This window comes from Spirillospora sp. CA-108201, from assembly GCF_050936235.1.
Classification (GTDB): Bacteria; Actinomycetota; Actinomycetes; order Streptosporangiales; family Streptosporangiaceae; genus Spirillospora.
In genome coordinates, this window is the sequence record NZ_JBNJNE010000001.1 from 5,333,610 (window position 1) to 5,445,999 (window position 112,390).

Genomic DNA, 112,390 nt, shown 5'->3' on the forward strand with positions numbered 1-112,390 from the left:
AGGCCGGCCGGTGCGCGTCCGCGAGCGCGGCGATCTCGCGGTCCAGCGCCTCGCGGTCGGCCGGGCGGAGGCGGTCGCGCCGCTGCTGGAGTTCGATGAGGGCGCCCCGGGCGTCGCCCTGTTCCCGGAGCCGGTCGCCGTAGGCGCGCCAGGAGGCGAGGTCGCCGGGGTCGTCCCGCAGTGTCTGTTCAAGGGCGGCAGCCTTCATTGGACGGACGCTAACAACCGGGGGCGACAGGATTCGCCTGGTTCGGGCGCACCGGGGCTGTTTTGTGATCTTGGCCGTCGCCCGCGCCGGTCCCGGTCCGCGAGAGACGGCGATGTCACACGATCGGGAGTTCGGTCTTAAATGGTGCGCATGCGCGACGACGATGTGCTGACCTGCCTGCGCGTCCTGGCGGAGCTGGCGGACGCGCCGGACGGCGACCCCGACGCGGCCCGGGTGCGGGCGGCCGCGGGCGCGTTCGTGCGGCGGACCCGGGAGCGCGAGCGGGCGGAGGCCCGGCGGCGGCGCGCGGCGGCCGACGCGCGGATGCTCGCCGCGACCGCCACCGGCGCGGCGGGACGCGTCGAGGGGCGCCCGCCGAGCCGCCGCCCGAGGCGGTCCCGTCCGAGGCGGTGACGGGCGGGCTGCGCGCCTGCTACGTCTGCAAGGCGCACTTCCGGGAGGCGGACGCGTTCTACCACCGGCTCTGCCCGCCGTGCGCGCGGGAGCACCGGAGGCACCGGCACGCGCGGGCCGACCTCGCGGGCCGCCGCGCGATCGTCACGGGCGGGCGGGTGAAGGCCGGGTTCGAGCTCGTGCTGAAGCTGCTGCGGGACGGCGCCGCCGTGACCGCCCTGACCCGGTTCCCCGCCGACGCGCGCCGCCGCTTCGCCGAGGTCGCCGACCGGGACGACTGGCACGACCGCCTCACCGTCGTGGGCATGGACCTGCGTGACCTCCCGTCGCTCGTGCGGTGGTGCGACGGGCTCGTCGAGGCCGCCGAGCCGCTCGACATCCTGGTGAACCTGGCCGCGCAGACGCTGCGGCATCCGCCGGAGTCGTACGCCGAACTCCTGGCGGGCGAGGGAGCGCCGCCTGAGGAGATCCCGGCGGGCGAGGGGCTCGCGGCGCCCGGCCCGCTGCCCGTCCCTCTCTGGACCGGCGCCGTCGACGTCGCGGGCCTGCTCCCCGACCCGTCCCCGGTCAACTCCTGGACCCGGCTGGTGCACGAGGTCGATCCCGTCGAGCTGCTGGAGGTCCAGCTCATCAACGTGACGGCGCCGTTCGTCCTGCTGGGGCGGCTGCGCCCCCTTCTTGAGCTCTCGCGGCATCCACGGCGGTACGTGGTGAACGTCTCGGCCGTGGAGGGGCAGTTCGACCGCGTGTACAAGGGCGCCGAGCATCCGCACACCAACATGGCGAAGGCGGCGCTGAACATGCTGACGCGCACGACCGCGTCGGAGCTGGCCGAGCACGGCGTGCACGTCACCAGCGTCGACCCGGGCTGGTTCACCGACCAGCAGCCGGAGCCCGCGCGGGCGCGCCGGACCGCCGCCGGGTTCCGCCCGCCGCTCGACGTCGTGGACGCCGCCGCCCGGATCTACCACCCGATCGTGCTCGGCGAGCGCGACGGCGACCCGCCGAGCGCCTGCCTGCTGAAGGACTACCAGGTCGTCAACTGGTGAAGGCCCGGCCCGCGGCGGCTCAGCCGGAGACGGCTCAGCCGGAGACGGCCCCGGCGGTCGCGAGCAGCTCGGGCAGCGTGCCGACGAACCCGTCCTCCAGCAGCTTCAGCGCCACCATCCACGCTTCGGGCCGCCCGCCGAGATGCCGGTCGACGTGCTCGGCGAGGCGGCGCAGCACCCGCGGGTCGGGCCTGCCCTCGACCTCGTCGAGGAAGGGATGGACCTCCAGCGCCATCAGGACGGCGTTGACGTTCGCCACCGCGAGCACGGCGTCGGCGGTGACCACCCCGTCTCCCGTGAACAGCCGTCCCGCTCGCTCGCCGTAGGCGAGCACCGGATCCCAGTGGTGCCACACGCCGGGTTCGCGGAGGCGGCGCGTGCGGCCGTGGCCGGTCTCGTCGACGAACGGCGGCGTCAGCGCGACGTCGCCGTCCAGCCCGAGCCGCGCCCTGACCTGCGCCGTACCGCGCAGACCCGGGATCCACAGCGTCTCGGCGACCGCCCGCAGCGTCCTGTCCGGAAGGGTCGCGGTGACGAAGTCGGCGGTCAGCGTCCCGGCGGCGAAGCCGTTCCCGGCGACCTTGACGATGACGTCCGGGCCCGCCCCGGCCGCGGCGAGGTCGGCGAGCACCTCGGGCGCGGGGTCGGGCAGCAGCGCGGCCAGGTCCGGGTGGTCGGCGACGACGATCCGCACGAGGTCGAGCGGGACGTCGGTGCGGCGCGTCACGAACCGGGCCGCGCGCAGGGGCCACGGCCCTTCCGCCGCCCGGCGGCGGGGCTCGTCGGCCAGCACCGCCTCCCAGCCCACGCGCGGGATGCCGGGACGGCGGCGGTTCACGACCGTCCGGACGAGCGGCGCCCCGCGCCACGGCTCGCAGCCGTCCACGTCGGCGATCTCGGCGACCGAGCGGAGGAACTCGGGCCGCCGCACCCGCCCCGACAGCTCCCGCAGCCGCCGCTCCCCCTCCTCGCTCGCCAGTGCCGCCTGCGCGTACGCCAGCACGCTGGGCTCGGACTCCCCCGGTCCCCACCGGAACGCGGGCAGCCGCCCGTCCTCGACGAGCCGCCGGATCTCGTCCCGCCGGCCCGCCTCCAGAAGCGTCCGGCAGGCCAGGACGGCGCCGTGCGGATCGGCGCCCGCGCCGAGGTAAAGCAGCGCGCCCCCGGCGAGCTCCGGGTCGGCCGCGCACAGCAGCGCGTGGTCGAGCGACTCCTGCCCCGGCGTGGACAGCAGGGTCTCCCGCACCCCGGCGGGCAGCGGCACCGGCGTCGCGCCGTCCCGCCGGGAGGTCTGGTGGGCGAGCTGGCGGCGCAGGTTCCGCGGGATGCGCCCGAGGGCGCCTTCGGCGGTCAGCAGGGCCGCGTTGACCTCGGGGTCGTCCAGGTCGAGCAGCCGCCCCAGCAGCTCCGGCGGGTCGTCCGCGAGCACCGCGTGCCGGACGAGCAGGTCCAGGTCGCCGGACCGGCCGCGCCGAAGCAGCGCTTCGAGGACGACCCGGTTCGGCCCCCCGAAACTGTGCATCGCGGTCTCGACGCGGCTCTTCGGGAGATGGCCGAGCAGCGCGTCCATCTCGCCGGGGGTCGCGAAGCGGAGCAGGCCGGCCGTGCAGTTGGCGATGTCGAAGGCTATGGTCCTGGAAGGGAAGGCCATGAGGCGCCACCGTAGCCGAAAGGTCATTCCGACCGGACCCGGTGGCAGGCCATTCCCCGCCGCTCCGGCCACTCGTCGCCCCCGGAGGTGATCAGCCAGATCCACTTCCCCGGGTCCGCGGGGAGGACCGGGTCGGCGAACCCGTCGGTCACTACGATGACGGCGTCCGCGGGCTCGTCCCGTCCCTCCACGTGCCGCCGGACGGCGTCGAAGTCGGTCCCGCCCCCGCCGCGGAGCGGCTCCCCGGGGCGGAAAGGCTTCACGGAGCCGTCGAACGCCACCCACTCGGCCTCGGCCCCGTCGATCCGGCCGACCAGCTCGCCCAGCCACTCGACGACGCCGTCCGGCATCGACCCGGACGTGTCCAGTGCGATGACCAGCGACTTCACCCGCTGCTGCCCGCGCCGGGCCAGCATCGGCTCGTGCCCGAGCGCCGCCAGGACCGCGCCGCGCTTCTTCGGGTAGACGAGCCGCTCCCCCTCCCGCAGCTTCGAGGCGAGCACGTCCACGAGCCACCGCTGCCACCACTCCACCCGCCGCGTGGCCGAGGTGGCGCCCCGCAGCGCGTGCGCCCCGAGGTCATCCCAGATCTTGTCGACGCCCTCCGTGGCCCCCTCGGTGCGCCGCAGCAGGTCGAGCAGTTCGCCGCGCGCCACCCGGTCGCCGCGCCGCGCCGCGATGAGCACGCTGCGCAGCACGTCGTTCCCGATCCGCCCGACCGCCTCCTCGTCGAGCGCGTCGACGTGCACGTGGACGCACCCGGCCCGCCCGGTGCCGGGCGGGTTCCGCATCCGTCCGAGTTCCCGGTAGACGCTCATGTCCGTCTCGACCCACTCCTCGAACGCGAGCGGCTCGACGCCCTGCTCCCGCAGGTCGTCGGCGTAGGACCCGTACACGCCGCGCGGCGAGATCCCCACGGGCGCGCCGCCGATCTCGGGCAGCCCGGCTCCGAGCCGCACCATCGCGACATGGTTGATCGTGACCTCGCACGCCAGCGTGAAGACCGGGTCGCTCCGCAGGACGGCGTCCGCGAAAAGGTGCCGCTGGACGAGGTGCCGGGCCTCGTGGAACAGGACGAACCGCACCCCCTCGCTCCCGATCCCCACGAAGAACTCGGGGTTGTACAGGAGCAGGCAGGACCCGTCCCCGGACGCGACCACGGCCGCCGTGTCCACCGCCGTGGTCGGCAGCTGGTGGTGGCACTTGCTGAACAGCCACGACGCGACGGCGCTGTGCGCCATCCCCAGTTCGAGCAGCGCCCGCTCCTTGAGCAGCCGCGCCGCCTCCACGATCTCCTCGTCGGCGGGCCGCCACCGCTCCAGCGCCCGCCGGTCGGCCAGCTCGACGACCGGCGCCCGCGGCCGCCCGACCTCTCCGTACCCCACCCCTCAACCCTCCCAGCGACCGGCACCGCGATCCACGCGTTTACGAAGGCCCCGGAAGTTCAGGCGGCCAGCCCGGCCGTGTGGCGCATCGCGTCCCGCGCCCGGTCCGCGGCCGAGGGGTCGTCCAGCAGCTGGATCTCCTGGTTGGCCGCCATCGACAGGCCCGTCAGGGCGGCGGCGACCTCTTCCGCGGGACGGTGCGGGCCCGGCAGCGCGGCCTGGGCGGCGGCGACCTCCGCCGCCAGCGCCCGGCGGTTGGACGCGACGATCCCGCGCAGCCGGTCGCGCAGCGGGCCCGGCCGCCCGTCGAGCTCGGACGTGGCGGCCGTGACGAAGCAGCCCCCGGGGAACGGGCAGTCGGCCAGGTAGCCGACCCACCCGTCGATCAGCCTCCCCAGACGCTCCGGGCCGGGCGGCAGGCCCTCCAGGGGGGCGGTGACCGCCGCGCGGAAGACCTCGCAGGCCTGGTCGAGCGCGGCCATGAGCAGCCGCTCGCGCGACCCGAACGGACCGACCACGCCCGCCTTGCTCATGCCGAGCCGCTGCGCCAGCGAGCCGACCGTCAGCCCCTCCAGGCCCGACCGCGAGGCGTCCCGCACCGCCGCGTCCACGATCCGCCGGCGCGTCCGGGCGGCTTCGGCCGCCGAGTGACGAGGAGACATGGCGCCAGAATAGCGAACGCGCGTACGCTATGGTTTTGGCGAACGACCGTTCGCCAACGATGGGACGCGACATGCCCGACCTGCTCAGCCTCGACGCCATGGCACTGGCCCTCATCGGTCACGACGTGGCACTGATCCCCGACGCCGCGATGGAGGCCCCGACCCCCTGCGACGGATGGACGGTCACGGACCTGCTCCACCACATGAACGAGCGCCACGAGGCCATCGCGCGGACCGTCCTGCCGCCCCTCGAACCGGGCGGCGACCCCCGCGACGACTTCGCCCTGTTCGCCGCCCGCTGCCTCGCCGTGCTCGAACGGGCGGGCGAGACCGTCGCCATGCCCCGCCTGGGCCCGGTGCCGACCGAGTGGGTCCTCGGCATCCACGCGGTCGACATGCTCGTCCACCGCTGGGACCTGGCGCGTGCGCTCCGGACCGCGCCCGCCGCGCCGTCCCGGCTCACCGAGGCCGCGCTGCCCCTCGCCCGGGCCAACACCGCTCCGGGCGGTCCCCTCAACGGGCCCGGCGGCGCCTACCGCCCGCCCCTCGCCGAGGACCCCTCCCGTCCCGCGATCGACAACATCGTCGCGCTCCTGGGCCGCGACCCGAGCTGGACCGCGCCGGCCTGACGGGGTCAGCCGTCGCCGAGGAGGAGCCGGCCCGCGCGTTCGACGACCTCGGTGCGCGTGCGGGCGCCGTGGTCGGCGGCGAGGAAGTGGCTGCCGACCAGGAGGCAGAAGGCGAGCATGCTGCGGGCCTCGACCTCGCCCGGGTCCGAGCAGAAGGTGCCGAACAGCTCGCGCAGGTAGTCCATGCGCTCGTTGTCCACGCGGCGCACGCGCTCGGCGACGGCCGGGTCGCGGCGGGCCCAGTCGCGCATGGCGAGGTCGATGTGCAGGTGGTCGCCCGCCCGGATGAGCATGCCCGCCCGCCTGATCTTCGCGCGGGCGTCGCCCCCCTCGCGCTCCACCCGCTCGCGCAGGTCGTCGACGGACTGCCGCTCCCAGTGGTCGAGCATGGCGGCCAGCAGCGCCTTGCGGTCGGGGAAGTGACCGTAGAAGCCGCCCTTGGTGACGCCGAGCGCCTGGGCGAGGGCCTCGACCCGGACCGCGCCCGGCCCGCCGGCGGCGAGGGCCTTCAGGCCCTGCTCGATCCAGCTGCTGGGCGGCGTGCGCATCACGGCGGGCATGGTCCATTATCGCCTCCCCTCCGCGACCCGATTCATACGGTGCCGTATATTTGGATGCGAGGCGGACGCGACGGAGCGCCCGCCGACCGAGGAGGTGGCTTGGCGTTGAAGCTCCCCGCGAGCGCGCACACCGACCGTCCCTGGCGGATCCACGAGATCGCGCCCGACTTCCGGCTTGAGGACGTGTGGGCCCTGCCCGCCACCGGCGGCCCGGACGACTTCCCCGAGCTGCTGGAGCAGATGACCTCCGGCGAGAACCCCCTGCCCGGCGTCGCCGGCGTGCTCCTTGCCATCCGCAGGCGGCTCGGGCGGCTGCTCGGCTGGGACAAGGAGGGCTCCGGGCTCGACGGGCGGGTGCCGTCGCTGCGCGACCGGCTGCCGGACGATCTGCGCGACCGCCCGGCGGGCCCCGCGCCCCGTTCGCTGTCGTTCCGGCCGCTCTACCTGACCGGGGACGAGTGGGCGGCCGAGATGGCCAACCGGACGGTGCACGGCGTGATGCACCTCAGCTGGGTCCCGGACGGCTCCGGCGTCCACCGCGCGCACATGGCCGTCCTGGTGAAGCCGAACGGCCTGTTCGGCAGGGCCTACATGGCGGCGATCCTGCCGTTCCGGTACACCCTCGTCTACCCGGCGCTGATGCGGACCATCGGACGCGCGTGGAAGGCCCGCGAGGCGAAGCCGGCCTGACCCCTGGCGCGGAGCGGCCCCGTCCTCGCGGGGGCAGAAGAGGACGGGGCCGCGAGCCGCGCGGATGCGGGCGACGCCCTTCCGCGCGGCGGCTCTCGGTGCCGGGCTCCTAGTGCTCGCCCGCCGGCTCGGCGCCCGCGCCGGTGAGGGAGCGGACCTCGATCTCGGCGTACTTCTCCGCGTTGAACTCCTTGCTGAGCAGCGTCCCGATCCAGCCGCACAGGAACCCGAACGGGATGGAGACGATCCCGGGGTTCTCCAGCGGGAACCAGCTGAAGTCGGAGTCGGTGAACAGGGCCTTCTCCGAGCCCGACACGACCGGCGAGAACGCCACCAGGAAGATGGCCGAGCCGAGTCCGCCGTAGATGGCGGAGACGGCGCCGGTGGTGTTGAACCGCTTCCAGAACAGGCTGTACAGGATCGCGGGGAGGTTCCCGGACGCCGCGACCGCGAAGGCGAGGGCGACGAGGAACGCCACGTTGAGGCGCTGCGCGTAGATGCCGAGGACGATCGCCACGGCGCCGATCACGAACGCGGAGATGCGGGCGACCCGCACCTCGTCCCGCTCCGACGCCTTGCCCTTCTTGAACACGTGGGCGTACAGGTCGTGGGAGAACGACGAGGACGAGGCGAGCGTGAGGCCCGCCACGACCGCGAGGATCGTCGCGAACGCGACCGCCGCGATGACCGCGAGCAGGATCGTCCCGCCCGCGTCCCCGAAGACGATCTCGCCGATGCGCTGGGCGAGCTGCGGGGCGGCGGTGTTGCCGGCCGGGTTCGCCTTGGCGATCTCCTTGGACCCGACGAGCGCCGCGGCGCCGAAGCCGAGGACCAGGGTGAGCAGGTAGAACACCCCGATGATCCCGATGCCCCACAGCACCGACTTGCGGGCGTCGCGGGCCGTCGGGACCGTGTAGAAGCGGATCAGGATGTGCGGCAGCCCGGCGGTGCCGAGGACGAGCGCGAGGCCGAGGCTGATCAGGTCGAGCTTGCCCTCCAGGCCCTGCTCCGCGGTGGCGTAGCGCAGCCCGGGCTCCAGGAACTCGCCGCCCTTGCCGCTCTGGTCGGCGGCGTCGTTCAGCAGGCTGGACAGGTTGAACCCGAACTTGCCCAGCACCAGCAGCGTGATGAGGGTGGCGCCCGTCATCAGCAGGACGGCCTTGACGATCTGCACCCAGGTGGTGCCCTTCATCCCGCCGAACACCACGTAAACGATCATCAGCACGCCGACCAGCGCGATCGTCGCGCCCTTGGCGAAGTCGCCGGTGAAGCCGAACAGCAGCGACACCAGGGCGCCCGCGCCGACCATCTGCGCCAGCAGGTAGAAGATCGACACGACGATGGTGGAGACGCCGGCGGCGGTGCGGACCGGGCGGGGGCTCATCCGGAACGCCAGCACGTCCGCCATCGTGAAGCGGCCGGAGTTGCGCAGCAGCTCGGCGACGAGCAGCAGCGCCACGAGCCACGCGACGAGGAACCCGATCGAGTACAGGAACCCGTCGTAGCCGTACAGGGCGATCAGCCCGGCGATGCCGAGGAACGACGCGGCGGACATGTAGTCGCCGCCGATCGCGATGCCGTTCTGCGCGCCGGAGAACGACCGACCGCCCGCGTAGAAGTCGGTGGCGTTGCGGGTGTTGCGGCTCGCCCACACGGTGATCGCCAGGGTGGCCGCCACGAAGACCAGGAACAGGATGATCGACAGGGTCTCGTTGCTCATGTGGCGTCCTCCGCGGCCGGGGCCGACTCCGCCTCGATGCGGGCGCGGATCCCGTCGGAGACGGGGTCGAGGCGGCGCTCGGCGTGCCGCGCGTACAGGTAGGCGATGAGGAAGGTCGAGACGAACTGGAGCAGCCCGAACACCAGGGCGACGTTGACGGCCCCGAACAGCTCGGTGCCCATGAAGTCCCGCGCCCACCCCGACATGACGACGTACAGCAGGTACCAGCTGAGGAACGCCGCGGTCATCGGGAACACGAAACGGCGGAATCTGCGCCGGAGTTCCTGGAACTCCGCAGTGCCCTGGAACCGTTCATAGACGGTGCCGGTGGCGCTCTTGTCGACGGACACGCCCACCCCTCCTCGGTTGTGACGCCGGTCACGCGCAACCGTAAAGATCCTGCTGGGAGTGGACGAGGGGTCCGCGCCAGGGCTGCGGCAAGCCGCCGCTCACCGTCGCCCAAAGGTCGCCCCCGTCGCCGAGCGGTCGTTCTCGCGCGACGAACGGTCACACCCGCTTGGGCCTCCACGTGCCCCGGTCGACGTCGAGCGACTCCGGCGTGTGCAGCCGCACCATCATCCGCGCGACGCCGCGCGGGGTCCGTCCGGGCGTGCACAGCGACACCAGGACCATGACGGTGAAGGCGATCGGCACCGTCCAGGCCGCCGGCTGGGCGAGCAGCGCCCCGAGCAGCCCGGACGGCGGCCCGGCGGCGATCGTCACCACCACCGCCGTGCCGGCGAGCGCGCCGCCGAGGACGAGCCCGGCGAGCGCGCCCGGCACGGTGAGCCGCCGCCACCAGACGCCGAGGACGAGCAGCGGGCAGAACGTGGACGCCGCGACGGCGAACGCCAGCCCGACGACGTCCGCGACGGCGAGGGACCGGGCCGCGATCGCCAGGCCCAGCGGGACGGCGAGGGCGAGCAGCGTTCCGACGCGGAACGAGCGGACGCCGCCGCGCAGGATGTCCTGCGCCAGCACCCCCGCGACCGACACGGTGATGCCGGACGACGTCGACAGGAACGCCGCCACCGCCCCGCCCGTGACGAGCGCGCCCAGCAGGTCGCCGCCGAGCCCGCCGACGAGCCGTCCGGGCAGGGTGAGGACGACGGCGTCGGCCCGCCCGGTCATCAGCAGTTCGGGGGTGTAGAGGCGCCCGAGCACCCCGTACAGGGCGGGCAGCAGGTAGAAGGCGCCGAGGAGCGTCAGCACCACGACCGTCGTCCGGCGGGCGGTGCGCCCGTCCGGGTTGGTGTAGAAGCGGACGAGGACGTGCGGGAGCCCCATCGTCCCGAGGAACGTGGCGAGGATCAGCGAGTAGGTGGCGTAGAGGGAGTGGTCGCGCCCGTCCAGCGGCAGCGCCCACTCCCGTCCGGTGGTGGCGGGGCGCCCGCTGACGTGCGGGACGTCGGCGCCCGCCGGGAAGGTGACGGACGTGTCCTCGCCGAAGAGGTGCGTCCCGGGCCCCAACGCGAGAGGGACGCGCGAGTAGGCGCGCCCGTCCACCCGTCCGTCCACGGTCACCTGCACGGGCGCCGCGACGTCGACGGTGGTCGCCGTCCCGACCGAGACGGTCGTGCGGTCGCCGAACCGCGGGGGGACGTCGGGCGACAGGCCGGGCGCGCCGTCGTACCGCCACGCCATCAGCAGGAACACCAGCGGCACGGCCAGCGCGGTCAGCTTCAGCCAGTACTGGAACGCCTGCACCATCGTGACGCTGCGCATGCCGCCGACCAGCACGTTCGCCGCCACGACGACCGCGATGAGGACGCCGCCCGTCCACACCGGCGCGCCCGTGACCGTGCGCAGCACCAGTCCGGCGCTCTGGAACTGGGGCAGCAGGTACAGCCAGCTGATGAGCACCACGAACACGCTCGCGACGCGGCGCACCGCCATCGACTCCAGGCGCGCCTCGGCGAAGTCCGGCAGCGTGTAGGCGCCGGAGCGGCGCAGCGGCGCCGACACCAGCACGAGCAGCACGAGGTAGCCGCCCGTCCAGCCGACGGGCAGCCACAGCATGTCGGCGCCGTAGGCGAGGATCAGCCCGGCGATGCCGAGGAACGAGGCGGCCGACAGGTACTCCCCGCCGATCGCCGACGCGTTGCGCAGCGGCGTCACCGTCCGGGACGCGACGTAGAAGTCGGACGTCGTGCGGGAGATCCGCACCCCGAGCACGCCGACGAGCATGGTCGCGACGACGACCAGCAGCACGCCCGCGAGCCCGTACGCGGCGCTCACAGCCGGTCGGCCCGGTCGACGAGGTCGGCGAAGTCGTCCTCGTTGCGCTCGGCCTGCCGGACGTACCACCAGCCGCAGGCGACGAACCACGGGTACATCAGCCCGCCGAGCAGCACCCACGGCAGCGGCAGCCCGAGCACCTCCTGCTCGCGCACCGCGGGGACGAGCGCGAACAGCAGCGGCAGGCCGAGCACCACCACGGCGAGGACCAGGCACAACCGGGCCGCGAGCCGCCACTGGGCGCGCACCAGCGACCGCATGTACGCCTCGCCGAGCCCGGTCTGCTCGTCGATCTCCCGCGTCACCGGGTACCGGGGCCGCCGGACGGCCCGGGTCCGCGGCCCGGTGACCAGCGTCCGCCCGGGCGCGACGTCCCCGCCCCGCCGGCGGGGCGCGTCCGGCCCGCTCAGGGGGACCGCCTCGCCCGGCGGACGAGCAGGTCGCGCAGCTCGCGCACGTGCCGGCGGGCGACGGGCAGCTCGGCGCCGCCCACGACCACCGTCCAGCGCCCCGAGTCGAGCCGCAGCTCCGTGATGGCCGCCAGCGCCACGAGATGGCTGCGGTGCACCCGGACGAACCCGGCGCCGCTCCACCGCTCGCTCAGCGCGGCGAGCGGGATCCGCACCAGATGGCTCCCACCGGAGGTGTGGAGCCGCGCGTAGTCGCCCTGCGCCTCGACGTACAGGACCTCGCCGGGCGTGACGAACCGCGTCACGCCGCCCAGCTCGACGGGCATGGCCTCCGGCTCGGACGGCTCCGGCGCGGCGTCGGCCTCCCCGACGGCCTCCATGACCCGGCGGATCGCCACGGCCAGCCGCTCCGGCCGCACCGGCTTGAGGATGTAGTCGGTCGCCTTGATCTCGAACGCGTCCACGGCGTGCTCCTCGTAGGCCGTCACGTAGACGATCTGCGGGGCGCGGGCGAACTGGGCGAGGACGCGGCCGAGCACGGTGCCGTCCAGGCCGGGCATCCGGATGTCGAGGAAGACGGCGGCGACGGGGCGCCCCTCGGCGAGGGCCCGGTCGAGCTTGCGGAGCGCGGCGGCCCCGTCCCGGGCCGTGTCGATCTCACCGATGCGCGGGTCGGCGCGCAGCAGGTGGACGAGGTCGTCGAGCGCGGGCGCCTCGTCGTCCACCGCCAGGACACGCAAGGCTCCGCACCGTCCTTCCCACGTCGTCCGCCACATTCCAGTCAAACCACCGCACCGCGTCAAGAGGCCGTGACACCGGGGCGGTACTTCGGCACCCGCACCGTGATCTTCGTCCCGGCGCCCGGCCCGGTCTCCACCGCGAGGCCGTACTCGTCCCCGTACACCTGCCGGAGCCGCGCGTCGACGTTGGCGAGCCCGATCCCGGCGGCGTCGTCGGCGGACGGCTCGGGCCGCTCCCCCGACAGCAGGCGGCGGACGTCCTCGGGATCCATGCCGATCCCGTCGTCCTCCACACTGATCACGCAGTCGGCCCCGGCGTCCTCCGCGATGATCGTGATCAGCCCGCGCTCGGACCGGTCCTGGAGCCCGTGCCGGACGGCGTTCTCCACGAGCGGCTGCAGGCAGAGGAACGGGACGGCCACCGGCAGCACCTCGGGCGCGATCCGCAGCGTCACCCGCAGCTCCTCACCGAACCGGGCCCGCTGGAGCAGCAGGTACCGGTCGATCGAGCGCAGCTCCTCGGCGAGCGTCGTGAAGTCGCCGTGCCGCCGGAACGAGTAGCGGGTGAACCCGGCGAACTCCAGCAGCAGCTCCCGCGCCCGCTCCGGATCGGACCGGACGAACGAGGCGATGGTCGTCAGCGAGTTGTAGACGAAGTGCGGCGAGATCTGCGCCCGCAGCGCCCGCATCTCCGCCTCCATCAGCAGCGTCCGCGAGTGGTCGAGCTCGGCGAGTTCGAGCTGGGCGTCCACCCACTGCGCGACCTCCTCGGCGGCGCGGATCAGCCCCGCGGGAACGTCCTCCCCGTACGCGGCCAGCGTCCCGACCACCCGGTCGTCGGTGGCGAGCGGCACGACCACCACCCGGCGGATCGGGCAGTCGAGCCGGTCGCACTCCACGTCGTGCACCTGCGTGCGCCCGCTTCCGCGCGTGACCTCGGCATGCCCCGGCCCGTCCGCCGCGTGGTGGTCGTGCTCCCCGTCCCAGGCCAGGAGCCGTTCCCCGTCGGTGATGGCGAGCGCCTCGCATCCGAGCAGCGCCCGCAGATGCCGGGCCGCCTTCTGCGCCCCCTGCTCGGTCAGCCCGCCCCGGAACGCCGGCGCCGCCCGCGAGGCGGTGTGCAGGGTCTCGAAGGTCGCCCGCCGCTCCGGCCCCCCGAGATCCCCCCGCCGCCGATGCCGCCGCCCCCACAGCAGCGCCGGCACCCAGGTCACCACCAGCGCCGCGGCCACGGCGACGACCACACTCATCCGGCAAACCTACGCCGAACCGGGCCATCCTCCGCCTTCTCGCCCACTTTACCTACTTGGAAAACCTTTAATTATCTCGATATCCAGTGCGTGTGACAAGCCCCACAACCGCCACATTTTTCTTACCTAAAGCTTGCTGCCCGACGCCGCACCGGACAGTCCTGCGTGAACGCCTGGTGCCGCGCCTCGAACGCGGGCCAGCAGACAAACTGGGGAGACACAACGTGCTTTTGATGGAGCCGAAGCTCGAGTCGCAGTCCGACCTGCCGCCCGAGAAACCGTTCGACCAGCCGCCCGAGTCCTCCAATCTTCCGATATGCATGGGGGACTGCCCTTCGAGCCCGGATGGCAACCACAACCTGGTGGACCACCACACGAGGGGTTTCAAGATCTGCACGTACTGCAATGGGGTCTACTACGGGTAAACAACTGCTTTCAAAGCTCTTCTCTCGATGAATCTCGGGAGCTCCTATAAGGGGGTCCTGGCCGTCATGCGGCCAGGACCCCTTTTGCCATGGCCGCTCAGCTCATGTGTGGGTCTGGAACCAGCGGAGCGTGTCGGGCAGGGCGCGGTGGAGGGTGGCGAAATGGCCGGTGCCGGCGCCGTAGTCCACGACCTGCGGCCGGGTCCCGCGGGCGCGGAGGGCGCGGACGCAGTCGCGCGTGTTGCCGAAGGTGACCTGCTCGTCGCCGGAAGCGCCGTAGAGCCTGACCGGGGCGTCCGGAGCCCAGTCGCAGGTGCCGTCGGCCGCGCGGATCGCCCGCGACAGGGCCCCGGAGGGGTGCTTGAGCCGGCGAAGGTAGCGCGGGGTCATCAGTTGCTCAGGGCCGGCGGGGAGCTGCGGGAAGATCTCCGATTCGTCGTGGCCGCCGTCGAAGAGCTGCTCCACGGTGGTGTCATAGGGCGCCCGGAAGACGTCGGAGGGCGTCTCGTACAGGTGGTGGAGCCGGTTCCAGGACACCGTGGCATAGGCGAGGTTGAACGCCGACACGCGCGGGTCCAGCGGGCTCTGGGCGCGCAGGGTCTCGGGGAGCTGCGCGCGCCGCAGGTCGTACGGCCCGCTGATCGGGGCCAGCGCGCCGAGCCGCAGGTGGGAGTCGGCGCCGCTTTGCAGCCGGCGTCCCAGCGCCATGGCGGCCTGGCCGCCCTGCGAGAAGCCGGTCACCAGCACCCGCCGCTCCAGCTCCCTGCCTTGCCGGGCGGCGACGGCGCGGGCGGCGCGGAGCATGTCCAGCGACGCGGACGCTTCCGACGCGGCGTCCAGATAGGGGTGCGCCCCAGGCCCCTCACCGAGGCCGAGGTAGTCGGGAGCGACCCCGGCGTATCCGGCGGCGGCGTAGTAGACGGCCGCGATCCTGCTCTGCCCGTCCGCGGCGACCGAGCCGGCGGTACTGCGGCCCGCATGGGTCCCGTGGGTGAAACTGACGGCCCGCAACGCCCCGGCGGTGTCGCTGGGCAGGACGACGACGCCGCTGGCGAGGGTGGGCCGACCGGTCGCGGAGACGGTGCGGTAGAGGACCTTGAAGCCGCTCACCCCGCTCCGCGGCCCCGGAGACGCCAGCCCCTCATCGCCCAGGTAGTCGCGGACCTGCGCCCGCGACATGCCGATCACCGGCGTCACCGAGACCACCGTCCCCCGCCCGCCGGCGGCGTCCGGTGTTCCGGCGGCGGCCACCGCATGCCTCCCGGACTGCGCGGCGCACCCCGCGCCCGACACGACCAGCACGGCACCGAGCAGAACCCGCGAAACGCGGCCGCCCACAGAGCTCATTGTCATGCCCACGACGCTAGAAAGGCGGCTGCAACCCGACCATCGGCCTACACACCCGAAGGCCGGTGAACAAAGCCCTCTCAAGAGGTGTATCCAGCCACACCCCCGAAATACCGCCCGCTCCCCCCAGCAGCGAAGGCCCGGCGGGGCGTCCGGCATGCTGGCGTCTGAGCGCTTGGAGGAGCCTTGGACTCGATTCCGGAACGGATGTCCGATCACTGGTGGTGGTTGCCGGGGATGCGGCCTGGGCGGCGGATGCTGCTCTGGCACATCCTGGTCGACGGGCAGCCGGAGGTGGGCGGCCTCGTCCGGCTCTACCAGGAGAAGCTCGCGGGGGTGGGCGGGCTGGATCTCATTCCCGCCGAGTGGCTGCATATGACCACGCAGATCGTCGGGTTCGAGGACGAGATCCCCCGCGAGCGGGTCGAGGCGCTCGTCGCGGGCGTCGGCCGGCGTCTGGGCGCCGTCGCACCGATCGAGGTGGAGGTCGGGAGGTTGTGGGTCCACGGCGAGGGGGTGGCGCTCGGCATCCGTCCGGAGCGGGGGCTCGATCCTGTCCGGCAGGCGATGCGCCGGGCCGCCGCCGAGACCGCGGGCGTGCATCCGCTCGACGGCGAGGCCGGCTGGACGCCGCATGTCTCCGTCGCCTACAGCAACGCCGACGGGCCCGCCGCGCCCATCGTCGAGGCACTCGACCAGCGTCCCGGGCCGGTTCCCCTGCGTGTCGCCCGGGTGCATCTGGTCGCCCAGGTGAGGGACGGGCATCTCTACCGGTGGGAGCCGCTCGCCGAGGTCGCGTTGGGCTGACGCCCGGCCGGGGTTCGGCCGGGCGTCACCCGTGCGGTCAGGGCAGGTCGAGGGCGGTGGCCAGGTGGTCCAGGTGGAGGTCGGCGTCGCCGAAGGCCAGGGACGCCGCCAGTGCGTGTTCGGAGAACAGGTGCAGATCGTGTTCCCGGGTGAAGCCGATCGCGCCGTGCACCTGGTGGCCCAGGGCGCAGACGCGTTCGTACGCCTCGCTCACCCAGGCCTTGGCCATGGAGACCTGTTGCGCGGCTTCCCGGTTCGCCGAGAGGAGCCAGATGGCCTCGTAGGCGGTGAAGCGGGAGCCCAGGACGTCGATGGCCATGTTCGCGCAGTGGTGTTGGACGGCCTGGAACGAGCCGACCGCGCGGCCGAACTGCTCGCGTTCCGTGGCGTACTGGACCGTCATGTCCAGGACGTGCTGGGCCGCGCCGACCATTTCCGCGCAGGTGGCCGCCGCGCCGAACAGGGAGATCGCGTCCGCGGCGGCCGGCCCCAGCGCGGCTTCGCCGGGGACCCACAGGCCGTCCAGTTCGGCGTGGCAGGGACGGTCGTGGCCGATCGTTCCGAGCGGTCTCAGGGTGACGTCGGCGGCGTCCGCCCAGAAGGCGTGCGGCTCGCCGTCCAGGCGCGCCACCAGCAGGATGTGCGCGGCGGACGCGGCGAACGGGACGAACGCGGCCGTACCGTCGAGGACGTAGCCGGAGTCGGAGCGTGTCGCGACCGGCCCCTCGCCGGGGCGGTCCCAGGGAAGCGGCGCGGCCGTGACGATCTGGCCGTCCGAGATGGCGTTCAGCCAGCGCTCCTTCTGCGCGGACGTCCCGAACCGCGCGACCGGCATGCCGCAGCACGCGACCGTGGCCAGGAGCGGGCTCGGGACCTGCGCGTACCCCAGTTGCTCGAACAGCAGGCAGACGTCCAGGAAGTCGCCGCCCACGCCGCCGTGCTCCTCGGGGAGGGCGAGGCCCGGCCAGCCGAGCTCGACCATCTCCTTCCAGAGCGGCGCCGAGTGGCCGGCGGGGTCGCCGGCGAGGGCCCGCGCGCCCGCCGTCGCGGCCTTGGACTCCAGGAGTTCGCGGGCCGTGGCGGCGATCAGCTCCTGGTCCTCGGTCAGGCTCAGGTCCATGGCGGCGGCACCTTGTCCGAGCGGACCCACACGCCCGGCCGCTCCTCCCAGAACAGCTGGACGAGGATGCCGCCGGTGTGCTTCGGGTGGATGAACGTGTGCTTCCAGGCGGCGCCGTCGGTGACGCCCTGCTCGTCGTCGAAGGTGGGGACGTCGTGGTGGCCGCAGGCCGCCAGGGCCGCGTCCCAGTCGGCCACCTCGAAGGTCACGTGGTGGGCGCCCGGGCCGCCGCGCTCCAGGAAGCGGTCGATGAACGAGTCCTCCCCGCGCGGCATGATCACTTCCCAGCAGATCGTCGAGCCGGGGATGTTGAGGACGAGGTCCGCCATGTCGGGGTGCTCCTCGTCCGCCGTCCGCCAGACCTGCACGAACCCGGCGAGGTCGCGGTACCAGCGGGCGAGGACGTCCCGGTCGTGGAACGCCTGGCAGATGTGGTCGAGCGCCACGACGCCGAGCGACGGGCCGTCCGGTTCGGACGCCTGCGCGACCGAGGCCGGGGTGTCGCCGCACATGTCCAGGCCGCCCGGCCCGCGGAGCCGCCACAGCACTCCGGGGCCGTGCTCGGGCGGGCTCAGCGACGCCTCCAGCCAGCGTCCCCACGCCCAGTCGGTCGGCTTGATGCCGCGCACCTCCAGTTCCGCCCGGACGGCCTCCAGGTCGGGCACCTCGGCGCCGACGTGGTGCAGGCCCGGGCGGCCGTTGTGCTCGTCCAGCCACGTCTGGAGCGACGAGCCGTCGCCGGCGGGCGCGATCACCTCCCACGCCTGCCCGCGGCTTCCCGGGATCTCCAGCCGGGCGCCCCGCACGCCCTCGGCCGGGTTGTCCCAGCCCCGGACGCGCCGGAACCCGAACAGCCCCTCCAGCAGGGCGACCTGCGTGTCGAGGTCGGGGGTCACCTGCGCGACGTGATCGATGCGGTAGATCTGCACGGGTCCTCCTAGCTCGGGTGGGGCTCGATCCAGTCGTAGCCGTACGTGACGAGTTCCTTGACGAGTCGCAGGTTGTACCGGTTCATCGCCGCGATCCGCTCGGCCAGCTCGCCGATACGCTTGTCGAACTCCTCCGCCGGATACACGTCGTTGACCAGGCCGAGGCTCAGCGCCCGCTCGGCGTCGATGCGGGCCCCGGTGAACAGCAGCTCCTTGGCGCGGGCCTTGCCGATCCGCTCCGGCAGCCGCTTCACACCGCCCCAGCCGGGCGCCGACCCGCCGAACTCGGGCTGGTCGGGGTCGCCGTCCTCGGTCATCTTCGGGCGGTACGGGGGACGCGCCGACAGCGTGATCTCGACGAGCCCCATCTTGGCGTTGTCGGAGGCGATGATGAAGTCCGCCGCGAGCGCCAGCTCCAGGCCGCCGCCGACCGCGTAGCCGTGCACCGCGGCGACCACCGGGACCGACAGCCGCTCCATCATCGCGAACGTCCTCTCGCCGAGCCGGCCCTGCTCGATCCGCTCGCGCGGGGTCAGCTTCTCCGACCAGGACAGGTCCATGCCGGCGCAGAACGCGCGCTCTCCCGCGCCGCGCAGCACCACGACGCAGACGTCCTCGTCGTCGTCCACGCGGGTGAAGATGTCGCGGAGCTCCGTCATCGTGGTGGGCGTCAGCGCGTTGAGCTTGTCCGGCCGGTTCAGCGTCAGCCAGGCGACCCGCTCCTCGATCCGCAGGTCGACCGTCTCGTAGGCGTTCTCGTCGGGCATGTGCGTGCGCTCCTCCCGTGTGTGGTCAGCCGCGGGGCAGGTTCAGGCCCCGGGTGGCGATGACGTTGCGCTGGATCTCGGTGGTGCCGCCGAGGAAGGTGGAAGCGACCGAGTCCCGGCGCATGTGCGTGAACACCGCGCCGAGGGGCGCCCCCTCGCGCTCCCACAGCGCGGCGGACCGCCCGAGCGCCAGCGCGCCCGTCCGCGCGAGCCGCTGGTGCAGCTCGGCGCCGAACAACTGGTTGACGGACGCCTCGAAGCCGGGCTCGTCGCCCGCCGCCTGCTTCGACACGGTGTAGCGGGCCAGGTTGTACAGGACGGCGATCTCGGTCCGCCGGCGGGCGATCTCCTGCCGCAGCGCCGGGCCCCGCCGGGCGCGCCGCTCCCCCTCCGGCGACCTGAGGTAGGCCACCAGGTCGGCGAGGGCGTGCTCGTACTTGATGGTGGCGCCGATCCCGGCCCGTTCGAAGCCGAGCGCGGACATCGCCACGTACCAGCCGCGGTTCTCCTCCCCGACCCGGTTCGCCACCGGCACCCGGACGCCCTCGAAGAAGATCTCGCAGAACGGCGCCGCGCCGCGGATGTCGGTGATGGGGCGGATCGTCACCCCGGGCGCGTCGGCCTCGACGAGCAGGAAGGTGATGCCGCGGTGGGGACGCCCGGCGGACGGGTCGGTGCGCACGAGCACGAACAGCCAGTCGGCGTACTGGCCGAGGGACGTCCACACCTTCTGGCCGTCCACGACGTACTCGTCGCCGTCCCGGACGGCGCGGGTGCGCAGCGAGGCCAGGTCGGAGCCGGACTCCGGCTCGGAGAAGCCCTGCGCCCAGGTCGCCTCGCCCGCCGCGATCGGCGGCAGGTGGACGGCCTTCTGCTCGTCGGTGCCGTGGACCAGCAGGGTCGGGCCGAGGAGGAACGCGCCGATGCCGTTCACGGTCGGCGCCCGGGCCCGCATCATCTCCTCGTGCAGGACGAACTCCTCCAGCGCCGACAGCCCCGCGCCGCCGTACTCGCGCGGCCAGTGCGGCGCGATCCAGCCGCGCTCGGCCAGCGCCGCCGCCCACGCCCGCGCGCCCTCCCGGCGCCCGGGGTCGTCCGCGACCCGGTCGACCGGCCAGTTGTAGCCGGCGACGTCCTCGGGTTCGAGGCTCAGCTCCTCGCCCCCGGCCGGACGGTACGACGCGGGGAAGCGCTCCTCGACGAACGCGCGGACCTCCTCGCGGAAGGCCGCCTGCTCCGGTGTGTCGTCCCAGTTCACGGGTCGCTCGCCTCCCGGTCCCAGGTCGTCTCGGTGATCCCGCCGTCTCCCTGCGCGCGCAGCCTGTACTTGGCCACCTTGTCCGTCGGGGTGCGCGGCAGCGCGTCGATGAACTCGACGTAGCGCGGCACCATCGAGCGCGGCAGCCGCTCCTCGCAGTAGGCCACCAGTTCCTCCGGGGCGAGCCCGGTGTCCGGCTGCACCACGACCGACACCTTGATCTCCTCGTCCTCCAGCTCCGAGGGCACGCCGATCGCGGCGCACTCCAGCACCGCCGGATGCCGGTTGATCTCGGTCTCCAGGTCGAAGGCCGAGATGTTCTCCCCCCGTCTGCGAATGGCGTCCTTCATCCGGTCGAGGAAGTAGAAATACCCGTCGTCGTCGCGCCACACCCGATCGCCGGTGTGGAACCACATGTTGCGGAAGCAGTGGGTCGTGGCCTCCCAGTCGCCGTAGTAGCCGGTGGTGAGGACGAACGGCTGCTTCGGCCGCAGCACCAGCTCGCCCGGCTCGCCCGGCCCGACCTCCCGGTCGCACTCGTCCACGACCGCCACCTGGAACCGCTCCTCGTGCGCCTGCCCGCACGAGCCGAGCCGCCACTCCCCGTACGGGCTGCCGGTCGCGATGCCCGCCTCGGTGCTGGTGTAGGTCTCCACCGACCGGACGCCGAACCGCTCCCGCAGCGGCTCGTCCAGGTTGGACTTGCCCATGTAGAACGTCTCCAGCCGGTGGTCGCGGTCGCGGGACGTCGGCGGGCGGTTCAGCAGGATCGGGATCATCGAGAACACGCTCATGCACACCTGCGCGTCGAAGCGGCGCACGTCGTCCCAGAACCTGGAGGCGCTGAACCGCTCGACGATCGCGATGGAGCCGCCACCGAGCAGGGCGGAGAGCATGCCGTCCCAGAGCGCGGCGGCGTGGAACAGCGGCAGCGGGCAGTAGACGGTCTTGCCCCAGCGGTCCAGGAAGTCCAGCGAGTCGTAGGCGCAGGTCAGCGCGAGCGCGTGCGGGACCATCGCGCCTTTGGACGGCCCCGTCGTGCCGGACGTGTACATGATCGCCTGCATGTCGCCGAAGCCGACCTCGACGTCCACCGGACCGGACCCGTCGGCCGGGAGGGCGTTCATCTCCCGTGCGGGCCTGCCGAGCCGGTCGAGCAGCACCCCGGCCGCGGCGGCGTCCCGCACGACGACCCGCTCCAGTCTGGGGAGGCGCTCGGCGATCTCGACGAGCCGCTCGGCGTACGGGCCGTCGACGACCAGCCAGCGGGAGTCGGAGCCGTCCAGGACGTGCCGCAGCAGTTCGCCCCGGTAGGCGATGTTGATCGGCACGGCGACCGCGCCGAGCCGCGCGAGCGCGAAGATGACATGGACGAAGTCGGCGCAGTTGGGGAGCATCACGCCGACGTGGTCGCCGCGCGCGACGCCGGCGGCGGAGAGCGCGCGGGCCAGCCGGTCGGCGGCGGCGTCCACCTCGCCGTAGCTGATCTCCCCGTCGCGGAATCTGAGGAACGTCTGTCTTCGGTGTACCTGCGCCTGTGACCGGAGGACGTCCCCGAGGACGAAGCTCTCCAGCGTCTCCTTGCGCATCCGGACCTCCGCTGTCGCTGCGTGGCGTGGGGCGGCTCGATGGCTGGGCGGCTCGGTGGTTGGGCGGCGGGCGGGCGGACGGCGGCGCGGAAACGGGCGGCGGGGGTCCGCAATCAGACATTGCCTTAAATAGAGGAACACGAAACCATAAACACGGCAATACTGACTTAAAGGCCGCAAAGATGTTCAAGCGGTTAGTTACTGGGGCACTAGGCCATCACTGTGACGCAGGCCACGGCCCCGGGCGTCGGGTTTCGGACACACGACCCACCAAGCGAAGTACCCCCGAAAAGACGGAACGCCCGGTCGGGCAGAGCCTGACCGGGCGTTCGCGCGGGACGGGGATCAGCCGATGACGCCGGCGATCCAGCCGTGGTAGTACCCGACGCTGGTGTAGATGTCGGGCGTCTCCCCGCAGACGTCGCCGACGCCGCGGGAGTCGACCCCGGTGATGACCCAGCGGCCCTTCACCTTGATCAGCAGCGGCGAGCCGGAGTCGCCGCCGCAGGGACCGCGCACGCCCTCCGGGTTGTCGGTGCAGATGTCGTGGTCGCGGTAGCCCCACGCGTCGTCACCGCTGGCGTCCACCTGGCACTTCTTGGTGGTCGGCGAGATCACCTTCGTGTCGAGCTGCTGCAGCTGCACGGGCAGCCGGCTCGGGTCGTTGTCGCTGGTCGAGGTGTACCCCCAGCCGATCTGCCGGACCGGCGTCCCCGGCGCGGGGAGGGTCGTGGCCTGCGGGACGGGCGCCTGCGGCACCGCGGTGGCGAGGTGCAGGAGCGCGATGTCCTTCCCCTCGGACCGGTCGTCCAGGTACTGGTAGCCGGGGTGGACGACGATCCCCTTGAGCTTGGCGACGCTGCCGCCCTGCGTCCGGTCGGCGGACCCGACCCGTACGTGGAACAGCCCCGGGTCCATCACCGAGTAGGGCGCCCCGTTCTGGCCCGCCTGGGTCACGCAGTGGGCGGCGGTGACCACCCACTCCTCGTCGATCAGCCCGCCCCCGCAGCGGTGCGAGTCGGGGTTGCCGTTCCGCTCGTACTCCAAGGAGGCCATGAACGGGTACGCCTGGTCGGCCGGCGTCCCACCGATGATCTTCGGGGTGGGCGGCGGCTCGTCGGCCTGCGCCGCCGGGCCGGCGACCGCGCCGCCCGCCAGGGCCGCCGCGCAGGCGAGCCTCCGCCAGGTTCCCGTCGTCTTCCTGTCGCGCGTCCGCAAGGACAGCTCCGATCGGTCGAGTTGATCTTGGCCCGAGGGACGCTACCGGCCGCGGCGGCCGCTGTCCGGCCCTGTCCGTCACAAGATCAAATAGCCCCAGGTCGGAGGCGTTGCACAACAGCTGCCAACGAATCCGCCCCAGGATCGGAAGATCTCGCCGAAAATGATCATGAGCTGCGCCTCTATCGTTCTGCCGTCCCCTCCGCCGAAGGAACGAGAGCGTCATGCAGAATCCGGACCGCTACAGCCCCAAGGCCCCCGAGCCGCGCTGGTGCTCGTGCCGCGTGCCGGACGTCAGCCGCAGGCAGGTCCTCGGCGGCCTCACCGCCGCGAGCGCGCTCGCCCTGGCCGGCTGGCCCGGCTCCGCGCGGGCCGCGCCGCGCGGCCGGTCCGTGACGATCACCGTGATGGGCACGTCCGACCTGCACGGCCACGCGGTCGACTGGGACTACTACAGGGACGCCGAGTACACCGACAGCGGCGGCAACGTCGTCGGGCTGGCACGGGTGTCCAGCCTGGTGAACCAGATCCGCGCCGACCGCGGCCGCGACCGCACCCTGCTCTTCGACGCGGGAGACACCCTCCAGGGCACCCCGCTCGGCTTCTACTACGCCTCCGTCGAGCCGATCACGAAGACGGGTGCGATCCACCCGATGGCGCGGCAGATGAACGCCGTCGGCTACGACGCCGTGGCCCTCGGGAACCACGAGTTCAACTACGGCGTCCCGTTCCTGAACCGGTGGATCGAGCAGATGGACGCGCCGGTGCTCGCGGCCAACGCCGTCCACGCGGGCACCCGCCGCCCCGCCTACCGGCCGTACATGATCAAAACGATGCGGGTGCGCGGGCTCCCGCCGATCCGGGTCGGGCTGCTCGGCCTCACCAACCCGGGCATAGCGATCTGGGACAAGGCCAACGTCTCCGGAAGGCTCGACTTCCTGGACCTGGTGGAGACGGCACGGCGCTGGGTGCCGGTCATCCGCGCGAAGGGCGCCGACGTCGTCGTCGTCAGCGCCCACTCCGGCGACAGCGGCACCTCGTCCTACGGCGACGCCCTGCCCGTCGAGAACGCCGCCGCCCTCGTCGCCGAGCAGGTCCCGGGCATCGACGCGATCCTGTTCGGACACGCGCACCTGGAGATCCCCGAGCGGTTCGTCGCCAACAGGGCCACCGGCCGGACGGTCGTGATGAGCGAGCCGAAGTGCTGGGGCCAGCGCCTGTCGGTCTTCGACCTCACGCTCGTCCACGAGCGGGGCCGCTGGACGGTCGCCGGCAAGTCGGCGACGACCGTGAACAGCAACACGGTCGAGGAGGACCCGGAGCTCGTCACCCTCGTCAAGAAGCAGCACGACGCGGTGGTCGCCTACGTCAACAAGGAGGTCGCCACCTCCACCGAGGAGATGTCGGCTGCGGAGTCGTGCTGGAAGGACACCGCGATCCTGGACTACGTCCACCAGGTGCAGACCGCGAAGGTGAAGGCGGCGGTCGCGGGGACCGGGAACGCGTCCCTGCCGGTCGTCTCGATCGCCGCGCCCTTCAGCCGAGCCGCGACCTTCCCGGCGGGCAAGGTCACGATCCGCGACATCGCGGGCCTCTACATCTACGACAACACGCTGCTCGCGAGCGTCCTGACGGGCTCCCAGATCAAGGCGTACCTGGAGTACTCGGCCCGGTACTTCAAGCAGGTCGCCCCCGGCGCCCCCGCCGACCCGGCCTCGTGGACGAACGCGAACAACCGCCCCGACTACAACTACGACCAGTTCTCCGGCGTCGCCTACGACGTCGACATCGCCAAGCCCGAAGGCTCGCGCATCGTCGGTCTGGCCTACGACGGAGCGCCCGTCACCGACGACCAGAAGTTCCTCGTCGCGGTCAACAACTACCGCCAGTCGGGCGGCGGCGGCTTCCCCCACATCGCCGCGGCCCCGGTCGTCTACAACGCCCAGGTGGCGATCCGGGAGGCGATCGTCGAGTACGCGTCCGCCGCGGGCACCATCGATCCCGCGACGTTCCACGTCGCGAACTGGAAGCTCGTCCGCAACGGCACTCCGGTCTTCTGACCCCCCCGGATAAACCATTGGCGGCGACCCCGCCGGGGCGGCAATCGTTGTGCTCATGCTCTCCGACGCACAGGTGGCCGCCTTCGTCGCGGACGGATTCGTCCGCGTCGAGGCGGCGTTCCCCCGCACCCTCGCCGACGAATGCCGCGAGACCGTCTGGCGGGACCTGGACGCCGTCCCCGGCGACCCGTCCACGTGGCCGACCATCGCCTCGCGTCCCGGCTACGCGCAGCCGCCCTTCGTCGCCGCCGCCAACACCCCGCGCCTGCACGCCGCCTTCGACGCCCTGGTGGGACGGGGGCGCTGGGTGCCGCGCACCAGCCTGGGCGGTTTCGTCATCCGCTTCCCGTCCCCCGAGCCGTCGGTCGTCGACGGCTGGCACGTCGACGTCAGCTTCCCCGGGCCCGGCTCCGCCGGCGACGACTACATGACCTGGCGCGCGAACATCGCGTCGAAGGACCGGGCCCTGCAGATGTTCTTCCTGTTCTCCGACGTGGCGGAGGACGACGCTCCCACCCGCCTCCGCGCGGGCTCCCACCGCGACACGGCCCGCGTCCTCGCGCCCGAGGGCGAGGAGGGCCTGGACGCGCGCGAACTGGCCCGGCGCGCGGACGCCGCCAGCGCCCACCGGCCCACGGCCCTCGCCACGGGCCGCGCGGGCGACGTCTACCTGTGCCACCCGTTCCTCGTCCACGCCGGGCAGCCCCACCTCGGCGAGCGGCCGCGCTTCCTGGCGCAGCCCAAGCTGTCCCCTTCCGGCCCGCACCCGGAGCGGGGTGCGGGCGTCGAGCGTCCGGCGGACGCCTCCCCCGTGGAGACCGCGATCGTCCAGGCGCTGGAACCGTGACGCCCCGGCGGACGGATCAGGGGGTGGACGTGAAGGCGCGCCGGTAGGCGCTCGGGGGGACGCCCACCGCCCGGGTGAAGTGGTGGCGGAGGTTGGCCGGGCTGCCGAGGCCGGAGCGCTCGGCGATCTGGTCGACCGGAAGGGACGTGGTCTCCAGGAGTTCGCGCGCGCGGTCGATGCGGATGCCGCGCAGCCAGGCCATGGGGGTCGTGCCGGTCGCGGCGTGGAAGCGGCGGATCAGCGTGCGGGTGGTGACGCCGGCGCGGCGCGCCAGTGCGGCGACGGTGAGCGGCTCGTGCAGGCGCTCGCGCGCCCAGTCGAGGAGCGGGCCCAGCTCGTCCGCGTCGGCCGGGGGGACGGCGGCGTCGATGTACTGGGCCTGGCCGCCGGGGCGGTGCGCCGGCATCACCAGGCGCTTGGCCAGGGCGCTCGCCACGGCGGCGCCGTGGTCGTTGCGCACGAGGTGCAGGCACAGGTCGAGCCCGGCGGCGGTGCCCGCGCTGGTCAGGACGTCGCCGTCGTCGATGTAGAGGACGGACGCGTCCACCAGCACCTTCGGGTGGCGGGCGGCCAGCTGGCCCGCGTGCATCCAGTGGGTGGTCGCCGGGCGCCCGTCCAGGAGGCCCGCGGCGGCGAGGACGAACGCGCCCGTGCACAGCGAGACGACGCGGGCGCCGTTGCCGTGCGCGGCGCGGACCGCGTCGACCAGGTCCGGCGGCTGCTCGTCGACGACGCTCGCGCAGGCGGGGATCACGACGGTGTCGGCCGTGGCCAGCGCGTCGAGGCCGTGCTCGGCCCGCGCCGCGAAGCCGGCGGTGGTACGGGTGCCGGGGGCGGCGCAGAGGCGGAAGTCGTACCAGGAGTCGGCAAGCCCTGGGCGCTCGTACCCGAACACCTCGCACGGGATCGCCAACTCGAAGATCGGCACGCCTTCGGTGACCGCGACGGCGAGCGTGTGCATGTCACTATTTTAGCGGTGATGGTCACTTCTGCCACTTGGGACGGGGTCCGGTGCGCACCATGCTCGGACGCATGGACCACTTCCCCTCTGGACGAGCCTCCTTCGACCCGCCCGCGGAGGCGGCCGAGCGCGTGTGGCGGCAGGTCGTCGACCTGATGCGGGACGAGCGCGAGCGGATCGCCGGGCGGGACGTGAGCGCGCCCGTGGACGTGGACGAGCTGCGAGCGGCGATCGGCGCGTACGACTTCGCCCGTCCCGTCGCGCCCGGCGAGGTGGTCGACGGGGTCGCGGAGCTGCTGCGGGCGACCACCGTCCACACCACGCATCCCCGCTACTTCGGGCTGTTCAACCCGACCCCGACCCTGATGGGCGTGGTCGGCGAGACGCTCGCGGCGGCGTTCAACCCGCAGCTGGCCGCGTGGTCGCACGCGCCCGCCGCCGCGGAGATCGAGGCGCACCTGCTGCGCTTCCTCGGCGGGCGGCTCGGCTACCCGCCGGAACGGTCCGCCGGGTCGTTCACGAGCGGAGGCGCCGAGGCGAACTCGACGGCCGTGCTCCTGGCGCTGACCAGAACCTGGCCCGAGTACGGCGAGAAGGGGCTGCGGGCGCTGCCCGGCCGCCCGGTCCTGTACGCGTCGGCCGAGAGCCACCTGGCCTGGCTGAAGATCGCACACGCCACCGGCATCGGGCGGGAGGCCGTGCGCCTCGTCCGGGCCGGGCCCGGGCTGCGGATGGAGGCCGGGCGGCTGGCCGGGCTGGTCGCCGCCGACCGCGCGCGCGGCGACCTGCCGTTCCTCGTCGTCGCGACGGCCGGGACCACCGGCGCCGGGGCGATCGACCCGCTGCACGACCTGGCCGACCTCTGCGCCGAGCAGGGCCTCCGCCTGCACGTGGACGCCGCCTACGGCGGCGCCGCGGCCCTGTCGGACCGGCTGCGGCCCGTCCTTCACGGCATCGGGCGCGCCGACTCGGTCACGCTCGACGCGCACAAGTGGCTGAGCGTCCCGATGGGCGCGGGCGCGCTGCTCACCACCGACGCCGAGGGCCTCGCCGAGACCTTCCGGGTCACCACGTCCTACATGCCGGACGAGATCCAGGGCACCGTCGAGCCCTACACCTCGGGCCAGCAGTGGTCGCGCCGGTTCATGGGCCTCAAGCTGTTCCTCAGCCTCGCCGTCGCGGGCCGCGGGGGCTACGCCGAGCAACTCGAACGCGACGCCGGCCTCGCGGACGCGCTGCGCGGCCGCCTCGCCGCGACGGGCTGGGAGATCGTCAACGACACCCCGCTCCCCGTCGTGTGCTTCGCCGACCCCGGCGACGCGACCTGGGAGCGCCACGACGCGCTCGCCCGCGCGGTGGTGGGGAGCGGGCGCGCGTGGATCAGCCCCGTCCGGCTGGACGGGCGCGCGGCCCTGCGCGCCTGCGTCATCAGCCACCGCACCGCGCTCGCGGACGTCGAGGACCTCGTCGACGCGGTGAACAAGGCGCGCAGGTGAACAAGGCGCGCAGGTGACGGTCCGCCCGTCCGGCCGCGCTTCCGGTTCCCGGATCCGGGGAACTCCGCGTACGCATCGCTTCGCTGCGTAACCGGGTGAACTTCTGGGCAGGACACCGGGCTATGGAGAGGATCGAGCCCGAGCCCGGCGAGCGGGACGAGTACCCCGGCACCGAGCCCGCGAGCCTCGTGAAGCGCCCCCGCACCGACTGGATCGTCTACGGCGTCGCGGCCGTGCTGTCGGCCTCGTTCGTGATCTGGGGAGGGGCCGACACCGGCGGCCTCAGTTCGGTCGCGGACGCGACGCTGAACTGGCTGCTGACCAACCTCGGCTGGCTGTTCGTCCTCGCCGCCACCGGCTTCGTGATCTCCTCGCTGTGGCTGGCGTTCAGCCGGTACGGCCGCATCCCCCTCGGCCAGGAGGGGGACGAGCCGGAGTTCCGCACCGTCTCGTGGGTCGCGATGATGTTCAGCGCGGGCATGGGCATCGGGCTGATGTTCTTCGGCGTGGCCGAGCCGCTCACGCACTTCGTCGAGCCGCCGCCCGGCACGGACCCGGCGCGGAGCGAGGCCGCGATCGAGACGGCCATGGCGACCACGCTGTTCCACTGGACGCTGCACCCGTGGTCGATCTACGCCGTGCTCGGCCTGGCGATCGGGTACAGCCACTACCGCCGGGGGCGCAGCCAGCTGATCAGCTCGGCGTTCGTCCCGCTGCTCGGCGCCCGCCGCGCCGCCGGCCCCGCGGGCAGGGTCATCGACATCCTCGCGCTGTTCGCCACCCTGTTCGGCTCGGCCGCCTCGCTCGGCCTCGGCGCGCTGCAGATCCGGACCGGGATGCAGGAGGCGGGCTGGATCTCCTCGCTCGGGACCACCGTCCTCGTGCTGATCATCGTGGTGCTGACCGTCTGCTTCGTGGTGTCGGCGGTGTCGGGCGTCGCGCGCGGCATCCAGTGGCTGTCCAACATCAACATGGTGCTGGCCGTGGTGCTCGCGGTCTTCGTGTTCGTCGTCGGCCCGACCGTGTTCATCCTGGAACTGCTGCCCACCTCGCTCGGCGTCTACGTCCAGGACTTCGGGCAGATGGCGTCCCGGTCCGGCGCGACGGGCGGCGAGCCGATGAAGGTGTTCCTGTCCAACTGGACGATCTTCTACTGGGCCTGGTGGATCTCCTGGGCGCCGTTCGTCGGGATGTTCCTGGCCCGGATCAGCCGCGGCCGCACCATCCGGCAGTTCGTCGGCGGCGTGATCCTCGTCCCGAGCGCGGTCAGCGCGGTCTGGTTCGCGATCTTCGGCGGGACGGCCATCGAGCAGCAGCGCAGGGGCCTGAACCCGTTCGGGAACGGCACCGAGGAGCAGATCACCTTCAACGTCCTCGGCCACCTGCCGTGGGTGTCGGTGACCGCGGTCGTCGTCATGGTGCTCGTGGCGATCTTCTTCGTGTCCGGCGCGGACGCGGCGTCGATCGTCATGGGCACGCTGTCGCAGCGCGGCTCGACCTCCCCGTCCCGCTGGGTGGTGATCTTCTGGGGCGCGATGACCGGCGGGGTCGCCGCGGTCATGCTGGTGATCGGCGGGGACGAGGCCCTCAACGGCATCCAGAACATCACGTTCATCGGAGCGCTGCCGTTCGCGATCGTGCTGATCCTGCTGTGCGCCGCGCTGGCGAAGGACGTGCGCTCCGACCCGATGATGCGGCGCCAGCACAAGGGCGCCGAGGTGCTGGAGGACGCGGTCATCGCCGGCGTCACCCACCACCGGGGCGAGTTCGAACTCCAGATCAAGCCGTCCGAGCGGGAGGGCGGCGCAGGGGACGCCGCCGGAGACGCCGCCGGGGGCCCGACCCGCTGAGGGACGCGGTCACACGATCGGCCGTCCGGTCCTGATGCGGCGGCGGACGTCGCGCAGGTAGAGGTTGAAGGGGAACTCGCGGGCCGGGCGAGGCAGGGCGCGGTTGCCCGCCGCCAGCACGCGGACGAACCGGTCGAAGCGCGCCTGGTCGCGGGGCGTCCACGGGAGGCCGAGCTCGTCGCGGAACGGCTGCGGCAGGAAGCCGAGCGTCAGGAAGCGGTGGAACCGGCCGAGCGCCAGGTGGACGGGCGCGGGCAGGAAGCGCATCTCGGCGAGGTCGCGCAGGTAGCCGCGGGTGACGTCGTCCATCTCGATCCTCTCCAGGCCCGCCCGCCAGTAGTCCTCGAAGGCGTCCCGGTCCGGCGGCCACATGTCCGGGGTGACCTGGAGGGTGGTGCCGAAGCGGGCGCCGTGCCGGTACAGGTCGGCGGCCTGGTCCCGCGACGGCCTCCCGTACAGCATCGTGTAGATCATCTCGATGCCGACGTAGAGGCACGCGGCGACCCACAGCTGCAGCTCGCCGTCGAAGGCGTTGTAGGCGACGGGCTCCTTCGCGCGGACGTGGCGGTGCGCGCGGTTCACCTCGCGGCGCATCGCCTCGCGCTCGTCCTCGGTGCCGAGCATGGCGACGGCGATGTAGCTGAGTGTGGTCCGGGCCCGCTTGAGCGGGTGCCTGTCGACGCGGCCGCTGTCGACCGTGCTCTCCGCGACGCCGTGCCCGATCGGCAGGCGGGAGAGCTGCATGACGACGTTGGACGCGGCGGCGGCCAGGGCCACCCCGCTGATCGAGTCCAGGACGACCTTCGGCGGCGTCTCCCCAGCGGTCGCGGTCATGCCGGCCCCACCTCCGCGCGGGCTCGCGCCCGCGCCCACGATTGATACAACGAGTCGAATGTCGTCTCACTGTGCCATCGTAAGCACGCACTTGCAAGGCGTCCGCGGGGAGAGCGACCTCACACGCGGCCCGCACGGAGGCCGGGGTCAGGCGACCCCGTCACGCGTCAGGCGACCCGGTCACGCGTCACGCATAGGGGTTCTCCTTCGCCAGGACACGCCCCGCGAACTCCTTCAGGGAGTCCAGGGCGCGCAGGTACGGCATCGGACCATAGGAGACACGCGCGACGCCCGCCTCCGCCAGCTCCGCCAGCGACGTTCCCGGGAAGTTGTTGGCGTTGACCGGGCCCGGGATCCCCTTGACCAGGGCGGGGACCGCGTCCGGCGGCGCCGCGATCGGATACACGCAGTCGGCCCCGGCCTCCAGGTACAGCCGTCCCCGCGCGATCGCGCCCTCGACCGGGTCCGGGACCCTGGCGACGAACGTGTCGGCGCGGGCGTTGATCACCAGGGCGTCCCCGGCCGCCTCCCGGACGGCCGCGAGGTACCTCGCCTGGGCCTCCGGCTCGGCCAGCTCCCCGGCGTAGGTGTCCTCCAGGTTGCAGCCCGCCGCACCGATGGCCAGCAGCCGCTCGACCAGCTCCTCCGGCCGGAGCCCGTACCCGGCCTCGGCGTCCACGGTGACGGGGACGGTCGCCGCGCGGATCACGCGCCCCGCCGCGGCGAGCATCTCCTCCGCCGGCGCGCCCTCGTGGTCGGGGTAGCCGAGCATGGCGGACACCGCGGCGCTCGCGGTGGCGAGGGCCGGGAACCCGGCCTCCTGGACGATCTTCGCGCTCCCCGCGTCCCAGACGTTGGGCAGCAGCAGCGGGTCACCGGGACGGTGCAGGTCCCTCAGGAGCGCGGCGTTGTCGGTCATATCTGTCTCCTTCCGTCGTAAGAGGAACGGAGAACACGGCCGCGGTGTGACACCCGCCCGGCGGCGGAACCGTCCCGCCGTCCCGGCCATGGGTTAGCGTCGAGGTGATCACCCGCCTGCGACGAGGGAGTACGCGATGCAGCCGTGGTCCGCCGATCTCGCCGGACGCCTCGAAGAACACGTCGTCGGCAGCGAGCTGCTGCGCGGCAACCCGCTGGACGACCCGCACGAGCGGCCGGTACTGGTGTACGTACCGCCCGGCTACGACGACGAACCGGACCGCCGCTACCCCAGCGTCTACGTGATCACGGGGTTCACCGGGCACGTCGGGATCTGGCGCAACCGGATGCCCTACCGGCAGCCGTTCCCCGAGACGGCCGACGCGGTGTTCGCCTCCGGGGAGGCCCCGCCCGCGATCGTGGTGTTCGTGGACGCCTGGACCGCGCACGGCGGCAGCCAGTTCGTCGACTCCCCCGGCACGGGCCGCTACCACTCCTACATCTGCGACGAGGTCGTCCCGTGGGTGGACGGCCGCTACCGGACGCTCGACGCGCCCGTGCACCGGGCGATCAGCGGCAAGTCCAGCGGCGGCTACGGTGCGATGATCACGCCGATGCTCCGCCCCGACCTGTTCGGCGCGCTCGCCACGCACGCGGGCGACGCCCTGTTCGAGTACTGCTACCTGACCGAGTTCCCCAAGTGCGTCCGGCACCTGCGCAAGTACGACGGCGACATCGGGCGCTGGTGGGACGACTTCAGGAGCCGCACCTCCTTCACCAAGCCCGAGGACATGGAGCTGCTCAACATCCTCGGCATGGCCCTGTGCTACTCCGCGCGCGAGGACGGCACGGCCGACCTCCCGTTCGACCCGGTCACCGGCGTGCTGCGGCCGGAGGTGTGGGACCGCTGGCTCGCCTGGGACCCCGTGCGGATGGTGCCGGGGCACGCCGAGGCGATGCGCTCGCAGCGGGCGATCTGGATCGACGGCGGCACGCGCGACGAGTGGTACCTCGACATCGGCGCGCAGGCGTTCCAGCGGGCCCTGCTCGACGCGGGCGTCGCCGAAGACGTGATCCACTTCGAGCTGTTCGACGCGGGCCACGGCGGCATCGACTACCGCTACCCCCTGGCGCTCTCCTGGCTCTGCCACCGCATCGCCCCCTGACCCCGCCGGGCGGGCCGGGCGCCTCAACGCGCGCGCCGCCTCCGCGGTTCCCTGCCGGACGGGCCGGGCCGACCTTCCGGCCCGGCCCGTCCGCGCTGCTCTCCCACGGAATTCCATGGGTTTCAGGGAGACGTTCCACAGAATTGAAAATCCAGAACTAAATGGATTTATTGACACCTTTCTCGAACCAGGGTGCACTTCGGGTCAGCTCATCCGGATGAGTCCCCCATCCCAACCCCCCGCCGGGCGGGCGGCGGTTCCTGGAGCGCTCTGACAAGGGCCTCCACGTGCCCACCCCCTCCGCCCGCCCGGCACGTGGAAGGAGCACCCCCGTGAGACACCAGACCGCGATCGGGGCGGCGGCCTTGTCCGTCGGCCTCGCCGTGGCGATGTCCTCGCCCGCCTCAGGTGCGACACCCCGCACCGCCCCCGCGGCGCCGGCCGGGCCGGACCCCCGCACCGTCGCCGCCGCCTCGGCCGACCGCCTGGTCGCGGCGAAGCCCGCCGCGTTCAAGACGGCCCCCAAGGACAGGATCGTCCGGCGCGGCGTCACCTCGGGCCTGCGCGGCCTCCAGTACGTGGCCTACGAGCGCACCTACGACGGCCTGCCCGTCTACGGCGGCGACTTCGTCGTCACCACCAACGCGAGCGGCGGCGTCCTGAGCACCTCCGTGGACCAGACCCGCACGCTCGACGTGGGGACCAGGGCGTCGATCGGCGCGGCGCAGGCCGCCACGACCTCGCGCGCCCGCGTGTCCAAGGTCGAGACCGCCTCCACGCCCCGCCTGATGGTGCTCGCCGAGGGATCGGGACGCCTCGTCTACGAGACCGTCGTGAGCGGCACCCGGAAGAAGGCGCCGACGAAGCTGCACGTGTTCGTCGACGCCGGGACCGGCAAGGTCGTCAAGACCTATGACGAGGTCCGGGACGCGGCCGACGACCGCAGCTACTACCACGGCACCGTCGACCTCAGCACCGCCGCCACGTCCATGACCGACCCGCAGCGCTCCGGCGTCCGGTGCGGCGGCCAGAACGGCTCCGCCTACACCGGCACCGACAGCGCCTGGGGCAGCGGCAGCGGCACCGACCTGGAGACCGCCTGCGTCGACGCCCTCTACGCGGTCCAGAAGGAATGGGACATGCTGGGCTCCTGGCTCGGCCGCAACGGCATCAACGGCAGCGGCGGCGGCTTCCCGCTCCGCGTCGGCCTGAACGACGTCAACGCCTACTGGAACGGCAGCTACACCAACTTCGGCCACAACCAGGCCGGCACCAAGCAGGCCACCTCCGTCGACGTCGTCGGCCACGAGAACGGCCACGCGGTCTTCACCACCACGCCCGGCGGCGACAGCGGCGGGAACGGCAACGAGAAGGGGGGCATGAACGAGTCGGCCGGCGACATCTTCGGCACGCTCACCGAGCACTACATGAACGAGCCCTCCACCTACGACCCGCCCGACTACCTGGTCGGCGAGGAGGTCGACCTGGTCGGCCAGGGCCCGATCCGCAACATGTACAACCCGTCCGCGCTGGGCGACCCGAACTGCTACTCGTCCTCGATCCCGAGCACCGAGGTGCACGCGGCGGCCGGCCCGCAGAACCACTGGTTCTACCTGCTGGCCGAGGGCTCGAACCCGAGCAACGGCAACCCGGCCAGCCCGACCTGCAACAGCTCCACCATCACCGGCATCGGCGTCCAGAAGGCCGGCCAGATCTTCATGGGCGGCCTGAGCCGCAAGGTGACGAGCTGGAGCCACGCCCGCGCCCGCGTCGAGACGGTCAACGCGGCCCTGCAGCTGTTCCCCGGCTCGGCCACCGAGTGCAACGCGGTGAAGGCGGCGTGGAGCGCGGTCAGCGTCCCCGCGCAGAGCGGCGAGGCGGCCTGCGGCGCCCAGCAGAACGACTTCTCGGTCACGCTGAACCCCGGCTCGGGCAGCGCCCAGGCGGGCGGGACGGCGACCGCCACGGTCGCCACCCAGACCACCGGCGGCACCGCCCAGCAGGTCTCGCTGTCGGCGACGAGCAGCCCGTCCGGCCCGACCGCGACGTTCTCCCCGGCCACGATCACCTCGGGCCAGTCGTCCACGATGACGGTCACCGTCCCGGCCGGGACCGCTGACGGCACCTACCGGCTGACCGTCCTCGCCGACGGCGCGTCCGTCGACCGCACGGCCATCTACACGCTGACCGTCGGGCAGGGCCAGCCCGGCTCCGTCTACTCCGACGACTTCGAGTCCGGAACAGGCTGGACGACCAACCCGAACGGCACCGACACCGCCACCGCGGGCCGCTGGGAGCGCGGCACCCCGCAGCCGACCGGCTACTCCGGCACCAACCTGCAGCTCGCCGCCGCGGGCGGCAGCGGCGCCCTCGTGACGGGCGCGGCCGCCGGAACCGACGCCGGGACCTACGACCTCGACGGCGGCGTCAGCAGCGTCCAGTCCCCGGCGATCAGCCTGCCGAGCGGCACCCTCTCGCTGAGGTTCTCCTGGAACTTCGCCTACCTCAACAACAGCTCGACCGACGACTACCTGCGCGTCCGCGTCGTCGGCGCGAACGGGTCGAGCACCGTGCTGAACCAGAGCGGCGCCGCGGCCAACAAGGCCGGGGCGTGGCAGACGGCGACGTACGACCTGTCGGCCTACGCCGGCCAGTCCGTCCGCATCCTCGTCGAAGCGGCCGACAACGGCACCGGCAGCCTCGTCGAGGCCGGCATCGACAACGTCGCCGTCACCAAGGCCTGACCGCCCCCCGCCCGCGGCCCGTGACGGGGCCCGCTCCCCCGTCGCGGGCCGCGCCCTACCTGGAGGAACGCATGAGATCGCGCATGATCGCGACCTTGGGCGCGGCGGCCCTCGCGGCGTCGGCCCTGCTCGCCCCGTCCGGCGCCGCGGCCGCGCCCGCCGCACTGGCCGCACCCGACGTCTCGCTCGCGGGCGTCAAGGCGCACCTGTCGCAGCTGCAGAGCATCGCCACCGCCAACGGCGGCAACCGCGCCCACGGCCGCACCGGCTTCCGCGCCTCGATCGACTACGTGAAGGGCAAGCTGGACGCCGCCGGCTACCAGACCAGCGTCCAGTCGTTCACCTACAACGGCTCCACCGGCTACAACCTCATCGCCGACTGGCCGGGCGGCGACACGGGCAACGTCCTGATGACCGGCGCGCACCTCGACAGCGTCACCGCCGGCCCCGGCATCAACGACAACGGCTCCGGCTCCGCCGCGAACCTGGAGATCGCCCTCACCATCGCCCGCGAGAAGTACGCGCCCAAGCGGCACCTGCGGTTCGGCTGGTGGGGCGCCGAGGAGCTCGGCCTCGTCGGCTCGACCAACTACGTCAACAACCTCGCCTCCACCGAGCGGTCGAAGATCAAGAGCTATCTGAACTTCGACATGGTCGGCTCCCCCAACCCCGGCTACTTCGCCTACGACGGCGACGGCTCCAGCGGCAGCGGCGGCCCCGCCGGATCCGCCGAGATCGAGCAGACGCTCCGCGCCTACTTCCAGACGATCAACGTGCCCGTCCAGGACACCGCGTTCGACGGCCGCTCCGACTACGGTCCGTTCATCCGGTACGGGATCGCCGCCGGCGGCCTGTTCACCGGCGCCGAGGGACGCAAGACCACCCAGCAGGCGCAGCTGTGGGGCGGGCAGGCCGGCGTCGCGTTCGACCGCTGCTACCACTCGTCCTGCGACACCACGTCGAACATCGACGACACCGCGCTGGACCGCAACTCCGACGCCATCGCCCACGCCGTCTGGACGCTCGGCGGCGACGGCGGCACCACCGAACCGCCCGGCGACACCGTCTTCACCGACGACCTCGAATCGGGCACCGGCTGGACCGCGAACCCGAACGGCACCGACACCGCCACCGCGGGCCGCTGGGAACGCGGCACCCCGCAGCCGACCGGCTACTCCGGCACCAACCTCCAACTCGCCGCCGCGGGCGGCAGCGGCGCCCTCGTGACGGGCGCGGCCGCCGGAACCGACGCCGGGACCAACGACCTCGACGGCGGCACCACCACCGTCCAGTCACCCGCGATCGCGCTGGCGGCCGGCTCGAAGACCCTGTCGTTCTCCTGGTACCTCGCCCACCTCAACAACAGCTCCACCGACGACTACCTGAGGGTGCGGGTCGTCGGGCCGAACGGCTCCACGACCGTCCTCGACCAGGCGGGCGCGGCGTCCAACCGCGCCGGCTCCTGGCAGACGCAGACCGCGGACGTCTCCGCCTACGCCGGCCAGACCGTCCGCATCGTCGCCGAAGCCGCCGACAACGGCGCCGGCAGCCTCGTCGAGGCCGCCCTGGACACCATCAAGATCACCAAGTAACCGCAGGCCGAGGGCCGCTTTCAGAGTTTTCCACGGCCCCGTTCACACCGTTGAAAATCCAGTGGCGGGTGGATGCGTTGACACCTCCCCACCCGCCGCGATCCACTCGTGAACAGCCCGCCCCCCACCCCAGGGCCGTTCACCGGCGACCGCACAGGACGATCTCGGCCCGCCCCGTGCACCGCACAACGACGGGGCCCGCCCCCCGCCCAAACCGCCCCCTCCAGCCCAGCCGGAGGGGGCGGTTTTTGGTCGCCCTCGAAGCCTCACCACCATCGCCAGTGACCCCATCCGTCACAGCAACCACGCCACAACCTCGATGGTTGCGATCGCGTCCGAAGGCAGGTTCGAGCGAAGCGAGAACCTGATCGCGCAGCGAGCCCCTGGGCGAGCCGGAGCGATGCCAGCGATCGCCCGCATTGCACGACGATGGAGGGCCGCCAAAGTGCGATCCTGTGTCTCCCCAGCTAGATCGGGGTTCACAACAGGATATGACCTCTAGGGAGCCATCCGGGGAGCCATGAGCACGGCTCCCCCGGGGCGGCCGGTTCGAACGGTCGTTCGGGGTCCTTGGGGGTCGGGGCGGGAAGGCCAGACGGTGCAACGTCTGGCCCTCCCTTCGCCCACCACTCGACAACGGCGAGAGGCGAGCGCAATGGCCAGCGTACTCATCAACGGCTACCGGGGCAGCATTTACCGGGAGGGCAAGGGGTGGACCGGGGTCCTGGACCTCGGCACCCGTCCGGACGGCAAGCGGAACCGCCCGAAGCGCAAGGGCCCGAGCAAGGCGGCCGTGACGGAAAAGCTCACGCGCCTTGCCGAGAATCTGGAAAAGGGAATCAAGCCGAAGCAAGACCAGACCGTCACGGCGATTGTCACGGCCTACATTGACGATCTGGCACGGCAGGGACGCGCCCCGAAGACCGTTGCAGGTCTGCGGTCGTTCCTCCGGAATCACATCGCGAAGATCGGCGCGCTGAAAGTCCGCGACGAACTCACCCCTACGCACGTGGCCGACTGGCTCGTGGACATCTCACAGAATCTCTCGTCCAAGACTATTGTGGGTGTGCATGGCCTGCTTTCCAGTGCCATTGACCGCGCGATGGTCCATGGTCTCGTTGACCGGAACGTGTCTCGGATGGTCGTCAACATCGAGGGCGAGAACGAGGGGCGCGAAAGCAAGAGTTTCAGCCCCGAGGACGTGCGCCGCATTCTCGCCTGTGCGAGCGCCGATATCCCCCGCGTGCGTTTCGGCGCGTACGTGATACTCGCTCTCACGAGCGGATTGCGCGGGGATGAGTTGGACGGCCTGAAATGGTACGGGCTCGATCTGGAGGCGGGGACGGTTTCGGTGGTGCGTGCCGACCGGCACCGGGGGAAGACGAAGACACGGCAATCGGTCCGGTCACTGGAATTGGCGGACATTGCCATTGCGGCTCTCAAGACGTGGCACGAGAGCCAGGCCAAGGAATTCGCCGAGTTCGGCGAGCAGGTCACCGAGGAAACGCCGGTGTTCACGCGGAAAGACGGTTCGGCGTACACGCAGCGGACGGCGCGGTATGAGTTCCGCAAGGTGTTGAAGGTGGCGGGAATTGCCGATCCGGACGCGTGGACGGTTCGGGAAACGCGCACGACTTTTGTGAGCGTCATGTCGCATAATGGCGTGCCTCGTGAGGTTATCGCGGATATCTGCGGTCACACGGTCCGGACGCTGGAAAAGCACTACCGCAAAGTGTTGCGGCCGGTGCACCGGCAAAGCGCCGATGTGATCAATAGCGTGTTCCGCGCCGCCTGACGGCGGACGCGCCAGAGAGCCCCTGACGGACGTCAGGGGCTCTTCTCGTGTTCCCGGGGGGCGTGCGGCCGTCTGCGTGGCTCTCAGTGCCGCACAGGGGGGCGTGTGTCCGGTCGGGGCCGTTGCTGCTGTAGGCGCACCGCAGTCGTGTGGCGCGGGTTGCCGTGCGGTGCGGGACCGAATTCAACAGTTCCCCGCAGCTAGAGAATTCCCCGGGTGAAAAGCCTTAGGGAAATGCGTTTCTGGCTTGGGGCCGAGATCTGGGAAATTCGGTGCGGGGAGATGGGCGGGGGGAATACGGTGGGGGAGGGGTTTTTCTGGCTTTTTCGCTCGGCTATCTCGGCGCTGACCTCGGGGCGAGCGAAGATCGGCCCGGGAAGTGGGAAGGCCGAAGGGGGCGCGAAGGGGGGCGATCGTAGAGAGAGATGATCGAGGGTTGCTGACAGGCGACGCGCTGACCTGCGCGAACTTGTCCCCTCGGCGTACCCCGAGAGTGACACGGAGGGGTCCGCCGAGGGAAATATGGCGGGGGCCGCCGAAGGGGAGGTCAGCACGGCCGGGGGTCGCGAATTGCCCTTACGGCCTACAACGGCAGAAGTGGGGGAGGGGCGAATTTGGGCGCGAGACGGGCGCGGCCGGGCGAGTCCCCTCCCCTTTGCGGGGAGGGGACCCGGCGAGCGAAGAGAGTACGGGGGCGGAGCCCCCGCCGAACGAAGAGAGTCCGGCAGGCAACGCCGACAGCCGCCCCCGCGACCTGCTGAAACTGCGCCGGTCGGAGCACCCCGAAAGGGACACCGAAGGGGACGACGGCGGGCATGGTGTTCTCGACGCCTGCAAAAAGAAGAATGTTCCCGGCGAATCGAGATCAATAACAGCCGGCCCGGACATTCTTCGTTTTATGGCAATAAGCAATTGATTTCCCCAAGCCTGTTTGACTCGGGGAAATCGCGACCAGTTCTTAGGTCAGATCGTACCGACCGCGTCGAATCTCCTCAAAGAGGTCCGCCATAACCACGGCGCTGAATTTGTGGAAAGGACCGTCCGGGTTCTTGCTATCGCGCGCCGCAACCGCGCTGGGAACACGCGCTAGTTCAACACAGTTCTCTCCATTCGCATTGCTTCGGGACGCCTTTCGCCACTCTATGCTTTCCATTGCTCTGCCATCCTCCGAATTAGATTGACTGATTCGCCCTGTCGTAGCGCATCGGACCGGTATCGATCGTAAATCTTCCTCAACATTGCGGTTTCGGTGGGCTGTTCGATGACTTCGCCACTGATTGCGCTGTCCGCGTAGGCAACTTCTCGTCCATCATCGAGAGTTGCCAACATGAACGGATTTCTGAACTTGGAACAGATTTCAGAGTCCATTGGAACGACCTGCACTATAACATTCTCTTGCGTGGCGCGCTCTGCAAGGTATTCAAGCTGAGAGGCCATCACCGCAGGACCGCCCACGTTCAGGCGTAGCACCGCTTCGCTCATTACTGCGACGAGTTGAGTGGAACCATTCAGGATTTCCTGGCGCTCTAGGCGTTCGTTCACATTGTGTTCCCCGGAGAGAACGGCCCCCATGTACTCGGGAGTTTGAAGAAGTCCACTCACAACGAATATTTCGAATGACCAGAGCGAGGACGCCTCCTTCTCTGCTGCCAGCCACTTGCCCTCCCATTCCGGAAGCGCCTCGCCATTCATCAAGTCGGTGACAATACGTTCGATTAAGGCCTGATCGAAGTCGAGAACCTTAGTGAGTTCCCGAATATATTCGGGCTTAATGGCTTGGCGTCCAGTTTCCCAGGCTGCCACGAGCGATTCACTTACGAGCACTGTCTCTGCGAGATTTGCCCGACTTAGCTTTCGCTTTTCGCGGGCACGGCGGATTTCCATACCAACGAACGTCTTAGCTGTCATACGAGAGGCCATGATCGTTCCGTAATCGTCCGTAATTCTGGGAGGGCGGTCTGTACTTGTGGGTCTGGCCGTGCTACCTGACGACAAGCCTAGTCGTCCCGCGTCAACCTGTGAACGGCAAAGTCCCAGGCAGCGCACAGGGAAGGGTGGCAGGGGTCGACATGATCGCTTTCAGACCGGATCTCGAAATGATCAGGACGGCGCGTGATCACGTCGCAAAGATCGCCGCCGACTGGCCTGTGAACGAACACGTCGTACGCGTGGTCGTCTCAGAGCTGGTCACCAACGCCGTCCTGCACGCGGGGACCGATGAGATACGCGTCGACGCCTACGCGGACGGTGACGTGTACGTGGTGGCCGTCTGGGACGCCGACGCGACCGCTCCGACGCTGCGGAGTCCCGAGGATGAATCGCTGGACGGCAGGGGGCTGCTGATCGTCGGCGAGATGGTCTCTCGATGGGGAACGCGCCACGACGGGCAGGAAGGCGGCAAAACCGTCTTCGCCGAATGGGCCGCGCGGTGACCCCCGAGCAGATCAGCGCCGACACCCTGTATCAGCGCGCCGTGGTGCGCGTGTACGGGCCGTGGCCGTCAATGGAGATTCTGGCGGACGAGGAACGCCGCCGCGCGGCGGGACGGATCCGGCACGCCCGCCTCATGTTGACACTGCGCAATGCGGAGCCGTGGCTTTCTCCCCCGGCAATGGTCAGGTTCAACCGATGCCGCACGCGTCGCTGAGCGTCGCACTTCCCAAGCCAATCCCCCATTCCGAGCAAGGCGGGCATAGTCCCGAAACGTGAGTACATAGAAAGCGCCCCCCAAGCACTGCCTTCCGGGGCACGGGCTACACAACAAACAGGAACCTCCCGGATCATGCGCGATATGGAACTTCGCCACGGCTACACCTACGGCAACTTGGAGGGGATCGCACGTAAAGCGTCACTTGATTCCAAGTGGCGTTACATCACTCTTGCAGAGCGCTATGACATCGCGTGGTCGGCCGTTACCGAAGCACTGTACTCCAGCGAAGACCCACCTTACGCGTACGATCTCATCCAGGCCGGAATGCGCGCTATCGCGCGTCACGTAGAAGAAGATGGTCAACTCCGAGGCGTTTACTACTACCAGCCCGGCAAGCCACGCATGCCGAGATTTGAAACCTACTGGTGGGATGCGGCAGGCCCGACACCATCCCCAGAGAACCGCATCATCGAACGGATCGCGACGCGACACATCTTCGAAAGACTCACCCCGGCCAATCAGCGGGTTCTGCTCGCCCTCGCCGATTACAACGACTACACACGGGCGGCCGAAGCACTCGGCATCAGCCGTAAGTCATTCATCACCTACGTCTGCCTTGCCCGGAAACAATTTCTTCGACTATGGCACGACGACGAGACACCTTCCCGCGTCTGGGGACGCGATCACAACTACACGAATAAAACACGTAGCAGAAGTATCACGGCCGTCACGATAAGAAGACGTCGAGCGCGACGCCTCAAGTCACCCGATGCGGACCGAACGAATGGGAAGAGCGAATAGTCCATCACGGCTAAGCGCTCGGAGGAAAGATAATGGGCCAGGACAAGAATAGAAATCGTTCCAAGCGCATGCCGGGCCCGGATGAGGCCAGTCAAGGAACCCAGGCAAAGGCGATGCATGGCGTCTTTCAAGACGCATTCGATCGATGGGCCGACGAACCGTCGATGGCAATCACGCTTGAAATGCCGCGCATCCTGACCTTGGCACTCGTCAGCGCAGTGCAAATCATGGTGCGCCAGGAGTCGTCATCCGAAATGCGGGAATGCATCATCGAAATGGGAAGAGGTGTGCAAAAGGAAATATGCGACGATCCGGCACTGTATTTGATAGTTGATTCTGGCTGGCCTCGTTAGCTCATCTTTCGACAGGCATTGGCATTCGGCTGGCACTAGCGCTTTAAGAACTCCCGCAGCCCCCCGCCCCGCCCGGTGCCAGGGCGGGGGGCTCCTGTCGCCCCTGTGGCTCCCAGGGAGCCGCAGGGGGAGCCAACCCCGCTATATCCGGTCAACTGGCCCCAGACTCCCCCTGACGCGCGACCGGAGTATCACCAGGTCACGGGCTATACGGCCGACTCTGCCAGACTCTGTGACCACGATGGTTGCGGGAGGGCCTCCAGGCCCGAAGGAGGAGTGCAATGCTGTAAGCATGTGCCGCAGTATCAAGACGCTTCGCCCGCCTTACTCCGACGACGTCACTGATGAGGACGTGCGGGCGGCGGCGCTCCAGTATGTGCGGAAGATCTCCGGGTTCCGGGCGCCCGCGTCGCATAACGCGGAGGCGTTCGACCGGGCCGTGGAGGAGATCGCGCGGAGCACCGCCGCCCTTCTCGAGACGCTGGAGGTGCGGGGGCGCCGTTAGGCCTCGGCGGCGACCAGCTCGGCGATCTGGACGGTGTTGAGCGCCGCGCCCTTGCGGAGGTTGTCGCCGGAGCAGAAGAGGGCGAGGCCGTTCTCGACGGTCTCGTCGCGGCGGATGCGGCCCACGTAGGTGGGATCCTGGCCGGCGGCCTGGAGCGGCGTCGGGACGTCCGCGAGGACGACGCCGGGCGCGCCCGCCAGCAGCTCGCTCGCGCGCTCGGGGCTCAGCGGGCGCTCGAAGCGGGCGTTGACCTGCAGCGAGTGTCCGGTGAAGACGGGGACGCGCACGCAGGTGCCCGACACCTTCAGGTCCGGGAGCTCCAGGATCTTGCGGCTCTCGTTGCGGAGCTTCTGCTCCTCGTCGGTCTCGGCGAGGCCGTCGTCGACGATCGAGCCCGCCATGGGCAGCACGTTGAACGCGATCGGGCGCACGTAGACCGACGGCTCGGGGAAGTCCACGGCGGTCCCGGAGTGGGTCAGCCGGTCGGCGCCCTGGACGGTCTTGGCCGCCTGGTCGTGCAGCTCGGCGACGCCGGCGAGGCCGCTGCCGGAGACGGCCTGGTAGGTGGAGACGACGAGGGCGGTCAGCCCGGCCTCGGCGTGCAGGGGGCGCAGCACCGGCATCGCGGCCATCGTGGTGCAGTTCGGGTTGGCGATGATGCCCTTGGGGCGCTGCGTCGCGGCGTGCGGGTTGACCTCCGCGACGACCAGCGGGACGTCCGGGTCCATCCGCCAGCCCGAGGAGTTGTCGATCACCACGGCGCCGGCGGCGGCGACCTTCGGGGCCAGCTCCTTGGACGTGGTCTTGCCCGCGGAGAACAGCACGATGTCGAGGCCGGCGTAGTCGGCGGCCGTCGCGTCCTCGACGGTGATCTCGGTGCCGTTCCACGGAAGCCTGCGGCCCGCGGAGCGCGCCGAGGCGAAGAGCCGCAGCTCGTCGACCGGAAATCCCCGTTCGGCCAGGATTTCGAGCATCTTGGCCCCGACCTGTCCGGTGGCCCCGACGATGCCGACTCTCATGCCGCTCCCTCGTGTAGATCACTCGACCGGGCGAGTCTGCCCAGGCCGGATGCAGGACGTCCAGTGAATAACCCTACGCGGAGGGTTCAAGCGATGCTCAACGGAAGGCGTCCAGCCCGGTGACGGCCTTCCCCAGGGTCAGCAGGTGAACCTCCTGCGTGCCCTCGTAGGTCAGGACGCTCTCCAGGTTGTTCATGTGCCGGATGACCGGGTATTCGAGCGTGATCCCGTTGGCGCCGAGGACGGTCCGGGCCTCGCGGGCGACGTCCAGCGCGGCGCGGACGTTCGCGAGCTTGCCGAACGAGACCTGCTGCGGGGTCACGCTCCCCTCGTCCTTGAGCCGCCCGATGTGCAGGGCGACGAGGCCCGCCTGGCCGAGGGCGACCTCCATCCAGGCGAGCTTCTCCTGGGTGAGCTGGAAGGACCCGATCGGCCTGCCGAACTGCTCGCGGGTCCTGGCGTAGCCGACGGCCGCCTCGTAGCAGGACCGCCCGGCCCCGACGGCGCCCCACAGGATCCCGTACCGGGCCTCCGAGAGGCAGCCGAGCGGTCCCTTCAGGCCCTTCACGCCGGGCAGCATCGCCGACTCCGGCAGCCGCACGCCGTCCAGCACCAGCTCGGAGGTGACCGACGCCCGCAGCGACAGCTTCCGGTGGATGTCGCGCGTCGTGAACCCCGGAGCGCCCGCGGGGACGAGGAAGCCGCGGATCCCGTCGCCGGTCCGCGCCCACACCACCGCGACGTCCGCGACCGACCCGTTGGTGATCCACATCTTGGCGCCGTCCAGCACCCAGTCGGCGCCGTCCCGGACGGCGCGGGTGAGCATGTCGCCGGGGTCGGAGCCGCGGTCGGGCTCGGTCAGCCCGAAGCAGCCGATCGCCTCCCCGGCGGCCATCCGCGGAAGCCACTCGTTCTTCTGCTCCTCCGAGCCGTACCTGTGGATCGCCGCCATCGCCAGCGAGCCCTGGACGGAGACGAAGCTGCGCAGCCCCGAGTCGGCCGCCTCCAGCTCCCGGCACGCCACCCCGTAGGCGACGGCGCTCGTCCCGGCGCAGCCGTAGCCCTCCAGGTGCATGCCGAGCAGGCCCAGCTTGCCCAGTTCGGGCGCCAGCTCGCGGGCGGGGAACGTCCCGTCCTCGAACCAGTCCGCCAGGTGCGGCGCCACCTTCTCCGCCGCGAAGGCGCGCACGGTGTCGCGGACCATCCGCTCCTCGCCGGTGAGCCGGTCGTCTACGCGCAGCACGTCCATGCGGGGTCTCCTCCGTCCGGGGCCGTCCGCGACGAGGGTACGTCGGGGCCGGACCCTGACCGGGCAGGGGGCCGATCAGGGATGAATCAGGGCGAATCCGGATGTCAGGGTTACCTTCGATTGGGCATGATCGAGGCATGGACATGGACAAGACCACGGGCAAGCAACTCCGCCGCACGCGCGAGGGACGCATGATCGCCGGAGTGTGCTCCGGCGCCGGCCGGTACCTCGGCGTCGACCCCAACCTCCTCCGGCTGGGCCTGGCCATCTTCACGATCTTCGGCGGCGCCGGCCTCGCGCTCTACGCGATCGCGTGGCTGCTCATCCCCGAGGAGGGGGCGCAGAAGTCGGTCGCCGAAGACCTGTTCAAGAAGGCGAGCGACTCGCCGACCGTCCAGGACGCGGTGCGCAAGACCAAGGACACGGTCAACAAGAACCGCACCCACGCCTAGGACGCCGGGAGGCCGGACAGTTCGTCGCCGCCCCCGGAGGACGGGGTGACGACCACGGGTCCGACGTGCTCGCGCGTCCCGGCGACGACGCCGCCGCGGACCTGGTTCCACCCCAGGGTCAGTATCGCGGCGGCCGACAGGCCGAGGACGCCGGCGAGCGCCACCACCGTCTCCGGCCCGAGGACCTGGGCCGCGGCGCCCCCGACCAGGATGCCGACGCCCTGCCCGGCGAGGATGCCGGACTGGGCGAGCCCGAACGCCTGCCCCCGTCCCGACGCCGGCACCGCGCCCACGAACGCGGTGTTGGCGGCGAGCTGGTAGGCGCCGCCGACGCCCGACAGCGCCCACAGCGCGACGACGCACCACAGCGGCGGATGGGCGCCCGCGCCGATCAGCGGCAGGCAGGCCAGCATCGACATCCACCCCATGACGTGCAGCCGGCTCGCGGGACGGACGAACCGGCTGAACAGCAGCGAGCCCACCACCATCCCCGCCGGCATCGCGGCCAGCAGGAGCCCGGCCGTCACCGCGCCGCCCCCGAACGTCGCCGCGTACGGGACGGCCAGGCCCTCGGGGATCACGTAGAACGCGCACAGCCACGCGAACAGGACCAGCGACCGCAGCACAGGATCGCCGAACACCAGCCGCACTCCGTCGCGCGTCCCGCGCCAGAGCCCGAGCGACCGGGGCTCCCGGCGCCGCTGCGCGGGCCGCCGCCGCAGCCCGCCGATCAGGACGACGGCGGACGCGCCGAACGTCAGCGCGTCCAGCCCGAGCGCCTCGTACGTCCCGACGACGGCGACGGCCGCGCCGCCCACGAGGAAGCCCAGCACCTGCGTGATCTGCTGGGTGACGTTCGCGATCGCCGACCCCGCCACATATCGGTCGCCCTCCAGCACGTCCGGCATGACGGCGGCGCGGGCGGCGGAGAACGGCGTCCCCAGCAGCACCGTCAGGAACACCAGCCCCGCGAGCGCCGCGACCGGCATCGGCACGAGCGCCATCACCGCCACCAGCCCGGCCCGCAGGACGTCGCAGACGACCATCACCGTCCGGCGCGGGAACAGGTCGGCCAGCCCGGACAGCACCGGCCCGCCCACGATCGGCGGGAGGTAGGTCAGCGCGTACATCAGCGCCGTGAGCAGCGTCGACCTGGTGTGGTCGTACACCAGCACGGCGAGCGCGACCTGCGCGAGCTGGTCGCCGACGAAGGACAGGGCCTGCGCGAGCCAGAGAGCGCGGAACTCGCCCACCGCGAAAACCTCGCGGTAGGTCGCCTGCTCATCCGGCGGTCGACGATGCCGGCCGGTCTGCCTTCCCGCCACGCACGCTCCAGTTCAGCCCGCCCGGTGCCGGGCGCCCTCCCCCATTAACTCACGCTGCGTGGCAGTCGCGTCACCTACAGTGCGCATTTCACTGATCAGTATCCGAGTTCGTGCAGCCGCGCGTCGTCGATCCCGAAGTGGTGCGCGATCTCGTGTACGACTGTTATCCGGACTTCTTCCACCACGTCCTCCGCGGTGTCGCAGATACGCAGGATCTCGTGGCGGTAGATCGAAATGTGATCGGGCAGGACGGCCCCGTACCAGTCGCCCCGCTCGGTGAGGGGGATGCCCTGGTACAGGCCGAGAAGGCCGCGCTCAGGCGCGTCGTCCTCCACGAGGATGACCACATTGCGCATGTGGGCGGTCAGTTCGGGCGGGACACTGTCGAGAGCCTCCGCCACGAGGTCCTCGAACGCCTCTCGCGACAACTCCATCACACCGATCATTCTGCTCGACGGAAAGGGAGAACGTGCCCAAGGTCCGCGCCGCGCCGACCCAGGCTCTCGCCGCCGTGCGCGCACACGCCGCGCGCGCCCGCGCCGCCTGCTCGCCCGTCACCCGCCGCGCCCGGCCCGTCCTCACCAGCCGCTGGACGCGGCTCTCACTCGTCGTCGTCGTCGGCCTCGCCGGCGGCTACCTCGGCCTCCTCGCCGGCGGCAGCTACGTCACCCCCGTCGGCCCCGCCGACGTCCAGCTCACGCTGCACCCGTCCCTGCACGGCGGGACGACCCTGAAGCTGCCCCCGCTCGGCTCCCTCCGGCTCGACACCCACGGCGGGCCCGTCTCCCTGGAGGCGCGCCTCACCGACCTGCGTCCCGACCAGGCCAAGAAGCTGATCGAGGACGACACCGAAGTCGACCGCCTCACCGACCAGATCGCCGGCCAGCTCCGGCACGGCCTCGTCGAGCTCCTCCTGCGCGCCGTCCTCATCGGCCTGGCCACGAGCTTCGTCGCGTCCCTCGCCCTCTTCCGCTCCTGGCGGCGCGCCCTGCTCGGCCTGGGCTCCGCCGCCGCCGGCCTCGTCGTCGTCACCCTCGTCATCTGGGGGACGTTCAACCCCCAGTCCATCGCCGAGCCCCGCTACACCGGCCTGCTCGCCAACGCCCCGCAGGTCGTCGGCGACGCCCGCAGCATCGTCGAGCGCTTCTCCGCCTACCGCGCCCAGCTCGCCCGCCTCGTCGGCAACATCTCCGAGCTGTACGCCACCACCTCCACCCTCCCCACCTACGAGCCCGACCCCTCCACCATCCGCGTGCTGCACGTCTCCGACATCCACCTGAACCCCGCCGCCTGGAACGTGATCAAGTCCGTCAGCACCCAGTTCAAGGTCGACGTCATCGTCGACAGCGGCGACCTGATGGACCACGGCAGCAAGCCCGAGGACAAGTTCGCCGACGAGATCTCCGACCTGAAGGTCCCCTACGTCTACGTCCGCGGCAACCACGACTCCAGGAAGACCCAGAAGGCCGTCGAGCGCCAGAAGAACGCCATCGTCCTGGACGGCGAGACCCGCGAGGTCGCGGGGCTGCGGGTGTACGGCCTCGGCGACCCCCGCTTCACCCCCGACAAGAGCACCCGCGACGACTACGTCGGCGCCGACCAGCTCCGCGCCGAGGGCCTCCGGCACGCCGACGAGCTCCGCAAGGCGGGCAAGGTCCCCGACCTCGTCGTCACGCACGACCCCACCGAGGGCGAAGGCTTCTCCGGCGTCGCCCCCCTGCTCCTCGCGGGCCACACCCACGCCCGCTCGACCAAGCTCCTGCCCACCGGCAGCCGCCTCTTCGTCCAGGGCTCCACCGGCGGCGCGGGCCTGCGCGGCCTCGAACACGAGGAGCCCACCCCCATCGAGCTGTCCGTCCTCTACTTCAGCCGGGCCGGCCACCGCCTCCAGGGCTGGGACGACCTCCGACTCGGCGGCCTCGGCCTCACCTCCGCCCAGATCGAACGCCACCTCGAACCGGACCCGGAACGCGCCGTCAAGCCCCAGCCCCCGGCCGCGTCCCCGCCCGCGTCCCCCACGTCCCCGTTCCCCTCGGAGTTCCCGTCCGACTGGCCGTCCCGCACCCCGTCCCCGACCACGTCCCGGACCCCGTCTCCGTCCCGGACCCCGTCTCCGAGGTAACCGTTTGCGCGCCGCCCCACCGCGTCCTCTAGACTTGGCGAGTCGAGTGGCGACCATCTCCGCCACCCCGGGCCCCCTTCGTCTAGCGGCCTAGGACGCCGCCCTTTCAAGGCGGTAGCGCCGGTTCGAATCCGGTAGGGGGTACTCACAGATCGGTGGGGTCCGCGCTGGGCCGCAAGGTCCGAGTCGATCAGGCTCGTCAGCGGCAATGCGCGGAACGGCGGCGGTGGCGGCGTGGTCGCTGGCCGGTCCGACAGCCGCCGCGGACAACCGCCGAAATCCGGATCCTGGCCACACGACCGGACACGCCGCCGATGTGTTCCACGGCCTCTCGGCGGCGTGAGTGCGGCGGGGTCAGGTCGTCGCCGCGTCGATGGCCGGTGTTCGCAGCGTCCGGTGGGCTGCGGCGAGGCTGGTGGCCAGGGCGAGTGCGGCGGCGATGGCGACGACGGCGAGGTAGAGCAGGATGCCGCCGTGGGGGATGGGTGAGCCGGAGCGGGCGATGCCGAACGGGATGATCGTGACGAGGGAGGCCAGTGTGCCGAACAGGACGCCGGTGGCGGCGAGCACCGTTCCCTCGCCGGCGACCATCTGCAGTACTTGGCGGGGTGTGGCGCCGATGAGGCGCTGCCGACCGAATTCGCGGCGGCGGTCCACGGTCGTCGCGACCAGGGAGTTGACCACCATGATGGCGGCGAAGAGCAGGATCATGCCGATGACGATCATGTTGGTGGTCTCGGCGTTGCGGTAGTCGGCGGTCTCGGTGATGCCGGTTGCGGAGTTGACGGCGTTGTCGGTGGCCTGCATGTAGAGGGTGCCGGTGGCGATGCCGGTGAACAGGATGATCGGCATGACCGCGGCGGACATGGGGCCGCTGCGCTGGGCGAGGTTGAGCGCGGCCAACTGGCCGGCGGCGCCGCGGCGCAGCAGTGGTCCCTCCAGCCAGGCGGTGACGCGGCGCAGCAGCGCGGGGGCCAGCAGCGCCAGGCCGATGGAGAACCAGATGGCCGCCGGACCGGCCGTGGCCATGGGCTCGAAGTCGTCCTTGCCGCGCATCACCGTCGCGGTGATGACCGCCAGGTCGGTGCCCAGGAAAAGGAACACCGCGGCCGCGGCCACCCGTTTGCGGCTCATCCGGGCGTCGCCGGCGGCGGCGTCCAGGAGGGACGCGGTGGCGCTCATCCGGGCGGTGCGCCGGGCGGCGGTGAGCGCGGCGGCGAGCGCCGCGACGAGCGTGACCCCATAGCCGATGTGGATGGCGAACCCGCCGAAGTGATGGGTGATGCCCGTGGCGATCTGCCCGTCGGCGGTCAGCCGGTTCAGCAGCCACCCGCCGATGTGCGCGGCGGGGACGATCGCCAGGGTCACCGCCGCCACGGCCAGGATCACGGCCTCCCCGGTGATCATCCGGGTGATCTGGCCCGGAGTCGCGCCGATGTTCTTCAGCAGTGCCGTCTCCGCGGCGCGTTGCCGTACCGACAGGGTGAGGGTGGAGGTGACCGCGAACGTCACCAGCAGCAGCCCCCAGCCGCCCACCACAAGGCCCAGGACGTTGAGGGTGCTCTCGCTGGCGGGATCCACGCCCTTGGCGCCTGCGGTGTCCAGCAGGGAGCCGAAGGCCATGAGGATCACGGCGCCGCAGAACATCGCCAGGAAGCCGGCGGCGAAACCGCCGGAACGGCGCCGAAGGGAATGCAGGGCGAGTGTGAGCATGGGTCAGATCGCCTCCGAGATCGGGCCGGCCTCGGCGGCGCGCTGCCGCTCGGCGAGTTCGCCCAGGTGGGTCATGCGTTCGGCCACCGCGTCGGGGGTCGGGCCGGCCAGGCGTCCGACGATCCTGCCGTCGGCCAGGAAGAGCACCGATCCGGCGTGGGAGGCGGCGACCGGGTCGTGGGTGACCATCACCACCGTCCGCCCCTGCTCGGACACGGTACGGGCCAGCAGCCGCAGCACCTCGCGGGCGCTGCGGGTGTCCAGCGCGCCGGTCGGCTCGTCGGCGAAGATGACGCTGGGGCCGGTGACCAGTGCCCGGGCGATCGCGACCCGCTGCTGCTGCCCACCCGACAACTGGGCGGGACGATGCCCCTGTCGACCGTCCAGCCCGACCTGGGTCAGCACCGCCGCGGCGGCGGCCGGGTCGGCCCGCCTGCCGGCCAGGCGCAGCGGAAGGGTCACGTTCTGCAGCGCGGTCAGTGTGGGCAGCAGGTTGAAGTGCTGGAACACGAAACCGATCCGCTCGCGACGCAGCCGGGTGAGTTCGGCCTCGCTGCGCCCCGTCATCTCCATACCGCCGACGACGACGCTGCCGGCGGTCGGGACGTCCAGCCCGGCGGCGCACTGCAGCAGGGTGCTCTTGCCCGAGCCGGACGGTCCCATGACGGCGGTGAAGGTACCGGCGGGCAGTGCCAGGGACAGCCCGTCAAGAGCGGTCACGGCGGCAGGCCCGGTTCCGTAGATCTTGCGAACGGCCTCCAGCCGTAGCGCGGCGGTCGGCATCCTCGTCCTCATTTCAGGTGTGAGCGGGCGTTCCTGAGAACATCGCACCTCTTGGGCAAACGCGCAAGTCATACGCCTAAGTCGTTCGCCTCAGGCGGGCGCTATGATGCACGGATGGGAAACCGGGAGGACCTCTTGGAGGCGGCGGTTCGGTGCATCCAAGAGAAGGGCTATGCCAAAACGACCCTGCGTGACATCGCGGGCGCCGCGGGCGTCAGCATGGCCGCGGTGGGCTACCACTACGGGTCGACCGAGAAGCTGCTCAACCTGGCGCTCGTCCGCGCCATCGAGAACTGGGCCACGACCTTCGGGCAGGTCCTGGCCGAAGGCGAGCTCGCAGATCGGGACGGCTACACGGGATTCTGGCAGCTGATCATCGACTCCCTGCACGATCACGACCGCACCGCGCTCGCCAGCTTCGAGGCCTTCGTGCAGTCCCAGCGCGTGCCGGAGCTGCGTGCGCAGATCGCGGCCAGCCAACGCGAAGGGCGCCGGGGGATGGCGGCCATGGTCACCGGAACACCCGAGGAAGCCGTGACCGAGCGGGCGGCCCGCACCATCGGCTCGGTGCAGCTCGCGCTGATCACCGGGTTGATGGCGCAGTGGATGACCGATCCCGAGCACGCTCCGACCGCCACCGAGGTGGTCGAAGGCCTGAAAGCTCTCAGCTCGTCTCTGGCCTGACTCGAAGGGGAAGGCAGGCCTGTCCGCAGCAGAGCACGGAACGGGCCGGGGGCGTCGGCGGTGTCGTTGCCGGCCGCCGCGAACAAACCGCCGAGGTTTGGATCAATTCTGGCCGCACACGACCCCACACGCCGCCGATGCGCTCGGCGACCGCCGTTGCGCGTCAGATACCGGGCGCGGCCCGAAGAGGGCAATGACAGGAACTCCCGGCCCGGGCACCCGGGGTGTCGCCTTCGGTTAACGGCTCGGCCCTTTCGGAGCAGGCCCGGCACAAAGGGAGTGCAAAGACGCTACAAATGGGACGTCATGGCCCCATGCGGCTCCAGGCGAGCCAATGGTGATGGCCAGTTCCGTCCGACCTCGGCTCCCTGTAGAGAATGGCGTTCCCGGCCAAGAGGACGGGCGATCGGCGTTCGAGGCCGCCTAATACACCGGCGGGGCGCCGACTCTTTCGGCTCTCGGGCAAATGAGGCCACCATTTGCTCTGCGGCCGCGTTCTGATAAGATCGCGGTGCAACCTGTAACTGAAAAAGCCGTCCCGGCTCTTCAGTTGCTCCGTGAAAGCGGGCGCAACGAAGGGCCGGGGCAACCGCTTCCGGAATCCCTTTGTGCGCCCCGACAAACAAGGGGATTCCGTGAAAAAGAAGAACTGGCGCCCGCGAGATTTTCTCGCCGGCGCCCGCAGGCATCTGGGGACGCTGGCAAGCGATCTCCGTGCCGCGGACAAGCGCGTGCTCACGATGGTGATGGCCTCGAATACCGCGGGCGTCGCCAACGGCTACATCCTGGTGCTCGTGGGCGCGACCAAGAATGTCGGGCCGACGACGGCGGCTCTCTGCGCCGTGCTCTTCGGAACGCCGGTCTTCTGGTTGTTCTTCAGGCCGTCGCTGCGCAGTCGCTGGTCCGTATGGATGCAGGCGCTCCCGCTGGGCATCGCCCTATGGGCGAACAACATCACCTACCAGTTCAGCCTACGGTGGGTTCAGTTGCAGCTCCTTCAACCGCTTTCGTTCTTGTTCACCGCCGTCTTCATGGTGGGTCCCGATGCCGTGCGGGACGTGAAGAGCGGAAGATACTCGACCGTCGCGTGGCCGATCCTGGGTGTGTTCGGCATCTGGGCCCTGGCGACCGACACGGTCGGCGGGGCGGGCGGAGGAGCGTTCACCGACGCGGTCCCGCGGTTGCACGTCCTGGGTCTGCCCGTTCCGGCCTGGGTGCCGGCCCTGGGAGTGATGGTGGTCACCGCGGCCACCTTCGCCTTCCTCAACTGGAGGCTGGAGAAGCTCAGCAAGGACGAGGAGACGCTGGAGAGGCTCGGCGAGGACGGTGCCGGGAAGATCGACACTCTCGCCGGCCTTCCCGCCGTGGTCGCCCTCGGAGCGAGCGCGTGGGCTCTCGAGGGCGGCTGGACGGGCATGACCGGTGGTCGCTGGCCGTATCTGCTGATCTGCGCGGGCAGTGGTGTGTGCCTCGCGCTGCTCAGCGGAGTCGTCATGGTGAAGGCCTACGGCAGAGGCCTCCGCTCGTCGACCACCGCGATGCTCTCCCCGCTGCGGACCCTCCTCGGAACGTTCCTGGGGATGGCCGTGGCACACACCGCCCCCGGCCTTCTGGGGCTGGCGGCGATCGGTCTGATCCTCGTCGCCTCCTGCGGGGCGGCGGTGATCCAGAGCCGGAATGAAGGCTCTGACTGACCCGGCGGCGGGGAGGCCTGCCTCCCCGCCGTTCGCATGCCGCCGGCCCCGCCGGCGGACGGCCGCCGGGACGCGGGCGCGGACATATCCGGTTGGCCTGGCTCCGGGACCCGGCTAGGGTTCGTCCCACCTCGCGGCTGCTGAACCTCGGGGAGTCCATCGCCTGACGGGCGATGTCCCGTGCGTCCCCTGTGGACGGTCACGTCACCGACCCATGCCCGAAAACCCAGCAGCCGCCAAGGAAGAGTTCATGTCCGCACCCCAGCAGGACCCGCGCCTCGTCCGCACCGACGACGACTGGCTCCATCTCCCCAACCGGTGGGACATCCCCGTCGACATCTGCGCCGGCGCCGACGTGCCGATCGAGCCCAGCGCGGTCGACGAGATCCTCACCGTGCTCCAGACCGCCGACACCCTGGCGCGGCTCGCCGACGCGACCGGCCACGGGGAGGCGGCGATCGACCGCGTCGCGCTCACCCCGGACCTGCACAAGGGGGCCGGGATCCCGATCGGCACCGTGCTGCGGACCAGCGGCGCGCTGATCCCGCAGGCGGTCGGCAACGACGTCAACTGCGGCATGCGGCTGGAGACGACCTCGCTCAGCGTCGACCAGGTGCGTCCCCGGCTGGACGCGCTCGAAGGGCGGCTGCGGCACCTGTTCTTCGAGGGCGGGCGGCGGATCGCGCTGTCGGGCGTCCAGCGGGAGGCCCTGCTGCGCGACGGACTGCCCGGCCTGCTCGGGGTCCCGCGCGACGGCGCGAGCGGGATCTGGTCGCAGTACCGGCCCGAGGACGGGCGGCCGGGCCGGATCCACGGCGAGCGGTACCCGACCACGACCGCCGAGCCGTTCCGCGACTGGATCGACAGCGCGGGCGGCACCAGCTACGACAGCATCATCGGCAGCGTCGGCGGCGGCAACCACTTCGCCGAACTGCAGTACGTCGCGTCGGTCCACGACCGGCAGGCCGCCTACGCCTGGGGGTTCGAGCTCGGGCAGGTCGTGCTGATGGCGCACAGCGGCTCGCTGTCGCTGGGGCACCAGGCGAACTCCGACGGCCTGGAGAGGGCGAGGAAGGCGTGGCCCGCGTCCGTCCCGATGCCGGACAACAGGATCCTTCCGATGCTCTTCGGCGAGCGGAACGAGGCGGCGCTGCGGCGCTATCTCGACGCGTTCGGCAACGCGGCGAACTTCGCGGTCGGCAACCGGTTCTTCCTCTCGCTCATGATGCGCCAGGGGCTCGCCGCGGAGTGCGGCGCCCTCACCGGCGATCTGGTCTACGACGCCCCGCACAACCTGCTGTGGCGGGACGGCGACGGGCCGGTGGTGCACCGCAAGGGCGCGACGCCCGCGGGCGGATACGCGGACATGGCGGACGGACCGTACGCGATGTGGGGCGAGCCGGTCATCGTGCCCGGGTCGATGGGGGCGGCCAGCTACGTGCTGCGCGGGCACGGCAACCCCCGGACGCTGGCCAGCGCCTGCCACGGCGCCGGCCGCCGCGTTCCGCGTGGTGCGGCGTCCCGGGCGGACGACGCCGAACTCGACGCGTTCCTCGCCGAGTTCCGTGTGGTCACGCCCCTCGACCACCGCGACCCCGCGGTCACGCGCCGCGCGGACGTGATGGCGGCCTGGCGGCGCGACCTCAAGCAGGAGGCGCCGTGGGTGTACAAGGACATCGGCCCCGTCGTGTCCAGTCTCGGACGGGCCGGCGTCGCGGACCCGGTGGTCGAGCTGAGGCCGCTGCTGACCGTCAAGGGGTGACCTGACCGGCGGTTCGCGACGACGTCCGGCGGAACGGCGCCCGCCCGTGCCCGCGCTGGACACGAGGAGGATTTCTGGAACCATTCATTCTGAGTGCACGGAACATCACTCACCGCAGTATTGATCGTTGATACGACGCGGGTGACGGCGAGAGGGCGGGGACCGAACCGTGATTCCGCGACCTGGGCTGGTGCTCAACCGGAGATACGAGCTCGTGAGGGTGCTCGGCCAGGGCGGCATGGGGCAGGTCTGGTCGGCCCGCGACCTCGAACTGGAGCGGCGGGTGGCGATCAAGGTCGTCTCCGGGCACGTGCCCCCGGACGCGGCGCCGGAGCTGATGGCGCGGCTGCGGCGCGAGGCCAGGACCGCGGGGAGGCTCCAGCATCCGGGGATCACCGCGGTCCACGACATCGGCGGGCAGGACGGGGCCCCGTACGTGGTGATGGAGCTGCTCGACGGGCGCAGTTTCCGCGAGCTCCTGGACGCGAGCCCGGCGGGCCTGCCCGTCGACCGGGTCGTGGACCTCGCGATCGAGGTGGCCGACGCGCTGGCGTACGCGCACGACCGCGGTCTGGTGCATCGGGACATCAAGCCGGCCAACCTGATGGCGCTGACCGCGGGCGGTGTGAAGATCTGCGATTTCGGGATCGCGCGGTTCCCCGACACGACGTCCCTGACCGGCTGGGGCGTTCCCGGGACCCGTGCGTTCATGGCGCCCGAGCAGTCCCCGGGCGTGGTCGACGCCCGTGCCGACATGTACTCGCTGGGCCTCACCCTCCACGTGCTGCTGACGGGCGGGCTGCCGCCGGCCGCGGCGCCGGACGACGTGTCCCGCGGGCTCGCGGCCCGTTCCGACGTCCCGCCGCGGCTGCGGGATCTGGTTCTGCGCCTGCTCGCCGTGGATCCGGCCGAAAGGCCCGGCGCCGCGATGCTCCGCGACCGGCTCACCGCGCTCCGCGACGACCGGGGCGGGCCCGTCGTCACCCGGTCGCTTCCGGCACGTGCGCAGGAGACGGCCTCGGTCGGGCATCCCGGCGACGGCTCCCCTCGGCCGGGCCCGCATCCGCGCACGACGGCCAGAAGGCGGCCACCTGACCCGGACCTTTTCACGTGGCCCGAGATCCGCGAGCCGCGCGCGTGGCTCGTGCCGGCGGCGCTGGCGTCCGCTCTCGCGTGGTTCCTGCTCACCGCCGGTCTGGTCTGGTACCAGGCGCCGGCGGATCGGGTCGTGTTCCCGCTGTTCTGCCTCATCGTGGGCGCCTATTCGCTGGGCGCGATGACGATCTCCTACTGGCCCTACTCGGATGAGCGGTCCCCGGCCGGGAAGGAGCCTGAACCGCCGGACAGGCCGGGGCTCTTCGGCGGTCTGCTGGTCGGGTTCGCTCTGATCGTGGCCGTGGTGTTCTACGGCGTTCGGGTGGCGATCGGCGCCGGCGGCGACCGCTGGCTGATGCTGGTCTGCACCCTGGCCGGCCTGGCCTCGTTCGCGACCGCCTTCATCACCAGGTGGATCCATTCCTACGAATCCGGGATGGAGTCCATGACGCTGCGCAGCCGGGCGCGCTACCGGGCGATCGCCGAGACCGTGGCGGGCACGATCTGGTTCGGCGAACCCTACGAGGACCCTCGGCTGCCGGATCTGGAGGATCTGCTCTCCGAACTTCCGGCCGCCCGCTTCTTTCGCTTGGAGAAGGGCCCCTTCTCCGTCGCCGTCGTGTGCGGGTCCAAAGCGCTGCTGGTCTCCACGACGGCGTGGGCCCCCGGACTGTACCGGGACGTCGGTTACAAGGAGCTGCTGCGAGACGGGCGGTCCTTCTCCTCGGGCGTGCGGGAGATCGAGCGGCTCGACAGAGCCCGGAGCGAGTGGATCTACGAGGTCAACCGGAAGTACCGGGGGAGCGCCCCGGGATACTCCGACGTCGCAGCCGTACTCGTCGTCGGGCCGTCCGCCGGCGGCACGGGTGACGTGGTGCTGGGTGACGGCTCCCTGACGCACTATCCGGTCACGTGCACGACGCCGGCCGGTTTCACCGAGGTCGTCCGCTCGCACTTCCGGGGGGCCGACCGCATCGACCTGCCGACGGTGGCGAGGGTCCTCGACCACTACGACCGGACGCACGGCCCGGACCGCGACGGCGCCTGAGCCGCCCCGACCGCCCCCCAGGGGACAAGTTGGCGACAACGTGTTGCTATCTTGTCGACATGATGTCGACAAGTGTCCGGGCGTGGGGCTGATGTTCCTCGCGCTTCGTGAGCTGCGGTTCGCCAAGGTCCGGTTCGGGCTGATGGGCGCCGTCGTGGGCCTGATCGCGGTGCTCGTGGTCATGCTGTCCGGGCTGTCGGTGGGCCTGGTCAGGGACGGCGTGTCCGGGCTGCAGAACCTTCCGGTCACGTCCTTCGCGTTCGAGCGGGACGTCCAGCACGACTCCGCCTTCTCCCGGAGCGTGGTGGACGTGTCCGCCGTGGACGCCTGGCGGAGCAGGCCGGGCGTCGCGGAGGCGGCCCCCTACGGGAACACGCTCGTCAACACCAGGAGCGACCGGGGTGTGGACGTCGACCTCGCGCTGTTCGGGGTGGCACCGGACTCGTTCCTCTCCCCCGAGGTGGGCGAGGGCTCGCGCCTGGACGCCGCGGACGGCGTCGTCGTCAGCGCCACGGCCCTGGACGCCGGCCTGCGCGTCGGCGACACGATCACGGTCGCCCGGCTCGGGACGAGGCTGCGCGTCGTCGGCGCCACCCCCCGGCAGGACACCTTCGGGCATGTCGACGTGGCCTACGTGCCGCTGCGGACCTGGCAGCTGATCAAGGCCGGCGCGGCCCCGGGCGGCCCGGCGCCCGCCCACGCCACGCAGGAGATCACCGCCGTGGCGGTGCGCGCGCGATCCGGCGCCTCGGTCGACCTCGCCGCGGGTGACGCCGCCGCCGGGACCGAGAGCCTCACGCTGCGGGACTCCTACGGCGCCTCGCCCGGCTACTCGGCCGAGACGTCCACGCTCCAGCTCATCAGGGTGTTCCTGTACGCGATCTCCGCGCTGGTCGTCGGAGCGTTCTTCGCCGTCTGGGCGATCCAGCGCGGGCACGAGGTCGCCGTGCTGCGCGCCATGGGCGCGTCGAGACGCTGGCTCCTGCGCGACGCGCTCACCCAGGCGCTCCTCCTGCTCGTCGCCGCCGTCGCGATCGGCGCCGGGATCGGCGTCGGCCTCGGCTCGCTCATCACCGGCGGCGGCATGCCGTTCGCCCTCAGCGCCCCGAGCGTCGCGGCCGCCGCCGCGGGCCTCGTCCTCCTCGGGCTCGCCGGTGCCGGCGCCGCCGTCGCCCGGATCGCCTCCGTCGACCCCGCCACCGCCCTCGGAGGCAACCGGTGACCGGCCGGACCGCACCGACCGCCGGGGGCCGGGAAGCCGGCGCCCACGCCCGCCCGGGCCTGGTCATGGAGGGCGTCTGCCTCGGACACGGCGACGGCTCCGAGACCGTCCGGGCCCTCGACGACGTCGACCTCGCGGTGCGTCCGGGCGAGCTGGCCGCCGTCGTCGGCCCGTCCGGCGCCGGCAAGTCGAGCCTGCTCGCGGTCGCGGGCGGGCTCGCCCGCCCGGACCGGGGCACGGTCACGCTCGCGGGGGTCGACATCACGGCCGCCGGCGCGAGAGCCAGGGCGAGGCTGCGGCGCGAGCACGTCGGGTTCGTCTTCCAGTCGGGCAACCTGGTCCCGGCGCTCACCGCCCTCGACCAGCTCCGGCTGCCGCTGCGGTTCCGTCCGCGCCGCGCCCGTTCCGTCCGCGACCCGCTCGCGCTGCTGGAGGACGTGGGAATGGCGGACAAGGCCGACCGGCACCCCCACCGGCTGTCGGGCGGGGAGCGGCAGCGGGTCGGCATCGCCCGGGCCCTGGTGACCGGGCCGAGCGTGCTGCTCGTGGACGAGCCCACCGCCGCCCTGGACCGGGCGCGCAGCCACGAGATCGTCCGCCTGCTCGCCCGCGAGGCGAGGCGAGGCGGCGTGGCGGCCATCATGGTGACCCACGACCACGACGTTCTCGAACACTGTGACACGGTGTACGAGATGATCGACGGACGCCTGGCCCCGCTCGCCTGACGCCCCGGCCAGGCCGTCCAGCGAGGAGGAGGGCCGCGTGCCGAAGATCCAGGCGCCGACCGTGGCCGAGCACCGGGCCGCGCAGCGGGCGGCCCTGCTCGACGCCGCCCGCGCCCTGCTGTCCGAGGACGCCGAGCGGGCCCCCGGCCTGGCGGACGTCGCCCGCCGGGCCGGCCTCGCCCGCTCCAGCGTGTACGCCTACTTCAGGTCCCGCGACGATCTGCTCGACGCCCTCATCGTCGACACCTTCCCGCGCTGGTCCGCCTACGTCGAGGCGCGGATGCGCAAGGCCGGGACCCCCGGCGACCGGGTCCTGGCCTACGTCTACGCCAACCTCCGCCTCGTCGCCCGCGGAGACCACGCGCTGGCCCGCGCCCTCGCGGCCACCGGCCGCACCGACGCGCTGGTCGACTCCAGCCGCCTGCTCCACGACGAACTCCAGACGCCGCTCCGCGCGGCCCTGGCGGACCACGGCGCCTCCGACCCCGACCGGACGGCCGAACTCGTCCAGTCGATCGTCTACGCCCTGACACGAATGATCGAGGACGGCCTCGCCGAACGGGCGGCACGCCGCCTTGCCCACGACCTCCTCGCCCCCTACCTGCACCCCGCGCCGCCGCGGGCGGGGCGGCCCTAGGGAGGGGGCGGGGCCGTCAGGCGGTCCATGAGCACGTGCATGCAGGAGCGGAACCAGTCCAGGGCCGCCGGGTCGGTGGCGCTCACCATGCCCTGGCCGCGGGCGAACACACCGGAGCTGATGAAGCCGTACACGCACCACATCATGGGGGACAGGACGAAGTAGGGGTCGATCCCGGGTGGGACCGCGTCGCGGATCCTGCGGGTGCACATCCGGAGGATGGGACGCTGGTAGCGGTCCTCCAGACCGCGGACGTCGAGAGCGTCGGCTCCCCACCGGTGCATCCACACCGCGTGGATGAGCGGGTGCGAGACGTGGTAGTCCAGGTAGGCGTCCAGGATCCGGTGAAGGGCGGCGCGCGGGGAGTCGGTCGTGTCGACCGCCTCGCGGAGCGTCGCGTACTCGTCCTCGTAGGAGCGCTGCATGATGGCCACGTAGAGTTCGCGCTTCCCGCCCACCAGTTCGGTCATCCGCGCGGCCGGGACGCCCGCGGCGTCAGCGATCATCCGCAGGTTCGTCTCGTCGTATCCCAGCGCGGCGAAGAGCCTGGTGGCCGCCTCCTGGACCCGGTCGCGCGCCGCAACGTCGTCCATGCCTTCACGGTACGGTGGGCCGCCCTGCGCTCTTCTACCCCGAAGGTAAATATCTCCGGGGGCGGCGGGGCGCCGGCTTGGGTAAGGATCTCCGCATGAGCAAGGTCAAGCGGCTGCCCCGGCGCGTGTACGAGCCGGAGCTGGCCCGCCTCCAGGCGGAGCTGGTGAACCTGCAGGAGTGGGTGCGCAGCGAGGGCGCGCGCGCCGCGGTGGTGTTCGAGGGACGGGACGCGGCCGGCAAGGGCAGCACGATCAAGCGGGTCACCGAGTACCTCAACCCCCGCGTCGCCCGGATCGTCGCGCTGCCCGTCCCGACCGACCGCGAGCGCACCCAGTGGTACTTCCAGCGCTACGTCGAGCATCTGCCCGCCGCCGGGGAGATCGTCCTGTTCGACCGCTCCTGGTACAACCGGGCGGGCGTCGAGCGGGTCATGGGCTTCTGCTCCAAGCAGGAGTACACGCGCTTCCTCCACCAGTGCCCGATCTTCGAGCGGCTGCTGGTCGAGGACGGGCTCCTGCTGCGCAAGTACTGGTTCTCGGTGAGCGACGCCGAGCAGGAGCGCCGTTTCCGCAGCCGCCTGGCCGACCCGACGCGGCGGTGGAAGCTGTCGCCGATGGACCTGGAGTCCATCACCCGCTGGGAGGACTACTCCCGCGCCAAGGACGAGATGTTCGTGCACACCGACATCCCCGAGGCGCCCTGGTACGTCGTGGAGAGCGAGGACAAGCGGCGCGCGCGGATCAACATGATCGCCCATCTGCTGTCGACGATCCCGTACCGCGTCGTGGAGCCGCCGCGGCTGCCGCTCCCCGAGCGCCCGCCCTCCAAGGGCTACGAGCGGCCGCCGCGCGACATGCAGACCTACGTCCCCGACCACTCCGCGACCCTGCGCTGAGGGCGGCGAACCGCCGCCGGGCCGGTTAGCATCGCGGCATGCCGCTGACCGTCGCCGGCCGCTTCGCCGCGTACGGGCCCTCGCACTGGGCGGCGCTCGGGCTGTTCGCGGTCGGCTGCGCCGGCCTGGTGCTCGCGGGCCGGGCGCAGCGGGCGGACGCGGAGCCGGGCGGGGAGTCCGGCGGGCGGGCGCGGGGGTTCGGCAGGGCGTACGCGCTGGCGGTCGTGTACGTGATGATCGGCACGCAGGCCCACACCCTGCTCCCCGGGCAGTGGCGGATCGGCGGGTCGCTGCCTCTCCAGCTGTGCGACGTGGCCTGGCTGACCACGGTCGGCGCGCTGTGGACGCTCGGCCGGCGATGGTTCGCGCTGACGTACTACTGGGGCCTGACCCTGTCGGTGCAGGGCCTGCTCACCCCGGCGCTCAACGGCGCGGACTATCCCGGCATCGACTACCTGGGCTTCTTCGGGATGCACCTGATGATCGTGTGGTCCGCGGTGTACCTGACCTGGGGGCTCGGGATGCGGCCGGGCTGGGGCGACTACGGGTTCGCGGTCGCCGTCACCACGGCGTGGGCCGTCGCCACGTTCGTCTTCAACCTGGCCGCGGGGACGAACTACGGGTACCTCAACGACAAGCCCGGCACCGGTTCGGTCCTGGACGTGATGGGGCCGTGGCCCTGGTACGTGCTGGTCGAGGCGGCGGTCATCCTGCTCGGCTGGGCCCTGATCACCTGGCCCTGGACCCGCGGGGACCGCCCGGCCGAGGCGGCCCGTCAGCGGCTGTAGTCCAGGAAGAGCGTGCCGTTCTTCCCCTGCTCGACCTCGGCGAGCCTCCACGACTGGACGCCGTCGGCGTCGAACACCCGCCTGCCGTGCCCGACCACCGCCGGGGCGACGACGAGCCGCAGCTCGTCGACGAGCCCGGCCCTCAGCAGCGAGCGGGCCAGTTCGATGCTGCCGTGGACGCCGATGTCGCCGCCGGGCTCGCGCTTCATGGCGGTGACGTGGTCGTGGACGTCCGCGGTGACCCGGGTGGAGTTGGCCCATTCCCGGCTGAACGCGCTGGAGGTGACGACGTGCTTGTGGGTGCCGTTGATGAAGTCGGCGAACGGCTGGAGGTCCGACGCGGGCCAGTGCTCGACCCAGTAGTCGTACGTTCCGCGCCCCAGCAGGACGTCGTCCTGCGCGGCGATGACCCGGCCGAGGTAGTCGACCAGCTGGGGGCCGTCGTCGGCGAGCCGGTCGCCGTCCTCGTGGGCGACCCCGTCCAGCGACATCAGGTGGTAGAGCACGACCTTGCGCATGTGGTTCCTCCGATGATCGATCGGGCGGCCGGCGCGGCGCCGGGCGCCGCTACTGCTTGGCGGGGTCGGATCCGGCGCGCTTGACGATCTGGTCGCCGGGGCTCACCGACTCCCAGAGGGAGCCGTCCACGCGGATCTTCTTGCTCGTGCCGTCGGTGAAGGTCACCTTGAGGTAGTGGTAGAGGTTCGACCCGTCCGGCATGGTGCGGGACTTGTCCGCGACGACGCCCTCCCACGCCTCGTCCTTGTGCACCCGTCGTGTCCTGAACATGAACTCGCCTGCCCTTGGTGATCGCCTTCTCACTTCCTGTGATCAGGTTAGGGCCGGGCGGATCCGCGGGGCCTCGGTCGCGCGAGGGGTCTTGCGGATGCGACTTCAGAGGGAGGGGCGGGGGCGGACGATACCGAGGTCGTAGGCCATCACGACGGCGTGCACGCGGTCGCGGGCGCCGAGCTTGCGCAGGATGGACGAGACGTGGGTCTTCACGGTCGCCTCAGCGAGGGACAGATATCCGGCGATCTCGGCGTTGGAGGCGGCCCGGGCGACCAGCGTGAGCACCTCCACCTCGCGGCCCGTCAGCTCGGACAGCCGCTCGGGCCGGACGGGCTCGCTCCGCTGGACGGCCACGAACCGGTCGAGGAGGCGGCGCGTCACGGTCGGGGCCAGCAGCGCCTCGCCCCGGGAGACCACCCTGACGGCGTCGGCCAGTTCCGGCGGGCGCACGTCCTTGAGCAGGAAGCCGCTCGCCCCGGCCCGCAGCGCGGCGTAGAGCGGCTCGTCCAGGTCGAAGGTGGTCAGGATGACGACCCGGGGCGGGTCGGCGGCGGCGGTGATCCGCCGGGTGGCGGCGATGCCGTCGGTCCCGGGCATCCGCACGTCCATCAGGACGACGTCGGGGCGCAGCCGGGCGGCCTCCCGGACGGCCTGGTCGCCGTCGCCCGCCTCGCCGACGACCTCCAGATCGTCCCGGGCGTCGATGATCATGCAGAATCCGGCCCGGACCAGATCCTGGTCGTCGGCGACGAGCACCTTGATCGTCATGGAGGCTCCCTCGGGGGCGACCGGGCCCGCGCCCGGCCGGCCCGGCCCCGCCGCCGGCGGTCCCCCATCATCGCAGCGCGCCGCGCACGCCGGCGACGTTCCGCGACCGGGGGACCCGCCTCGGTCACCGGGTCGTCGCCTCCCAGAACCCGCAGCCGTGCTCCGCCCCGGCGTCCACGGTCCGGATCGCGCCCGGCGCGAGGCTCAGCGGCGCGGCGCCGGGCCGCCAGCGCGGGCGGCGCCCTGCGGGACGTCGGGGACGTGCAGGCCGTTGACGTTGGGCGCGTTCTCGTCGGCGAACTCGTAGGAGTACACGGTCGTGCGCGCGGCGAGGTCCCGGGCGCCCGCCAGGGTGGAGCAGGCCCAGGAGGCGTCGGTCAGGACCGTCGCCCAGGCCAGCCCCGCCGACGGGTACCGCGACAGCGGGTACCGAGAGACGACCTTGCCCGCGGCGGATCCGAACGCCTCCCCCAGCAGCCGGGGATAGGTCTCGTCCGTGATCAGCTCCGGGTCGTACTGGATGGCGCCGGCGACGAAGGAGCGGGCCTCGTCGCGGGTGCCGCCGACGAGCACCGGAACGCGGGCGAACGCGCCCGCGCGGAGCGCCGCCGCGGGGTCGCGCGGCAGCAGCGCTGTGCCGTAGGCGAGGTGGTCGGCGAAGGACGGCGAGTGCGGGAGGAGTTCGGCGGTGGTCTTGCCCCGCAGGCACGCCAGCGCGCCCGCGCCGGCGCACTCCAGCTCCTCGGCGGCGGCCAGGCCGTCGTCCTGTCCCTGCTCGACGGGGACGTAGGGCCGGTCGGCGGGCGCGCCGGGGAACAGGCCGCCGGCGGGCCAGCGCAGCCCGCACGATCCCGACGAGATGATCGCCTTGTCGATCAGCCCCCGGGCCTCGGGCGAGGTGAGCAGCGCGCAGGCCGACATCGCCCCCGCCGACTGGCCGAAGACGGTGACGTTGTGCGGGTCCCCGCCGAACGCCGAGGCGTTGCGCCGCGCCCACCGCAGCGCCGCGATCTGGTCGGCGAAGCCGAAGCCGCCCGACCCGGCCAGGCCGGGCAGCCCCAGGTACCCGAAGATCCCGAGCCGGTAGTTCACCGTGACGACGACGGCCCTGCCCTCGGTCGCCAGCCGGACGGCGTCGTAGTCCTTCCCGCTCCCCTGGGTGTAGCCGCCGCCGTGCCACCACACCATCACGGGCAGGGGACCGTGGTGACCGCGCGGGGCGGTGACGTTGACGAAGAGGCAGTCCTCGCTGGACGGGTCCTTGGGCCCCGGCGTGCCCTGCGCGCAGTCCTTCCCCGGCCGTCCGGCCTCCCTGACGCCGCTCCACGGACGGGGATCGCGCGGCAGCGTCCAGCGCCGGGCACCCGTAGGCGGTTCGGCGTAGGGGATGCCGAGGAACTGCCGGGCCTTCCCCTTCGCGATGCCCCGCACGCTTCCGGAGTCCACGCGCACGGTCAGCGGCGCCTGCGCGGGCTCGTGCGGCGGACGGAACGCCGTCAGCGCCCCCATGGCCGAGACCGCCGCGAGCACGGTGGACACGCTTTTGAGACCCGACATCTTCATGACCGCCCGTCTGATCACGTCCGCCGTCCGGCGGCACCGGTTCGACGCTAGGGAACCCGGCGCCCCGGGACCTCCGCCCGGCGTCCGGTCTTGGACCCGCGACTCCGGACGGAGCGGCGGGCCCGCACCCGCCCGCGGATGTAGGCCGTGTTTCACAGTCCCGGCCCACTTCGCTCGCCTGGCGGCTGTGTTTCAAAAGTCCCGGCCCACTTCGCTCGCCTGGCGGCTCGCTGCGTGACCGGGCCTGGGCGAACGCGACATCGCTCCGCGATCTGCCCGGTTCCGCTCGCCTCCGGCTTCGCTCCACCGGGCAGTTCACGCGTTCGCGCGTGGCCGGGGCCTTTTCGGGACAGGCCCCCTAAGGCGCCGTGTCCGTCCGGGTCAGGTAGAACGCGGCTCCGGCTCGACGGCGCGGTGGTAGCGATCGGCGAGCGCGCGCACGAACGCGACGAGCTCGGCGGGCTCCGTCACGGTGAAGTCGGCGCCGAGCAGGCCGAGGTGGACGGCGAGCGTCTCGATGCTGTCCGCGCCGGTGTCCAGCACGCAGCTGGCGTCGTCGACCGGGGTGACCGTCCCGACGGCGGCGTTGATCCGTTCGGCGACCCGTTCGGCCGGGGCGCGCACGACGACCCGGGCCCGGTACCGCCAGGCGGCCGACGACACGCCTCGGCGCACCCGGTCGACGGCCTCCTCGGGGAGCTCGCGGGGAGCGAACCGGGGGCCCGCCGGGATGCGCGGGCTGAGCCGGTCCACGCGGAACGTCCGCCAGTCGTCCCGCTCGACGTCGAACGCGACGAGGTACCACCGCCTCCCCCAATTGACGAGCCGGTACGGCTCCGCCTCGCGCCGGCTCGACGAGCCGTCGTGGCTCCGGTAGTCGAAGCGCAGGCGCTCGTGGTCGCGGCAGGCGGCCGCGAGGACGCTCAGCGTGTCGGCGTCCACCCGCGGGCCCGGCTCGTCCCGGGGCACCGCGACCGCGTACCGCTGGAGGGCGCCGACGCGGCGCCGGAGCCGGGACGGCAGCACCTGCTCCAGTTTCGCCAGCGCGCGCAGCGAGGTCTCCTCGACCCCGCTGATCGTCCCCCCGGCGGCGGTGCGCAGCCCGATCGCGACCGCGACCGCCTCCTCGTCGTCGAGCAGCAGCGGCGGCAGCGCGGCCCCGGCGCCGAGGCGGTAGCCACCCTCGGACCCCCGGGTGCCGTGCACCGGGTAGCCGAGGTTGCGCAGGCGTTCCATGTCGTTGCGGACGGTCCGGGGACTGACCGCCAGCCGCTCGGCCAGTTCGGCGCCGGTCCAGTCGCGGGGCGTCTGGAGGAGCGAGAGCAGGCGCAGCAGGCGCGCCGAGGTTTCCAGCATTCTCGAAGTCCACCCGTCCTTTAGGCATGAACCTTGCCTAAACGGTTCCTACGGTACAGCCATGGAGAACAACAGCACGATCACCCCGTTCCGGATCGAGATCCCCCAGGCCGAGCTCGACGACCTCCAGCGGCGGCTGGACCGGACCCGGTGGGCGCAGGAGCCGCCCGCCGCCGGGCCGGCGCCCGCCGGCCCGGTGCCGCCCGGATGGGAGTACGGCGTCCCGGTGGGCTACGTCAAGCAGCTGGTCGAGCGGTGGCGCACCGAGTACGACTGGCGCGCCTGGGAGGCGAGGCTGAACGCGTACCCGCAGTTCACCACCGAGATCGACGGCCAGAACGTCCACTTCCTGCACGTGCGGTCGCCGGAACCGGACGCGACGCCGCTGATCCTGACGCACGGCTGGCCGACCACGGTGGTCGAGTGGCTGGACGTGATCGGCCCGCTCACCGACCCGCGGGCCCACGGCGGCGACCCGGCGGACGCGTTCCACCTGGTCATCCCGTCCGTACCGGGCTTCGGCCTCTCCGGGCCGACCCGGGAGAGCGGCTGGGACCGGTCCCGGGTGGCGCGCGCCTGGGCCGAGCTGATGCGCCGGCTCGGCTACGACCGCTACGGCGCGGCCGGCAACGACGGCGGATCGCTGATCTCGCCCGAGGTGGGCCGGGTCGACCCCGAGCGCGTCTGCGGGGTGCACGTCACGCAGGTCTTCTCGTTCCCCTCGGGCGACCCCGCCGAGCTGGACGGCCTCACCGAGGAGGAGCGGGGCAAGCTCGCGTTCGCCGAGTGGTTCGTCCAGAACCGCGGCGCGTACGACAAGCTCCAGTCCACCGAGCCGCAGAACCTGGCGCACGCTCTGGCCGACTCCCCCGCCGGCCTGCTGGGCTGGCACGCCCAGCTTCTCGGCCAGCTCGACCCCGACCTCGTGCTCACCAACGTGATGCTCTACTGGCTGACCGACACCGCGGCCTCAGCCGCCCGCTTCTACTACGAGGACGCGGCGACGGCCCACCCCCGGCAGAAGACGAACGGCCGGGGGACCAGCGTGCCCGAGCCGACCACCGTCCCTCTCGGCCTGGCCAATTTCGCCTGGGACTACCAGTCGATCCGGACGTTCGCCGACCGCGACCACAAGAACATCGTCTCCTGGAACGTCTACGACCGGGGCGGCCACTTCGCCGCGCACGACGCACCCGACCTCCTGGTCTCCGACCTCTGGCAGTTCTTCCGCGAGGTCCGCTGACCCCGTGGCCCCGCCAGGGCCGGCGCGGCGGCGCGTCAGATCCAGCCCTGCTGCCAGGCCTGGTGGGCGGCGGCGTGGCGGGTGGGGGCCCGGAGCTTGGTCATGGCGGTGGAGAGGTAGTTGCGGACGGTGCCGGGGGCCAGGTGGACCTGCGCGGCGATCTCGTTGACCGAGGCTCCGGTGCGGGCGGCGCGCAGGACCTCCAGTTCGCGGTCGGTGAGGGGGCAGTCGTCCTCGGTCAGGGCGGACGCGGCGATGTCCGGGTCGACGTAGCGGCGGCCGGCGGCGACGTCGCGGATGATCTCGGCGAGCCGGGACGCGGAGGTCGTCTTCGGGACGAAGCCGCGGACGCCGGCGGCGAGGGCGCGGCGCAGGACGGCGGGGCGGGCGTGCCGGGTGACCAGGACGATCTGGGTCGGCAGTCCGGCCCTGATCTCCTCGGCGGCCTGCAGGCCGTCGGCGGGCGGCATCTCCAGGTCCAGGACCGCGATGTCCGGGGCGTGCTCGCGGGCCAGCCGGACCGCGTCGGTGGACGTGGACGCCTCGGCGACCACCGCGAGGTCGTCTTCGAGCCCGAGGAGGGAGACCAGGGCGCTGCGGAGGAGCTCTTCGTCGTCGGCGATCAGGAGCCGGATCACCGGTCCCCGCCGATCGCCGCGGGCAGGGACGCCGTGAGTTCGAAGCGGTCGGCGTCGCGGGTCCAGGTGAGGTCGCCGCCCGCGGTCCGCAGGCGGCCGGCGAGGGCGTCCAGGCCGGTGCCGGGGTCCGCGCCGGGCTCGGACGCGCCGTCGTTGCCCACCGTGAGGCGGGCGACGCCGCCGCTCACGCGGTAGTCGACGGACGCGTGGCGCGCCCGGCTGTGGCGCAGGAGGTTGGTGGTCGCCTCTCTCATCACCAGTCCCAGAAGGTGGCGGGCGGTGTCGCCGACGGGGGCGGGGGCCGTGGTCGTGCGGGCGTCGATGCCCGCGGCGGCGAGGATCCGGGTGGCGTTGGCGATCTCGTCGTCCAGGCTGGTGCGGCGGTAGCCGAGGACCACCGCGCGGGTGTCGCGGAGCGCGTCGGCGGCCAGCCGCCGGACGTCGCGCATCTCGGCGGCGGCGCGCGGCGGGTCGGTCCCGGCGAGCCGGGCGGCCAGTTCGCTCTTCAGGGCGATGACCTGGAGGTGGTGCCCCTGGATGTCGTGCAGGTCGGCGGCGAACCGGAGGCGCTCGTCCTTCACGGCGAGCTCGGCCGAGAGACGGCGCGCCTCGTCCAGCCGTCCCGCGACGTCCCAGGCCCACAGGGGACCGAGCATGGCCCAGACGACGAACGCGGTGACCCCGGACGGGAACAGCGCGGCGTAGGGCAGCTCGCCGTCGCCGCTCAGGAGGCTGACGGCGCCGCCCGGCAGCGCCGCTGCGAGCACCGCGGCGACGATCAGCCGCCGCCGGCGCCGGCGGTCCAGATGGGTCGCGGCGACCGCCGCCATGATCGCGGGCGCGACGGGCCACAGCCCGTAGTTGCGCAGGGCCAGGGGGCAGGCGGCGAGCACGAGCGCGGCCAGCGCTCCGGCGGCGGGCCAGCCCGCGGGCGGACGGGGCCGCGGCCCGGCCGACAGCCGCGCGTTCAGCAGGGCCACGACCGCCGCCGCCTCGACCGCCAGCGCGGCGGCGCTGAGGGCGCGCGGCGGGATCGGCACGTCGCCGTCCAGGATCCATTCGCCGGTGAAGAGGATCAGGACGCCCACGTTCGTGCCCGGCACCGCCCACCAGGTGTAGCGGCGGAACCCGGCCAGCCCCGTCTCGTCGGCCGCTGCGCGCACGCCGCCATTGTTCCAGCGGACGGCCGCCCGGGCGGGTGTCATTTGTCCGGTATCGGCATGACAGATGTCATCCGCGCCCGTGGTGGTCCGTCACTACCGGGGACGTCCGCGCCGCCGGAGGGTGGAGTGCGTCGCCCATCCGAGGAGGAACACGGTGCGGGAACAGGAGATCACGCGCCGAGGCCGGGGCCGCGCGCTGCCGCGGCGCTGGCCCACGGCGGCGGCGCTCGCCGCCGCGGCGCTCTTCCTGGCCGGCGGTCTCGGGGACCCGGACGAGGCGGTGTCCGGGTTCGGCGAGGCGGTGCCGCTGCTGCCCCTGGAGTACCTGATCCTCGACCGGATCGGCCGGCGCGGGGCGTCGTGGCCCGTCGTCGGGGCCATGGTCGTGGCCATCGTCGCGGTCGACACGCTGGACGTCGTCCCGCTGCCGGCCGTCGTCGCGGCGGCCGCGCTGGTGCTGCTCGTCTGGGGGGCCGTCGCGGGGACGCCGGACGGGCGGGCGACCTTCGGGGCGCAGGCCGCGGGGATGCTCGGGTTCGGCGCGATCGCCCTCGCGGGCCTGGCGGTGGACCCCGACCTCGGCCGCTACCTGGTGGCGGCCGGCTGGCTCCTCCACGGAGTGTGGGACGCCGTCCACCTGAAGCTGGACAAGGTCGTCTCCCGTTCCTACGCCGAAGCCTGCGGCGTGGTGGACGTGGCGGTCGCCGCCATGCTCGTCTTCCTGCTGTGACCCGTCCCGCGGTGAGCACGGCGGCGGCCCGGTCTACTCGTCGTCGGACTCCGCCGGCGCCAGGTCGGTGGAGGTGCCGTTCAGGGAGCCGTTCGAGGAGCCCGGGGACATGCCGCTGGACGCCCCGCTCACCTCGTTGATGATGTCGCTGCCGGGGCTGCCGTCGCCCTTGGCGGCGTTGAGGGAGCGGTCTATCTCCAGCCAACTGTCGTTTCCGGCGTCGTCGCCGCTGTTGTAGGTGTTCAGCGCGTTCACGCCGATGCCCGGAGGGTTCGCCCCGGCGGCCGAGGCAGTGGTCGCGCCGGTGGCGGCGAAGGCGGCGACGGCTATGAGGGACGTGATGAGAAGGCGGTGCATGGTGTCCTTTCAGGGTGTCGCGGGGCTCGGCTCGGGGGCCGCGAAGCGTTGGGCGAGCCAGGAGCACACCAGTAGTTGGAGCTGGTGGTAGAGCATCAGGGGGAGGACGACCGTGCTGACGCGGGCGTCCTCGAACAGGACGGCAGCCATGGGCAGACCGCTCGCCAGGCTCTTCTGGGAACCGCAGAACAGGATCGCGACGCGGTCGGGCCGGGAGAAGGCGCCGAGCCGCGACACGAGGCCCGCGGCCGCGAGCGCGAGGGCGAGCAGGGCCGCGACGACGAGGGTCAGGGTGCCGAGTTCCACCGGCGCGAGGTCGTTCCACACGCCGTTGACGACGCCCTGACTGAAGGCCGTGTAGACCACGAGCAGGATCACCGCGCGGTCGTAGCGGGACAGGGCCCGGCGGCGGGCCCGGACCCGGTCGCCGATCCGGCGCTGGGCGGCCTGGCCGAGCAGGAAGGGCAGCAGGAGCCTGACCGCGATGTCGCGGACGGACCCGGGCGAGAACCCGCCGTCGCCCGCCGAGACGAGCGCGGCCGCCAGCAGCGGGGTGAGGACGACGCCGAGCAGGTTGGACAGCGAGGCGCTGCAGATCGCGCCCGCCTCGTTGCCCCGTCCGATCGAGGTGAGCGTGATCGACGTCTGCACCGTGGACGGCAGGACGCCCAGGAACACGACGCCCGCGTAGAGGGGCTCGCTGAGCAGTGCCGGGCTCAGCGGCGCGCAGGCGAGCGCCAGCGCGGGGAAGACGAGGAACGTGACGGAGGAGATGGCCGCGTGCAGGCGCCAGTGCCGGAGCCCGTCCAGCGCCTCGGCAGTGCGCAGCCGTGCGCCGTAGAGGAAGAACAGCAGCGTGATCGCGACCGTGCCCGCGTGTTCCAGGACCACGGCGAAGGCGCCGCCGGCCGGGAACATCGCGGCGATTCCCACGGAGCAGAGAATCGCCGCGATGTAGGGGTCGATGTGCGGCCGCGTCAGCGTCGCGACGATGGTGCGCATTGGCCCCTCTGCTTCTCGTGACGTGCCGTCGGCGGCCGCCGGGCGGGTCAGGTGAGCAGGCCCGCCAGTTCCTGCCTGGGGTGGTTACGGCTGATGTTGCGTTCCAGCAGGGCCAGCGACTCCCGGACGCCGACGCTGCCCGCGGTGTGCTCGGGCAGCCGGCCGTCGTCGCGCTTGAGCCGGACGATCGCCTCCTCCATGGCGCTCTGGGCGGCGAACAGGCACGGGGTGCTGTAGATCGCGACCCCCACCCCGAGTTCGGTCAGCTCGGGCAGCGAGATGCGCGGCGACTTCCCGCCCGCGATCTGGTTGAACAGCAGCGGCTTGTCGCCGATCACCGTCCGGACGCGGCGGATCTGCTCGACGCTCCGGACGCCGTCGACGAGGACGACGTCCGCGTCGGTCCGCGCCAGCGCCTCGGCGCGGGCGAGGACCTCGTCCTCCTCGCCGGCGTCGGTGCGGGCCACCACGACGAGGTCGCGCCGGGTCCGCAGCACCATGTCGAGCTTGTCGAGGTACTCCTGCAGCGGCAGGATCCGCTTGCCCTCGACGTGGCCGCAGCGCCGCGGCCGCTGCTGGTCCTCGAGGATCACGCCGGACGCGCCGATCAGCTCCAGCTGCTCGACCACGTGGCAGGCGACCTCGGGGTCCACGTAGCCGTCGTCGATGTCCACGAGCAGGTGCCGCGCGGGGAAGGCGAGTCGCAGCCGCTGGACGAAGGCGACGATGTCGGGCCAGGCGATGAAGCCGATATCGGGAAGGCCGTAGTGCGACGCGGCGAAGCCGAAGCCGGACACGAAGAGCCCGTTGTAGTGCTGCGCGGCGACGGAGGCGGAGAACATGTCGAAAACCCCGATCAGCGGGGTGGTCCCGTCCGACATTATCTCGCGTCGCAATTCTTCTCCGTAGTTCACCTTTCGCTCCTTTCGTCGTGTGGGCGCGGGCGACTTGTCCGACTAAGACGGAACGCCACAGTTTGTGGCGTCCACACGGCTGTCGGTATTCCGTGTCGTGAATAGTTACCCATGCGAAAAGCAAAACCCGGGTAAAGGAAACCAAGGGAGGGAGTAAAAAGCCCGAGCAATAAGCCCGATTTGTAGGGCGATATGGGGAGTTGTTCTTTTACTCGTCGCGACCGTTCACGGAAGGGCGCTTGACCATGCGGGCCCGGGCGGCCCACGCCCGCACGCGCCGGGACGGACCCGCCCGGCGAACACCGCGTGAACGCACTGGAACCGGGGGGTTTCTACGCCCCTCGAAATACACATTGAAAATCTAGTGTTTTTCACCCGCTGGAAGGGGGCCGTTTTCCTCGGCTACTCTCCCGTAGCTGTGGTCCCCGCGAGAAGGCAAAAACGCCGCCGCATGCACAGGAGCATGCGTGTCCGGCTCATGTCGGTCGCCACCGTCTTTTCTGCGGGCGCCTTTCCCCGCAGGCCCGGGAAGAAATGCCATGGCGAGCGCGGCCCCCCGCGACGGCCGGCTCATCGGTGTCATGCCCGACCATTCGCAAGTCGAAGGCCGTGAAGGACGACGGCCGCACCGGAGGGCCCGGGACGGGCCTTCGCACCCCGAGCGAACCCGCCGTTCCGGGTCGCGCCCCCCGCTCTGGTCGTGGAGCGGGACGGCCCCGGCGGCATGAACCTCCCGATTGGAGAACCCCCATGCGCAGACTGCTCAAGGCGACGCTGGTCGCGTGCGCCCTCGCGCTCGCCATGTGCGGCGTGACGTCCGCGAACGCCGCCGAGCCCCCCGGCGAGGGCGGTGTGCCGATCATCGGCGGACACAACGCCACCGAGACCTACTCCTGGATGGTGTCGCTGAGCAACGGCTGCGGCGGCAGCCTGGTCGCGGCCCAGTGGATCGTCACCGCCAACCACTGCGGCGCGGCGTCGCAGGCCCGGATCGGCTCGACCTACAAGAACTCCGGTGGCGAGGTCCGCCAGATCGACCGGCGCACCACCCGGTCCGGCACCGACCTCACGCTGATGCACCTGTCCACCCCCGCCCAGTCGGCCCCGGTGAGGATGGCGCAGTCCAACCCCGCCGCGGGCACCCCCGTGCGGCTGCTCGGCTTCGGCTGCATGAGCTGGCCGAGCTGCAGGACCGCCACCGTCCTCCAGGAGATCGACCTGTCGATCCTGCCCAGCAGCCGGTGCGCGGCCGGCGGCGGCACCGCGAACGACGTGTGCGTCTCGGGCGACCGGACCCACTCGGCCTGCCACGGCGACTCCGGCGGCCCGGCGGTCGTCGGCACCCGCGGCGACTGGACGCTCGTCGGCGAGACCCACGGCCCGGGCGACGACATGGGCGAGTGCGCCACCACCACCCTCTACACCGGCATCGCGCCGTACCTGTCGTGGATCGACCAGCAGATCGGCCGCTGACCCCGGTCTCCCCACCCCCTAGGAGTTCCGATGTCCCCTCGCAGGATCATGGCGGCGCTGGCCGTCACGCTCGGGCTGGCCTTCCTGGCGCCCGCGCTGGTCGCCCCGCCGGCGTCGGCCGCGGCCCCGGTCGCGGTCCGGACGATCTACTACGACGCGAGCGCCGCGCAGGAGTTCAGGTCGGCCGTCGACCAGGGCGCCGCCGCGTGGAACGCGGCCGTGCCGGCGATCCAGCTCAAGGCCGCGACCGGCGCGCAGGCCACGATCAAGGTCTACGCCGACGACGGCTGGCCCCGCACCTACATGAACGGCTTCGGCCGCGCCACCATCTACATGGGGCGTGAGGCGGTCGACGACGGCTTCTACCCGCCGAGGATCGCCGCCCACGAGCTCGGGCACGCGCTGGGCCTGCCCGACAACCGCAACGGTCGCTGCGACTACCTGATGTCCGGCCACAGCTCGCCGACGTCCTGCCAGAGCACCACCCCGCACTCGACCGAGGCGGCCCAGGTCACCCGCAACGCGGGCGGCCTCGTTCCCGCCGCGCGCAGCCGGGAGACCCGGTACGCGGACTGCTTCGTCTTCTGACCGAGTCGCTCCTCCGAGCGCACCGCACCGCGGGCACACCGGCGCCACGTGCCCGCGGTGCCGCGCGTCCGGCCCCGGGCGCGGTGCAGGATCTCGGCGGGCCCCGCCGAGCCGTCCGCGCTGGTGGCGGGCGCGCTCACCGGGTAGGGAGGAAGTAAAGGAGGCTCCCGGCCGCCGCGGCGGCGTATCGATGCGAGGTGGGTGGCGATGTGCAGGTGGATGGCCTACTCCGGGGACACCGCCCTGGCGGAGACCCTGCTCTTCCGGCCGGCCCACTCCCTGATCAACCAGAGCCTGCACGCCCGCCTGGGAGCGGAGACCACGAACGGGGACGGCTTCGGCATCGGCTGGTTCGGGGAGCGGCGGGTCCCGGGCGTGTACAAGAGCGTCCATCCCGCCTGGAACGACCCGAACCTGCGCGAGATCAGCCGGGAGATCCGCACCGGCCTGCTGTTCGCGCACGTCAGAGCCTCGACCGGCGCCGCGGTGCAGCGCAGCAACTGCCATCCGTTCCGGCACAGGCGGTGGCTGTGGATGCACAACGGGGCCATCGCCGACTTCCCCAGGCTGAAGCGGGACGTCATGCTCGCGGTCGACCCGTCGCTCTACCCCGAGGTCGAGGGGACGACCGACTCCGAGGCCCTGTTCTACCTGGCGCTCACCTTCGGCCTCAAGGAGGATCCGCCGGGCGCGGTCGCCCGCGCCATCGGCCTCGTCGAGGACATCGGGCGGCGCCGCGGAGTGCCCGATCCGCTGCAGATGACGGTGGCCACCAGCGAGGGCGAATCGATCTGGGTGTTCCGCTACTCCAGTCTGGGACGGACGAGGTCGCTCTTCTACTCCACCGACATCGCCCAGCTGCGCAGGCTCTATCCCGGGCTGGACGTCCTGGAGCGGCTCGGGACGGACGCGCGGTTCGTCGTGTCCGAGCCGATCCACCATCTTGAGGGCGCGTGGAAGGAGGTGCCGGAGAGCTCGTACGCGATCGTGCGGCCCGGCACGCACGAGCTGCGCCCCCTCGTCCCCGTCCGGACGCATCAGGAGACCACCGCCTAATGGGAGCTGCCGGGTCGTAGAGACTCGGTAGCCGTAGCCGCCAGCAGGTGAGCACTCCCGCCGCCGGAAGCCGTCCGACTTCTGAGGTCAGACCGTGCCCCTGCTGGTCGGCCGGGAGGCCAGACCGCTGATGGGGTGGCGTGCCCGCCCAGTGGGGTGTGAGCACTGGATCCATTAGGCCGCGTGCCGCGCTTTCCGCAGGCTGCAGGGAGCGAAGTACCTGACCAGGAGGACGAGTGCTGCTGATCGGCGATGACTGGGCCGAAGACCACCACGATGTCGAGGTCCAGGACGAGACCGGCCGGAAACTGGCCGCCGCGAGGTTGTCCGAGGGCGTGGAGGGGATCGCCAAGCTGCACGAGCTCGTCGCCGAGCACGGCGGTGGGGACCTTGATGCCGCCGAGGTCGTGGTCGGGATCGAGACCGACCGCGGCTCATGGGTGCAGGCCCTGATCGCCTCCGGTTACCAGGTCTATGCGATCAATCCCCGGCAGGTGGCCCGGTTCAAGGAGCGGTACGCCTCCTCCGGCGCCAAAAGCGACAAGGGCGACGCACACGCGCTGGCCGACATGGTCCGCATCGACCGGGCCCAACTGCGGCCGGTGGCCGGGGACAGCGCCCAGGCCCAGGCCGTCAAGGTCGTCGCCCGCGCCCACCAGACCCTGATCTGGGAACGCACCCGCGCCTTCCAGCGGCTGCGCAGCACGCTGCGGGAGTACTTCCCCGCTGCCCTGAACGCCTACGCCGACCTGGCCCTGACCAGCACGGACGCACTGGAACTGCTGATCAAGGCGCCCGCCCCGGCAGCCGGGGCGAAGCTGACCCGCACCCAGATCACGGCCGTCCTGGCCCGCGCCCGCCGACGCAACCGGGACGCCAAAGCGGCCACGATCCAGACCGCGCTGCGCCAACGGCAGCTCGGCCTGCCCGAGCCGGTCACCGCCGCTTACGCGGCCACCGCCACCGCCCACGCCCATCTGATCATCGCGCTGAACGAGCAGATAGCCGCAATGGAGGAGCAGGTGAAGGCCCATTTTCGAACGCACCCGGACGCTGAGATCTACCTCTCGATGCCCGGCATCGCGGAGATCACCGGCGCCCGGGTGCTCGCCGAGTTCGGAGACGACCCCACCCGCTACGCATCCGCCAAAGCCCGCAAGAACTACGCCGGCACCAGCCCCATCACCCGGGCCTCCGGCAAGAGCCACACCGTCCAGGCCCGCTACGTCCGCAACAACCGCCTCGCCGACGCGCTGCAGACCCAGGCGTTCTCAGCCCTGCGCGCCTCGCCCGGCGCCCGCCGCTACTACGACAAACAGCGCGCCCGCGAGACCGGCTACAACCCCGCCCTGCGCCAGCTCGGCAACCGCCTCGTCGGCATCCTCCACGGATGCCTCAAGACCCGCACCCTCTACGACGAAGCGACCGCCTGGTCGCACCACGCACACCTCCATGCCGCTTGACATCAAACGACATGGGGTGTCTGACCCTTCCGGACGGTGGTCCAGGCGATGGTCCAGGCGGTGGTCCAGGCGGCCGCTCAGGCGGGCTTGGGCGGGGCGATCAGCTTCCAGGCGCCGGGGTGCAGGGTCCAGGTGCGGGTGGTGTACGGGCCGGACACCTCGCCGTCGCTGTTGCTCCGGAACTCCTCGCCACTGATCGTGACCTTGCGGGCCTTGGTGTGCAGGACGTCGTCCCGGTGGCGGTGGCTGCCGTCGCGCAGGCGCAGGGCGTAGGCGATGCGCGCGATGGGGCCGGTGGCCGCGGAGACGACCAGTTCCAGCCTCCCGTCCCCCGGGTGCGCGTCCGCGGCCAGCTGGGCGGAGCCGCCGGCGATGCCGGGCGCGTTGCTGAGCGCGGCCATCAGGAACGTGCCCTCGGCGACGAGTTCGCCGTCCGCCTCGACCCGCTGCCGCCACCCGGAGTGGCGCAGGCCGGCGATGACCGCCCCCAGCGGGAACGCCGCGACCTTGAGCGTGCTCTTGAACCGCGTCGCGCTCTCGGCGGCCGAGGCCCCGATGCCCACGTGCACGGCGTTGAGCGTGACGCGGCCGTCCTCGTCGACGATCATGTCCAGCTCGCGGTGCCCGCCGTCCAGCAGGAGGCGGACGGCCTCGTCGGGGTCGAGCGGGATGCCGAGGTTGCGGGCCAGGTCGTTCCCGGTGCCCATCGGCAGCAGCCCGACCGTCCGGTCGAGCTCGCCGCGCCGGTGCAGGGTGCGGACCAGGCGGTTGATGGATCCGTCGCCGCCCGCTGCCACGACGACCGCCTTGCGGTCCTCGTCCAGCGCCGCGTCGAGGTCGTCGGGGGCGACGCACGGGCGGACGGCGACCTTCCGTCCGGCGTCCCGGAGCCGCGCGGCGACCCTGTCCAAGGTCTGGGCGTCATGCGTGCCGGCCTTGGCGTTGGTGAAGAGAATCATGGTCCTCAGATCGGCCGTGCGGAGCCTCCGGGGGGTTGCTCGGCGACGGAGGCCTGGGGGGATCCCACCGCCTCTGCCTTCCCTCCCGCGCCCGGATGATGCAGGCCGCGGGTGTAGGACCGGTCACGGCGTCAGGGGGCGGGCGAATAGCTCTGCAACTCGCCCTGGCGGGCCTGGATCGGTGCGTTCAGGGACCCGCTGCCGGCGTGCTGGAACCGCAGGGTGAGCGGGACGAACTCCCCCGACTGCAGGGGCTTTGCGAGCCCCCTCAAGATGATCTTGGGTGCGGGCCCGACCTGGACGTCCTGGCCCGCCGGGAGGGCGATGGTCCCGCCGACGATCTCGGCCGACGCGGCCTGGGGCGAGGACACCGACATCAGCGTGTCGGTCCCGGTGCGGGGGGCCGCGCTCCCGGACGCGTTGCGGCTCTCGACGTCGCTGGGCGAGTTGACCATGGTGAGGTAGACGGGCGCCGACCCGCCCTGCCCGATCGTCTGCCCTCCCTCGCCGCCGAGGACGAAGAGGTTGCGGATGCCGACCTGCCCGATCTGCCCTGCCACCCCGGCGGCGGGCGACACGTCGATTCCCGTGGGGTCGTCGCTGCAGCCGGCCAGGAGCGCGCTCGCCAGCAGCACCGGCGCGGCCGGAGCGAGTGCGGCGCGCGCGGTTCGAGCGAAGTCCATCGTCTCCCCGATCTGAGGTCCCCCGACCTGCCGAAGATCCCTCAGGGCGGAGCGGAGCAAACCCTCGCCCGCGTAAAGCCGCGGAAACCCGCACGGGCGGCGCCCGCTCCCGGGCCGCCTCAGCGGGTGACGCGGATCTTGGACTGGCCGTGCGGGAGCTCTTCCCAGTCGTCCATGAAGCGGGCGGTGAAGCCGTGCCGCTCGGCCAGGGAGATCAGGGTCTCGGTGCGGTAGTAGAAGTCCTCGCGCAGGACGTGGTGCTCGGTTCCCTCGGTGCGGTCGAAGGTGAAGTCGAAGAATCCGCCGGGGGCGAGGACGCGCCCCACGTTCGCGAGGCATTCGTGGATGACCTCCAGCGGCGAGTGGCTGAAGACGCTGTGCGCGTGCACGACCGTGAAGTGCGCCGCCGGGAGGAAGCGCAGTTTCAGGTCGCCGACCAGCGTCAGGTGCGGCAGTTTCTCGCGGAGGTCGTTGCGGACGAGCGTGTGCTGCGCGGCGAGCAGGATGTCGGGGGATATGTCGATGCCGTAGTAGTTGCCGGCGTCGAGGTAGTCGATGAAGCGCCAGCCCGCCCGCAGGTTGCCGCAGCCGATCTCCAGGAGGCGGTCGTCCGGCTTGAGGCCGTGCCTGAGCAGGTAGTCGAACTGCATCTGGCCGAGGGCGAGCCAGCGCTCGCGGGTGGGGCTGCCGACGGCGGCCTCCGGGCTCCTGGCCGCGTCGGCCTTCATGACGGCCCGGTAGTAGGCGACGTGGTCGCGGCTGGAGGCCCGGAATCTCAGGTCTCGCGCCATTCGGGACACGAAAGTACCGATCTTGTCCGGGTTTCGGGCGGCGTAGCGCAGCCGGTACGCCAGGCTCGCGCGGTTCCGGCCGGTGGGCGGCAGTGCTTTCGTCATCGGGCTCGTCCCCCAAAGAGCACCTGCGGTGATTGCTTCGTGACCTACCCGGCCGCCGCGGCCCGTAAAAGCGGGTACCCGGCGGCCGCACCGGAATGATCACGCGCGGGCCCGGGAAAGACCGAAGTTCCCGAAAGGGGACGGATCCATGAAACTCGAAATGTGCGCCATTCCGGATCGGCTGGGGATGACCGCCCTGAGGGAATGCACGCGCGGGCGGCGCCGTGCCGTCAGGCGGGTTCGCGGATCACCGGAGTCCGGCGGCGTAGTCGGCGAAGCGCTCGTCGACCCGCTCCGGGGTGAGGCCGAAGTCCGCGAGCGAGTACCGGTGGGCGGGTCTGGCCGCCCCGGTGGAGCTCTCCCCGTGGAGCCTCGTCATGGCGGCGCGGGCGTCGCCGGTGAACGGGAGCCCGAACCGCGCGTACACGGACTCGACCGTGCCGATCGGGTCGCGGACGAAGTCGTCGTAGTGGACGTCCGCGAACCGCGCGGGGTCGTGCCGGCTCCGTTCGGCGCGGAACAGGTCGAGGCCCCGGCTCCACAGGTCGAGCTGGTCGCGGCCGATCGTGGCGCCGGTGAACACGTCCGACCATCCGGCGGTGGCGTGCGCGGCGAGGCTGCACATGGACGCCATCGCGGTGCGCGGCGCGCGGTGCGTCTGGACGATCAGCGCGTCGGGGTAGACCTCCAGCAGCGCGTCGAGCGCGAACAGGTGGCTGGGGTTCTTCAGCACCCAGCGCCGGCCGGGGTCGTTCATGCCGATGAGCTGGAGGTTGCGCCGGTGCCTCCGGTAGGCGTCCGTCCAGTCCCGCCCGGCGAGCCAGGACGAGTAGGACGGCAGGTGCGCCAGGCACTCGAACGAGATCGACAGCATGCTCTGGCGGAGCAGCTGCCAGCACTCCTCGACCGAGTCCGCCGAGATGTAGTGGACGCCCATGAACTCGGGGTTCTCCACGTGGTGCCGCCGGTACGCGGCGTCGATCGCCTGGAAGACCGGGTCGTCGGCCCAGGTGTCGCGCGGCGGGCGCGGGCGCGGCGTCTCGGCCAGCCACAGGTCGAGACCCTGGTGCGCGGGGTCGGCGGTGAGCAGCCGGTGCAGGGCCGTCGTCCCGGTGCGGGGCAGGCCGGTCACGAAGATCGGCCGCTCGACGGCGACGTCCGTGTGCCCGGGGTGCCGCCGCCAGGCGATCTCCGAGAACTGCCGGGCGACCAGGGCGCCGCGCAGCATCGCGCGCTGCGCATTGTTGCCGGGCGGGGTCAGCCCGGCGTCCCCGGCCAGCGACTCCAGCAGCACCGCCAGCCCGTCGAGGTACTCCCCGCCGCCGAAGTCGTCCGATCCGGTGATCCTGCCGGCCGAGGCGTGCAGGTCCTCGACGGTCCCCACGCTGTCGCGACCGTTCGTCATCGGTCCGCCCTTCCTAGTGGTGCCACTCGCCGGAGTTGACGTCCAGGCACTGCCCGGTGACGGCGCGGGCCAGCGGCGACAGCATGAACACGGCGGCGTCGGCGACCTCGTCGGGCTCGGGCAGCTTCCGCAGGTCCGTCGTCGCGGCGTTCTCGTCGTAGACCTGCTGCGCCGTCACGCCGCGCTTCTCCGCGAGGTGGCGGAAGTACCACTTGAGGTTGGGCGCCCAGATGTAGCCGGGCGCGATCGTGTTGACGCGGATCCCCCGCGGCCCGAGCTCGGTGGACAGGTTCTGCGCCATCGCCAGCAGCGCCGCCTTGGTCATCTTGTAGGCGCCGAACGTCCGCCGGGAGTGCCGCAGCACCGCCGAGTTGATCATGACGACGGAGCCGCGGGACTCCTCCAGCGCCGGGACGAACAGCCTGGTCAGATGGAGCGCGGCGAGCACGTTGGTCTCGAAGCCCGCCCGCACCGCGTCGAGGTCGACCTTCGTCAGGTCGGTCAGCGGCGGGGTGGCGAAGGCGTTGTTGACCAGGCCGTCCACCCGGCCGAACGCCTCCCGCGCGGCCCCGGCCAGCCGCTCGCAGGCCGCGGCGTCCCGGATGTCGGTCGGGACGGTCGCGGCCCGCCGCCCGAGCTCCTCGACCTCCTTGGCGATCTCGGCGAGCCGCTCCTCGTCGCGCGCGGCGAGCACGAGGTCGGCCCCGGCCCTCGCGCACTGGAGCGCGAGCCCCCGGCCGAGACCCGGGCCCGCGCCGGAGACGACGACGACCTTGCCGTCCAGCAGTCCCGCGCCCATCAGCCGAGCATCCTCTTCGCGACGGCGGTCTGTCGGGCGGCGATCCGCCCCGCCCATTCCTCTTTCCCGACGCGCTGGCTCTCGTGGAAGGGCAGCACGCGCGGCAGGTCCCCGAACGGCACGACCTCGGCCTTCGGCCCGTCCTCGGCGGTGAGGTCGCGGGCGAGCCGCTGCCAGCGGAACTGCAGGTAGCCGCGGCGGTGCCCGGTCCGCTCGATCCAGTTGGCGAGCCCGGGGTCGCGCTCGCTGACGACGTACCGGATCATGCCGTCCTCGTCCACGCGGGCCTGGTCGGCGGTGAGGCTCGTCTGGTGGTTGATGTAGTCCAGCGAGACGTACCACATGCTTCCGAGCTGGAAGCCCTGGTAGGGCGCCACCGAACGGTCGGCGGCCGGGGCCGTGATGACCATCGCCTCGTCGTCGTCCAGGTCGTAGTGGCCGACGGAGGAGAACTGCGTGGCCAGCCCGCCGGGCGTGGGCCGCGGCTCGGTCAGCGTGTTGACCGGCAACTGGAGGTAGTGCCATTCGGGGAACGCGAGGAAGGTGCGGATCCTCGACACCAGCATCCTGCCCGCGATCTCGTACCGCCTGGCCATCCGGTCGGACGGGACCGGCAGCGGGGAGGTCCCGAGCGTGTCCGCCCGGTGGATGCGGATCTCTCCCGGGCTCTCGTTCTCCCAGTCGCCGAAGACCTCCCGGACGATGAGCATCGCGGAGCCGGGGGCGAGCGCGACGTAGCCGGGCCCGGCGTCCCGCTTCGGCGGGCCGAACCGCAGCCGGAACGTCCCGTCCCCCGCGATGTCCAGCTCGCGGTCGTCGAACGCGGTGAGGCTGTCGGGCGACCTGGCGGGCGAGTAGTCGCCGTTCATGATCTGGAAACTGAGGTCGGCGGTCGTGCCCCGGCGCCCGGTCACGACGTACTCGGCGTCGTCGCGGATGTAGGCGTGGAAGTACAGCGTGTCGGGATTGTCGAGCCCGAGCTTGGTGTAGGGCCCGGTGGACGAGGCGAAGAACGGATAGTCCCGCTGGTAGGCGCCCACCATGTGCAGCGACGCCTTGATGCTGCCGGCCAGGTACTCCAGGCCCTCGGCCAGGTCCTGGTCGTTCTTGACGTGCGGCGCGGCGCGGATGATCCGCTCCGCCTCCACGACCGCGTCGGCGAACGAGCGCGTCGCGGCGCCCAGGCGGTCGGTGCTGCCTTCGGCTGGGTCGGTGGCCACCGGGCTCTCCTCGGTTCGCGGGCGCGAGGCCGTGCTCTGGCGGGACGGAGACTAGAACGCGTTCTAAGTGGAGGGCAATGCCCCGGTCCCGCTCAATGGGAGGTGGTGAACTTCAGGCTCGGCGCGTCGTCCAGCGACACCAGGTACTCGTAGGTGCGCCGGTGCCCGGTCTTCTCGACCCGCCACGCGCCGCCGTCCCGCCGGTAGACGTCGTGGTAGTAGGCGGCGCCCCGGATGAGCAGCCGGTCCCCCGGGAGGATGATCGTGTCGTCCAGCGACCAGGTCCCCGTCGCCCGGTCCCCGTCGAGGTCGATCTCCGGGCAGCCGGCTGTGTGGGCGCTGATCTTGTCCGGCCCGAGGTTGGACCGCATGTACGCGACGATCGCGTCCCGGCCCTCCAGCCTGAGCGTCCTGCCGAGCACGGGCGTGTCGTACTCCGCCACCGCGTCCTCGGTGAACACCTCGGCGAACTCGTCCCACAGCTTCAGGTCGACGCACCGCAGGTACCGGTACTTGAGCCGCCGAATCTCTTCCAGCGCAACCAGATCCATGCGCCCAGCCTCCTAGCTCCACCCGCAAAACACAAGAACACGTTCTACCTGTCGGGGGCGGTCGGTGGAGGGGCCGCGCCGCCCCGGCCAGGCCAAAGATCCAGCAAAAGGTCGACATGGACTGACAACGGCGGCCACGGCCGCCGGTCCGGCCCCCGGGCGGCGATTACGCTGGTAGAGGTGATGGCACCGGTCATCCTCGTGGTGGACCACGACGCGGGTTCGCGGCAGGTGCTCCTCGCCGACCTCACGCGGCGGCTGGGCGAGGCGTTCACCGTGAAGGGCGCGGGTTCGCCCGGGGAAGCATGCGACGCGCTGGAGGAGATGGCGCGGGCGAAGGAACCCGTCGCGCTGCTGATGGTGGACGACGTCTGCGGCGACCTCCTTCCGCGGGCGCACGAACTCTTCCCCAACGCCAAGCGCGTGCTGATGGTGGACCGCGACTACACCTCGACCAGTCCGGCCGTCCAGGCGATCGCGCTCGGGTACGCCGACTACCACCTCGTCCGGCCGTGGACGAACGACGAGTCGATGCACCGCGCGGTGAGCGAGTTCCTGTCCTCGTGGACGGAGGAGCAGGAGCCGACGTTCGAGCTGTTCCGCGTCGTCGCCGACCCGGACGATCCCCGCATGCTGCGGCTGCGCGACGTGATGGCGCGCTTCAACCTGCCCTTCGTCGTCCACCCGCCCGGCGAGGAGACCGGGCGGCGGCTGCTGCGGGAGGCCGGGGTCGACGCCTCGCGGCTGCCCGTGGTGATCCGCTACGACGGCCGGGCGTTCGTGGACCCGCAGATCCCCGACCTCGCGCGCGCGATCGGCGTCAGCGTCGCGAACGACCTGGAGGTCTGCGACCTCGCCATCGTCGGCGCCGGGTCGGCCGGGCTGACGGCGGCCGTGTACGCGGCGTCCGAGGGGCTCGACACCGTGCTGCTGGAGCGGGCGTTCTCGGGCGGGCAGGCCGGGACGAGCCCGATGATCAGGAACTATCCGGGGTTCCCCCACGGCATCGCCGGCGGCTACCTGATGGAGCGGACCTGCGAGCAGGCGTGGCTGATGGGGGCGCACATCGTCTTCGCCCAGCAGGCGGTCGGCCTCGAAACACGCGGCGACCGGCGGGTGGTCCGCATGGTGGACGGCTCCGAGGTCAGCGCACGCGCGGTGCTGATCTCCACCGGCGTCGACTGGCGGCGGCTCGGCGTCCCCGGGCTGGAGGCCCTGGTCGGCTCCGGCGTGTTCTACGGCATGGCCGTGGGCGAGAGCCGCGCGATGCGGGGCCAGGACGTCTTCATCGTGGGCGCCGGGAACTCGGCGGGCCAGGGCGCGCTGCACCTGGCCAAGCACGCCCGCACGGTCACGCTCGTCGTCCGCGGCGACGGCCTGGCGAAGTCGGCGTCGACCTACCTGGTGCGCGCCATCGAGTCGACGCCGAACATCGTCGTCCGCCGGGGGACGGAGGTGGTCGGGTGCGGCGGCGGAGGACGCCTGCGGTCCCTGACGCTCGCCGACCGCGCGGCGGGCGCCACCGAGCGCGTCCCGGCCGCCGCGCTCTTCATCATGATCGGAGGCGAGCCGCACACGCGGTGGCTGCCGGACGGCGTCGCCGCCGACGAGCACGGCTACCTGCTCACGGGCCGCGAGATCTACGACGAGGTCCCGCCCCGCTGGCCCCTCGGCCGGGACCCGATGCCGCTGGAGACGAGCATGCCCGGCGTCTTCGCGGCGGGGGACGTGCGGAAGGACTCGATCAAGCGGGTCGCCTCGGCGGTCGGCGAGGGCGCCACGGCCGTCCGCTCGGTCCACGAGTTCCTGGCGCTCTGATTCCTGATGCTCTGAGCCGCCCTGCCCCGCGTCGACGCGTTTTGGGGGCGATTGACGGATTCCGGGGACGGGCGCGCGCCCGGCGGGGCACCCTGAGGCGGTCAAAGTCGATGAGGGACGCGGCGGCGGAGCGTCCCTCCGCCCGTCATGGAGTGTGGTCCCATGGTCGACGGTTCGGTTGAGAACGTCCCACCGGAAACGGCTGAGATCGCCGGAACGGGGGACGCGGAAGCGTCCTGGCTCGGACGCGGGGTCGCGTTGTTCACGCCCGTGTTCGCCGTGGCGGCGGGATGGCTCGCCGGAGTCGTGGCGCGGCTCGTGCCCGGGGCCCACCTCGACGAGACGCAGGTGACGACGTTCATGGTGGCCGCGTCGACCGCGGCGCTCGGCTCCGGATGGAAATGGCTCCAGGGATGGCAGCAGCACGAGCGGTTCGTCGCCGACGGAAAGGCCGCGCCCGTGAAGAGCAGCCGCGAGCGGCGGAGAAGCAAGACGAAGTGAGGCGGTCGCGAGGAAGGTAGGCATAACTCTACCGGGATGTGGGTGGCACGCCCACGGACAGGCCCCGTCCCGCCCGGCAAAGTGTTCCACAGATGCAGAAACGCACTCGCCCTGAGAAAGGCAGTCTCGTGGACACAGTTCTCGCCCGGCGCTTCACCGGTTGGACCGGCCTCGCCTCCGCCGCCGGACTCCAATGTCCTTTCCCGCCTTCTCCTGCAAATCCTCGCCCTCGGATTCCTGCTCCTCTTCGTGACGGGTTTCCGGGAGCTGATCAAGAGCGTCGACCAGCGTTACGAATGGGCGGGGAACTTCGCCTTCGCCGCCGGGCTCGCCTACGTCCTCGTCACCCTGGTCTCCAGCGGTCTGGAGGCCGGCGCCGTCATCGCCGCCGACCGGCCGATCGACCCGACGATCTCCGTGAGCGGGACGTACATCCTGTACGGGTCCATCGGGCGCATGCTGCTCGCGTTCTTCCTGGTCGCGCTGGGATACGCGGTGAGGGCGACCGGCGCGCTGCCACGCTGGGCGGGCACGTCCGCCTACGTGCTGGCCGCGATCAACTTCGCCTTCGTCCCCTCGCTCTTCTTCGGGAACGAGCCGGCGTTCTTCTACGCCGCCAACGGCTGGGGCACCACCGCCTCCCTGGGCGCCATCCTCAGCTACTGGCTCCTCACGACGGGAATCGTCACCCTCCGGGGCGAGCGAGGCACGGTCGGCCGCCTGGCGCAGGGAACGCACCGGGTCCACGGCTGACATCCGGAAAGCAGGCCCGACGGCCGCCGAAGGCACACCGCCTCGGCGGCCGTCGGGCTGTTGGCGACCCGTCGGCGGAAGGGTTCATCTTCCGGCATTGCGCGGTCGCCCCGCGTTCATCCGGCGGCCGTTTTCTGGCGCTAGTCATAGGGCGTGCGCGCCATTCTCGTGCTTTTAACTCTCGCACTCGCGCTGGTGGGCTGTGCGACCGCCAAAGCCTCCGTCCACCGGCAGGACATCATCGTGGTCGGCGTCAAGGCCGACCAGCCCGGGCTCGGGCTGATGAAGAACGGGGTCTTCCAGGGGTTCGAGGTCGATGTGGGCGCCTACATCGCCCGCCGCCTCGGGGCGACCCACGTGACGTTCCGCGAGGTCAGGTCCGACGACCGGGAGACGCTGCTGGACCAGCACGCCGTGGACCTGGTGCTCGCGTCGTACTCGATCACACCGGACCGGGCCAGGCTCGTCGACTTCGGCGGGCCCTACTACGTCGCCCATCAGGACGTGATGGTGCGGCGGAGCGAGACCCGCATCCAGAACGTGCGCGACCTGGCCGGGCGGAGGATGTGCCAGGCCAGCGGGTCGGTCTCGACCGAGCGGGTGCTGGTCGGTCTGAGCATCCCCGCAAGGCCGGTCCCGGGCGCTTCCTACAGCGACTGCGTGGCGAAGCTGCGGTCCGGGGCCGTGGACGCCATCTCCACCGGCGACCTGGTCCTCGCCGGGTTCGCCGCGCCGGACCTGAAAATCGTCAACGCGCCTTTCACCGACGAGAGGTACGGGGTCGGGATGCGCAAGGACGACGTGGACGGGTGCGAGGCGGTGAACCGCGCCATCACGACGATGTACCAGGACGGGACGGCCGGCCGCCTGCTGGACAAGTGGTTCGGGAAGAGCGGCCTCACGCTCGTCCAGGAGGTCCCCGAGTTCGAGGGCTGCTCGTAATGTCGGACGCTCTGGCTATGGTCGGGACGTGGCTGAGGACAGGGACGCTTGGGACGAGCTCTTGGCAGCGGGCTTCCTGCACGCCCTGCGTGAGGCCCACCGCGAGGCGACGCTGGCGGTCTTCGGCGGGCTGAGCCGGGCGGCGGGGTTCACGGAGCGGACGTACGGGGTCGGCGCCTTCGACGCGCTGGCCTCGCAGATCGACCGGGTCTTCGAGACCGAGCCGCAGGTCGTCCGCGACGATCTGAACGGCTCCCCCGGCTGGCGGTACGGGCCGTACCGCGTCCTGCTCAAGCGGCATGAGTTCGGGCATGTCAGGGGCATCCGGTGGGACCGCGCCAGCCCCACCAAGCAGGCCGTGGCGCGGCAGACCTACGTCGAGGACCCGCAGCTCGCGCTCCCGCTGGGCGTCGAGGCGCGCGACACGCCCGGGGTCGTGACGCTGGTGCTCGCGCACAGCGCCACCGAGGCGCCGCTGGAGATGGAGCTCTTCCTGGGCCGCCCCCGGTGGAACGCCGACGGCGGCACCGCCTGGCACTGGGTCAGGCCCCTGGACGACACCATCGGGCCCGATCCACGTCGTAAGCTCGTCGAGCGGACGACGCCGCTGTGGGACGACCGGGAAGAGGACGTCCCGATGCGGCTCCGCGGGGAGACGAAGACGGCCTAGCAACAAAGGTGGCGCGGGGTGCTGTTCGACTGCGAGCGGCTGACGCTCGCCCGGCGGCTCAGGGGCCTGCGCAAGAACCAGCTCGCGCAGGCCGTGGGGACGACGCCGAAGGCGATCGGGCGGTACGAGGCGGGCGTGCAGAGGCCCGAGGAGCCGACGGTGCGGCGGCTGGCGATCGCGCTGGGCGTGCCCGTCGCGTTCTTCCAGAGCGGCCGCAGCCCGGTCTCCATGGACGGCGCCCATTTCCGGTCGCTGCGGTCGACGACGCAGATCGAGCGCGACCAGGCGCTCGCCTACGGGCGGATCGCCACCGACGTCGTCGCCGTCCTCGAAAGGCTCGTCGACCTTCCCGAGGTCGACCTTCCCGAGTACCCGGTGTCGCCCGAGGAGATCGCCGGCCCCGGGCCCGCCGAGGCGGCCAGGCTGACCAGGAAGTCGCTGGTCGAGCGGGCCGGGCCGGTGCCGCACGTCGTCCGGCTGCTGGAGTCCCACGGCGTGATCGTTCTCGTGCTGCCGCGGGCGGCCGAGCGGGTGGACGCGTTCAGCGTCGGCGTCCACCCGAGGCCGATGGTGTTCTTCAACCCGGCCAAGGGCGACTACTGGCGCAACCGGTTCGACGCGGCCCACGAGCTCGGGCACCTGGTCATGCACGCCGACGCCGAGCCAGGGGAGAAGATCGTCGAAGACCAGGCGCACCGGTTCGCGGCGGAGTTCCTCATGCCGGAGGCCGACATCGCGGGCGAGCTGCCCGCGGGCCCCGACTGGGACCGGCTGGCCGGGCTGAAGGCGTCCTGGGGCGTCAGCATGGCGGCGCTGCTCTACCGGGCCCGCACGCTCGGGATCATGACGGAGCCGGTGTACCGCAACGCGATGAGCGCGCTCAGCTCGCGCGGCTGGCGGCGCCAGGAGCCGGGCCCGGCCCGCCCGCTGGAGCAGCCGACGATGCTGACCCGCGCGCTGGAGGTCGTGGCGGGCGCGGGCGCGGACCGCGACCGGATCGCCGGGGACGCCCGGGTCACCCGCGCCGATCTGGACCTGCTCGTCCCGGGCCGGTGACCCCTTCTGGAACGCTCCCGCCCACGCGTTCACCACAAATGGCGGGATTTGTAAAGCCGCACCGCCAGATATGTATCCCTGTCGAGCGGTCTCCTGCGCGTTCACCATTGCCTGTGAGACGCTCCGAGAGTGTTGCCGGACCAACGTACGGAACGCTGGAGACACGGGTGCTTGACAATCGGCTGGCGAGTCCCACCGCGTTGCGCATGCAGCTCGGGGCGCGGTTACGGCGGATGCGCGAGGAGAGCGGTCTCAGCCGGGTGGAGGCGGGCGAGGCGATCCGCGGCTCGGCGTCCAAGATGAGCAGGCTGGAGCTCGGACGGCACGGCTTCAAGATCCGCGACGTCCTCGACCTGCTGACCCTCTACGGCGTCGAGGACGAGGACGAGCGGAATGGCTTCGTCCAACTCGTCCGGGCGGCCAGGAAGCCCGGCTGGTGGCAGGGCCACGGCGATATCGTGCCGGGCTGGTTCGAGCAGTATCTCGGCCTGGAACAGTCCGCCGCGACGATTCGCGCTTACGAGGTGCAATACATTCCGGGCCTTCTGCAAACGCGCGACTACGCGCGGGCGGTCATCGGCCTGGAACACCACGAGGCGGCCTATGACGGCCTCGACCGGCGGCTGGATCTCCGGATGCGCCGGCAGGAGATCCTGCACCGCGCGACCGGGGCGACCACGCTCTGGGCGGTGATCGACGAGGCGGCGCTGCGGCGGCCGATCGGGGGCCCGGGGACGATGCGCGGCCAGGTCGAGCACCTGATCGCGGTGTCGGAGGGCATGGCCAACGTGAAGCTGCAGGTCCTGCCGTTCGCGGCGGGCGGGCACCTGGCGCTGGGCGGGCCGATCACGATCGTCCGGTTCGCCGAGCACGACCTCGACGACGTCGTCTACCTGGAGCAGCTGACCGGCGCCCGCTACCCCGAGGGGCCCGAGGCCGTCCGCTACCAGAAGATCATGGATCTGCTGGGCATCCGCGCGGCCCGTCCCGCCCGCACCACGGCCTTCCTCCGGGACCTGCTCGGCGAGCTCTGATCGCCCCCGCCCGATCCCCCGTCAGGACGAGCGGCTCCCCCTCCGGCGGGAGGAACGCCGCCGCCCGCGCTCACTAGCGTCCCCCGTGACGTGTAGGGACGATTCCGCGGGCGGCAGGAATGGACAGTTCGACGACGGTCATCGCTTTCCTCATCGGGACGGCGTTCAACACCTGGGTCATGGCGTACGGGGCGAGGAGCCTGCTCGACACCCGGTTCCCCCTGTTCCGGACGCTCGTGGCGGGCGCGGTCGGGCAGGCGGTCGCCAGCCCGATCATCGGCGCGCTGATCGGCGACCTGCGCGCGGAGCGGGATCCCGCGCCGCTGGCGTGGTTCGTCTGCCTCGGCTTCGCGTGCGCCCTCCTCGTCTCGATGACGATCCTCGTGCTGTGGGAGGCGTTCGTCCCGACCGGGACGGTGCCGTCACCGCTCCACTGGTTCGGCGGCGTGCGGTCGCGGATCGCGCGCACCCGCCGCTACCGGCGCATCTCGTTCATCTTCCTGCGCCACGGCCTCGGCCCCTACCTGCGCGGACGCGCCCGCCCGAGCGCGCGCACCGCGCGCTCGTTCACGCACGCCCTCGAACAGGGCGGCGTCGTGTTCGTCAAGCTCGGCCAGGTCCTGTCGACGCGGCGGGACGTCCTGCCGCCGGAGTTCGTCCGGGAGCTGGGGCGGCTCCAGGACCGCGCCGCCCCCGTGCCGTGGCCGCAGATCGAACGGGTCCTCCACGAGGAGATCGGCGACCCGCGCGACGTCTTCGCCGCCTTCGACCGGACCCCGCTCGCCGCCGCGTCCATCGCGCAGGTGCACCGGGCCACGCTCCGGTCCGGCGAGGACGTCGTCGTCAAGATCCAGCGGCCGGGCGTCCGGGCGGTGGTCGACCGCGACCTCGACATCGTCGGCCGCCTCGCGCGGACGCTCCACGACCGCGCCGGATGGGCCAGGTCGTTCGGCGTCGTCGACCTCGCCGGCGGTTTCGCGGCCGCGCTGCGCGAGGAACTGGACTTCCGCGTCGAGGCCCGCAACATGGCCTCGGTCGCGGCCGCCGCCCGGGGCGGCGACGTCGTCATCCCCCGCCCCCACGACGACCTGTGCACGGGCCGCGTCCTCGTCATGCAGCGCCTGGACGGCGTGGCGCTCGGCAAGGCCGGCCCGCGCATCGACTCCGCCGGCCTGGACCGGGCCGGCCTGGCGCGCACCCTCCTCGACACGGTGCTGCGCCAGATCGTCCTGGACGGCGTCTTCCACGCCGACCCGCACCCCGGCAACATCCTGCTGCTCGACGACGGCCGCCTCGGCCTGATCGACTTCGGCTCGGTCGGGCGGCTCGACGCCGAGCTGCGCGGCTGCCTGCGGCGCATGCTCGTCGCCGTGAACCGGGGCGACGCGGTCGCGGTGTCCGACGCGTTCCTGGAGGTCGTGGCCCGCCCGGACGAGCTGGACGAGCAGGGCCTCGCCCGCGCGCTCGGCGCCTTCATGGCCCGCCACCTCGGCCCGGGGACGAGCCCGGACATGGCCCTGTTCACCGACCTGTTCCGCCTGGTCGCGAGGTTCGACCTCGCCGTCCCGCCGGAGATCGCGGCGGTGTTCCGGGCGCTCGCGACGCTGGAGGGCGGCCTGAGCGAGCTCGCGCCCGGCTTCGGCATCGTCGCCGAGGCGCGCGCGTTCGGCGAGTCCTGCCTGCGGGAGCGGCTGCATCCCGCGTCCCTGCGCGAGGCCGCGAACGACGAGCTGCTCAGCCTGCTGCCGATGCTGCGCCGCCTCCCCCGCCGCCTGGACCGCATCACCGCCGCGGCGGAGGCGGGCCGCCTGAGCGTGAACGTCCGCCTGTTCGCCGACGAGTCGGACCGCCGCACGGTCGCGGGCCTCCTCCAGCAGGTCCTGCTCACCATCCTCGCCTCGACGGCCGGGGTGATGGCGGTGATGCTGCTGGGGCTGAAGGACGGCCCGGCGATGACCCCGGACGTGACCCTCTTCCAGTTCTTCGGCTACTGCGGCCTGGTCGTCTGCTCGGTCCTCTCCCTGCGCGTCCTGGCGGTGGTCTTCCGCCGCTGACCCGTCCGGGACGGAGGATGCCGATCGAACATGTGTTTGACCGCCATGGGTACAGTGGGGGGATGTTCCAAGGGTCGTTGCTGGACGGCACGGATGAGAGCGGTCCGCGGCCGCTCGGCGCGGTGCGGCGGACGGCGCTGGAGCGCGGCGCCTGGGTGGACGTCCTGCCCGGCTGGATTCCCAACGCGGACGCGCTCTTCGAGCGGCTCCTCACGTCCGTCCCGTGGCGGGCCGAGCGGCGGCGCATGTACGACAGGGTCGTGGACGTCCCCCGCCTCCTGGCGTTCTACGACGAGAACGCGCCGCTGCCCGACGCCGTACTGGACGAGGCGAAGGCGGCGCTCGACGAGCACTACGCCGAGGAGCTCGGCGAGCCGTTCCGGACGGCCGGCCTCTGCCTCTACCGGGACGGACGCGACAGCGTGGCCTGGCACGGCGACACCATCGGGCGCGGCGCCACGCACGACACGATGGTGGCGATCCTGTCGGTCGGCACCCCGAGGAGCCTGCTGCTCCGTCCGCGCGGCGGCGGGTCGGCGATCCGCCGCGACCTCGGCCACGGCGACCTCATCGTCATGGGCGGGAGCTGCCAGCGGACGTGGGAGCACGCGATCCCGAAGAGCGCACGCGCGACGGGACCCCGGATCAGCATCCAGTTCAGGCCGCGCGGGGTCCGCTGAGCGGGGCGGGCATGCCTTCCTTCATGGCACCATGAACGGTGATTCGTGAGGAGGCCCGTTGGAGCGTCTGGTCGTGTCACACTCCTCCCCCCGGGCGTATCGGACGGTACTGGAGGCGCTGCAGGCGCCGCTGCCGTACGCCGCCGCCGGGCGGCACATCCTGATCGAGCCTGGGCTGTACCCCAACACGGGGTTCCGGAGTTCGGGCGACTTCGTCATGACGGCGGTGGGCGGGCCGGGTTCGGTCACGCTGGACGGCGCCACGGACGCGACGGTCGAGATCACCGGGAAGGTGACCCTCCAGGGGCTGATCGTCCGCAACTGGAGCGACGAGGGCCTCGCGCTCGAACTCGCGGAAGGCAGCGTCCTGGCGGAGCACTGCGAGTTCACGAGCCGCTACGACGTGGCCGTGCGCGCGTCCCGCGGCGCGCAGCTCGCGCTGAAGGAGTGCCAGGTGCAGGACGGCGCGGTCGTGTACAGCGCCTCGTCCGGGCTCATGGAGGGCACCTCGGTGGGCGGGACGGAGGGCAACGCGGTCGCCATCCGCAGCGGCAGCACGGTGACCCTCCGGGCGTGCCGGATCAGCGACGCGGGCGGCCACGGCATCTGGGTGACCGAGGGGTCGCGCCCGCTGATCGAGCAGTGCACGATCAGCGGCCCGTCGAGCGCGGGGATCCGGGTGGACGACCGCGCGGACGCGGCGATCCGCAACTGCGCGTTCCGCGGTTCCGGCCAGTCGTCCCTGATCGCCCTGGAAAAGGGCAAGGCCGTCGCGGAGGACTGCCTGATCGAGGACGCGGGCGCGGACGCGCTCTGGGTGGCGACCGGCGGCTCGCTGACCGCGCGGCGGATCAAGATGGAGTCGCCGCGGCGGACCGGCGTGGTCGTCGAGAAGGGCGTCGCGCTCCTGGAGGACTGCGACGTCAAGGGGGCGGGCACCAACGGCCTGTCCCTCGTCGAGCACGCCGACGTCACGGTCGTCCGAGGCAGGATCAGCGATGCGGGGAAGGTCGGCGCGGGGCTCGGCTCCGGCGCGCGCGCGGTGCTGGACGGGCTGACCGTCAGCGGCAGCGGTCTCGCCGGGGTGAGCGTGGACACGGGCGGCCGGCTCGCCCTCCGCAACTGCACGGTGGTGGACAACCACGGCGCGGGCGTCGTCGGCGGCGAGGGCGCGCACCTGGACGTGAGCGGGCTGATCAGCGAGCGCAACCAGAAGCCGGACAGGATCAACGGCGGCCCCGCCGGGGCGACCACGCAGGTGACCGCGCTGACACCGGCGGAGCAGCCCGAGGCGGGCGAGGAGCCCAAGGCCACCGGGAGGCCCAGGGCGGCGGCGCCGTCCGGGGAGGGGACCGACGGGACGTCGGCGGATGCGTTGCTGGCCCGGTTGGATTCGATGGTGGGTCTTGCGGGGGTGAAGCGTGAGATCCGTAAGTTGACGAATTTGCAGAAGGTGGCTGAGCAGCGTCGGTTGGCGGGGTTGCCGCCGGGTCCGTCGATCGGGCGGCACATGGTGTTCGCGGGTCCGCCGGGGACGGGGAAGACGACGGTGGCGCGCCTGTATGGCGGGATCCTGGCGGCTTTGGGGGTGGTGGAGCAGGGTCAGGTGGTGGAGGTGAGCCGGGCGGATCTGGTGTCGGAGAATGTGGGCGGGACGGCGTTGCGGACCACGGAGGTGTTCCAGCGGGCGTTGGGCGGGGTGTTGTTCGTTGATGAGGCCTACACGTTGTCGCGGAGGTCGACGGGGACTGATTTCGGTCAGGAGGCCATCGACACGCTGGTGAAGTTGATGGAGGACCACCGCGAGGAGGTGGTGGTGATCGCGGCGGGGTATTCGGCGGAGATGCGTGATTTCCTGTCGGCGAATCCGGGGTTGAAGTCGCGGTTCTCGCGGACGGTGGAGTTCGAGAACTACAGTCCGGCCGAGCTGTTGCAGATCACTGAGTCGCATGCGGTGCGGGACGGGTACCGGCTGGGTGAGGATGCGCGGGCGGCGATCCTGGGGCATTTCTCTTCGCAGCGGCGGGATGCGACGTTCGGGAACGGGCGGGCTGCGCGGCAGGTGTTCGAGGCGGCGGTGGAGCGTCAGGCGCAGCGTCTGGCCGATCTGGTGGAGTTGCCGTCGGGTGATGAGTTGAGTCTGCTGGTGGCCGGGGATCTGGATGTGGGGGCGGGGCTGGCGGCGCGGTTCGGGGAGGCGCGTGATGCGGGTCAGGTCAGCGCGGTGATGGGCCGCCTGTCGGGCATGACGGGGTTGGAGGAGGTCAAGCGGGAGATCGGTGATCTGCTGGATCTGCTGGCTTCGGCGCGGCGGCGGCGGGCGGCGGGGTTGGAGGCCGAGCCGTTCACCGGGCATCTGATCTTCGCCGGGCCGCCGGGGACGGGGAAGACGACGGTGGCGCGGCTTTATGGGGAGTTGCTGACGGCGTTGGGGGTGTTGGCGCAGGGGCAGGTGGTGGAGGCGGCGCGGGTGGATCTGGTCGGGCAGTATGTGGGGCAGACCGCGCAGAAGACCACTGAGGTGTTCGAGCGGGCGCGGGGCGGGGTGTTGTTCATCGATGAGGCCTACACGTTGTCGCGGCCGGGGGGGTCGGGTCATGATTTCGGGCAGGAGGCCATCGACACGCTGGTGAAGTTGATGGAGGACCATCGTGACGAGGTCATCGTGATCGCGGCGGGTTACACCGGTGAGATGGAGGGGTTCCTGGCCACCAATCCGGGGTTGGCGTCCCGGTTCGCGCGCACGTTGAACTTCCGGCCCTATGAGGTCGAGGGGCTGGTGTCGATCTTCTTGGGCAAGTCCAAGGCCGCGGACTACCGGGTGCCCGAGCCGACCCGGCTCGCGTTGACGGAGTATCTGACGGCCCATCATGGCCGGTTCCGGGAGGGCAACGGGCGTGAGGTCGACAAGCTGGTGCGTTCGGCGATGACCGCGCACGCCCGCCGTACCGAGCAACTCGCCAACTCCGGCGCGGAACTCACCACCGAACAACTCGCCACCCTCCTCCCCGAAGACATCACCCCGTAGCGGTGTGCAGCAGGTCGCGGAGGGCGGTCCGATGGTCGCCGGCCCGCCACGCCACGGCGAGCCTGCTCGGCGACGGCCCCGTCACAGGAACGGCGGCGATCCCCGGGCGCCGGTAGACGGCGGCATTGCCGGACGCCATCAGCACTACGCCGCTGCCGTCCTCGATGGCCGCGAAGGTCTCGGGTCGTCCCAGTTCACCTGACGGAACCGGATGCGCCACGCGGGACGGCGTTCCGCGAACCGCGCCCGCATGTCCGCCAGGAGGCCGCGCCCCACGCTCGTGGACATCCCCACCGTCGGCAGCGACGCCTCGGCCGCCGCGGCGTCGCTGACGGCGCGCTGCGCCTCGTCCCACGCGCGGAGCGTCTCGCCGGCCGACGCCAGCAGCGCCCGGCCCGCCGCCGTCAGCGCCACGCCGCGCCGGTCGCGGTCGAGCAGGCGCACCCGCAACTGCTCCTCCAGCTGCCTGATCTGCTTGCTCAGCGCCGGCTGCGACACGAACAGCCGCTCGGCGGCGCGGGTGAAGGAGAGCTCCTCGGCGACCGCGACGAAATACCGGAGATCCCGGAGATGCGCGTCCATAGCCGAAGGTAATCACGGCCGGTATTGGACGCGCGAGCGCCGCCCGCACGATGATCGTTACGACATCCGAGGGAGGGACGCCATGACGGTCTCGCTGGTCACCGGCGCCAACCGGGGCATCGGCCGCGAGGTGTGCGGGCAGCTCGCCGCGCGCGGCCACCGGGTGCTGCTCGGGGCCCGCTCGGCGGAGGCTGCCGAGCGCGCCGCGGCCGGGACCGGCGCGACGCCCGTCCGGCTGGACGTCACCTCGGCGGCGGACGTCGAACGCGTCGCGGCCGAGATCGGCGAGCTGGACGTCCTGGTCAACAACGCCGCGATCACCTACGACACCTGGCAGCGGGCGGCGGACGCGGACCTGTCCGTCGTCCGCGCGGCCGCCGAGACCAACCTGTACGGGCCGTGGCGGCTGACGCAGGCCCTCCTCCCCGTGCTGCGGCGCAGCCGGCACGGGCGGATCGTCAACGTCTCCAGCGAGGCCGCCTCGCTGACCGGCATGGGCGGCGGCACCCCCGCCTACACCGCCTCGAAGGTCGCCCTCAACGCGCTGACCCGCATGCTCGCCGCCGAACTGCGCGCCGACGGCATCCTCGTCAACGCGGTCTGCCCCGGCTGGGTCGCCACCCGCATGGGCGGCCCCGGCGGCCGTCCCGTCGCCGAGGGCGCGGCCGGCGTGGTGTGGGCCGCGACCCTCCCCGACGACGGCCCGACCGGAGGGTTCTTCCGCGACGGCCGTCCCCTCCCCTGGTGAAAGGCAACGCGATGATCTTGGTGACGGGTTCCACGGGGAACATCGGCTCCGAACTGGTCGACGTCCTCGCCTCGTCCGGCGCGCCGGTGCGCGCCCTCGCGCGCAAGGCTCCGGAGTCGCGGCGCGACGGCGTCGAGTACGCCATTGGAGACCTCGACGACCCCGCGTCCCTGGCCCCCGCGCTCGACGGCGCCGACGGGCTCTTCCTGCTGCCCGGCTACCGCGACATGCCGGGCGTCCTCGCCGAGGCGCGCCGCGCCGGGGCCCGGCGGGTCGTCCAGCTCTCGGGCGGTTCGGCCGGCAGCGGCGACCTGACCAACGCCGTCAGCCGCTACATGATCAACACCGAGCGCGCCGTGCGCGACTCCGGCCTCCCGTGGACCATCCTGCGCCCGACCGCCTTCATGTCCAACGCGTTCCGGTGGCTTCCGCAGCTCCGGGCGGGCGACACGCTGCGGCTGCCGTTCGCGAACGTCCGCACCGCCGCCGTGGACCCCCGCGACATCGCCGCCGTCGCCGCGAAGGCCCTGCTGGAGGACGGCCACGCGGGGCAGGTCCACCACCCCACCGGCCCGGAGTCCCTCCTGCCCGCCGAGCAGGTCGCCGTCCTCGGCGAGGTGCTCGGGCGCGACCTGCGCTTCGAGCCCCAGCCGGACGACGAGGCCCGCGCGGAGATGAGCGCGCAGATGCCGGTGGAGTACGTCGACGCGTTCTTCGACTTCTACGTGAACGGCTCCCTGGACGAGTCGGTCGTCCGCTCCACCGTCCAGGACGTCACGGGCGAACCGCCCCGGACCTTCCGCCGGTGGGCCGAGGCGCACGCCGCCGCCTTCGCGTGATCCTCCGGCGCCGGACTCCCGTTCCCTACTGCGCCGGGCAGGTGGCGCCGGGCGCGGGGAGGGTGCGGGAGATCAGGTAGGCGTCGACGGCGTCCCGCATGCACGGGCCGCGGCCGTAGCTGCCGTGGCCCGCGCCTTCGTAGGTGAGCAGGCGCCCTGCCGGGCCGAGCTGCCGCGCGACGTTCCGCGCCCAGGCGTAGGGCGTGGCGGGGTCGTGGACGGCGTTGGACAGCAGGATCGGCGCGCTGCCGCGGACGCGCAGGCGGTGCTGCGGGTTGCGGACGGGCTGCGGCCAGCCGAGGCAGGCGGAGATCGCCATGACGGGGCGCGCGAAGGTCATGTCGGGGGCGACCTTCGCCGTGCCCCGCATGAGTCTCGCGTACTCGCCGTAGTCGCGGACGGGCAGGCTCCAGTCGGAGCAGAACTGCGCGGTGAAGGGGTCGGTGCCGGTCTCCCCCGCCTTCGGAGCCGCCGCCGGGGCGGCCGCCGGACGCGGACCGGGCTTGAGGGGCGGCGCCGCGTCCAGTGCGGCCAGTTTCGACGCCAGCTCCGCCCAGTCGGGGCCGTAGAAGCTCTTGTAGGCCATCAGCACGAGGCCGAACTCCGGTAGCGGCGTGCCCGGCGAGGAGGGGTCGGGGAGCTCTCCACGGGCGGCGCGGGCACGGAGGCCACGCCAGACGGCCCGGACGTCCTTGCCGTGCAGGGCGCACTCCTGCGTGCGCCCGCACCAGGCGGCGAACTGGTCGAAGGAGTCTTGGGCGGCGGCCAGTTCGGACGTCAGGAAGCGCCGCGCGTCGGGGACGCTGTGGTCGTCCACGCTTTCCAGGACCATCGCCCGGACGCGTCGCGGGAACGTCTCGGCGTACATCTCCCCGAGCAGCGTGCCGTAGGAACTGCCGTGGAAGGTCAGCGTCGACTCGCCCAGGGCGGCGCGGATCGCGTCCACGTCCCGGACGGTGCTGAGCGTGTCGGCGTGGTCGTAGAGCGGGCCGGTGCGGACGCGGCAGTCGGCCCGCAGGCGGGCGTTGTGGTCGAGCGTCGCCCGGAACTGCGCCGCGCTCTCGATCATCGGCGAGGGGGCGGACCTGAGCAGGTCGGCCGAGCACGTCACCGGATGGCTGCCGCCGATGCCGCGCGGGTCGAAGCTGACGATGTCGAAGCGCCGGCGCAGCTCGTCGCTGAACCGGTCGATCCCGCCCTTGACCCTGGTCACGCGCTGGACCCCGGAGTCGCCGGGACCGCCGGGGCCGAACACGAGGGCGCCGACGCGGGCGTCCGGGTCGAGGGCCTTGCGGCGCGCGACGGCCAGGCCGAACGCGGGACCGTCCGGCCGGGACCAGTCGACCGGCAGCCGCAGGGTCGCGCACTCGGCCTTGCCGTCGTCGCCGCAGGCGCGCCAGTCGACGGCGGACGGGGGCGCGGCGTGGTCGGCGCGGGCGAGGCGGTGGCCGGGAGCGCGGCGCCGGCCAGCGCCACGGTCCCGGCCGCGGCCGCGCCCAGGACGGCGAGCCTGTTCCTGCGCAGCATGAAGGTCCTTCCGGTGCGGGGACGTCGGAGGCCCGCGTCCGCGGAGGCGGGCGACGGTCCCCGGCCCGGCCGTGGCCGGGGACCGCTGACGATCAAGCTAGGGGCGATCCCCGTACCGGAACAGGGCTATCAGGGGGGATTCAGGGTGCTTTCAGGGTTCACTCAGGGTCCGACCCGGACCCGTCCGCACTTATTCGGACCTTGGCAAAAATTGCCGATAAATACCAGCAGAAACTGCACTAGTCGACAATTAAGTGGACGGAAAACGAGTCCCGTGACTCAACGCCACTCAAGCTCCCCGTTCCGGATGGCGGTCAGGAGGGCTTCCCAATGGGCGGGGTCGAGCGTGAGGAAGCCGGCGGAGGTGTCGCGCGAGTCGCGGACCAGTACGGCGGGGCCGGCCGCCGCCACCTCGACGCAGTCCTGACCGCCACCGCTGGCGCTGCTCTTCCGCCAGCTCAACGCCGCGACCCGATTCGACCGGTACACCATCCAGCAACCCTCCATCCATTGCCGGCGGGCGCCGTCTCGCCGACCGATCGGGCAAGAACACCCGCCTGGCGAGCACCAGCAGGGCACGACAAACCACGACCTTGTGGAAAATTTCCCGATCACGAGTGTAAACGGTTCTAGTTATCCCGCCTACAAGGGAACACAAGATCACCCTGCGTGTTATGACGGCCACTCGCCTTGTCGGTGCCCGATGCGGCTGTCACCTCCGTCGCATGGTCGGATTGCGGTCGGGAGTCAGGCCATGAGGTCCTCGGCGGCCTGCCGCAGCAGCGCGACCGACTCGTCCGCCGGCAGCGCCTGCTCCAGCAGGAGCTCGAAGGTGTCGCGGTACTCGCTGATCCGCTCGTCCTCGCCGGTGATCATCACGCTGGCGCCCGGGCGCGCCTCCAGCCAGAGGACGTCGTCGAGGTCGCCGTCGAACTCCAGGACGCTGAACGGCCCGTCCAGCCCGAGGTGCGCGCCCGCCTTGAACGGGATGATCCTGACGGTCAGCAGATCGTCCCGCTCGCACCCGTCCGCGATGTGGTTCAGCTGGGCGGGCATGATGGCGGGGTCGCTCATGATGCCGACATGCCGCCGGATGGCGGCCTCGTCGATGATGTAGTGCTGGCGCGGGGGGTTCTGCCGTTTGGCGAACTCCTGCTGGCGCTGGATGCGCAACTTCGCCGCGAGCACCCGGGCCTGCTCGGAGATCTTGCCCGTGGACAGGACCTCGGCGTACTCGGGCGTCTGGATCAGACCGGGGATCACGGCCCCGTGAAACTGGCGGATGAACGCGGCGCCGGCGGAGTAGCCGACGTAGGAGAGAAAGCTCGGATCCAGGTCTCCGCGGTAGGCGTTCCACCAGGCGGGTTCCCGCGCGCCCCGCGCGAGCGCCTGCAACCGCTCCTGGCGCCCCTCCGAGGTGACGTCGTACACCGCGAGCAAAGCCTGCAGATCGGTGCGGGTGATGGCGTTCTTGCCGCCTTCGACCCGGATGAGCTTGGACGGGGACCACTCAAGCTGCCGTGCCACCTGCTCCTGCGTCAGCTTCTTCTCTTTGCGCAGGCGGACGAGCTCGGTGCGCAGCAGCGCACTCTGGACTATGGGGCCCTGGTCACTGACCATTGGTTCGCTCACTCTGAGTAGTGCATGCCACCCAACTGGATGCTACATGGCAGACGGGGAGCTGGCATCCCACTTCCCAACACGACGCCACATGTCCCGGACATCTGATCTTCGCTCTGTCCACCAGACCCCGCCATATCGCCCAAAACTCGCGTCGGTAGCTTCCAGAGTGCTGCATACCGTCGGACTCTGTTGTAATGTGCTACATAGCAGATTAGCAGACGACGTCATGCAACGAGACGCGTCGCCACATCCGAGCGCGGATGAAGTTGAACACAGGGTGAAGTCCCTGGCCGGGGACGGCGCACCACGGCCGGGACGAAACGCAGACGGAGAACGGGCCGCAGGCGGGAACGAGAAGGGCCGCACGCGCCACACGGGGAGGCCGCGAGGGGAGGCGAGAATCCGGCGACGCCGCAGGCGGCGGAGCCGGTCGAGGAGACACCGGAAGAAGCGAAGCCAGCGAAGGCAACAGAGTCGCCCGCCGCTTCCCGCCGATCAACGGTTTGGCAGCCACGACGATCGGAGGGAGAGCGGAGAGCGACTCCCGGGGCCGCACGAGACAGCCGGGCCGATCCGCCCCCATCCGCTGCGAAGACGCAGAAAAATCCGGGCTGACCTGCCAAAATGTCTCTGCGGACTCATCTAGTCTAACCGCGACCATGCGGTGCGGACCATAGGTGATGTGACTCCGGTCACCCGCGGGCCATACCGGACATACCCGGTGCCAGCGGACTTCGGAGTCGCAATTCGAGGCATGGGGTCCCTGACATGTCCAGACAGCACGTACCGTCCCCCACCTCCGCCGTCCATCCCACGAGCCCGGCGGGCTCGTCGACGCCGGCCCGGCCGGGCGCCCGGCGGGTGGGCCGATGAACGAGCACGCCCGCCACCACGACCCGGACAAGATCGTCCCCCACGAGGCCGTCCCCACCGAGGTCGTCCCGCGGCAGCGGTCCGTCCGGCGGGCCGAGGACGTCCGGCGGCCCGGGTTCTGGCACGGGCTCACCACCCTTGAGCGTGCCGCGTTCCTCGCGCTGGCGCGGGAGGAGGTCCACCCGGCCGGCGCCGTGCTGTGGACCGAGGGCCAGGACGCCGACCACACCTTCGTGATCAAGTCCGGCTCGGTGCGGATCTCCGTGGAGCGGGACGGCCGCGAGCGCTTCGTCGCCTTCCGCGGGCCCGGCGACATCATCGGCGAGCGGGCCGCCCTGCTGCTGCGCCGCCGCTCGGCGACCGTCGTCGCCATGGACGTCCTGCACGTCCTGCGCCTGACCACGCAGGAGTTCGTCGCCTACCTGAGCGACCATCCGCACGTGGTCGCCGTCCTCGAACGCGAGATGTACGACCGGATGACCGAGCAGGGCTCGGGGCGGCCGCCGCGGCGCGCCCACCATCCCGGCGGCGCCGCCCACCCGTACGGGCCCGCGGCGCAGTACGGGCCGCCGCGGCCGTACGCCGTGGCGCAGCTCCCGGTGGTCCCGAACTACCCGTACGCGACGGCCGGGCCGTTCGTGGTGGCCGCCCCGTACGCCGCTCCCGACCCGCGGGCCGGCGGCGCGGCCTACGTCGTGGAGCCCGCCGCCGCGGTCAACGGCGCGGGCGCGGCGCCCGGGGCGGGCCCGACCGTCCCCTGCCGGACCGTTCCCGCCGGTTCCCTGCCGCCCGCCCGCTCCTTCCAGCCCGCCCTGGAGGGGGTCGTCGAGACCGACCGCGAGCGGCCGACGCAGCCCATGGTCCTCCCGGACGACGACGCCCCGTCGTGGGCCGGCCAGAACTGCACCATCGTGTACACCGACGTCGCCGGGTTCAGCTCGCCCGACCGCAACGACGCCGACCGGATCGGCGTGCGCCGCGCCATGTACCGGGCGCTCCGCGAGGCGTTCGAGGAGTCGGGCGTCCCCTGGGACGCCTGCCACGTCGAGGACCGGGGCGACGGCGCGCTCATCGTGATCCCGCCGCAGGTGCCGACGGCCATCGTGATCGACCCCATGCTCGTCTCGCTCGGCCGGCGGCTGCGCCGCCACAACCACCGCGCGACCGGGGCCGTCCGCGTCCAGCTGAGGGTCGCGGTGAACGTCGGGCCCGTGATGCCCGACCCGCCCGGCGTGTCCGGCTCGTCCATCATCACGACGGCGCGGCTCCTCGACGCCGGCCCGCTCAAGGACCGGCTCGCCGCGACCGGCGCCGACCTCGGCGTCATCGCGTCCCGGTTCGTCTACGACTCGGTGATCGTCCCCAGCCCCGGCCGGGTGACCGCCGCCGAGTACGAGCGGATCACCTGCCGGGTGAAGGAGTCCCGCCTCGAAGGCTGGATCCACCTGCGCGGCCTGGCCGCCCACCCGGCCGTCTGACCCCCGCCGGCCCGTCCCCCGCACGGGCCGCCCCGGACCGCCGCGACCCCGCGCGCGCCGCCGCCGCGGGGTTCTGCGCTTCCGCGCCCCGCCCGGCGGCTAACCGGCCGGCCGGCCGTCGCCGTTGCGCGGTATCCGCAGGACGAACCGGGCGCCGCGCTCGCTGTCCTCGATGGTGAGGGTGCCGCCGTGCAGCCGCGCGATCTCCCGGGCGATCGGCAGGCCGAGGCCGGTGCCGCCCGGGTCGCGGGCCCTGCTGTCGTCCAGGCGGGCGAAGCGCTGGAACACCAGGTCCCGGTCCTGCTCGGCGACGCCCACGCCGTCGTCGACCACCTCCAGCACGGCGGTGTCGCCCTCCCGCCCCACCGTGATGTCGACGCGCGACTCGGCGTGCCGCTCGGCGTTGTCCAGCAGGTTCGTCAGCAGGCGGACGAGCCTGAGCCGGTCCCCCCGCACCGTCACGCCCTCCTGGAGATGCGGGACGATCCGCTTCGTGCGGACCGACCTCGCCACCTCGATGGTGACCAGCGCAGAGAGGTCGATCGTCTCGACCTCCTGCCACGCCGCGGCGTCGAGCCGGGCGAGTTGCAGCAGGTCCGTCACGATCGCCTGGAGCCGCTCCAGGCTCTGCAGGACGTTCCGCGCCGTCGACGGCCACTCGACGTCGTCGGGGAACAGCAGCGCCTCCTCGATCTGGGCGCGCGCGGCCGCGATGGGGCTGCGCAGGTCGTGGGACGCGTCCGAGGTGAAGCTGCGCTGCCGTTCGAGGGCGCCGTCCAGCCGGTCCAGGGTCGCGTTCGCGGCCTCCGCGAGCCGCCTGATCTCGTCCCGGCTCTCCGGCACCGTCACCCGGCGGCCCGACCGGAGCGCGGTGATCTCCGCCAGCTCGGCCCGGATCGCCTCCACCGGGGCGAGGGTCTGGTCCACGGTCGCCCAGGCGCGCAGGCAGGCCAGCAGGATCACCAGCAGCGAGACGCTCGCCAGGAACATGATCAGGCCGGGGCTCACGTACCAGGGGACGGTGGGGACGGCGGCGTAGACGAGCCAGTCGCCGCCCGGCCGGTAGATGCGGACGCCGAACACCCACAGGCACCGCCCGCCCCGGCGCGGCGAGCACACGACCCGGGTGGTGTAGACGCGGTCCCGCGACGGGACGAAGCGGGCGATCGGCGAGCCCGCCAGCGCCCGCCCGCGCGTCCCCGCGATCACCGACCGCTTCTCGTCCAGGACCTGGAGGTGGATCCCCGGCAGCTCGTCGAGTTCGCCCCGCACCGGCCCGCGCCTGATCGCGTAGACCGCGCGGAGCGCGGCCGCGGTCGCCTCGCCGCGGGCGGATCCGCCCGCCGAACCGTGGGCCTCCACGAGGATCAGCGTCGTCACGATGGCGCAGATCACGGCGGTGACCGCCCCGGCAATAACGGTCATCCGCACCCGTATGGACCATGTGCGCCGTCCGTCCACCCGACCTCCCGCAGGTGAGGTAATCACCGCACACGCCCGGATCAGTCCTCTGAACAGCAGCGATGCAGCCAAGACAGGCAAAAGAAATGGTTGCCGAACCGATCGGTCCGACAGAAGCCCGAGCGCTGGAACACGGCGCGGCTAGCATGTCCGGTTATGGAGCTGCGCCAGCTTGAGTACTTTGTGGCGGTCACGGAAGAGGCCGGCTTCACCAGGGCCGCGGCTCGGCTGCACGTCGCCCAGCCCGGCGTGAGCGCCCAGATCCCGCAGCTGGAGCGGGAGCTGGGCGAGCCGCTGCTCGACCGTTCCGGCCGGACCGTCCGGCTGACCGAGGCCGGCGCCGCCGTCCTGCCCTACGCGCGGGCCGCGCTCGCGGCCGTCGAGGGCGCCAGGCTGGCCGTGGACGAGCTGACGGGCCTGCTCCGCGGGCACGTCACGATCGGCACGATCGACTGGATCCGGTCACTCGACCTTCCCGGCATGCTGGCCGGTTTCCACCGCGACCATCCGGACATCGAGATCACCGTCGTCCAGGAGGACTCCGCCACGCTGACCGAAGGGCTGCGCAGCGGACGGATCGACCTGGCGTTCCTCAGCCTCGGCGCCGACCCGCCCGAGGGCGTCGCGACGCGGGTCGTCATCGAGCAGGACCTCTTCGCCGCCGTCGCCCGCGCCCACCCGCTGGCCCGCAGGTCCACGATCACCCTGCGGGCCCTGGCCGAGCAGAGCCTGATCTGCCTGCCGAAGGGGACCGGGCTGCGGGCCCTCCTGGACGGGGCCTTCGCCGACGCCGGCCTGCGCCCGCGCGTCGCCTTCGAGGCCGGCGAGCCGCCCGTCCTCGCGGAGATCGCCGCGCACGGCCTCGGCGTCGCCGTGCTGCCCGAGTCCGCCGCCCGCGACCGTCCGGACGACCTGCGCGCGCTCCCGGTCGTCCGGCCGCGGCTGACCGGGCGGATCGCCCTGGCCTGGCGCGCCGAGGGGCCGCGCGGACCGGCGGCGCGGGCGCTGATCGCCCGCGCGCGCCGGTGGCCCTCCTGATCAGGCCGCCCGCTCCGCGGAGCCGTCGAGGACGCCGTGCAGGACGTCCGGCCGGTTGGTGATGATCCCGTCCACGTCGAGGTCGATCGCCCGATCCATGTCGCCGGGGTCGTCGACCGTCCAGGTGAGCACGTCCATCCCGGCGTCGTGCACCTCGTCGACGTAGGCCCCGGTCAGACCGCTGAACGTGGGATTGACCTGGTCCGCGTACTTCGCGAGCTTCGGCAGATCCGCGACCTTCGGCGTACCCAGCAGGCCGGTCGGCACCTTCGGCAGGACGGCGTGGAACCGGCGCACCGACTCCCAGTCGAACGACTGGACGACGAGGCGCCGCTCCCGCGGGTCGGGCCGGAGCCAGGACGGGGACCGCCTCAGCTCCGCCGCGACGCGCCGCTCGATGCCCGGGTACAGCCCGGGGCTCTTGATCTCCAGCAGCAGGCCGAGGCCCCGGCCGCGCATCGCGGCCAGCACCCGGCCGAGCGTCGGGACCCGCTCGCCCGCGTACCGCTTCGCGAACCAGGCCCCGGCGTCCAGCCTCCCGATCTCGGCGAGGGTGAAGTCGGCGACCTTCCAGGGCCCGCGGCCCGGGTAGACCTGCTCCGCGTTCGTCGTCCGGGCGAGGGTGGTGTCGTGCATGATCACGAGCTGGTGGTCCTTCGTCTCCTGGACGTCCAGCTCGAACAGGTCCGCCTTCCTGGCCCGGGCGAGGCGGAACGCCGCCAGCGTGTTCTCCGGCGCGTACGCGGACGCTCCGCGGTGCGCGACGTTCACGACGGCGGCGTCCGGATCCGGGGCCCGGACCGGGAGCGTCCGCGGGCGCGGTTCCGGGGCGTTCGGCAGCAGGGACGGGAGCGGGTCGGGGCCTGGACGGGCGTCGGCGGGCGCCGCCGGGACGGCGACGGCCGCGGTGGCCAGGACGGCGATGAGCGCGAGACGATTCCGCCGGTGCATCAGTCACCTCTCGGGAGCCGGGGCTGTCCGCCCCAACCCTCGGCCCGTCCGATGACTCCGGAGTTACAGGTCGGTAGCAGACTGTGTACCGAAGGTGACGATACGCATCGGGTCCCGTCAGGACGAGTCAGACACGGCCGGTCCGCCGGAATGCCCTCCGGGCTCCCCGCCGCCGCCCGGCTCCGCGGCCCGCGCGCTCTTGGCCGCCTTCGCCAGCACCAGCGCGCCGAACAGCAGCCTCCTGCTGCGCCGGAGCGGGCGCGGGAACCTCGTCCGCCCCGTCCCCGGCTCGCGCCGCGGAGCGGGCACCACGGGACGCGCCGGGCGGCGGGGCGTGCCCAGCCGGGTCGGACGGCTCCGCCCGCGCAGCGTCACCGACCGCCCGATGTCCCACTCGTCCGACTCGGCGAGGTGCGCCAGCTCCAGGACGGTCGCCGAGGCGAGCACCCGCCCCTCCTCGTCCTTGGCGAGGTCGCTGAGCCGGGCCGCCTCGTTCACCGGATCGCCGATCACCGTGTACTCGAACCGCTCCTCCGCGCCGATGTACCCGGCGACGACCGGACCCGCGGACACGCCGATCCCCGCGTCCAGCAGCGGCACCTCCGCCCGCAGCCGCACCGCCAGCTCCCGGGCCGCGCCGAGCGCCCCGCCCGCCGAGTCCTCCAGCTGCGTCGGCGCCCCGAAGATCGCCAGCGCCGCGTCCCCCTCGAACTTGTTGATCCAGCCGCCGTGCTTCGCCACCGCCGACACCACGACGCCGAAGAACCGGTTGAGCAGCCCCACCACCTCGTCCGGGCCGCGCGTGTCGGCCAGCCTGGTGGACCCGGTCAGGTCCACGAACAGCACGGCCACCTCGCGCGTCTCGCCGCCGAGCGTGACGACGCCGCGCTCCAGCGCCAGGTCGGCGACCTCCTCGCCGACATGCCGCCCGAACAGGTCGCGCAGCCACTCGATCTCGCGCAGCCCCGCCACCATGTGGTTGAACCCGGCCTGCAGCTGCCCGACCTCGCTCGCGTCGTACACGTCCACCTCGGCGCCGAGATCGCCCCGCTCGACCTGCGCCATCCCGCTGCGCACCGCCTTGATCGGATCGGCGATGGCCCGCGTGGCCATGTAGATCACGCAGACCCCCGCGAGCAGCGCCGCGCCGCCGAGGCCGAGGATCGTGATCGCGAGCTGGGTGACGTTGATGTCCGGCGAGGCCAGCGCCGCGATCGCGACGCAGATCAGCCCGAACACCGGGATCGCCGTCCCGAGCGCCCAGGCGAGCATCACCCGCGTCGTCACCCCGGGAAGCCGGAGCCGCTTCGGCCGCTCCGCGCCCAGCACCAGCGCCGCCGCCGGCCGCAGCAGCCGCTCCGACAGCAGGTAGACGATCGTGCACGTCGTGCCCGCGCCGAGCAGGCACGTCAGGCCCGTCTTCACCGCGAGCCGCCCGGTGAACAGCAGCAGGTCGAGCGCCGCCCAGCCGAGCGCGCCGACCGCCCACAGCGCCCCGACGAGCAGGGTCAGCCGCAGCGGCCCGAGCAGCACGGCCCTGCGCTGCCGCCGGTCGGGCTCTCCCCCGTCCCGGACGAACGTGACCACGGGCCGCCAGAGCCACAACCCGCACAACAGGGCCGCCGGCGCCGCGACCACCGGATAGCTGAAGAACGCCACCGCGTTGACCAGATGCACGTAGTCGCGGTCGTCCAGGGGCGGATCGGGCACCACGAACGTCGCGAACAACAGCATCACCAGCGAGCCGATGACGTTCGCCACGCCCACCACGACCAGCAGGACCCACCGCACCCGGATCTCCAGCCTGCTGGTCACGCGCGCCTCCGGAGGGAAGGAACCGCCATGAGGATCATCCCACGGCGGGCGCCTTCCCGCCGTGGGATGCCCTCACTCAGGCGCTCGTGCTCTCCTCGGCCAGCGGCACGGGCACCCGCGCCCCCTGCGAGCTGCGCCGGACGAACGGCCAGCCGACCACGACCAGCGCCCCCCAGGCGGCCATCACGTACAGCGCGATCCGCGTGTCCGCCTCCCACGCGATCGTCACGGTGACGAACGCGAAGAACGCCAGCACGGCCCAGTTCGTGTACGGCGCCCACGGCATCCGGTACGGCGCCCTGGGCAGCTCCCCGGCCGCCGACCGCCGCCGGTAGGCCATGTGCGCGAGCAGGATCACCGTCCACACCAGCAGCGCGCCACCCGTCGACACCGACGTGATGTACTCGAACGCCTTGTCCGGCACCACCGCGTTGACGACCACGCCGATGCCCATGACCAGCGCGGAGATGACGACGGTCAGCACGGGCACACCGCGCCCGTTGAGCCGTCCGAGCACCTTCGGCCCGTCCCCGTTCACGCCGGCCGTCCGCAGCATCCTGGACGTCGAGTAGAGCCCGCCCGCGTTGCAGGACGACAGCGCCGCCGTCAGCACCACGAAGTTGACGATGTCCGCCCCGCCCGGAATGCCGATCCGGTCGAACGCCAGCACGAACGGGCTCGCCCCGCCCTTGAACGCCGTCCACGGCACCACCGCGAGGATCACCAGCAGCGACCCCAGGTAGAACAGCGCGAACCGCACCGGCAGCGCGTTGATCGCCCGCGGGATGTTCTTCTCCGGATCCTTGGCCTCGCTCGCCGTCACCCCGACCAGCTCGACGCCCAGGTAGGCGAACATCACCATCTGCAGCGTCATGATCGTGGCCCCGGCCCCCTCGGGGAACACGCCCCCGTGGTCCCACAGGTTCCCGACCCGCGCGGTCTCCCCCGCGTCGCTGAACCCGAAGACCAGCACCCCGAGCCCGACCAGGATCATCATCACGATCGCCGCGACCTTGATCATCGCGAACCAGAACTCCAGCTCGCCGAAGAGCTTCACCGAGATCAGGTTCACCACGAACAGGACCACCAGCGCCACCAGCGCCGTCTGCCACTGCTCGACGCCCGGCCACCACTTCTGGATGTACTTGCCGGCCGCGGTCAGCTCCGCCATCCCGGTCGTCACCCAGATGATCCAGTACGTCCAGGTCGTGGCGTACCCCCAGAACGGCCCCAGGAACTCCCGGGCATACCCGGCGAACCCGCCCTCCGCCCGCCGGTACGTCAGCAACTCGCCGAGCGCCCGCATGACGAAGAACAGCGCCAGCCCCGCCACGGCGTACGTCAGGATCAGGCTGGGCCCGGCCTTGGCGATGTTCTCCCCGGCGCCGAGGAACAGCCCGGTGCCGATCGTCCCGCCGATGGCCAGCATCTGGATCTGGCGGGTGCCGAGCCCGCGTTGGTAGTCATCCGCGCTCTGGTCTGGGAGCTTCGCGACCACGCGGCCTCCTCTCTACGGCCGCCCCCGCAAGGGGGAACAGCGCCACCCTCCGATCACGCACTGTTGCGCAACCCGGACAGAGTAGGAGCCCCAAGCACAAACACGAAACACTTCTGTCCGTCCGGTTTCTCCCCGCCCGGATCGTCCCCTCACCCGCCCGGGGTAATCGAGTTGGCGACCCCCTCGGCCATCGCGTATGCTCTCGGACGTCGCCAAGCGCCGGGAACACCGGCCAAGACACCCCTCCAGAGCCGCTAGGCTCGGAGACGCAAGGTCCTGTGGAGCAGCTAGGAGTGCTCGCCACCCTGTCAAGGTGGAGGCCGCGGGTTCAAATCCCGTCAGGACCGCCAGACGCAC

General features: G+C 72.0%; 105 protein-coding genes and 2 tRNA genes (1 of these 107 running past the window's edge). 51 read left to right on the top strand and 56 right to left on the bottom strand.

What is annotated here, in order from left to right; translation table 11 throughout:
* Window positions 1-208, bottom strand: partial view of a hypothetical protein gene (locus tag ACQEU6_RS25570; protein WP_499335559.1) — the start only. The gene continues 725 nt to the left of window position 1, outside the view; 208 of the gene's 933 nt are visible here — the first part of the coding sequence; the start codon lies at window positions 206-208; its stop codon lies off the left edge, out of view.
* Between the two features lie 150 nt (window positions 209-358).
* On the opposite strand from ACQEU6_RS25570, the gene ACQEU6_RS25575 reads away from it, so the two are divergent.
* Both ACQEU6_RS25575 and ACQEU6_RS25580 read left to right on the top strand, forming a co-directional pair.
* Window positions 359-622 (top strand): hypothetical protein, encoded by a 264-nt coding sequence (locus ACQEU6_RS25575; protein WP_499335560.1) that lies wholly within the window; start codon window positions 359-361, stop codon window positions 620-622.
* The gene (locus tag ACQEU6_RS25580; RefSeq protein WP_499335561.1) at window positions 619-1,671 is read left to right on the top strand and encodes an SDR family NAD(P)-dependent oxidoreductase; all 1,053 of its coding nucleotides are present in this window, start codon (window positions 619-621) and stop codon (window positions 1,669-1,671) included. The genes ACQEU6_RS25575 and ACQEU6_RS25580 overlap by 4 nt, the downstream gene beginning before the upstream one ends.
* Window positions 1,672-1,705: 34 nt before the next feature.
* On the opposite strand, the gene ACQEU6_RS25585 is transcribed toward ACQEU6_RS25580, so the two are convergent.
* From ACQEU6_RS25585 to ACQEU6_RS25595, 3 genes are read right to left on the bottom strand one after another with little or no spacing between them, the layout of a single operon-like run.
* Window positions 1,706-3,322, bottom strand: coding sequence for a hypothetical protein (locus tag ACQEU6_RS25585; protein WP_499335562.1), 1,617 nt, complete (start codon window positions 3,320-3,322; stop codon window positions 1,706-1,708).
* Between the two features lie 23 nt (window positions 3,323-3,345).
* Complete coding sequence (locus ACQEU6_RS25590; protein WP_499335563.1) at window positions 3,346-4,707, bottom strand: DUF2201 family putative metallopeptidase; 1,362 nt, start codon at window positions 4,705-4,707, stop codon at window positions 3,346-3,348.
* 59 nt (window positions 4,708-4,766) lie between these two features.
* Entirely contained in the window at window positions 4,767-5,369 is a 603-nt protein-coding gene (locus ACQEU6_RS25595; RefSeq protein ID WP_499335564.1) for a TetR/AcrR family transcriptional regulator, read from the bottom strand.
* A 59-nt stretch (window positions 5,370-5,428) separates the two neighbouring features.
* Here ACQEU6_RS25595 and ACQEU6_RS25600 point away from each other — a divergent pair, with 59 nt between their 5' ends.
* The gene (locus ACQEU6_RS25600; protein ID WP_499335565.1) at window positions 5,429-5,998 is read left to right on the top strand and encodes a maleylpyruvate isomerase family mycothiol-dependent enzyme; all 570 of its coding nucleotides are present in this window, start codon (window positions 5,429-5,431) and stop codon (window positions 5,996-5,998) included.
* Window positions 5,999-6,003: 5 nt separating this feature from the next.
* Here the strand turns inward: ACQEU6_RS25600 and ACQEU6_RS25605 are convergent, their stop codons facing one another.
* Window positions 6,004-6,558 (bottom strand): TetR/AcrR family transcriptional regulator, encoded by a 555-nt coding sequence (locus ACQEU6_RS25605; RefSeq protein ID WP_499335566.1) that lies wholly within the window; start codon window positions 6,556-6,558, stop codon window positions 6,004-6,006.
* A 99-nt stretch (window positions 6,559-6,657) separates the two neighbouring features.
* On the opposite strand from ACQEU6_RS25605, the gene ACQEU6_RS25610 reads away from it, so the two are divergent.
* Window positions 6,658-7,248 (top strand): DUF2867 domain-containing protein, encoded by a 591-nt coding sequence (locus ACQEU6_RS25610; protein WP_499335567.1) that lies wholly within the window; start codon window positions 6,658-6,660, stop codon window positions 7,246-7,248.
* 109 nt (window positions 7,249-7,357) lie between these two features.
* Here the strand turns inward: ACQEU6_RS25610 and ACQEU6_RS25615 are convergent, their stop codons facing one another.
* From ACQEU6_RS25615 to ACQEU6_RS25645, 7 genes are all read right to left on the bottom strand, one after another.
* Window positions 7,358-8,968 carry a monocarboxylic acid transporter gene (locus ACQEU6_RS25615; RefSeq protein ID WP_499335568.1) on the bottom strand — a complete coding sequence of 537 codons (1,611 nt, stop codon included), beginning with the start codon at window positions 8,966-8,968 and terminating at the stop codon, window positions 7,358-7,360.
* Window positions 8,965-9,324: a DUF485 domain-containing protein gene (locus ACQEU6_RS25620; RefSeq protein ID WP_499335569.1), complete on the bottom strand. Its 360-nt coding sequence runs from the start codon at window positions 9,322-9,324 to the stop codon at window positions 8,965-8,967. Before ACQEU6_RS25620 ends, ACQEU6_RS25615 begins: the two co-directional genes overlap by 4 nt.
* 151 nt (window positions 9,325-9,475) lie before the next feature.
* Window positions 9,476-11,206, bottom strand: a complete 1,731-nt coding sequence (locus tag ACQEU6_RS25625) for a sodium/solute symporter (RefSeq protein WP_499335570.1) — start codon at window positions 11,204-11,206, stop codon at window positions 9,476-9,478.
* Window positions 11,203-11,511, bottom strand: coding sequence for a DUF485 domain-containing protein (locus ACQEU6_RS25630; RefSeq protein ID WP_499335571.1), 309 nt, complete (start codon window positions 11,509-11,511; stop codon window positions 11,203-11,205). Before ACQEU6_RS25630 ends, ACQEU6_RS25625 begins: the two co-directional genes overlap by 4 nt.
* Before the next feature lie 101 nt (window positions 11,512-11,612).
* A complete protein-coding gene (locus ACQEU6_RS25635) occupies window positions 11,613-12,392 on the bottom strand; it encodes a LytR/AlgR family response regulator transcription factor (RefSeq protein WP_499335572.1) in 780 nt (259 codons plus the stop codon).
* 23 nt (window positions 12,393-12,415) lie between these two features.
* A complete protein-coding gene (locus ACQEU6_RS25640; RefSeq protein ID WP_499335573.1) occupies window positions 12,416-13,606 on the bottom strand; it encodes a histidine kinase in 1,191 nt (396 codons plus the stop codon).
* A 527-nt stretch (window positions 13,607-14,133) separates the two neighbouring features.
* Window positions 14,134-15,384, bottom strand: coding sequence for a hypothetical protein (locus ACQEU6_RS25645; RefSeq protein WP_499335574.1), 1,251 nt, complete (start codon window positions 15,382-15,384; stop codon window positions 14,134-14,136).
* Window positions 15,385-15,615: 231 nt separating this feature from the next.
* On the opposite strand from ACQEU6_RS25645, the gene ACQEU6_RS25650 reads away from it, so the two are divergent.
* The gene (locus ACQEU6_RS25650; RefSeq protein ID WP_499335575.1) at window positions 15,616-16,185 is read left to right on the top strand and encodes a 2'-5' RNA ligase family protein; all 570 of its coding nucleotides are present in this window, start codon (window positions 15,616-15,618) and stop codon (window positions 16,183-16,185) included.
* Window positions 16,186-16,222: 37 nt separating this feature from the next.
* Here the strand turns inward: ACQEU6_RS25650 and ACQEU6_RS25655 are convergent, their stop codons facing one another.
* From ACQEU6_RS25655 to ACQEU6_RS25680, 6 genes are all read right to left on the bottom strand, one after another.
* Window positions 16,223-17,305 (bottom strand): acyl-CoA dehydrogenase family protein, encoded by a 1,083-nt coding sequence (locus ACQEU6_RS25655; protein WP_499335576.1) that lies wholly within the window; start codon window positions 17,303-17,305, stop codon window positions 16,223-16,225.
* Window positions 17,296-18,234 (bottom strand): VOC family protein, encoded by a 939-nt coding sequence (locus ACQEU6_RS25660; RefSeq protein ID WP_499335577.1) that lies wholly within the window; start codon window positions 18,232-18,234, stop codon window positions 17,296-17,298. The genes ACQEU6_RS25655 and ACQEU6_RS25660 overlap by 10 nt, the downstream gene beginning before the upstream one ends.
* Window positions 18,235-18,242: 8 nt before the next feature.
* The gene (locus ACQEU6_RS25665) at window positions 18,243-19,001 is read right to left on the bottom strand and encodes an enoyl-CoA hydratase/isomerase family protein (protein WP_499335578.1); all 759 of its coding nucleotides are present in this window, start codon (window positions 18,999-19,001) and stop codon (window positions 18,243-18,245) included.
* A gap of 25 nt (window positions 19,002-19,026) precedes the next feature.
* On the bottom strand, window positions 19,027-20,259 hold the full coding sequence (locus tag ACQEU6_RS25670) for an acyl-CoA dehydrogenase family protein (RefSeq protein ID WP_499335579.1): 1,233 nt from the start codon (window positions 20,257-20,259) through the stop codon (window positions 19,027-19,029).
* On the bottom strand, window positions 20,256-21,848 hold the full coding sequence (locus ACQEU6_RS25675) for an AMP-binding protein (protein ID WP_499335580.1): 1,593 nt from the start codon (window positions 21,846-21,848) through the stop codon (window positions 20,256-20,258). Before ACQEU6_RS25675 ends, ACQEU6_RS25670 begins: the two co-directional genes overlap by 4 nt.
* A gap of 345 nt (window positions 21,849-22,193) precedes the next feature.
* Window positions 22,194-23,066, bottom strand: a complete 873-nt coding sequence (locus tag ACQEU6_RS25680) for a S1 family peptidase (protein WP_499335581.1) — start codon at window positions 23,064-23,066, stop codon at window positions 22,194-22,196.
* Window positions 23,067-23,290: 224 nt separating this feature from the next.
* Here ACQEU6_RS25680 and ACQEU6_RS25685 point away from each other — a divergent pair, with 224 nt between their 5' ends.
* The gene (locus ACQEU6_RS25685; RefSeq protein WP_499335582.1) at window positions 23,291-25,126 is read left to right on the top strand and encodes a bifunctional metallophosphatase/5'-nucleotidase; all 1,836 of its coding nucleotides are present in this window, start codon (window positions 23,291-23,293) and stop codon (window positions 25,124-25,126) included.
* 55 nt (window positions 25,127-25,181) lie between these two features.
* Window positions 25,182-25,973: a phytanoyl-CoA dioxygenase family protein gene (locus tag ACQEU6_RS25690; protein ID WP_499335583.1), complete on the top strand. Its 792-nt coding sequence runs from the start codon at window positions 25,182-25,184 to the stop codon at window positions 25,971-25,973.
* Between the two features lie 16 nt (window positions 25,974-25,989).
* Here ACQEU6_RS25690 and ACQEU6_RS25695 read toward each other — a convergent pair whose 3' ends face one another.
* Window positions 25,990-26,934 (bottom strand): helix-turn-helix domain-containing protein, encoded by a 945-nt coding sequence (locus ACQEU6_RS25695; protein ID WP_499335584.1) that lies wholly within the window; start codon window positions 26,932-26,934, stop codon window positions 25,990-25,992.
* Between the two features lie 59 nt (window positions 26,935-26,993).
* Between ACQEU6_RS25695 and ACQEU6_RS25700 the strand changes: the two genes are divergently transcribed.
* Together ACQEU6_RS25700 and ACQEU6_RS25705 are read left to right on the top strand one after the other, a co-directional pair.
* Window positions 26,994-28,430, top strand: a complete 1,437-nt coding sequence (locus tag ACQEU6_RS25700; protein ID WP_499335585.1) for a pyridoxal phosphate-dependent decarboxylase family protein — start codon at window positions 26,994-26,996, stop codon at window positions 28,428-28,430.
* A 122-nt stretch (window positions 28,431-28,552) separates the two neighbouring features.
* Window positions 28,553-30,280, top strand: a complete 1,728-nt coding sequence (locus ACQEU6_RS25705; protein ID WP_499335586.1) for a BCCT family transporter — start codon at window positions 28,553-28,555, stop codon at window positions 30,278-30,280.
* Between the two features lie 9 nt (window positions 30,281-30,289).
* Here the strand turns inward: ACQEU6_RS25705 and ACQEU6_RS25710 are convergent, their stop codons facing one another.
* Together ACQEU6_RS25710 and ACQEU6_RS25715 are read right to left on the bottom strand one after the other, a co-directional pair.
* Window positions 30,290-31,114: an oxygenase MpaB family protein gene (locus ACQEU6_RS25710; RefSeq protein ID WP_499335587.1), complete on the bottom strand. Its 825-nt coding sequence runs from the start codon at window positions 31,112-31,114 to the stop codon at window positions 30,290-30,292.
* Window positions 31,115-31,301: 187 nt separating this feature from the next.
* A complete protein-coding gene (locus tag ACQEU6_RS25715) occupies window positions 31,302-32,033 on the bottom strand; it encodes an isocitrate lyase/PEP mutase family protein (protein ID WP_499335588.1) in 732 nt (243 codons plus the stop codon).
* A 136-nt stretch (window positions 32,034-32,169) separates the two neighbouring features.
* Between ACQEU6_RS25715 and ACQEU6_RS25720 the strand changes: the two genes are divergently transcribed.
* The 4 genes from ACQEU6_RS25720 to ACQEU6_RS25735 all read left to right on the top strand — a co-directional run bounded on the left by ACQEU6_RS25720 (window position 32,170) and on the right by ACQEU6_RS25735 (window position 39,329).
* On the top strand, window positions 32,170-33,198 hold the full coding sequence (locus ACQEU6_RS25720; RefSeq protein WP_499335589.1) for an alpha/beta hydrolase: 1,029 nt from the start codon (window positions 32,170-32,172) through the stop codon (window positions 33,196-33,198).
* 332 nt (window positions 33,199-33,530) lie between these two features.
* Complete coding sequence (locus tag ACQEU6_RS25725; protein ID WP_499335590.1) at window positions 33,531-35,942, top strand: M4 family metallopeptidase; 2,412 nt, start codon at window positions 33,531-33,533, stop codon at window positions 35,940-35,942.
* A gap of 83 nt (window positions 35,943-36,025) precedes the next feature.
* Window positions 36,026-37,534, top strand: coding sequence for a M28 family peptidase (locus tag ACQEU6_RS25730; protein ID WP_499335591.1), 1,509 nt, complete (start codon window positions 36,026-36,028; stop codon window positions 37,532-37,534).
* Between the two features lie 655 nt (window positions 37,535-38,189).
* Window positions 38,190-39,329, top strand: coding sequence for a site-specific integrase (locus ACQEU6_RS25735; protein ID WP_499333743.1), 1,140 nt, complete (start codon window positions 38,190-38,192; stop codon window positions 39,327-39,329).
* A gap of 958 nt (window positions 39,330-40,287) precedes the next feature.
* On the opposite strand, the gene ACQEU6_RS25740 is transcribed toward ACQEU6_RS25735, so the two are convergent.
* Window positions 40,288-40,482: a DUF397 domain-containing protein gene (locus ACQEU6_RS25740; protein ID WP_499335592.1), complete on the bottom strand. Its 195-nt coding sequence runs from the start codon at window positions 40,480-40,482 to the stop codon at window positions 40,288-40,290.
* Window positions 40,470-41,249 (bottom strand): helix-turn-helix domain-containing protein, encoded by a 780-nt coding sequence (locus ACQEU6_RS25745; RefSeq protein ID WP_499335593.1) that lies wholly within the window; start codon window positions 41,247-41,249, stop codon window positions 40,470-40,472. Before ACQEU6_RS25745 ends, ACQEU6_RS25740 begins: the two co-directional genes overlap by 13 nt.
* Before the next feature lie 98 nt (window positions 41,250-41,347).
* Between ACQEU6_RS25745 and ACQEU6_RS25750 the strand changes: the two genes are divergently transcribed.
* From ACQEU6_RS25750 to ACQEU6_RS25770, 5 genes are all read left to right on the top strand, one after another.
* The gene (locus ACQEU6_RS25750) at window positions 41,348-41,761 is read left to right on the top strand and encodes an ATP-binding protein (RefSeq protein ID WP_499335594.1); all 414 of its coding nucleotides are present in this window, start codon (window positions 41,348-41,350) and stop codon (window positions 41,759-41,761) included.
* Entirely contained in the window at window positions 41,758-41,976 is a 219-nt protein-coding gene (locus ACQEU6_RS25755; protein ID WP_499335595.1) for a hypothetical protein, read from the top strand. The genes ACQEU6_RS25750 and ACQEU6_RS25755 overlap by 4 nt, the downstream gene beginning before the upstream one ends.
* 144 nt (window positions 41,977-42,120) lie before the next feature.
* Window positions 42,121-42,780, top strand: a complete 660-nt coding sequence (locus ACQEU6_RS25760; protein WP_499335596.1) for an RNA polymerase sigma factor — start codon at window positions 42,121-42,123, stop codon at window positions 42,778-42,780.
* A 32-nt stretch (window positions 42,781-42,812) separates the two neighbouring features.
* A complete protein-coding gene (locus ACQEU6_RS25765; RefSeq protein ID WP_499335597.1) occupies window positions 42,813-43,133 on the top strand; it encodes a hypothetical protein in 321 nt (106 codons plus the stop codon).
* A gap of 292 nt (window positions 43,134-43,425) precedes the next feature.
* On the top strand, window positions 43,426-43,638 hold the full coding sequence (locus tag ACQEU6_RS25770; RefSeq protein WP_179844599.1) for a DUF2277 domain-containing protein: 213 nt from the start codon (window positions 43,426-43,428) through the stop codon (window positions 43,636-43,638).
* On the opposite strand, the gene ACQEU6_RS25775 is transcribed toward ACQEU6_RS25770, so the two are convergent.
* A complete protein-coding gene (locus tag ACQEU6_RS25775) occupies window positions 43,635-44,657 on the bottom strand; it encodes an aspartate-semialdehyde dehydrogenase (protein ID WP_499335598.1) in 1,023 nt (340 codons plus the stop codon). The genes ACQEU6_RS25770 and ACQEU6_RS25775 overlap by 4 nt on opposite strands.
* 97 nt (window positions 44,658-44,754) lie before the next feature.
* On the bottom strand, window positions 44,755-45,906 hold the full coding sequence (locus ACQEU6_RS25780) for an acyl-CoA dehydrogenase family protein (RefSeq protein ID WP_499335599.1): 1,152 nt from the start codon (window positions 45,904-45,906) through the stop codon (window positions 44,755-44,757).
* A gap of 137 nt (window positions 45,907-46,043) precedes the next feature.
* On the opposite strand from ACQEU6_RS25780, the gene ACQEU6_RS25785 reads away from it, so the two are divergent.
* Window positions 46,044-46,358: a PspC domain-containing protein gene (locus tag ACQEU6_RS25785; protein WP_499335600.1), complete on the top strand. Its 315-nt coding sequence runs from the start codon at window positions 46,044-46,046 to the stop codon at window positions 46,356-46,358.
* Here ACQEU6_RS25785 and ACQEU6_RS25790 read toward each other — a convergent pair.
* Window positions 46,355-47,683 (bottom strand): MFS transporter, encoded by a 1,329-nt coding sequence (locus tag ACQEU6_RS25790; RefSeq protein ID WP_499335601.1) that lies wholly within the window; start codon window positions 47,681-47,683, stop codon window positions 46,355-46,357. The genes ACQEU6_RS25785 and ACQEU6_RS25790 overlap by 4 nt on opposite strands.
* A gap of 95 nt (window positions 47,684-47,778) precedes the next feature.
* Window positions 47,779-48,129, bottom strand: a complete 351-nt coding sequence (locus ACQEU6_RS25795; protein ID WP_499335602.1) for a metallopeptidase family protein — start codon at window positions 48,127-48,129, stop codon at window positions 47,779-47,781.
* Window positions 48,130-48,152: 23 nt separating this feature from the next.
* On the opposite strand from ACQEU6_RS25795, the gene ACQEU6_RS25800 reads away from it, so the two are divergent.
* The gene (locus tag ACQEU6_RS25800) at window positions 48,153-49,805 is read left to right on the top strand and encodes a metallophosphoesterase family protein (RefSeq protein WP_499335603.1); all 1,653 of its coding nucleotides are present in this window, start codon (window positions 48,153-48,155) and stop codon (window positions 49,803-49,805) included.
* Between the two features lie 71 nt (window positions 49,806-49,876).
* Window positions 49,877-49,949 (top strand) — tRNA-Glu (locus ACQEU6_RS25805).
* Window positions 49,950-50,159: 210 nt separating this feature from the next.
* Here ACQEU6_RS25805 and ACQEU6_RS25810 read toward each other — a convergent pair.
* Window positions 50,160-51,518 carry an FtsX-like permease family protein gene (locus tag ACQEU6_RS25810; protein WP_499335604.1) on the bottom strand — a complete coding sequence of 453 codons (1,359 nt, stop codon included), beginning with the start codon at window positions 51,516-51,518 and terminating at the stop codon, window positions 50,160-50,162.
* A 3-nt stretch (window positions 51,519-51,521) separates the two neighbouring features.
* The gene (locus tag ACQEU6_RS25815) at window positions 51,522-52,301 is read right to left on the bottom strand and encodes an ABC transporter ATP-binding protein (protein WP_499335605.1); all 780 of its coding nucleotides are present in this window, start codon (window positions 52,299-52,301) and stop codon (window positions 51,522-51,524) included.
* A 114-nt stretch (window positions 52,302-52,415) separates the two neighbouring features.
* On the opposite strand from ACQEU6_RS25815, the gene ACQEU6_RS25820 reads away from it, so the two are divergent.
* From ACQEU6_RS25820 to ACQEU6_RS25850, 7 genes are all read left to right on the top strand, one after another.
* Entirely contained in the window at window positions 52,416-52,985 is a 570-nt protein-coding gene (locus tag ACQEU6_RS25820) for a TetR/AcrR family transcriptional regulator (protein ID WP_499335606.1), read from the top strand.
* A 635-nt stretch (window positions 52,986-53,620) separates the two neighbouring features.
* On the top strand, window positions 53,621-54,679 hold the full coding sequence (locus tag ACQEU6_RS25825) for a DMT family transporter (protein ID WP_499335607.1): 1,059 nt from the start codon (window positions 53,621-53,623) through the stop codon (window positions 54,677-54,679).
* A 250-nt stretch (window positions 54,680-54,929) separates the two neighbouring features.
* Window positions 54,930-56,441, top strand: a complete 1,512-nt coding sequence (locus ACQEU6_RS25830; RefSeq protein WP_499335608.1) for an RtcB family protein — start codon at window positions 54,930-54,932, stop codon at window positions 56,439-56,441.
* A gap of 169 nt (window positions 56,442-56,610) precedes the next feature.
* Entirely contained in the window at window positions 56,611-58,584 is a 1,974-nt protein-coding gene (locus ACQEU6_RS25835) for a serine/threonine-protein kinase (RefSeq protein WP_499335609.1), read from the top strand.
* Window positions 58,585-58,675: 91 nt separating this feature from the next.
* Window positions 58,676-59,806, top strand: coding sequence for an ABC transporter permease (locus ACQEU6_RS25840; protein WP_499340347.1), 1,131 nt, complete (start codon window positions 58,676-58,678; stop codon window positions 59,804-59,806).
* 65 nt (window positions 59,807-59,871) lie between these two features.
* Window positions 59,872-60,531 carry an ABC transporter ATP-binding protein gene (locus tag ACQEU6_RS25845; protein WP_499340349.1) on the top strand — a complete coding sequence of 220 codons (660 nt, stop codon included), beginning with the start codon at window positions 59,872-59,874 and terminating at the stop codon, window positions 60,529-60,531.
* Between the two features lie 37 nt (window positions 60,532-60,568).
* Window positions 60,569-61,168 carry a TetR/AcrR family transcriptional regulator gene (locus ACQEU6_RS25850; RefSeq protein ID WP_499335610.1) on the top strand — a complete coding sequence of 200 codons (600 nt, stop codon included), beginning with the start codon at window positions 60,569-60,571 and terminating at the stop codon, window positions 61,166-61,168.
* Here ACQEU6_RS25850 and ACQEU6_RS25855 read toward each other — a convergent pair.
* Window positions 61,165-61,761 (bottom strand): TetR/AcrR family transcriptional regulator, encoded by a 597-nt coding sequence (locus ACQEU6_RS25855; RefSeq protein ID WP_499335611.1) that lies wholly within the window; start codon window positions 61,759-61,761, stop codon window positions 61,165-61,167. The two genes, ACQEU6_RS25850 and ACQEU6_RS25855, sit on opposite strands and share 4 nt — an antisense overlap.
* Window positions 61,762-61,856: 95 nt before the next feature.
* Here ACQEU6_RS25855 and ppk2 point away from each other — a divergent pair, with 95 nt between their 5' ends.
* Both ppk2 and ACQEU6_RS25865 read left to right on the top strand, forming a co-directional pair.
* A complete protein-coding gene (gene ppk2, locus ACQEU6_RS25860; RefSeq protein WP_499335612.1) occupies window positions 61,857-62,657 on the top strand; it encodes a polyphosphate kinase 2 in 801 nt (266 codons plus the stop codon).
* Between the two features lie 38 nt (window positions 62,658-62,695).
* On the top strand, window positions 62,696-63,445 hold the full coding sequence (locus ACQEU6_RS25865) for a YwaF family protein (protein ID WP_499335613.1): 750 nt from the start codon (window positions 62,696-62,698) through the stop codon (window positions 63,443-63,445).
* Here the strand turns inward: ACQEU6_RS25865 and ACQEU6_RS25870 are convergent.
* The 5 genes from ACQEU6_RS25870 to ACQEU6_RS25890 form a co-directional block, all read right to left on the bottom strand.
* Window positions 63,433-63,963, bottom strand: coding sequence for a dihydrofolate reductase family protein (locus tag ACQEU6_RS25870; protein WP_499335614.1), 531 nt, complete (start codon window positions 63,961-63,963; stop codon window positions 63,433-63,435). The two genes, ACQEU6_RS25865 and ACQEU6_RS25870, sit on opposite strands and share 13 nt — an antisense overlap.
* Window positions 63,964-64,012: 49 nt before the next feature.
* Window positions 64,013-64,234 (bottom strand): DUF7489 domain-containing protein, encoded by a 222-nt coding sequence (locus tag ACQEU6_RS25875; protein WP_499335615.1) that lies wholly within the window; start codon window positions 64,232-64,234, stop codon window positions 64,013-64,015.
* A 105-nt stretch (window positions 64,235-64,339) separates the two neighbouring features.
* A complete protein-coding gene (locus ACQEU6_RS25880; RefSeq protein ID WP_499335616.1) occupies window positions 64,340-65,005 on the bottom strand; it encodes a response regulator in 666 nt (221 codons plus the stop codon).
* Between the two features lie 204 nt (window positions 65,006-65,209).
* Window positions 65,210-66,568, bottom strand: coding sequence for a carboxylesterase/lipase family protein (locus ACQEU6_RS25885; RefSeq protein ID WP_499335617.1), 1,359 nt, complete (start codon window positions 66,566-66,568; stop codon window positions 65,210-65,212).
* Between the two features lie 381 nt (window positions 66,569-66,949).
* Window positions 66,950-67,924 carry a helix-turn-helix transcriptional regulator gene (locus ACQEU6_RS25890; RefSeq protein ID WP_499335618.1) on the bottom strand — a complete coding sequence of 325 codons (975 nt, stop codon included), beginning with the start codon at window positions 67,922-67,924 and terminating at the stop codon, window positions 66,950-66,952.
* Window positions 67,925-67,985: 61 nt separating this feature from the next.
* Here ACQEU6_RS25890 and ACQEU6_RS25895 point away from each other — a divergent pair, with 61 nt between their 5' ends.
* On the top strand, window positions 67,986-69,167 hold the full coding sequence (locus tag ACQEU6_RS25895; RefSeq protein WP_499335619.1) for an epoxide hydrolase family protein: 1,182 nt from the start codon (window positions 67,986-67,988) through the stop codon (window positions 69,165-69,167).
* A gap of 35 nt (window positions 69,168-69,202) precedes the next feature.
* Here the strand turns inward: ACQEU6_RS25895 and ACQEU6_RS25900 are convergent, their stop codons facing one another.
* Both ACQEU6_RS25900 and ACQEU6_RS25905 read right to left on the bottom strand, forming a co-directional pair.
* Window positions 69,203-69,805 (bottom strand): response regulator transcription factor, encoded by a 603-nt coding sequence (locus ACQEU6_RS25900; RefSeq protein WP_499335620.1) that lies wholly within the window; start codon window positions 69,803-69,805, stop codon window positions 69,203-69,205.
* Complete coding sequence (locus ACQEU6_RS25905) at window positions 69,802-70,968, bottom strand: sensor histidine kinase (RefSeq protein ID WP_499335621.1); 1,167 nt, start codon at window positions 70,966-70,968, stop codon at window positions 69,802-69,804. The genes ACQEU6_RS25900 and ACQEU6_RS25905 overlap by 4 nt, the downstream gene beginning before the upstream one ends.
* Before the next feature lie 154 nt (window positions 70,969-71,122).
* On the opposite strand from ACQEU6_RS25905, the gene ACQEU6_RS25910 reads away from it, so the two are divergent.
* Window positions 71,123-71,698: a hypothetical protein gene (locus ACQEU6_RS25910; RefSeq protein ID WP_499335622.1), complete on the top strand. Its 576-nt coding sequence runs from the start codon at window positions 71,123-71,125 to the stop codon at window positions 71,696-71,698.
* A gap of 33 nt (window positions 71,699-71,731) precedes the next feature.
* Here the strand turns inward: ACQEU6_RS25910 and ACQEU6_RS25915 are convergent, their stop codons facing one another.
* Genes ACQEU6_RS25915 through ACQEU6_RS25925 form a run of 3 tightly spaced genes read right to left on the bottom strand, consistent with a single transcriptional unit; the run spans window position 71,732 to window position 73,971 of the window.
* Window positions 71,732-72,055, bottom strand: coding sequence for a hypothetical protein (locus ACQEU6_RS25915; RefSeq protein ID WP_499335623.1), 324 nt, complete (start codon window positions 72,053-72,055; stop codon window positions 71,732-71,734).
* A 9-nt stretch (window positions 72,056-72,064) separates the two neighbouring features.
* Window positions 72,065-73,057, bottom strand: a complete 993-nt coding sequence (locus tag ACQEU6_RS25920; protein ID WP_499335624.1) for a bile acid:sodium symporter family protein — start codon at window positions 73,055-73,057, stop codon at window positions 72,065-72,067.
* A 47-nt stretch (window positions 73,058-73,104) separates the two neighbouring features.
* Window positions 73,105-73,971, bottom strand: coding sequence for an isocitrate lyase/PEP mutase family protein (locus tag ACQEU6_RS25925; protein WP_499335625.1), 867 nt, complete (start codon window positions 73,969-73,971; stop codon window positions 73,105-73,107).
* A 750-nt stretch (window positions 73,972-74,721) separates the two neighbouring features.
* Here ACQEU6_RS25925 and ACQEU6_RS25930 point away from each other — a divergent pair.
* From ACQEU6_RS25930 to ACQEU6_RS25945, 4 genes are all read left to right on the top strand, one after another.
* Window positions 74,722-75,444 carry a S1 family peptidase gene (locus ACQEU6_RS25930; protein WP_499335626.1) on the top strand — a complete coding sequence of 241 codons (723 nt, stop codon included), beginning with the start codon at window positions 74,722-74,724 and terminating at the stop codon, window positions 75,442-75,444.
* 30 nt (window positions 75,445-75,474) lie between these two features.
* On the top strand, window positions 75,475-76,032 hold the full coding sequence (locus ACQEU6_RS25935; RefSeq protein WP_499335627.1) for a snapalysin family zinc-dependent metalloprotease: 558 nt from the start codon (window positions 75,475-75,477) through the stop codon (window positions 76,030-76,032).
* A 207-nt stretch (window positions 76,033-76,239) separates the two neighbouring features.
* Entirely contained in the window at window positions 76,240-77,088 is an 849-nt protein-coding gene (locus tag ACQEU6_RS25940; protein WP_499335628.1) for a class II glutamine amidotransferase, read from the top strand.
* Between the two features lie 236 nt (window positions 77,089-77,324).
* Window positions 77,325-78,551, top strand: coding sequence for an IS110 family RNA-guided transposase (locus ACQEU6_RS25945; RefSeq protein WP_499329217.1), 1,227 nt, complete (start codon window positions 77,325-77,327; stop codon window positions 78,549-78,551).
* A gap of 77 nt (window positions 78,552-78,628) precedes the next feature.
* Here the strand turns inward: ACQEU6_RS25945 and ACQEU6_RS25950 are convergent, their stop codons facing one another.
* The 7 genes from ACQEU6_RS25950 to ACQEU6_RS25980 all read right to left on the bottom strand — a co-directional run bounded on the left by ACQEU6_RS25950 (window position 78,629) and on the right by ACQEU6_RS25980 (window position 85,064).
* Window positions 78,629-79,510 (bottom strand): diacylglycerol/lipid kinase family protein, encoded by an 882-nt coding sequence (locus ACQEU6_RS25950; protein ID WP_499335629.1) that lies wholly within the window; start codon window positions 79,508-79,510, stop codon window positions 78,629-78,631.
* Window positions 79,511-79,641: 131 nt separating this feature from the next.
* Window positions 79,642-80,193: a copper chaperone PCu(A)C gene (locus tag ACQEU6_RS25955; protein WP_499335630.1), complete on the bottom strand. Its 552-nt coding sequence runs from the start codon at window positions 80,191-80,193 to the stop codon at window positions 79,642-79,644.
* 119 nt (window positions 80,194-80,312) lie between these two features.
* A complete protein-coding gene (locus ACQEU6_RS25960; RefSeq protein ID WP_499335631.1) occupies window positions 80,313-81,089 on the bottom strand; it encodes a class I SAM-dependent methyltransferase in 777 nt (258 codons plus the stop codon).
* 247 nt (window positions 81,090-81,336) lie between these two features.
* Complete coding sequence (locus tag ACQEU6_RS25965) at window positions 81,337-82,494, bottom strand: sulfotransferase family protein (RefSeq protein WP_499335632.1); 1,158 nt, start codon at window positions 82,492-82,494, stop codon at window positions 81,337-81,339.
* A 13-nt stretch (window positions 82,495-82,507) separates the two neighbouring features.
* On the bottom strand, window positions 82,508-83,293 hold the full coding sequence (locus ACQEU6_RS25970; protein ID WP_499335633.1) for an SDR family oxidoreductase: 786 nt from the start codon (window positions 83,291-83,293) through the stop codon (window positions 82,508-82,510).
* The gene (locus ACQEU6_RS25975) at window positions 83,293-84,513 is read right to left on the bottom strand and encodes a hypothetical protein (protein ID WP_499335634.1); all 1,221 of its coding nucleotides are present in this window, start codon (window positions 84,511-84,513) and stop codon (window positions 83,293-83,295) included. The genes ACQEU6_RS25970 and ACQEU6_RS25975 overlap by 1 nt, the downstream gene beginning before the upstream one ends.
* Before the next feature lie 92 nt (window positions 84,514-84,605).
* A complete protein-coding gene (locus ACQEU6_RS25980) occupies window positions 84,606-85,064 on the bottom strand; it encodes a nuclear transport factor 2 family protein (RefSeq protein ID WP_499335635.1) in 459 nt (152 codons plus the stop codon).
* A gap of 183 nt (window positions 85,065-85,247) precedes the next feature.
* Here ACQEU6_RS25980 and ACQEU6_RS25985 point away from each other — a divergent pair, with 183 nt between their 5' ends.
* The 10 genes from ACQEU6_RS25985 (at window position 85,248) to ACQEU6_RS26030 (ending at window position 97,600) form a co-directional block, all read left to right on the top strand.
* Window positions 85,248-86,882, top strand: a complete 1,635-nt coding sequence (locus tag ACQEU6_RS25985) for an NAD(P)/FAD-dependent oxidoreductase (protein ID WP_499335636.1) — start codon at window positions 85,248-85,250, stop codon at window positions 86,880-86,882.
* Window positions 86,883-87,044: 162 nt separating this feature from the next.
* A complete protein-coding gene (locus ACQEU6_RS25990) occupies window positions 87,045-87,383 on the top strand; it encodes a hypothetical protein (protein WP_499335637.1) in 339 nt (112 codons plus the stop codon).
* A 249-nt stretch (window positions 87,384-87,632) separates the two neighbouring features.
* Window positions 87,633-88,136: a hypothetical protein gene (locus tag ACQEU6_RS25995; RefSeq protein WP_499335638.1), complete on the top strand. Its 504-nt coding sequence runs from the start codon at window positions 87,633-87,635 to the stop codon at window positions 88,134-88,136.
* Between the two features lie 153 nt (window positions 88,137-88,289).
* Complete coding sequence (locus ACQEU6_RS26000) at window positions 88,290-89,078, top strand: glutamate ABC transporter substrate-binding protein (protein ID WP_499335639.1); 789 nt, start codon at window positions 88,290-88,292, stop codon at window positions 89,076-89,078.
* 28 nt (window positions 89,079-89,106) lie between these two features.
* Window positions 89,107-89,748 (top strand): hypothetical protein, encoded by a 642-nt coding sequence (locus ACQEU6_RS26005; RefSeq protein WP_499335640.1) that lies wholly within the window; start codon window positions 89,107-89,109, stop codon window positions 89,746-89,748.
* Between the two features lie 18 nt (window positions 89,749-89,766).
* On the top strand, window positions 89,767-90,804 hold the full coding sequence (locus ACQEU6_RS26010; RefSeq protein ID WP_499335641.1) for an XRE family transcriptional regulator: 1,038 nt from the start codon (window positions 89,767-89,769) through the stop codon (window positions 90,802-90,804).
* A 167-nt stretch (window positions 90,805-90,971) separates the two neighbouring features.
* Window positions 90,972-91,838, top strand: coding sequence for a Sco1979 family transcriptional regulator (locus ACQEU6_RS26015; protein ID WP_499335642.1), 867 nt, complete (start codon window positions 90,972-90,974; stop codon window positions 91,836-91,838).
* 119 nt (window positions 91,839-91,957) lie between these two features.
* On the top strand, window positions 91,958-93,892 hold the full coding sequence (locus ACQEU6_RS26020; RefSeq protein ID WP_499335643.1) for an ABC1 kinase family protein: 1,935 nt from the start codon (window positions 91,958-91,960) through the stop codon (window positions 93,890-93,892).
* A gap of 62 nt (window positions 93,893-93,954) precedes the next feature.
* Window positions 93,955-94,572, top strand: a complete 618-nt coding sequence (locus ACQEU6_RS26025; protein ID WP_499335644.1) for an alpha-ketoglutarate-dependent dioxygenase AlkB — start codon at window positions 93,955-93,957, stop codon at window positions 94,570-94,572.
* A 292-nt stretch (window positions 94,573-94,864) separates the two neighbouring features.
* Window positions 94,865-97,600 carry an AAA family ATPase gene (locus tag ACQEU6_RS26030; RefSeq protein ID WP_499335645.1) on the top strand — a complete coding sequence of 912 codons (2,736 nt, stop codon included), beginning with the start codon at window positions 94,865-94,867 and terminating at the stop codon, window positions 97,598-97,600.
* On the opposite strand, the gene ACQEU6_RS26035 is transcribed toward ACQEU6_RS26030, so the two are convergent.
* Both ACQEU6_RS26035 and ACQEU6_RS26040 read right to left on the bottom strand, forming a co-directional pair.
* Window positions 97,590-97,739: a hypothetical protein gene (locus ACQEU6_RS26035; protein ID WP_499335646.1), complete on the bottom strand. Its 150-nt coding sequence runs from the start codon at window positions 97,737-97,739 to the stop codon at window positions 97,590-97,592. The two genes, ACQEU6_RS26030 and ACQEU6_RS26035, sit on opposite strands and share 11 nt — an antisense overlap.
* A 5-nt stretch (window positions 97,740-97,744) precedes the next feature.
* Window positions 97,745-98,182: a LysR family transcriptional regulator gene (locus tag ACQEU6_RS26040; protein ID WP_499335647.1), complete on the bottom strand. Its 438-nt coding sequence runs from the start codon at window positions 98,180-98,182 to the stop codon at window positions 97,745-97,747.
* A gap of 82 nt (window positions 98,183-98,264) precedes the next feature.
* Here ACQEU6_RS26040 and ACQEU6_RS26045 point away from each other — a divergent pair, with 82 nt between their 5' ends.
* Window positions 98,265-98,930, top strand: coding sequence for an SDR family NAD(P)-dependent oxidoreductase (locus tag ACQEU6_RS26045; protein ID WP_499335648.1), 666 nt, complete (start codon window positions 98,265-98,267; stop codon window positions 98,928-98,930).
* A gap of 11 nt (window positions 98,931-98,941) precedes the next feature.
* Window positions 98,942-99,769, top strand: coding sequence for an NmrA family NAD(P)-binding protein (locus ACQEU6_RS26050; protein WP_499335649.1), 828 nt, complete (start codon window positions 98,942-98,944; stop codon window positions 99,767-99,769).
* 25 nt (window positions 99,770-99,794) lie between these two features.
* Here the strand turns inward: ACQEU6_RS26050 and ACQEU6_RS26055 are convergent, their stop codons facing one another.
* The 3 genes from ACQEU6_RS26055 to ACQEU6_RS26065 form a co-directional block, all read right to left on the bottom strand.
* The gene (locus ACQEU6_RS26055; protein WP_499335650.1) at window positions 99,795-101,024 is read right to left on the bottom strand and encodes an alpha/beta hydrolase; all 1,230 of its coding nucleotides are present in this window, start codon (window positions 101,022-101,024) and stop codon (window positions 99,795-99,797) included.
* A gap of 551 nt (window positions 101,025-101,575) precedes the next feature.
* Window positions 101,576-101,788, bottom strand: coding sequence for a DUF397 domain-containing protein (locus ACQEU6_RS26060; RefSeq protein WP_499335651.1), 213 nt, complete (start codon window positions 101,786-101,788; stop codon window positions 101,576-101,578).
* 255 nt (window positions 101,789-102,043) lie between these two features.
* Window positions 102,044-102,916 (bottom strand): helix-turn-helix domain-containing protein, encoded by an 873-nt coding sequence (locus ACQEU6_RS26065; protein WP_499335652.1) that lies wholly within the window; start codon window positions 102,914-102,916, stop codon window positions 102,044-102,046.
* Window positions 102,917-103,788: 872 nt separating this feature from the next.
* Here ACQEU6_RS26065 and ACQEU6_RS26070 point away from each other — a divergent pair.
* Complete coding sequence (locus tag ACQEU6_RS26070; protein WP_499335653.1) at window positions 103,789-105,270, top strand: Crp/Fnr family transcriptional regulator; 1,482 nt, start codon at window positions 103,789-103,791, stop codon at window positions 105,268-105,270.
* Between the two features lie 99 nt (window positions 105,271-105,369).
* Here ACQEU6_RS26070 and ACQEU6_RS26075 read toward each other — a convergent pair whose 3' ends face one another.
* On the bottom strand, window positions 105,370-106,695 hold the full coding sequence (locus ACQEU6_RS26075; RefSeq protein WP_499335654.1) for a sensor histidine kinase: 1,326 nt from the start codon (window positions 106,693-106,695) through the stop codon (window positions 105,370-105,372).
* A 192-nt stretch (window positions 106,696-106,887) separates the two neighbouring features.
* On the opposite strand from ACQEU6_RS26075, the gene ACQEU6_RS26080 reads away from it, so the two are divergent.
* A complete protein-coding gene (locus ACQEU6_RS26080; RefSeq protein ID WP_499335655.1) occupies window positions 106,888-107,769 on the top strand; it encodes a LysR family transcriptional regulator in 882 nt (293 codons plus the stop codon).
* Here ACQEU6_RS26080 and ACQEU6_RS26085 read toward each other — a convergent pair whose 3' ends face one another.
* The 3 genes from ACQEU6_RS26085 to ACQEU6_RS26095 all read right to left on the bottom strand — a co-directional run bounded on the left by ACQEU6_RS26085 (window position 107,770) and on the right by ACQEU6_RS26095 (window position 112,033).
* A complete protein-coding gene (locus ACQEU6_RS26085; protein WP_499335656.1) occupies window positions 107,770-108,720 on the bottom strand; it encodes a glycerophosphodiester phosphodiesterase in 951 nt (316 codons plus the stop codon).
* 117 nt (window positions 108,721-108,837) lie between these two features.
* Window positions 108,838-110,535 (bottom strand): adenylate/guanylate cyclase domain-containing protein, encoded by a 1,698-nt coding sequence (locus ACQEU6_RS26090; protein WP_499335657.1) that lies wholly within the window; start codon window positions 110,533-110,535, stop codon window positions 108,838-108,840.
* Window positions 110,536-110,611: 76 nt separating this feature from the next.
* Window positions 110,612-112,033 (bottom strand): amino acid permease, encoded by a 1,422-nt coding sequence (locus tag ACQEU6_RS26095; RefSeq protein ID WP_499335658.1) that lies wholly within the window; start codon window positions 112,031-112,033, stop codon window positions 110,612-110,614.
* A 272-nt stretch (window positions 112,034-112,305) separates the two neighbouring features.
* Between ACQEU6_RS26095 and ACQEU6_RS26100 the strand changes: the two genes are divergently transcribed.
* A tRNA-Asp gene (locus tag ACQEU6_RS26100) sits at window positions 112,306-112,383 on the top strand.
* Window positions 112,384-112,390: the final 7 nt, after the last annotated feature.

Excerpts from the sequence above, each read along its gene's own strand:
- ACQEU6_RS25655 (WP_499335576.1), bottom strand. The coding sequence starts at position 17,305 with ATGGACCTGAGCCTGACCGAGGACCAGGAGCTGATCGCCGCCACGGCC.
- ACQEU6_RS25955 (WP_499335630.1), bottom strand. The coding sequence starts at position 80,193 with ATGGACTTCGCTCGAACCGCGCGCGCCGCACTCGCTCCGGCCGCGCCG.
- ACQEU6_RS25595 (WP_499335564.1), bottom strand. The coding sequence starts at position 5,369 with ATGTCTCCTCGTCACTCGGCGGCCGAAGCCGCCCGGACGCGCCGGCGG.
- ACQEU6_RS25895 (WP_499335619.1), top strand. The coding sequence starts at position 67,986 with ATGGAGAACAACAGCACGATCACCCCGTTCCGGATCGAGATCCCCCAG.
- ACQEU6_RS25980 (WP_499335635.1), bottom strand. The coding sequence starts at position 85,064 with ATGGATCTGGTTGCGCTGGAAGAGATTCGGCGGCTCAAGTACCGGTAC.
- ACQEU6_RS25965 (WP_499335632.1), bottom strand. The coding sequence starts at position 82,494 with ATGACGAACGGTCGCGACAGCGTGGGGACCGTCGAGGACCTGCACGCC.
- ACQEU6_RS25935 (WP_499335627.1), top strand. The coding sequence starts at position 75,475 with ATGTCCCCTCGCAGGATCATGGCGGCGCTGGCCGTCACGCTCGGGCTG.
- ACQEU6_RS25710 (WP_499335587.1), bottom strand. The coding sequence starts at position 31,114 with ATGACCGCGACCGCTGGGGAGACGCCGCCGAAGGTCGTCCTGGACTCG.
- ACQEU6_RS25705 (WP_499335586.1), top strand. The coding sequence starts at position 28,553 with ATGGAGAGGATCGAGCCCGAGCCCGGCGAGCGGGACGAGTACCCCGGC.
- ACQEU6_RS25735 (WP_499333743.1), top strand. The coding sequence starts at position 38,190 with ATGGCCAGCGTACTCATCAACGGCTACCGGGGCAGCATTTACCGGGAG.
- ACQEU6_RS26080 (WP_499335655.1), top strand. The coding sequence starts at position 106,888 with ATGGAGCTGCGCCAGCTTGAGTACTTTGTGGCGGTCACGGAAGAGGCC.
- ACQEU6_RS25940 (WP_499335628.1), top strand. The coding sequence starts at position 76,240 with ATGTGCAGGTGGATGGCCTACTCCGGGGACACCGCCCTGGCGGAGACC.
- ACQEU6_RS25870 (WP_499335614.1), bottom strand. The coding sequence starts at position 63,963 with ATGCGCAAGGTCGTGCTCTACCACCTGATGTCGCTGGACGGGGTCGCC.
- ACQEU6_RS26025 (WP_499335644.1), top strand. The coding sequence starts at position 93,955 with ATGTTCCAAGGGTCGTTGCTGGACGGCACGGATGAGAGCGGTCCGCGG.
- ACQEU6_RS26045 (WP_499335648.1), top strand. The coding sequence starts at position 98,265 with ATGACGGTCTCGCTGGTCACCGGCGCCAACCGGGGCATCGGCCGCGAG.
- ACQEU6_RS25635 (WP_499335572.1), bottom strand. The coding sequence starts at position 12,392 with ATGTGGCGGACGACGTGGGAAGGACGGTGCGGAGCCTTGCGTGTCCTG.
- ACQEU6_RS25600 (WP_499335565.1), top strand. The coding sequence starts at position 5,429 with ATGGGACGCGACATGCCCGACCTGCTCAGCCTCGACGCCATGGCACTG.
- ACQEU6_RS25685 (WP_499335582.1), top strand. The coding sequence starts at position 23,291 with ATGCAGAATCCGGACCGCTACAGCCCCAAGGCCCCCGAGCCGCGCTGG.
- ACQEU6_RS25695 (WP_499335584.1), bottom strand. The coding sequence starts at position 26,934 with ATGCACACGCTCGCCGTCGCGGTCACCGAAGGCGTGCCGATCTTCGAG.
- ACQEU6_RS25990 (WP_499335637.1), top strand. The coding sequence starts at position 87,045 with ATGGTCGACGGTTCGGTTGAGAACGTCCCACCGGAAACGGCTGAGATC.
- ACQEU6_RS25830 (WP_499335608.1), top strand. The coding sequence starts at position 54,930 with ATGTCCGCACCCCAGCAGGACCCGCGCCTCGTCCGCACCGACGACGAC.
- ACQEU6_RS25880 (WP_499335616.1), bottom strand. The coding sequence starts at position 65,005 with ATGACGATCAAGGTGCTCGTCGCCGACGACCAGGATCTGGTCCGGGCC.
- ACQEU6_RS25640 (WP_499335573.1), bottom strand. The coding sequence starts at position 13,606 with ATGAGTGTGGTCGTCGCCGTGGCCGCGGCGCTGGTGGTGACCTGGGTG.
- ACQEU6_RS25760 (WP_499335596.1), top strand. The coding sequence starts at position 42,121 with ATGGAACTTCGCCACGGCTACACCTACGGCAACTTGGAGGGGATCGCA.
- ACQEU6_RS25960 (WP_499335631.1), bottom strand. The coding sequence starts at position 81,089 with ATGACGAAAGCACTGCCGCCCACCGGCCGGAACCGCGCGAGCCTGGCG.
- ACQEU6_RS25840 (WP_499340347.1), top strand. The coding sequence starts at position 58,676 with ATGTTCCTCGCGCTTCGTGAGCTGCGGTTCGCCAAGGTCCGGTTCGGG.
- ACQEU6_RS25820 (WP_499335606.1), top strand. The coding sequence starts at position 52,416 with ATGGGAAACCGGGAGGACCTCTTGGAGGCGGCGGTTCGGTGCATCCAA.
- ACQEU6_RS25920 (WP_499335624.1), bottom strand. The coding sequence starts at position 73,057 with ATGCGCACCATCGTCGCGACGCTGACGCGGCCGCACATCGACCCCTAC.
- ACQEU6_RS25770 (WP_179844599.1), top strand. The coding sequence starts at position 43,426 with ATGTGCCGCAGTATCAAGACGCTTCGCCCGCCTTACTCCGACGACGTC.
- ACQEU6_RS26065 (WP_499335652.1), bottom strand. The coding sequence starts at position 102,916 with ATGGTCAGTGACCAGGGCCCCATAGTCCAGAGTGCGCTGCTGCGCACC.
- ACQEU6_RS25715 (WP_499335588.1), bottom strand. The coding sequence starts at position 32,033 with ATGACCGACAACGCCGCGCTCCTGAGGGACCTGCACCGTCCCGGTGAC.
- ACQEU6_RS26040 (WP_499335647.1), bottom strand. The coding sequence starts at position 98,182 with ATGGACGCGCATCTCCGGGATCTCCGGTATTTCGTCGCGGTCGCCGAG.
- ACQEU6_RS25815 (WP_499335605.1), bottom strand. The coding sequence starts at position 52,301 with ATGCCGACCGCCGCGCTACGGCTGGAGGCCGTTCGCAAGATCTACGGA.
- ACQEU6_RS25875 (WP_499335615.1), bottom strand. The coding sequence starts at position 64,234 with ATGTTCAGGACACGACGGGTGCACAAGGACGAGGCGTGGGAGGGCGTC.
- ppk2 (WP_499335612.1), top strand. The coding sequence starts at position 61,857 with ATGAGCAAGGTCAAGCGGCTGCCCCGGCGCGTGTACGAGCCGGAGCTG.
- ACQEU6_RS25730 (WP_499335591.1), top strand. The coding sequence starts at position 36,026 with ATGATCGCGACCTTGGGCGCGGCGGCCCTCGCGGCGTCGGCCCTGCTC.
- ACQEU6_RS26050 (WP_499335649.1), top strand. The coding sequence starts at position 98,942 with ATGATCTTGGTGACGGGTTCCACGGGGAACATCGGCTCCGAACTGGTC.
- ACQEU6_RS25575 (WP_499335560.1), top strand. The coding sequence starts at position 359 with ATGCGCGACGACGATGTGCTGACCTGCCTGCGCGTCCTGGCGGAGCTG.
- ACQEU6_RS25740 (WP_499335592.1), bottom strand. The coding sequence starts at position 40,482 with ATGGAAAGCATAGAGTGGCGAAAGGCGTCCCGAAGCAATGCGAATGGA.
- ACQEU6_RS25665 (WP_499335578.1), bottom strand. The coding sequence starts at position 19,001 with ATGCCCGACGAGAACGCCTACGAGACGGTCGACCTGCGGATCGAGGAG.
- ACQEU6_RS26085 (WP_499335656.1), bottom strand. The coding sequence starts at position 108,720 with ATGCACCGGCGGAATCGTCTCGCGCTCATCGCCGTCCTGGCCACCGCG.
- ACQEU6_RS26035 (WP_499335646.1), bottom strand. The coding sequence starts at position 97,739 with ATGGCGTCCGGCAATGCCGCCGTCTACCGGCGCCCGGGGATCGCCGCC.
- ACQEU6_RS25645 (WP_499335574.1), bottom strand. The coding sequence starts at position 15,384 with ATGACAATGAGCTCTGTGGGCGGCCGCGTTTCGCGGGTTCTGCTCGGT.
- ACQEU6_RS25720 (WP_499335589.1), top strand. The coding sequence starts at position 32,170 with ATGCAGCCGTGGTCCGCCGATCTCGCCGGACGCCTCGAAGAACACGTC.
- ACQEU6_RS26020 (WP_499335643.1), top strand. The coding sequence starts at position 91,958 with ATGGACAGTTCGACGACGGTCATCGCTTTCCTCATCGGGACGGCGTTC.
- ACQEU6_RS25775 (WP_499335598.1), bottom strand. The coding sequence starts at position 44,657 with ATGAGAGTCGGCATCGTCGGGGCCACCGGACAGGTCGGGGCCAAGATG.
- ACQEU6_RS25745 (WP_499335593.1), bottom strand. The coding sequence starts at position 41,249 with ATGGCCTCTCGTATGACAGCTAAGACGTTCGTTGGTATGGAAATCCGC.
- ACQEU6_RS25795 (WP_499335602.1), bottom strand. The coding sequence starts at position 48,129 with ATGATCGGTGTGATGGAGTTGTCGCGAGAGGCGTTCGAGGACCTCGTG.
- ACQEU6_RS25650 (WP_499335575.1), top strand. The coding sequence starts at position 15,616 with ATGCGGCCTGGGCGGCGGATGCTGCTCTGGCACATCCTGGTCGACGGG.
- ACQEU6_RS25930 (WP_499335626.1), top strand. The coding sequence starts at position 74,722 with ATGCGCAGACTGCTCAAGGCGACGCTGGTCGCGTGCGCCCTCGCGCTC.
- ACQEU6_RS25765 (WP_499335597.1), top strand. The coding sequence starts at position 42,813 with ATGGGCCAGGACAAGAATAGAAATCGTTCCAAGCGCATGCCGGGCCCG.
- ACQEU6_RS26070 (WP_499335653.1), top strand. The coding sequence starts at position 103,789 with ATGAACGAGCACGCCCGCCACCACGACCCGGACAAGATCGTCCCCCAC.
- ACQEU6_RS25915 (WP_499335623.1), bottom strand. The coding sequence starts at position 72,055 with ATGCACCGCCTTCTCATCACGTCCCTCATAGCCGTCGCCGCCTTCGCC.
- ACQEU6_RS25585 (WP_499335562.1), bottom strand. The coding sequence starts at position 3,322 with ATGGCCTTCCCTTCCAGGACCATAGCCTTCGACATCGCCAACTGCACG.
- ACQEU6_RS25690 (WP_499335583.1), top strand. The coding sequence starts at position 25,182 with ATGCTCTCCGACGCACAGGTGGCCGCCTTCGTCGCGGACGGATTCGTC.
- ACQEU6_RS25700 (WP_499335585.1), top strand. The coding sequence starts at position 26,994 with ATGCTCGGACGCATGGACCACTTCCCCTCTGGACGAGCCTCCTTCGAC.
- ACQEU6_RS26075 (WP_499335654.1), bottom strand. The coding sequence starts at position 106,695 with ATGACCGTTATTGCCGGGGCGGTCACCGCCGTGATCTGCGCCATCGTG.
- ACQEU6_RS25865 (WP_499335613.1), top strand. The coding sequence starts at position 62,696 with ATGCCGCTGACCGTCGCCGGCCGCTTCGCCGCGTACGGGCCCTCGCAC.
- ACQEU6_RS26060 (WP_499335651.1), bottom strand. The coding sequence starts at position 101,788 with ATGGTGTACCGGTCGAATCGGGTCGCGGCGTTGAGCTGGCGGAAGAGC.
- ACQEU6_RS25950 (WP_499335629.1), bottom strand. The coding sequence starts at position 79,510 with ATGATTCTCTTCACCAACGCCAAGGCCGGCACGCATGACGCCCAGACC.
- ACQEU6_RS25810 (WP_499335604.1), bottom strand. The coding sequence starts at position 51,518 with ATGCTCACACTCGCCCTGCATTCCCTTCGGCGCCGTTCCGGCGGTTTC.
- ACQEU6_RS25890 (WP_499335618.1), bottom strand. The coding sequence starts at position 67,924 with ATGCTGGAAACCTCGGCGCGCCTGCTGCGCCTGCTCTCGCTCCTCCAG.
- ACQEU6_RS25675 (WP_499335580.1), bottom strand. The coding sequence starts at position 21,848 with ATGCGCAAGGAGACGCTGGAGAGCTTCGTCCTCGGGGACGTCCTCCGG.
- ACQEU6_RS25785 (WP_499335600.1), top strand. The coding sequence starts at position 46,044 with ATGGACATGGACAAGACCACGGGCAAGCAACTCCGCCGCACGCGCGAG.
- ACQEU6_RS25985 (WP_499335636.1), top strand. The coding sequence starts at position 85,248 with ATGGCACCGGTCATCCTCGTGGTGGACCACGACGCGGGTTCGCGGCAG.
- ACQEU6_RS25855 (WP_499335611.1), bottom strand. The coding sequence starts at position 61,761 with ATGGACGACGTTGCGGCGCGCGACCGGGTCCAGGAGGCGGCCACCAGG.
- ACQEU6_RS25780 (WP_499335599.1), bottom strand. The coding sequence starts at position 45,906 with ATGGACGTGCTGCGCGTAGACGACCGGCTCACCGGCGAGGAGCGGATG.
- ACQEU6_RS25885 (WP_499335617.1), bottom strand. The coding sequence starts at position 66,568 with ATGAAGATGTCGGGTCTCAAAAGCGTGTCCACCGTGCTCGCGGCGGTC.
- ACQEU6_RS25605 (WP_499335566.1), bottom strand. The coding sequence starts at position 6,558 with ATGCCCGCCGTGATGCGCACGCCGCCCAGCAGCTGGATCGAGCAGGGC.
- ACQEU6_RS25845 (WP_499340349.1), top strand. The coding sequence starts at position 59,872 with ATGGAGGGCGTCTGCCTCGGACACGGCGACGGCTCCGAGACCGTCCGG.
- ACQEU6_RS25970 (WP_499335633.1), bottom strand. The coding sequence starts at position 83,293 with ATGGGCGCGGGACTGCTGGACGGCAAGGTCGTCGTCGTCTCCGGCGCG.
- ACQEU6_RS25615 (WP_499335568.1), bottom strand. The coding sequence starts at position 8,968 with ATGAGCAACGAGACCCTGTCGATCATCCTGTTCCTGGTCTTCGTGGCG.